This window comes from Prescottella equi (genome assembly GCF_002094305.1).
Classification (GTDB): domain Bacteria; phylum Actinomycetota; class Actinomycetes; order Mycobacteriales; family Mycobacteriaceae; genus Prescottella; species Prescottella equi.
This window is the reverse complement of the sequence record NZ_LWTX01000004.1, coordinates 115344-229618: the sequence shown is the minus strand read 5'-3', so window position 1 is coordinate 229618 and position 114275 is coordinate 115344. Positions and strand designations below refer to the sequence as shown.

Here is a 114275-nt window from a genome sequence, read left to right as displayed (position 1 = left end):
CCGTGAATCCGCCGAGCGGTTCGCCGCGGTAGATCTGGAACTTGCGCAGGTCCCCGCCCAGTCGCGCGTGCCACTGCAGCACGAGCGCCTCCGATTCCGCGGTGACCGCGTTGACGACCATCCGGCCGCCCGGACGCAGCCGCGTCCAGCAGTCGTCGAGCATGCCGTCCTGCGTCACCCCACCACCCACGAAGACGGCGTCGGGATCCGACGCCTCATCGGCGAACGCAGCCGGTGCCGAACCGAGTACCCGCAAGGTCGGCACCCCGAGTCGGGCGGCGTTGTCCACGATCTGCGCGACGCGGGCAGGGTCGCGTTCGAAGGCGACCGCGCGGCACCGCGGGTCGGTGCGCATCCACTCGATGCCGATGGTGCCGGACCCGCCGCCGACGTCCCACAACAGCTCGCCCGGCGCGGGGGCCAACGTCGAGAGGGTCAGGGCACGCACCTCGTGCTTGGTCATCTGGCCGTCGCCGCGGTAGGCGGCATCGGGCAGTCCGGGCGTCCGGGTGAGCCGGAGCGCGGCATCCGACGCCCGCAGCTCGAGCGCGATCACGTTGAGCGGATCGCCCGGGGCCCGATCCCAGCCGCCGGCCCGGCCCTCGACGACGTGCTCGGCGGGGCCACCCAACTGCTCGAGCACCACCAGCGTGCTGTCGCCGAAGCCGTGCGCGGTCAGAAGCCGCGCGACTGCAGCGGGAGTGTGTTCGTCGTTGGCGAGCACGAGCAGGCGCTGCCCGTCGACGAGGCTCGCGGCCAGCGTCGAAACGTCGCGGTTCACCAGGCTCACGGTCGTCGTCTCGTGCAGCGGCCAGCCCAGCCGGGCGCACGCGAGCGACACCGACGACGGGTGCGCGATCACGTGCAGGCGTTCCGCTCCCAGTACTCGGCCGAGTGTGACACCGATCCCGTGGAACATCGGGTCGCCGCTCGCCAGCACGCACACCCGGCGGTCGCGGTGTTCGTCGAACAGTGCGGGCAGCGCCGGCAGCATCGGGGACGGCCACGCCACCCGCTTGGCGGCCGACTCGGGTATCAACTCCAGCTGCCGGGTCGAGCCCATCAGCACTTCGGCGTCGCGGATGGCCGCCTGTGCGCGCGGCGCGAGGCCGTCCCAGCCGTCGGCGCCGATTCCGACGACCACGATCGGGTCGATCGCAGAGGAAGTCACCGGGGCATCCGCCGCCACACGAACTGCGGCACCAGCCGCATCGCGAAGATCACCGGACGGAGCAACCCCGGCACCCACACCCGTTCGCTCCCCTTGCGCAGCCCGTGTGCGACGGCGTCGGCCACCTGCTGCGGGGTGCTCGAGAACGGGGCCGGCTTCATGCCCTCGGTCATCCGGCCGATGACGAATCCGGGCCGGACCAGCAGCACGCGGACACCGCTGCCGTGCAGCGCATCCGTCAGACCACTCGCGAACCCGTCCAGACCGGCCTTCGCCGAGCCGTACACGTAATTGGCGCGCCGCACGCGCGCCCCCGCGACGGAGGAGAAGACCACGATCTGTCCCGATCCGTGCGCGCGCATCAGGTTCGCTAGATGTGTCAGCACACTGATCTGCGCGACGTAGTCGGTGTGTACGACAGCGAGCGCGTGGCCCGCGTCCTGCTCGGCCCGGGTCTGGTCGCCCAGCACCCCGAACGCGAGCACAGCGACCCCGATGGGGCCGTGCTGCTCGGCGATCGACGACAGCACCGCCGGATGGTCCGAGACCCGGTCCGCGTCGAACTCGACGCTGTGCACCGCTTTCGCACCCCCGTCGAGGATCGTGCGCGTCTCCCGTTCGAGATCACCGGAGCGCCGCGCCGCCAACACGACGACCCGCCCCGGCGCCAGTCGGCGCGCGACCTCCAAACCGATCTCGCTGCGACCGCCGAGCAGCACCACCGAGCCGGGCGCATAGTCCGTGTCACTCATGCCTCCAGTGTCCTGGATCAGCCGCGCTCGAGTACCGTCGGGGCATGGCCCGAACCCCCGCCGATCCCTCCCACCTGACCGCCGAGGCCGGCACGTTCCTCACCGAACGACACCTCGCAACTCTGACGACGTTGCGCAAGGACGGTTCCCCGCACGTCGTGGCGGTGGGATTCACGTGGGACCCGGACAACCGGATCGCCCGAATCATCACGAACGACACGTCGCAGAAGGCCCGCAATGCCGACCGCGGTGGGTACGCCGCGGTCAGCCAGGTGGACGGCGGCCGGTGGCTCACCCTCGAGGGGCCCGCGCGCGTGCTGTCGGACGCGGCGTCCGTCGCCGAGGGCGTCGAGCGCTATGCGGCGCGGTACCGGACGCCCCGGGAAAACCCGACACGCGTCGTCATCGAGATCTCGGTGCAGCGCGTGATGGGGTCGGCGATTCTGGTGGATCGGTGAAATAGCCTGATTTGCACCGGCATTCGGTGGTCCGAGTGCCGGTGCCGCGGATCCTTCGGCGGTACCGTGGGTGGACGTCACCAGCGCACCCGAACGGGGATGGCCATGACCGATCGACGAACAACCCGATGCATCATCCGATCTGTGGCGGTCGCAGGCGCTGCTCTGGCGGCTGTCGCGGTTCCTGCGACAGCTCAGGCATTGCCACCGCATCCGTTCGGCCCGCCGGCCATGACCATCGGCTGCGCCAACCAGGGCAGCCTGATGTCGCTCACCGGCGCCACGGGACAGACCGGGCCCGAGCAGAATCCGCCGATCGGACCGGGTGAGATCCGGTTCGAGTCGTTCCCGGCGGCGCCCCCGATCCCCGCCGCCGGTCAGGTCACCGTCGCGTGGGTCAACCTCGACACGGGCGCGAGCGGTATGGCGGCTCTCGAGGGCGCCTACCCGTACTACTCGAAGACCGTCTACACCGGTCACGGCAACATCCGGGCCACCGTCTTCGGCACGATCGATCTGTGGAGCCTGCCGCTGTGTCAGTCGAATCCGACGTTCGGCAACTTCATCGTCTGACGGGCGGCCGCCTCAGCCCGGGAGGACCGTCAACTCGTGCGGTCGAAGGTTCATCGACTCGCAGCCGTCTGCGGTGACGACGACGATGTCCTCGATGCGGGCACCCCAGCGGCCCCGAAAGTAGATGCCCGGTTCGATGCTGAACGCCATGCCCGGCTCGAGCACCATCTCGTTGCCGGCGACGATGTACGGCTCCTCGTGTACCGACAGCCCGATACCGTGCCCGGTGCGGTGCACGAACACCTCGCCCAGGCCCGCATCCGCGAGCACGTCCCGGGCGGCGGCGTCCACCGACTCGGCTGTGACGCCGGGACGGACCGCCTCGACGGCAGCGCGCTGGGCCGCCTCCAGGACGGCAACCTGCTCGGCCACCTGTGGATCCGGCTCCCCCAGGACGTACGTGCGGGTCGAATCGGAGTTGTAGCCGGGCTCGACCGGCCCCCCGATGTCGATCACGACGACATCGCCGGATTCGATCACCCGGTCCGAGACCTCGTGATGCGGATCGGCGCCGTGCGGGCCCGATCCGACGATCACGAACGCCGCCTCCGTGTGGCCTTCCGCCAGAATCGCTGCGGTGATGTCGGCGGCAACCTCCCTCTCGGTCCGACCGGGTCGCAGCCACTCGCCCATGCGGGCGTGGACCCGGTCGATCGCGGCACCGGCGCGGCGCAACGCCTCGATCTCGGCGTCGTCCTTGATCATGCGGAGTTCGCGCAGTACCCCGGTCGCAAGGACGGGGACCCCGCTGAAACGCCGCGACAGCGGCACCAGGTGTAGCGCCGGCATAGCGTCGGTGACGGCGACCTGCGGCGTCTCCGGCAGCAGCGACGACACCAACTCGTACGGATCGACGCCGTCCACCCAGTCGTGTACCGGCAGATTCAGTTCGGCGACGGCCGAATCTCCCAGCGACGCCAGCTCGAGCCTCGGGAGAACCACCGACGGCGCGTTCCCGTTTGACGGCACCACCAGGCACGTGAGTCGCTCGAACGAATCTGCGCGAGAACCGATCAGGTACCGCAGGTCCGGACCCGGTGTCACGAGCAGGCCGTCGAGCCCGGCGCGCTGCGCGACCTGCGCGGCTCGGGCCAGACGGTCGGCGTACACCGCCGTCGGGAAGCGGGAGGCGTCGAGGCCGGCGGACGCGGCGCTGTGGGAACTCATGGATCCAGGCTAGTGCCGTTTGGCAGGATGAGGCGCATGAGTGGGCCTTTGCTGCTGTTGGACGGTGCGAGTCTGTGGTTCCGGGCGTTCTACGCCCTACCGGAGTCGATGACCGCGCCGGACGGACGTCCCGTCAACGCCGTCCGCGGTTTCACCGACATGGTGGCCGCCCTGATCACCCGCACGCAGCCCTCCCGTCTGGCGGTCTGCCTCGATCTGGACTGGCGACCGCAGTTCCGGGTCGACGCGGTTCCGTCGTACAAGGCGCATCGGGTGGCGGAGGGGTCAGACGGCTCAGCCGAGGAGGTGCCGGACACGCTCACCCCACAGGTGGACATGATCATGGACGTCCTCGACGCCGCGGGCATCGCGACGGCAGGCGCCGCGGGCCTCGAGGCCGACGACGTGCTGGGAACTCTTGCGGCACAGGAGAAGACCGATACCGTCGTCGTGGTGAGCGGCGACCGTGACCTCCTCCAGGTGGTCGCCGACGACCCGGTCGCGGTTCGGGTGCTGTACGTGGGGCGGGGCCTCGCGAAGGCGGAACTGTTCGGCCCGGAGGAGGTCGCCGCGAAGTACGGGGTCCCGGCCGACCGGGCCGGCGCGGCCTACGCAGAACTCGCCCTACTGCGTGGTGATTCGTCGGACGGACTGCCCGGGGTGAAAGGCGTCGGCGAGAAGACCGCGTCCACGCTCCTGCTGCGCCACGGCTCCCTCCGCGATCTGCGGGCGGCTGCCGCCGATCCCGCCGGCGACGTCGCGAAGGGAATCCGGGCCAAACTGGACGCAGCCGCGGACTATCTCGACGCCGCCCTTCCCGTCGTCCGGGTCGTCACCGACGCCGACGTCCGGCTGTCGCGGCCGGACGTCCTGCCGCGTGTGCCCGCCGACTCGGCGCGACTCGACAAGGTCGCGGCGGAGCTCGGAATCGAGCGTTCGGTCGCCCGTCTGGTCACGGCGATGGCGACCGAACGCTCCTGAAGTACATCGGACCGATCAGCTGGGGCGGCTGACCTCGTACGTGCCCTCGTCGTCGGTGAAGGTGACCTTGACCGACTTCGGTGAACCGTCGACGGTCAGGCTGCACTCGAACGAAGCACCCTTCTCCACCTTCTGACCGGACGGGCAGCTGACGCCGGTGACCGAACGCGCACCGTAGGACTCGGTGACGATCTGCTCGACGCCGCGCTGCGCCGCCTGCTCGTCCAGAGTCTTACCGCCGAGCGCGGAAGTGAGTAACCAGCCGACCAGCGCCACCACCACGACCGCGGCGACACCGATCCCGACCCACAGCATCGTCTTCCCGCCACCCTGCCGCGGGCCCTGCTGCGGTGGTGCCCACTGGTTGCCGGGCTGGCCGAACTGCTGCGGGTACCCCTGGGCCATGCCCTGGTTTCCGGGCCCCCACTGCGGCTGACCGGGAGCACCCCACTGCTGCTGACCGGGATTCTGCTGCGGCCAGCCCTGTGGGGCGGGCCCCCATTGCTGCCCCGGGCTGGGGTTGGGCGCGCCCTGGTGCGGCTGCCCCCAGGCCTGGCTCTGCTGCCACTGTCCCTGTTCGGGCCCCCGGTAGTTGCCGGGACCGTGGACGTCGGCGGGGTACGCGTAGGTGGGGAACTGCTCGGTGGGCGCCGGCGCGCCCGAACCCTCGGCGGCACCACGGTCGGGTGTCCGACCGGTGGTCGATTCGTTCGGTCCGTGCGGGCCGCTCATGTCGTCTCCTCGTGTCCGGTCCGCGGCCATCTGTGCCGCACTGATACGCCTCGCCGACGCCGGAACTCGTTCCTCGATCCCCCGATCGAATCCCACCCCGGGCGCGAGACGACTGCCACATTACGCAGTACAGGGAGCGACGCGGAACATTGCCCCACGCCGTCCGTGTCTACTGCCGGACCCTCGCGGCCCGCCTCACTGTGTCAGGTGCGCCCTCGCGTGGGTGACCGCCTCGATGTCCCCGACCGTGCTGTCGATCAATTGGTGCGCGAGGTCGGCGAGAGCCCGTGCCGTCGCCAACTCGTCGCCGATCGACGGCACGTTCCGGTCGACCGGATTCCGCCGCGCCAAGCCGACGCCCACGATGGTGGACTCGACCGTGTGCAAGCGGGCCGTCGAGCGGGTCTGCGCATCGTGCTCGTCGATGCTGATGTCCACCGACCAGTTCTTCCCGTCCATCGCCGTTCTCCTCTCGCGGTGCCGGTGCCTCGCCCGTGCACGCGCGAGGCACCCCTACGAACCAGTCAACGACGGGCACCCGGGAAATACCAGGGCGGCGACGTTCAGGCCGCGGAGATCGCGACGACGCCGCGGCGAATCGACCCGATGGCCCGCGCGGCTGCTTTCGCGACGGCCGGATCGGGTGCTGTCGCGTGAACCTGGTCGAGCAGATCGATCACCTGACGGCACCAACGCACGAAGTCCCCGGCCGCCAGTTCCTTGCCACCCGAACCGGCGGCGACGAGAACGTCGACGAGTGGCTCGTCGTTGGCCCACTGGTAGATCGCGGTGACGAATCCCGAATCCGGTTCTCGGGTGACCGGGAGCTTGTGCCGGATCTCGTCGGCCTGCAGCGAACCCCACACGCGCATTGTCTCGGCCAGCGCCTGCCGCAGCGGCGCGGTCGGGCCCCGATCGGGAGCGTCCGCATCCTGACGGGACTCGTACACGACGGAGGACACGACGCCCGCGAGTTCGGCGGGGGTGAGTCCCTTCCAGGCGCCCCGCCGAAGGCATTCGGCCACCAGAAGATCGCTCTCGCTGTAGATCCGGGCGAGCCGCTGCCCTTCCTCCGTCGCCTTCGGATCCGGACCGGCGGAGATGAAGCCCCGTTCGGTGAGGAGGGCGACGATCCGGTCGAAGGTCCGCGCGAGCGAATTCGTCGTCGCGGCCGACTTCTGACGCAGCGACTCGGTTTCGCGGGCGAGTCGGTTGTACCGTTCCCCGATCCGGCTCAGCTGCTCGCGGTCGGGCCGGGAATGACACGGGTGGTCGCGGAGCGCCTTACGCAGAGCCACGACCTCGCTGTCCTCGCGGCCGGCCTTGCCCCGCTTGGGCCGGCGTGGCGGCACGATGCCGGTGGAGCGGAGCGCCGACGCCAGGTCGCGCCGCACACGCGCCGTGCGGTGATCGACGTGCCTCGGTAGGCGCAGCTTCCCTAGGGAACGCGCGGGGACGGGAAAGTCAGCGGCACTGACCCGGCCCGCCCACTTGTCCTCCGTCAGCACCAGCGGTCGCGGATCGTTGGGGTTCTGATCGGGTTCGAGAACTACTGCGAGCCCCGAGCGCTTACCGACGGGGATCGCGACGACGTCGCCGCGCCGGAGGTCGACCAGCGACGACACCGAAGCACCCCGGCGGTCGGCGCGGCCCTGCCGTTCGAGCATGCGCTCGCGGCTGCGTAGCTGTTCCCGGATCCGGAAGTACTCGAAGTACTCGCCGTCCGCACCGCCGAGTTTGTCGCGCAGGTCCGTCAGAGCGGCCTCGTTGCGTTCGATCGATCGAGTCAGGCCCACCACGGACCGGTCGGCCTGGAACTGCGCGAACGACCGCTCGAGCAGCGCCCGCGACTCCACCGCGCCCATCCGGTCGACCAGGTTGATCGACATGTTGTAGCCCGGCCGGAACGAGCTGCGCAGGGGGAATGTGCGCGTCGACGCGAGGCCGGCGACGTCGGTCGGCTCGACGCCGGGCTGCCACAGCACGACGGCGTGTCCCTCGACGTCGATACCGCGCCGACCGGCACGCCCGGTCAACTGCGTGTACTCGCCCGGCGTGAGCTCCGCGTGCGTGTCCCCGTTGTACTTGACGAGGCGTTCGAGAACGACCGAGCGCGCGGGCATGTTGATGCCGAGTGCCAACGTCTCGGTCGCGAAGACCGCCCGCACCAGGCCGTTGACGAACAACTCCTCGACGGTCTCCTTGAACGCCGGCAGCATTCCGGCGTGATGGGCCGCGAATCCCCGTTCCAGGGCCTCCCGCCAGCTCCAGTAGCCGAGCACCTCGAGATCGGGTCGCGGCAGGTGGCGCGTGTGCTCGTCGATGATCTCGCGGATCCGCGCGGTCTGTTCCGGAGTCGTCAGCCGCAACTTCGAGCGGACGCACTGTGCGAGCGCCGCCTCACACCCGGCGCGGCTGAAGATGAAGGTGATCGCCGGCAGCAGGCCTTCCTCGTCGAGGCGGGCGATCACCTCGGGCCTCGGCAGCGGACGGAAGTCGTTGGACCGGTAGCCGCCGCGACCGCGCGGCTCCCACGAGTTCATCCGGTCGAGCGCCAGCCTCTGCTTGACGTGCCGCACCAGGTCCGGATCGACGACCACCTGGTGGCTCGCACCTGCGGCGGCCTTCGCGTCGAAGAGATCGAACAGGCGCCGGCCCACCAGGATGTGCTGCGACAGCGGAATCGGCCGTGTCTCGTCGACGACGATCGTCGTGTCGCCGCGGACCGTCTCCATCCATGCGCCGAACTCTTCGGCGTTGCTCACGGTTGCCGAGAGGCTCACCAGCCGGACGTCTTCGGGCAGGTGCAGGATCACTTCCTCCCACACCGCGCCGCGGAACCGGTCGGCGAGGTAGTGCACCTCGTCCATCACCACATGCGACAGGCCACGCAAGGTCGGCGAGTCCGCATAGAGCATGTTGCGCAGCACCTCTGTGGTCATGACCACCACGGGCGCGTCGGAGTTGATGCTGGTGTCACCGGTGAGCAGACCCACCGCGTCGCTGCCGTAGCGCGCGGAGAGTTCGTTGAACTTCTGATTGCTCAACGCCTTGATCGGCGTCGTGTAGAAGCACTTGCGGCCGGATTCGAGCGCCAGGTGGACGGCGAACTCGCCGACCACCGTCTTGCCGGCCCCGGTCGGTGCGCACACCAGCACACCGTGCCCCGCCTCCAGTGCGGCGCAGGCTTCGAGCTGGAACGGGTCGAGCGGGAAACTCAGCTGGGAGGTGAAGGACGCGAGTCGATCATTCGTGGTCACAGCGTGTCCGAGTAGTCCTGCGCCGGGGTCTTGGGAGCGGCGGACGCCTGGACCGGTGCGGTGCCCTCGATCGGCGACGGAGCCGTGATCGAAGAGGCGTCCTCGTCGTCCAGGTCACCCCAGTTCTCGGTTTCCCGGCGGGCCTTGCGCTTGTCGTTGAGGCGGGCGATCTGCACTGCCATCTCGAACAGAACGGTCAGTGCGAGCGCGAGAGCCAACATCGAGAACGGATCCTGGCCCGGCGTGGCGACTGCGGCGAACACGAACAGCGCCATGATGAGCCCCCGGCGCCACGCCTTGAGCTTGGAGTACGGCAGCACGCCGACGACGTTGAGCGCCACGATGAGCAGCGGGATCTCGAAACTGACACCGAAGATGATCAGCAGATTGATCACGAAGCCGAAGTACTGGTTACCGCTCAGCGCGGTGATCTGGACGTTGTCGCCGATCGTCATCAGGAAGTGCAGGGCCTTGGCGACGATCACGTAGGCGAGAACCGCGCCCGCCATGAACAGCACCGATGCGGCGAAGACGAAGCTGATCGCGTACTTGCGTTCCTTCGCGTACAGACCCGGAGTGACGAACCGCCAGATCTGATACAGCCACACCGGGCACGCCAGGACGATTCCGGCTGTCATGGCGACCTTGAAGCGGAGCATGAACTGGTCGAACGGACCGGTGGCGAGCAGTCGACACGCCCCGTCGTTACTCAGATCCGCACGACTCGACGACGGCAGCGAGCAGTAGGGACCACGCAGGAGTTCGCCGAGACTCTCGATCCCGAGGATGCGGGTCGAGTACCAGACGAATCCGATGATCGTCGTCACGATGATCGCGGCGACCGCGATCATCAGTCGCGTCCGCAGCTCGTACAGGTGATCGACGAGCGACATCGTGCCGTCTGGATTTGTCCTGCGTCTGCTGCGACGCGGGTCGAACGGAATTCGCACAGTGGGCCCTAGCCTTGATCAGCCGGACACCGGGGTGAGCGTCTCACCCCGGTGTGTTGTGGTACGTGAACTAGGCCGACTTCGGCTCGGTGTGCGACTGCGGCGTCTCCACGACAGTCGCGTCGACCGGCGCCGTCGGAAGCTGACCGGTGGGTGCGGCGGGCGGCTGCGGAGCAGCGTTCTGAGTCTGGTTGCCCTCGTTCTGCATCTCCTTGACCTCGCTCTTGAAGATGCGCAGCGAGCGTCCGAGTCCGCGAGCTGCATCGGGCAGCTTCTTCGAACCGAACAGGATGATGACGACCAGCGCCACAATGGCCCAGTGCCAGGGGCTCATGGCTCCCATAATTACCTCCAGGTATCAGATGCCAACGATGCTACCGGACGTGTGTGCGTCGATCTTGCGGTAAATGTCCAGTTCACCGTGACGTAACAACCAACCGGAGCCACTGCTGCAGAACCAGCATTGCCGTTAACGAAGCAGCAACCCGAAATTACACTTTCCGACGCTCACGCGGTGGCCGAACGGCCGATCGAACGACGCCGACACGATCGGCCACCGACGTAGCGGGACGTCACGTCTCGAGAGCGTCGTACGCCTCCAGCGCCGCACGCGCACGCTGGCGAACCGCCTCTACCAATTCCGGAGGTCCCACCACGCGGGCACCCGACCCGAATCCCAGCACGAGGCGCGCCATCCATTCCTGCGAGCCGTATCGCATCGTCGCCTCGACCGACCGATCCGGCAGCGTGCGAACGGGATCGAGGGGGTAGTTCTCGAGGATCCAACCGTGGTCGGCGGACACCTGCAGCACCGCCTGGGGAAGATCGCCGTCCGGACTGAACAACTCGAGGTGCTCGTCCGTCCCGAGTGCCTGCGCGGGCGGCTGCGACGGCTCGTCCAACTCGACCGCCGCGTCGATCCTGTCGAATCGGAACAGCCGCACACCCTCGGCCTGCCGGCACCACCCCTGCAGGTACGTGTGGTCGTCCAGGAGCAGCGAACGGATCGGATCGACGACGCGTTCGGTGAGCGCGTCACGCGAGGCGGAGTAGTACGTCAGGCGCAGCGCTCGGTCGTGTTGCAGCGCATCCCGGACGGTTGCGGCCACCGGGTTCTCCCGGGTGGCCCGATCGCCGTCTTCCACCGCAGGGTCGTCGCTGCCGGCGCCTTCTCGTCGCGCCGCACTGCCCGCGGCCGATTCGATCTTCGCGATCGCGCTCTGCGCGGCCGACGGGTCGACCATGCCCGGCATTTCGGCGAGCGACCGCAGGGCGATCAGCAGTACCGTCGCCTCGGTCGACGTCAGCCGCAACGGTCGATCGATTCCCGCCGAGAAGATCACCGACACGGTGTCGCCCTCGAAGGACAGGTCGATCAGATCGCCGGGACCGTAGCCGGGAAGCCCGCACACGAACAGTTGCTGCAGGTCCTTCGTCAGATTCGCGACACTCAGGCCGAGGTCCCGGGCTGCCGCCTCCTTGCTGATCCCCGGATTCGCGATGAAGTACGGAACCATGTTCAGCAGTCGCGCCAGCCGCGACAGTCCGGCTGTCATCGGACGTCTCCCCCTTCGTCGGTCGCCGACGTCTCGCCCGCCGCGAACCGCAGCTTCTCCTTGACGTCCGCGCGCAGTGAGTCCGGCGCGAGGACCAGAGCATCCGAACCGTGGCCGGCGATCAGCCTGGCCGTCCAGCCCCACGACCGGACGGGCAGGTCGAGGACCACTCCGGCACGTCCGCCGAGTTCCCGCTCCTCCCGCACGGTTCCGAGCCGTCGCAGCTCGTACGCTCGGCCCGCGGCCACCCACACCGTCGCGGTGCCGGTTGCCGAACCGGCACCGGTGACGGCATCGACGATGCCACGCAGGTCCGCGTCGGCAGGCTTGCGGACGGCGTTCGCCGGGCCCACCGCGGCAACGGGCTCGCTGATCCGCGACAGCCGGAAGGTGCGCGTCGCATCTCGATCGACGTCGTGGCCCACGAGATACCACCGACCGTGCAGGGTCACGACACCCCAGGGCTCGACGGTTCGCTCGATGTACGGATCGGTGGGTGCACTGCGGTGCCGGAAGGTGACCCTCCGACCGGCGTCGATCGCCTCGAGCAACTGCCGCAGAGCAGACTCCGACCCCCGGGTCCGAGCCGGAACTGCGGCCACCGGGACCGAGTCGACGTCCGCGTCCACCTGGACGCCGGCGGCTCGCAGCTTCATCATCGCGCTCTGCGACGTCGACATCATCTCCGGTGAGCCCCAGAGCCGGGCCGCGACCGCCACCGCGGCTGCCTCGCCGCTGTCGAGATCCACCTCGGGCAGCTCGTACGCCGTGCGATTGATGCGGTATCCCTCGACGGTCGAGAAGCGGTTCGCCGGACCGGTCTCGAGCGGAATGCCGAGGTCCCGGAGTTCGCTCTTGTCCCGTTCGAACATCCGGTTGAACGCCTCGTCGCTGGGCGAGTCGTGGTAGCCCACGACGCTTTCGCGAATCTTCTCGGCGGTCAGGAACTGTCGGGTCGACAACAGGCAGATGACGAGATTCATCAACCGTTCGACTTTGGTGGTCGCCACTCGGAGAAGAGTAGCGGCCGCAAAGCAGACCGGGCGGTAACAAAACGGTCGTTTCGCCCGCAGCGGACCGGGCGAGCAACCGCGTCGGTCACATCGACGCGATGAGCCGCTCCACCCGCTCATCGACCGAGCGGAACGGGTCCTTGCAGAGCACGGTCCGCTGTGCCTGATCGTTGAGCTTGAGATGCACCCAGTCGACGGTGAAGTCGCGACCCGCGTCCTGGGCCGCCGCGATGAACTCGCCGCGCAGTTTCGCCCGAGTCGTCTGCGGCGGAGTCTGCACGGCGGCCTCGATGGTCTCATCCTCGGTCACCCGCTTGGCGAGTCCCTTGCGCTGCAGAAGATCGAACACCCCACGACCACGCTTGATGTCGTGGTAGGCCAGATCGAGCTGGGCGATCTTCGGATCGGCGAGGTCCATGCCGTACTTGTCCTGGTAGCGCTGGAACAGCTTGCGCTTGATCACCCAGTCGATCTCCGTGTCGACCTTCGCAAAATCCTGGCTCTCCACGGCGTCGAGCGTGCGGCCCCACAGATCGACCACCTGGTCCACCTGGGGATCGCGTTCGCGGGTGCGCAGATGATCGACGGCCCGCGAGTAGTACTCCCGCTGAATATCGAGCGCACTGGCCTGCCGCCCGCCTGCCAGCCGGACGGGGCGGCGGCCGGTCAGGTCGTGGCTCACCTCACGGATCGCCCGGATGGGGTTGTCCAGCGCGAAATCGCGGAACGGGACCCCGGCTTCGATCATCTCGAGGACCAGCGCCGCGGTACCGACCTTGAGCATCGTGGTGGTCTCGGCCATGTTCGAATCGCCGACGATCACGTGCAGACGTCGGTACTTCTCCGCATCCGCGTGCGGTTCGTCGCGGGTGTTGATGATCGGCCGCGAACGGGTGGTCGCCGACGAGACACCCTCCCAGATGTGCTCCGCGCGCTGCGACAGGCAGAACGTCGCCGCCTTCGGCGTCTGCAGGATCTTGCCGGCGCCGCAGATCAACTGCCGGGTCACCAGGAACGGCAGCAGCACATCCGAGATCCGGGAGAACTCCCCGGCGCGGACCACGAGGAAGTTCTCGTGGCAGCCGTACGAGTTGCCCGCCGAATCGGTGTTGTTCTTGAACAGGTAGATGTCCCCACCGATGCCCTCCTCGGCCAGGCGCTGCTCGGCGTCGACCAGAAGGTCCTCGAGCACGCGTTCGCCCGCGCGGTCGTGGTTCACGAGTTGGAGGAGGCTGTCGCACTCGGCCGTCGCGTACTCGGGATGTGATCCCACATCGAGATACAGCCGGGCACCGTTGCGGAGGAAGACGTTGGAACTGCGGCCCCACGAGACCACCCGCCGGAAGAGGTAGCGGGCAACCTCGTCCGGACTCAGCCGTCGATGACCGTGAAAGGTGCAGGTGACACCGAACTCGGTCTCAATTCCCATGATTCGTCGCTGCACACTTCGACAGTACAGCGCCGAGCGCGTTTGCCTTGCCGTTCGCGAACAGCCTCGCGGCCCTAGGGTGGGAACGTGGCCGAAGTGAGATGTTTCCCCGAACGTACCGACCGGATACTCATGCGTCTGAGCGCCGATCTACCGCCCTCGGGGTTCGACGGCGGGCTGCGGACACTGAGCAACGCCGCGAACCACAGCGTCCTCTGGATGGGTGTCGCGGCAGGCATGGGACTGGCCGGTGGCCGCGCCCGGCGCGCCGCGGTCCGCGGCGTCCTCGCGGTGGCCGGTGCCAGCGCGCTGTCGAACGCGGTCCTCAAGCCCGTCTTCCCGAGACGCCGCCCGCCCGCCGGCACCCCGGAGTTCACGGTTCGACGCGGACTGCCCGCGCCGCGCTCGTCGTCGTTCCCGTCCGGCCACTCCGCATCCGCGGCCGCATTCGCCACCGCCGTCGCGCTCGAATACCCCGCCGCCGGCGTTGCGCTCGCACCGCTCGCCGCGGCAGTCGCGTACTCGCGCGTGCACACCGGCGTGCACTGGCCGTCCGACATCGCGGTCGGTGCCGGTGTCGGCGCCGCAGTCGCCCTCGCTACGAGGCGATGGTGGGCAGTGCGGGACGAGGAGCCCGCGACGCTGGGACCGGATCGCACGACGCAGGCGCTGGTCGAGGGCGACGGCATGGTCGTGTTCGTCAACCCCGGGTCCGGCAGCGACGACGACGCCGTCCGTACCGAGGTCGAGCAGGCGCTGCCCAAGGCTCGGATCGTCGAGTTCGACGGTGACCGGGACTTCGCCGCCCAGATCGACGAGATCGTCGCCGCGCGCTCCCCGAAGGCGCTGGGGGTCTGCGGAGGCGACGGCACGGTGGTGACGGTGGCCGCAGCCGCCGTCCGCCACGACGTTCCGCTCGCGGTCTTTCCGGGCGGCACGCTGAACCACTTCGCTCGGGACGCCGGTGTCGGCGACGTCGCATCGACCGCGGCCGCGATAGCCGACGGCAGCGCCGAACTGGTGGATCTCGGCCGGATCCGGGTGGACGGCGGCGAGGAGGCCACGTTCGTGAACACCGCGAGCCTGGGCGGCTACCCGGACTCGGTGCGACTGCGTGAGCGCTGGCAGCCCCGGCTGGGCAAGTGGCCGGCGGCCGCTCTCGCCATGGCCAGGGTGCTCAAGTCCGCGCAGCCGCTGAAGGTCACCATCGACGGCGCCGAGCACGCGATCTGGATGCTCTTCGTCGGGAACGGCCGCTACACTCCGTCCGACCAGGTACCGATGTCGCGACCGGAGATCCACCGCGGCACCCTCGACGTGCGGTATCTGCTTGCCGACCACCGGTTCTCCCGGATCAGGCTCGTTGCCGCCGCGCTCACCGGCACACTCGGCACCTCACCGACGTACGCGCACCGCAATGCACCCTCGGTGTCCATCGAGATCGACGGCGACCCGGTCGCGTTGGCGACCGACGGCGAGGTGGTCGCCGACGGTCGCCGTTTCGAGTTCCGCAGTGAACCCCGGCGCGTGGTGCTCTACCGCCGGCTCTAGTCGGACCCGGTGGTGTTCCCGGTATCGGGAGCACCGCCGGCCTCGCCGCCTTCCGCGGACTCCTGCTTCGGCGCGGACGGTGCCGGCAACAGTGGTTCGAGCGCAGCCCCCGCGATGCGGCGGAAGGTGCGGCGCGGCCGGGACTGATCCAGCACGGCAACCTCGAGGCCCGTGACCCCGAGCGCTCGACGTTCGGAATCGCCGTTGCCGGAGGGAGTTCCGTCCCGCAGTGCGGTCACCGCGACCGACACGGCCTCGGCCAGATCCATTCCCGGGCGGTACGACTCACGCAGAGCCGACGCGATCGGCTCGGTGGTGCCGCCCATCACGACGAACTGCTGCTCGTCGACGATCGAACCGTCGTAGGTGATCCGGTAGAGCTGGGCGTGCCGCGGCCCTTCCTGCGGGCCGACCTCGGCCACACAGATCTCCACCTCGTACGGCTTGGGCTGCTCGGTGAAGATCGTCCCGAGCGTCTGGGCGTAGCCGTTCGCCAGCGACCGGCCGGTCACGTCGCGACGGTCGTACGAGTAGCCACGCATGTCCGCGTGCACGATGCCTGCGCGGCGCAGGTTCTCGAACTCGTTGTACTTGCCCACCGCGGCGAAGCCCAGGCGGTCGTACAGCTCGCTGACCTTGTGCAGCGCCGTGGACGGGTTCTCCGCGACGAACAGGACGCCGTCGGCGTAGGTCAGCACGATGACGCTGCGACCGCGCGCGATTCCCTTGCGCGCCAACTCCGAGCGATCGCGCATGATCTGCTCGGCTGAGGCGTAGTACGGCAGCGTCATCGCGGGGTGCGTCCTTCCTCGGTGCGGCCAGCGACTACTGTGCGCGCCAGTTCGGCGGTCCGCTCGGCGGGCACGTTCACCGCGCCGGCCGAGGTGATGGACACCGCCGTCGGATAGATCGAGCGCACCAGGTCGGGTCCACCGGTGGCGGAATCGTCGTCGGCGGCGTCGTAGAGCGCCTCGATCGCCATCCGCAGGGCCGAGTCCTCGTCGGCGCCTTCGCGGTACAGCTTCTTGAGCGATGACTTCGCGAACAGCGATCCGGATCCGACGGCGTGGTAGCCGGCCCGCTCCTCGTACCGTCCACCCACGACGTCGTACGACACGATCCGGCCGGCCCGTTCGGGGTCGGGCGCGTCCAGGTCGAAACCGACGAGCAGCGGCACCACCGCGAGGCCCTGCATCGCGGCACCGAGGTTGCCGCGCACCATCGACGACAACCGGTTGGCCTTGCCGTCGAACGTCAACTGGACGCCCTCGATCTTCTCGTAGTGCTCGAGCTCGACGGCGAACAACCGGACCAGCTCGATCGCCACCCCGGCGGTGCCGGCGATGCCCGCTGCGGAGTAGTCGTCGGTGACGAACACCTTCTCGACGTCGCGGCTCGCGATGAGATTGCCCATGGTGGCGCGCCGGTCGCCGGCGATGACGACACCGCCCGCGAACGTCAACGCGACGATCGTCGTGCCGTGGGGCGCGACGTCACCGTCCGGGCCGTTGCCGTTCATGTCGATTCGATTGCCGGGCAGCATTTCCGGCGCGTGGAGACGCAGGTACTCGGTGAACGAGGACAGGTTCGAGGCGAACCCCGATCCGAGTCCGGCACCGAGGCCGCCGACGGTCGACGGCACCCCTGCACGACCCGCCGTCACTGGCCGCCCTTCTGGACGTACGCACGCACGAAGTCCTCGGCGTTCTCCTCGAGCACGTCGTCGATCTCGTCGAGCAGATCGTCGGTGTCCTCCGCGAGCTTTTCACGCCGTTCCTGCCCGGCTGCGCCCTCGCCGATCGGGGCATCGTCGTCGTCGCCACCACCAGCGCGCTTGGTCTGCTCCTGGGCCATAGCCACCGACCTCCTCTTCACCTCGGACCTGCCGGAGCAACCCTCCGGCCGTCCGTACTGCTCGGACCCTAACCCTACCGACCGACAGTGACCGTGGGGCGGCAAGCACGCGGCGCGATTCGCCGGTGTGATCAGTTCGTAAGCTGCTCCACCAGCTCAGCGGCCGAATCCACCGAGTCGAGGAGCTTCCCGACGTGGGCGCGACTGCCCCGCAGCGGCTCGAGTGTCGGGATCCGTACGAGCGATTCGCCGCCGAGATCGAAGATCACCGAATCCCAGCTGGCCGCGGCGATGTCGGCACCGAAGCGGCGCAGGCATTCGCCGCGGAAGAACGCGCGGGTATCGGTCGGCGGGTTGTGTACCGCGTCGAGCACCTGCTGTTCGGAGACCAGGCGCTCCATGGACCCACGCGCGACCAAGCGGTTGTACAGGCCCTTCTCGAGTCGCACGTCGGAGTACTGCAGGTCGATCATGTGCAACCGAGGCGCCGACCACGCCAGCCCCTCGCGACTGCGGAATCCCTCGAGCAGACGCAGTTTCGCCGGCCAGTCCAGCAGGTGTGCACATTCCATGGGGTCGCGTTCGAGCAAGTCCAGCACCATCGCCCACTTGTCGATGATGTCGGCCGCGCGAGGATCGTCGTCGCCCTCGCGATCGACATGCTTGGCGACGCGATCGAGGTAGATCCGCTGCAGGGCGAGTCCGGTGAGCTCACGTCCGTCCGCCAGTGCCACGGTGGCCCGCAGTGTCGGGTCGTGGCTGATGTGGTGGACCGCCGTGACGGGTCGCGCGAGTTGCAGATCGGTGAGATCCACTCCGGCCTCGATGAGGTCGAGCACCAGAGCGGTCGTACCGACCTTGAGGTACGTCGACATCTCCGCCAGATTCGCGTCGCCGATGATCACGTGCAGTCGGCGGTACTTGTCGGCGTCCGCGTGCGGTTCGTCGCGGGTGTTGATGATGCCCCGCTTGAGCGTCGTCTCGAGGCCCACCTCCACCTCGATGTAGTCGGCGCGCTGCGACAGCTGGAACCCGGCTTCGTCCCCGGACTGGCCGATACCGACGCGTCCCGAGCCGCAGATCACCTGCCGGGACGCGAAGAACGGTGACAGCCCCGCGATCACCGCGGAGAAGGGCGTCTCCCGGGACATCAGGTAGTTCTCGTGCGTCCCGTACGACGCGCCCTTGCCGTCGACGTTGTTCTTGTAGAGCTGCAGTCGGGGCGCCCCGGGAACGCTCGACGCGTGCCGGGCCGCAGCCTCCATCACCCGCTCACCCGCCTTGTCCCAGATGACGGCATCGAGCGGGTCGGTGACCTCGGGGGCCGAGTACTCGGGATGCGCGTGATCGACGTAGAGACGCGCACCGTTGGTGAGGATCATGTTGGCCGCACCCACCTCGTCCGCGTCGATCACCGGCGCGGGGCCGTTGAGCCGTCCGAGGTCGAATCCACGTGCGTCCCGTAGCGGCGACTCGACCTCGTAGTCCCATCGCGTGCGCTTGGCGCGCGGCACGCCGGCCGCCGCCGCATACGCCAGGACCGCCTGCGTGGAGGTCAGAATCGGGTTCGCCGAAGGCTCTCCGGGCGATGAGATGCCGTACTCGACCTCGATACCGATGATCCGCTGCATGGCACGAGCCTAGATCGTCAGACGCCTCCGCATCCGGACGACGGCATCGAGATAGTCATCGGGACTCGTCGATCCGGCACTGGAGGTACGTGTCCGCACCGATTCGGCGCAGCACGGCCGCCACCGGACCCGGTGCCCATCGCGCGCCCGGATCCTTCTCGAGGCGAGGATCGACGAGATGCACGGTGCATCCCCGAACGGTGGCGTCGCACTCCCCCGCCTCGAGCACATTGCGAACCCAGTCGCTGCCGGAACCGTAGGTCAGGGCGAATCGATAGCCGTTTCCGATCCGAAACGCGTTGACGGGGGTCGTGTACGGCCGGCCCGAGCGTCTGCCGCGGTGATGCATCAGCGCGAAGCCGGGAATTCGTCCGGCGATGTGGACCACGACCCGATTGAGTCCCACCCGATTGGCCCGCGCGAGTGAACGTGGAAGGGGCACGGCGTCACCACCTCTCGTCCACGCCAGCGTATCCCCACTTCGCGGAGCCTCCGAGACGTAGCCGCTTGACCCTGACACAGTGAGAAGGACTCGAATGGGCGGCGAAGGAGGTGGTCGTCGTGAACACCACGAACCACGGCGGGCCGTTTGCCCGCATCGTCCGCGCCCTGGCCGCGCCCGGACCCTCGGATCGGCTGCGGACGGCACTCGCTGTCGGCACGGACGCGGATCCGGCCTTTGCGGAGGCACTTGTCGCGCGCTGCGGCGTCGAACCGGACTTCTTCGTCCGCGACATGCTGACCTGGGCGCTGTGCCGTCTCCCTGCGGAGGTGACGGTGCCGCTGCTCATCGACGAGCTCGGCTCCGACATCACGCAGGCACGCAGTCAGGCGCTGCACACGCTGTCCAAGATCGGGGACACGCGCGCGTGGCCGGCGGTACGGACATTGCTGCACGATCGGCACGACGACGTGGCACGCAGCGCGTGGCGGGCCGCGGTCGCGGTGGTGCCGCCCGGCGCCGAGCCCGACCTCGCCGCGGATCTCGCGACCGAACTCGGGCGCGGTGATCGGGATCGGCAGCTCAGTCTGAGCCGCGCGCTGGTCGCGCTGGGCGACGACGTCCTGCCGGCACTCGACGTGGCGGCCGCGGACGCCGATCCGTACGTTCGAACGCACGCCCAGGCTACGCAGCGTCTCCACCTCGATCCGGACAGCGGGTTCACCGTGTCGGTCGAGCTCGCGAGGCGCGTCGCGGCGACCGGACCGGATGCATAGAGACGCACGGAGCAGGAGCAGTCATGTTGATCGGTGAGGTCTCCCGGCGTTCGGGGGTCAGTGCTCGGATGCTGCGTCACTATGACGCCCTGGGGCTGGTCACCCCCACCGGGCGCACCTCGGGTGGTTACCGCGAGTACTCCCCCGACGACATCCGGCGGCTCTTCCACGTCGAGAGTCTGCGGACGCTGGGGCTGTCGCTCGAGGATACGAAACGGGCACTGGACGAGCCCGAGTTCGCACCGTCCGCTCTCGTGGGAGACCTCATCCGGCACACCCGCCGGCGGATCGCCGCCGAACAGGAACTGCTCGCCAAACTCGAGCGGGTCGACGACGCCGGACCCACGCTGTGGGACGACGTGCTGCGCGTCGTCGGTCTGCTGCACGCCCTCGACTCCGAGTCGGCGGGCCGCCGGCAACAGGCCGTCCTGTCCCAGGACCCGGGGGCCGCGCTGCCGGTCGCAGCACTGGTCGAAGCCGCGCTGGCGGAGGAGAACCCGAATGTGGCGGGGGCGCTGCAGTGGTCGCTGGCGCGTGCCGCCGATCGGGGACTTCCCGAACTCGCCGCCGCGCTCGACTCGGCGTCGGTCGAGATCCGTCGGCGCGCCACCGCCGCGATCGCGTCGGTTCGGACACCCGAGGCGACCGCACTCCTCAGACGGGTGCTCGACGATCCGGACACCTCGATCCGCGAGCGGGCCGCACTGTCCCTGGGCTCCCTCGGCGACACCGAGGCCATCCCGACTCTCATGACGATGATCGTCGACGGGCGGTCGGACGTCGAGGCCGCGGAGGTGCTGGGCCGGCTGGCGGCGAGCACCCCGGATCCCGACCACGTCGCCCGGCTGGTGCACGACACGCTCGACGACTCCGACGACCCGCCCACGCGCCTGCGAATCACGCAGGCGCTGGCCGAGATTCCCGGCGAAACCGCCCGGGAGATCCTCGTCCGGCTCGGCGCCGACCAGGACCGGACCGTTGCCGGGACCGCTGCGGTGATCCTGGGTCTGCGCGACCGCGACAGCGGGCGACGTCGACGTCCGCTCTGACAGCACCGCGGCGCGCGGTGCGACGATGAGGGCATGGACGAGGTCGTCGCCGTATACGACGCGCAGGGTGAACCGGTCGGCACCGCGCCCCGGTCGCGGGTGTACGCGGAAGGGCTGTGGCATGCCAGCGCCGGCGTGCTGCTCCGCTCGCTCGACGGCTCCCGCATCTACGTTCATCGGCGGACGCCCCAGAAGGCTGTGTTCGGGGGCATGCACGACTGCCTGGCCGGCGGCGTCGTCGACCCGGGAGAGACACCCGAGCAGACGGCGCGGCGCGAGCTCTTCGAAGAACTGGGCGTCACCGAGGTCGAACTGTCCCCGATCTCGCGGATCGCGTGGGACGGGACGTGGAACGGTGCGCCGCTGCGGTGCCACCTGTTCGCGTTCGAAGCCCGCTACGACGGGCCGCTGCGCCTTCAACCCAGCGAGGTCACCGACGGCTGGTGGTGGACCGAACGAGAACTGCAGGCACACCTGCAGGACCCGACGTGGCCGTTCGTTCCGGACACGCGGGTCCTGCTGGCCGACTACCTCGGCGGTGGCGGGGTCTAGAGGTACTGACCCGTGTTCGACTCGGTGTCGATGGCCCGGCTGGCGCTGGCGTTCTTCCCGGTGACCAGCGTGCGGATGTAGACGATCCGCTCGCCCTTCTTGCCCGAGATCCTTGCCCAGTCGTCCGGGTTGGTGGTGTTCGGCAGGTCCTCGTTCTCCGAGAACTCGTCGACGATCGAATCGAACACGTGCTGCACTCGTAGGCCGGGCGACCCGGTCTCGAGCACGGACTTGATCGCGTACTTCTTGGAACGGTCCACGATGTTCTGGATCATGGCGCCGGAGTTGAAGTCCTTGAAGAACAGGACCTCCTTGTCACCGTTCGCATAGGTGACCTCCAGGAAGCGGTTGTCGTCGCTCTCCGCGTACATCCGGTCCACGACCCGCTCGATCATCGCCTTGACGCAGGCCGCCCGATCGCCGTTGAACTCCGCGAGATCGTCGGCGTGCAGGGGCAGCGTCTCGGTGAGGTACTTCGAGAAGATGTCCTGAGCGGACTCGGCGTCGGGACGCTCGATCTTGATCTTCACGTCGAGCCGCCCGGGCCGCAGGATTGCGGGGTCGATCATGTCTTCGCGGTTGGACGCACCGATCACGATGACGTTCTCGAGTCCCTCGACGCCGTCGATCTCGCTGAGCAGCTGCGGGACGACGGTCGTCTCGACGTCCGACGACACACCCGACCCGCGGGTACGGAAGATCGAGTCCATCTCGTCGAAGAACACGATCACCGGCGTGCCCTCGGACGCCTTCTCCCGGGCGCGCTGGAAGATCATCCGGATGTGCCGCTCGGTCTCACCGACGAACTTGTTGAGCAGCTCGGGGCCCTTGATGTTGAGGAAGTAGGACTTGGCCTCCTTGCTGTCCTCCCCGCGGGCCTCCGCGATCTTCTTGGCGAGCGAGTTGGCGACCGCTTTCGCGATGAGTGTCTTACCGCAGCCCGGCGGGCCGTACAGCAGCACACCCTTGGGCGGGCGGAGCGCGTACTCGTGGAACAGGTCCTTGTGGAGGAACGGCAGCTCGACCGCGTCACGGATCTGCTCGATCTGCCGACCGAGGCCGCCGATGTCGTTGTAACCGACGTCCGGCACCTCCTCGAGCACCAAGTCCTCGACCTCGGCCTTGGGGATGCGCTCGAACGCGTACCCGGCCTTCGTGTCGACCAGGAGGGAATCTCCGGGACGCAGGCGGCGCGACGGGGAATCCGGGTCCTTGACGTCGTCCTCCTCGGCGATCTCCGCGAGAGGGGCAGCGAGCCACACGACCCGCTCCTCGTCTGCGTGTCCCACCACCAACGCACGCTGTCCGTCGTCGAGAACCTCACGCAGAGCACAGATCTCACCGACGCTCTCGAACCTCGTGGCCTCGACGATCGTGAGCGCCTCGTTGAGGCGCACCGTCTGGCCCATCCGGAGCGTGTCCGTCTCGACGTTCGGGGAACACGTCAGGCGCATCTTGCGTCCCGACGTGAAGACGTCGACGGTCTGATCCTCGTGAACGGCGAGCAGCACCCCGTAGCCGCTGGGCGGCTGGCCGAGCCTGTCGACCTCCTCGCGGAGAGCGATGAGCTGCTGCCGGGCCTCCTTGAGGGTGTCCATCAGTTTGCCGTTGCGGACGGTGAGCGAATCCACGCGAGATTCGAGTTCGCGCAACTGCTCGGGTGATTCCGCGAGTTGCCTGCGGAGCGCCGAGATCTCTGCCCGCAGCGCATCGAGCTCACGTGCCGCGGCAACCGGGTCCGGATTCTCAGTCGGGTTCATGTGCAGCTCCTCCCAGTCCGATCCATCAACGCTACCGGCAGCGCGAGCAAAGCGGGGTGTGACACGACCTCGAACCGTTCCGAGACACAGCCGCCGACGAACCGTGACGCCCACGGAAGCCCTGGTGACCCATGTTAGCCTTACCTTTCTAAAGGCCGGTCGCGCCCGATCGTGCCCCGAACCGAAAGGCCTCACGGTGTTCATCCGCAAATCCCTCGTCGCCGCCGGCGTGCTGGTCGCCGCCCTCGGAATGACTGCGTGCAGCTCGGACGATTCGTCGGACACGACCTCCTCCAGCACCACGGCAGCCGCCTCGGCCACGACCACGACAGCCTCGGGATCCACGGTGGCTGCGCCGTCCACGGAGGTACTGCAGGAGGAACTCACCACGTTCTTCGACCCCGCCGCCCCTGTCGAGCAGAAGACCGCGGTGATCGAGAACGGTGACCAGCGTGCGGACGTCATCGCCCAGCTGAACGGGGTCCTCGCGGGCTACCCGCTGACGGCGACGGTCGGCGAGGTTGCGGTCGAGGGTGACACCGTCGTGGCCACCACGCAGATCGCCGGCCCGCACGGCGGCGCTCCCGTGCCCGTCACCTTCGTCCAGAAGGACGGCAAGTGGCTGATCTCCGACGCGAGCACGTGCGAGATTCTCGGCATGGGCCGGCTGTCCTGCTCCTGACCCACCCGGCACACCGGAGGGCCTGTCCGCGAACCGCGTGACAGGCCCTCCGTCGTCGTCCGGGGTGTTCAGCCCTTGCTGGGTCGGCGCTGTGGCTTGGGGGTCACGGTGCCCTCGGCGAGCCGACGGGCCGTGACCAGGAACGCGGTGTGCCCCTGCATCCGGTGTTCCGGGCGGACCGCGAGCCCCACGACGTGCCACCCACGCACCATCGACTCCCACGACCGCGGTTCGGTCCAGCACTCCTGCTCGCGCATCGCCTCGACCACCTTCGACAGCTGCGTCGTGGTGGCCACGTAGACGACCAGGACACCGCCGGGGACCAGCGCCTTCGACACGGCCGGCAGCACGTCCCACGGCGCCAGCATGTCCAACACGACGCGGTCGACCTTGCCGTCGACGTCGGCCTCGTACTCGGCGAGGTCGGCGATCGTCAGATCCCAGTTCTCGGGGCGTCCGCCGAAGAACGTCTCGACGTTGCGGACGGCGTGCTCGGCGTGATCCTCACGCACCTCGTACGACGTCACCCGCCCCGTGGGTCCTACGGCGCGCAGCAACGAGCAGGTCAGCGCACCGGAACCCGCCCCCGCCTCGAGGACCCGGGCGCCGGGGAAGATGTCGCCCTCGTGCACGATCTGCGCCGCGTCCTTGGGATAGATCACCTGCGCGCCCCGAGGCATCGAGAGCACGTAGTCGGTGAGCAACGGCCGCAACGCCAGGTACGGGGTGCCGTTGGTCGAGGTGACGACGGTGCCCTCGTCCGTGCCGATCAGCGCGTCGTGCAGGATCCCACCACGATGCGTGTGGAACTCCTTGCCGGGTTCCAGGACCACCGTGTACTTGCGCCCCTTGGCATCGGTGAGTTGGACGCGATCACCGACCTGAAACGGTCCGCTACGTCCCAGTCCGCCTGATGCCATCTCGTGCCCACTCCTGTCGTCGACCGTGCCCGACACCGTGTCGGACCCAGCGCATAGCCTGCCAGGTGTGACCACGAGCGTTCCGATGCACCCTGCCCCCGCTACCGACGGCGCCGGGCGGGCGGACGAGTCGGGACGCCCGCGGCGACTCGCGCTCTCACCCTCGCGGGCGGGCGATTTCAAGCAATGTCCACTGCTGTACCGCTTCCGGGCCATCGATCGGCTTCCCGAGACACCGTCGAAGGCACAGGTGAAGGGCACCGTCGTGCATGCCGCGCTCGAGGCCCTGTTCGCGTTGCCTGCCGGTGAACGCGTGGCCGACCGGGCAAAGGAACTCGTCGAGCCTGCCTGGGATCGGGTACTCGCCGACTCCCCCGAACTCGCCGAACTCATCGGGCCCGCGGACCGAGGGCAGTTCCTGACCGACGCGCGGCGGCTGATCGCGAACTACTACCGGCTGGAGGATCCGACGCGCTTCGATCCGGAGGCGTGCGAACTCCGGGTCGAGACCGAGCTCGACGACGGAGTCCTGCTGCGCGGATTCGTCGACCGCGTCGATGTGTCCCCCACCGGCCTGGTCCGCGTCGTCGACTACAAGACGGGGCGGGCGCCGTGGGAGCTGAGCGAGTCCAAGGCCCTGTTCCAGATGAAGTTCTACGCCCTGGTGCTGCTGCGGACGCGGGGCGTCGTCCCGGCCCGGCTGCAACTGTTGTATCTCGGCGACGGGCAGACCCTCACCTACGACCCCGTCGAGGACGAGCTGCTGCGATTCGAGCGGACGCTGTCGGCGATCTGGCAGGCGATCTCCGAAGCGGGCACCACGGGGGACTTCCGCCCCAATCCGGGCCGATTGTGTGACTGGTGCGACCATAGGTCTCGTTGCCCGGCCTTCGGTGGAACACCGCCCCCGTATCCGGGTTGGCCGGACGTCCCTTCGGAGGGGAGTTCGGAGTTCGAGGAGATAGTCGATTGAGCGATCTGGCCTACTACGTACCGCTCGAGAGCGTGGAGGACGGCGTCGAGAGGTTCGCGTCCACACCTCTGACCGCGAGCACCTGGGCCGACACAATGCAGCACGGGGCTCCGCCGTCGGCGTTGCTGGTCCGCGCGCTCGAGCGTTGCGACGCCCGGCCGGACACCCGCCTCACCCGTGTGGTCGTCGAGATCCTCGGCCCGGTGCCGATCAGCGACATCGAGGTGCGCTCGTGGGTCGAGCGGCCGGGCAGGCGGGTCGAGTTGGTGGTCGCCGAGCTGTGGGCTGCCGGGCCCGACGGTACGGCCCGCGCGGTCGCCCGCGGCACCGGGTGGCGGATGGAGACCGTCGACACCGCTGCGGTGGCGCACACGGCCGACGCCCCGTTGCGTCCGGTGTCCGAGGGCCACGAGCTCCCCATGGACGGGCCGTTCTGGGGTTCGGGGTTCGTCACGAGCCTGGACTGGCGCTGGTTGAAGGAGATCGGCTGCGAGGGTCCCGGCCAGGTGTGGGCACGCCCCAATCCCGTTCTCGTCGAGGGTGAGTCGCTGAGCCCGATCCAACGACTCTTCTCGGTGGTCGACGTCTCCAACGGCGTCGGCGCCAAGATCCATCCGAGTGAGTGGACCTTCCTCAACACCGATCTGACGGTGCACCTGTTCCGGGTGCCGGACGGCGAGTGGATCGGGCTGTCGTCCGAGACGTCGTACGGCCCGGACGGGGTCGGCATGTGCGCCGGGGTCGTCTACGACGAGACGGGGGCCGTCGGCCGGATCAACCAGACGGTCCAGCTCCGGGCCCGCTAGCGGCTTCACCCGCCCCGCCGGCTTCGAACACGTCGACGGCGGTGACTCCCCAAGGGGAATCACCGCCGTCGACGTGTTCGAGAGTGCCGTGTCAGAAGGCGCGGCAGGACCGGATGTCGGAGGCGAGGATAGCCTTTGCCCCGAGATCGGCCAGCCGGTCCATGACTGCGTTGTGTCCCTTGCGCCGCACCATGGCCCGCACCGCAACCCAGTTCTCGTCCGCGAGCGGCGAGAGGGTCGGCGACTCGAGCCCCGGCGTGACCTTGACGGCCTCGTCGAGCGCCGTCTTGGGGCAGTCGTAGTCGAGCATCAGGTACTGCTGCGCGAACACGACGCCCTGCACGCGGGCGATCAGCTGGTTGCGAGCCTTGTCGGTGCGGTCCGAACCCTGACGCTCGATCAGCACGCCCTCGGAGTCGCACAGCGACTCGCCGAAGGCGACGAGGTTGTGCTGACGCAGCGTCCGCCCGGAGCCGACGACGTCGGCGATGGCATCGGCGACGCCGAGCTGGATCGAGATCTCCACGGCGCCGTCGAGACGGATGACGGTGGCCTCGAGGCCACGGGCGGCCAGGTCGGTGCGCACGAGGTTCGGGTACGACGTGGCGATGCGCAGACCGGCGAGGTCCTCGACGCTCCAGTCCTTGCCCGCCGGTGCGGCGTACCGGAACGTGGAGCCACCGAAACCGAGTGCGAGACGCTCGTCCACGGGCGCACCGGAGTCGCGTGCCAGGTCGCGGCCGGTGATGCCGAGATCCAGCTCGCCGGAACCGACGTAGATCGCAATGTCCTTGGGCCGCAGGAAGAAGAACTCGACGTTGTTGGTGGGATCGAGGACGGTCAGGTCACGAGAATCGGTACGGCGACGGTAGCCGGCCTCGGTCAGGATCTGGCTCGCGGACTCGGAGAGCGATCCCTTGTTGGGTACTGCGACGCGCAGCATGTGGGGTGGTCCTTCCGGGGATGGGTATCAGGAACCCAGGGGTGTCAGTGGCTCGGTGCGGCGATCACAGATGTCGGTACACGTCTTCGAGCTTGAGTCCCTTACCCACCATCAGAACCTGGACCCAGTAGAGCAGCTGAGAGATTTCCTCGGCGAGTGCCTCGTCGGTCTCGTGTTCGGCGGCGATCCAGACCTCGCCGGCCTCCTCGAGCACCTTCTTGCCCTGCGCATGGACACCTGCGTCCAGCGCGGCAACGGTGCCGGATCCCTCGGGGCGGGAGGCGGCGCGCTCGGTCAGCTCGGCGAACAGGGATTCGAAGGTCTTCACGGGTATCGATTGTCTCACGAGGCGACGAGCCGCCCGCACTCAGTACTCCAGGACCCGCCGGCTCTCGAACCGCCTGCTCTCGCCGGTGACCGGATCGTCGAATTCGAGGCTCCGCGCGAGAAGCCGCAGCGGGTCGGTGAAGTCGTCGCGATCGCGGCGTCGGAACTGCGGATAGAAGTTGTCGCCCACGATCGGCGCGCCGATCGCGTTCAGGTGCAGCCTCAACTGGTGGGTGCGGCCGGTCCTCGGGTGCAGCCGGTACCGCGCGAGGTCGCCGCGGCGCTCGACCAGCTCGATCAGCGTCTCCGAATTCGGTTCTCCCGCTTCCTCGTACGCGGTGAGTTCGCCGTGCACCTTCACGATCCGGCTGCGCACGGTGCGTGGGAAATCGATGTCGCCGGGGTACGGCGCGATCGCCTCGTACACCTTGCGCACGCGTCGGCGCTCGAACATCTCCTGGTACGGGCGGCGCAGGCGGGGATCGGCAGTGCACAGCAGCACCCCCGCCGTCATCCGGTCCAGGCGGTGCACCGGGACCAGGTCCGGTAGGCCCAGGTCGCGCCGCAGACGCACGACGACCGTCTCCCGGATGTGTGCGCCGCGCGGAATCGTCGACAGGAAATGCGGCTTGTCGACGACGACCAGGCCGCCTACGTGATGCAGGACGTCGATGTCGAACGGCACCGGCACCTCCGGTGCCGGCTCCCGGTAGAAGTACACGAACCGGGTGGGCTGGTAGCCGGTCCCGTGGTCGACGACCCGCCCGTGTTCGTCGACCACCTCGCGGGCCGCGATCCGTCCCGCCCAGTCCTCATCGGGATGATGCGTGGTCAGGAACTCGACGATCGTCCGCGCGACCGCAGCCGCGGGCATGCGGATCCGGTCCGGACCGAGACCGTCCCGCACCGGCAGTGGGGCGCGTGCCATCGCCGTCGGTCAGGCGTCGGGCACGCAGGACTCGCACACGAGCACGAGCTCGCGGCCGCCCGTGTCCGGGTAGTTGCGGTACCGCGACGTCGGCTCCTGACACAGGGTGCAGGTGCCGAGGGTGACGGCGTTGCCGGAGAACTGCAGGTTCATCCGCTTGTCGAACACGTACAGCGAACCGTCCCACAAGCCCTCGTCGCCGTAGGCCTCGCCGTACCGGACGATGCCCCCGTCGATCTGGTAGACCTCCTCGAACCCGCGATTGCGCATCAGCGCGGACAACACCTCGCACCGGACACCCCCGGTGCAGTAGGTGACGACCGGCTTGGTCTTGAGGTGGTCGTAGCGACCGCTGTCGAGCTCGGACAGGAAGTCTCGCGTGGTCGCGACGTCCGGGACCACGGCGTTGCGGAATCGCCCGATCTCGGCCTCGAACTTGTTGCGCCCGTCGAAGAACACGACGTCGTCGCCACGCTGTTCGACGAGCTCGTGGAGTTCGTCGGGCGACAGGTGGACCCCGCCGCCGACCACCCCGTCCGCGTCGACCTTCAGCTCGTCGGGGGCACCGAAGGTGACGATCTCGGGGCGGACCTTCACCGACAGCCGAGGGAAGTCGTCGCCGGTGCCGTCGGACCACTTGATGTCGGCGTCCTTGAACGGTGCGTACGAGCGCGTTCCCCGCACGTACCGCTTGACGTCGGCGATGTCGCCGCCGACAGTCGCGTTGATGCCGTGCTCGGAGATGAGGATCCGGCCGGTCAGGTTGTTCGACGCGGCGAGGGTCTGCTGCCACAGCCGGATCGCCTCGGGGTCGGCGAGTGGCGTGAACCGGTAGAACAGAACGATCTTCGGGGTCGCCATGTCAGGCGGCCTCCTGCCGATGCAGCGCGAACAGATCCGGCACCGTGAGACCCTCGAGCGTCGTGCGGAAGATCCGACGCGGCGACTCGGGGACCGTCGTGATGGACGGAACCACCAGTACCGTGCAGCCCGCCGCCTCCGCCGCGGCGGCGCCGGTGGGCGAATCCTCCACCGCGAGGCACTCGGCGGGCTCGACACCGAGCAGTTCGGCCGCCCGCAGGTACGGCGCGGGATCCGGCTTACCCTCCGGCACCTCGTCGCCGCACACCGAGTGGTCGAAATGCTCGCGCCCGAGTGTGTCGAGCGCGAACTCGCACAGTTCCCGGTCGGTGTTGGTCACGAGCGCCGATCCGAGTCCCGCCGTGCGAACGGTGCGCAACGCCTGCTGTGCGCCCGGCCGCCACGGCAGTCCGGCCTCGAACAGCTTCCCCATCCTCGTGTACAGCCAACTCTTCGCGTCGGCCAGCGCGTCCGGATGCGGATCGAGGTCGAGCGCCGCGAACACCATGATCAGCGCGTTGTAGCTGGATGCCCCGATGGTCGCCTGGCGGGTCTCCTCCGACATCGGGCCCCCGAGGTGCAGCGACAGCTCGCGGACCCCGATGTCCCACAGGTTCTCCGACTCGAGCAGCGTGCCGTCCATGTCCCACAGGACGGCCCGCAGCGTGCCGGCCTCCGCCGACGTTCGATCAAACATTGAAGTACTTGGCCTCCGGGTGATGCAGGACGAATGCGTCGGTCGACTGCTCGGGATGCAGCTGGACCTCCTCCGACAGCTCGACGCCGATCCGCTCCGGCTCGAGCAGCGCGACGAGCTTGCGCCGATCCTCGAGGTCCGGGCAGGCGCCGTAGCCGAAGGAGTAACGCGCGCCCCGATATTCGAGCTTGAAGAAGTCCTCGACATCCGAGGGGTCCTGCTCGGCGAGGTTGTGACCGCCGGGCAGCACCAGTTCCTCGCGGACCCGGCGGTGCCAGTACTCGGCCAGCGCCTCGGTGAGCTGGACGCCGATGCCGTGCACCTCGAGGTAGTCGCGGTAGGAATTCGCGGCGAACAACTCGTTCGCGAAGTCCGCGATGGGCTGGCCCATCGTCACGAGGTTCATGGGCAGCACGTCGACCTGCCCGTCCTTGCGGGCGTCGTCACGGGAGCGCACGAAGTCCGCGATGCACAGGAACCGATCGCGCTGCTGACGCGGGAACGTGAACCGGAACCGCTCGGGCGCATCGGGGTCCGGTGACTCGAGGACGATCACGTCGTCGCCCTCGGAGACGGCCGGGAAGTATCCGTAGACGACGGCGGCATGCTGGAGCACACCCTCCGTGCTCAGCCGGTCCAGCCAGTACCGCAGGCGCGGACGCCCCTCGGTCTCGACCAGTTCCTCGTACGTCGGGCCGTCGCCGGCCCGCTGACCGCGCAGACCCCACTGCCCCAGGAACAACGCACGCTCGTCGAGCAGACCCGAATACTCGGCCAGTGCGATGCCCTTCACGATGCGGGTACCCCAGAACGGCGGACTCGGCACGACGATGTCGACGGCGACGTCGGACCGCTCCGGAACCTCGACGGGCGCAGACTCGGCCTTGCGCTTCTCCGCGATCCGCTTGGAGCGCTCATGCCTGGCCTTGCGCTCGGCCGCCTTCTCTGCGGCCGCGATCGCCTCCGGGCTGTCCGGTGCCGGCCCCTCGCCGCGCTTGACGGCCATGATCGTGTCCATCAGATGCAGGCCCTCGAACGCGTCCCGCGCGTAGGAAACCTCGCCCTGGTAGACGTCGGACAGATCGTTCTCGACGTACGAGCGGGTGAGCGCCGCACCGCCGAGCAGGACCGGGAACTGCTCCGCGACACCCTTCGCGTTGAGTTCCTCGAGGTTCTCCTTCATCACGACCGTCGACTTCACGAGCAGACCCGACATGCCTATGACGTCGGCCTTCTTGTCGAGAGCGACGTCGAGGATGGTCGCGATCGGCTGCTTGATGCCGATGTTGACGACCTCGTACCCGTTGTTGGAGAGGATGATGTCGACGAGGTTCTTACCGATGTCGTGCACGTCGCCCTTGACGGTGGCGAGCACGATCCGGCCCTTGCCCTCGTCGCCGGTCGACTCCATGTGCGGCTCGAGGTACGCGACCGCGGCCTTCATGACCTCGGCCGACTGCAACACGAACGGCAACTGCATCTGGCCGGAGCCGAAGAGCTCGCCGACGGTCTTCATGCCCGAGAGCAGGGTCTCGTTGATGATCTCGAGCGGCGGACGCTCGACCATCGCGGCATCGAGGTCGGCCTCGAGCCCGTTCCGCTCGCCGTCGACGATGCGCCGCTCGAGCCGCTCGAACAGCGGCAGCGCCGCCAACTCCTCGGCCCGTGACTCGCGCGCGGAGGCCGCCGAGACGCCCTCGAACAACTCCATGAGCTTCTGCAGCGGGTCGTACCCCTCGCGGCGACGGTCGTAGACCAGGTCGAGCGCGGTCTCGCGCTGCTCGTCGGGGATGCGCGCCATCGGCAGGATCTTCGACGCGTGCACGATCGCCGTGTCGAGGCCGGCTTCCGTGCACTCGTGCAGGAACACCGAGTTCAGCACCTGGCGCGCTGCGGGATTGAGACCGAACGAGATGTTCGAGATACCGAGCGTGAAGTGCACGTCCGGGTAGCGGCGTTTGATCTCGCGGATCGCCTCGATGGTCTCGATGCCGTCGCGGCGGACCTCCTCCTGACCCGTCGAGATCGGGAACGTCAACGCGTCGATGATGATGTCCGACTGCGACAGGCCCCACGTGGTGGTGATGTCCTGGATCAACCGCTCGGCGATCCGGACCTTGTGCTCGGCGGTGCGGGCCTGGCCCTCCTCGTCGATCGTGAGCGCCACGACCGCTGCGCCATGCTCCTTGACCAGCTTCATGATTCGCTGGTAGCGCGAGTTCGGGCCGTCGCCGTCCTCGTAGTTCACCGAGTTGACGGCGCAGCGGCCGCCGAGATGCTCGAGCCCTGCGCGGAGCACCTCGGGCTCGGTGGAGTCGAGCATGATCGGCAGCGTCGACGCGGTCGCGAATCGGCTTGCGAGCGCAGCCATGTCGGCGGCGCCGTCACGACCGACGTAGTCGACGTTGAGGTCGAGCATGTGCGCGCCGTCGCGGGTCTGGTCCTTCGCGATGTCGATGCACTTCTGGTAGTCCTCGGCGATCATGGCCTCGCGGAACGCCTTGGAGCCGTTGGAGTTCGTCCGCTCACCGATCATCAGGATCGAGGCGTCCTGATCGAACGGCACCGCCTGGTACAGCGACGACGTCCCGTCCTCGGGCTCCGGCGTGCGCTTCGCCTGCTCGACCCGGCGGACGGCGTCGGCGACCTGACGGATGTGCTCGGGGGTGGTGCCGCAGCAGCCACCGACGAACGACAGACCGAACTCGCTCACGAAGCCCGACAGCGCGACCGCGAGTTCCTCGGCCGACAGCGGGTACTCGGCCCCGTTCGGACCCAGCTGCGGCAGACCGGCGTTCGGCATCACGGACACCGGCAGCTTCGAGTGCCGCGACAGGTGCCGCAGGTGCTCGCTCATCTCGTCCGGGCCGGTGGCGCAGTTGAGGCCGATCATGTCGATGCCGAGCGGCTCGAGCGCCGTGAGCGCGGCGCCGATCTCGCTGCCGAGCAGCATCGTGCCGGTCGTCTCGACCGTGACGTGGGTGATGATCGGCAGGCGGCGCCCCAGCTTCTCCATCGCGTGCTGGCTGCCGATGATCGCGGCCTTCACCTGGAGCAGGTCCTGGCAGGTCTCGACGAGGATCGCGTCGGCGCCCCCCTCGATCATGCCGAGCGCAGACTCGGTGTAGGCGTCACGCAGGACCGCGAACGGGGCGTGGCCGAGGGTGGGCAGCTTGGTGCCCGGACCCATCGAGCCGAGCACGAACCGGCCCATGCCGTCGCGGCCTGGACCCATCTCGTCCGCGACCTCGCGGGCGATCCGGGTACCGCGCTCGGACAGGTCCCGGATGCGGTGCGCGATGTCGTAGTCGGCGAGGTTCGGGAGGTTGCAACCGAAAGTGTTGGTTTCGACCGCGTCGGCGCCGGCCTCGAAGTACGCGCGGTGGATGTCGCGCAGCACGTCGGGACGGGTCTCGTTGAGAATCTCGTTGCAGCCTTCGAGCCCGAGGAAGTCGTCGAGAGTCAGATCCGCGGCCTGCAACATCGTGCCCATGGCGCCGTCGCCGATGACAACGCGCTGCTTCAGCGCATCGAGCAGGGCAGAGTGGAATGGTGCAGACATGCCGTCCACAGTAGTGGGCGGCTCGTCGGCCCCTGGTCGTAGGCTGGGTGGGTGAGTTCACCCGAGTTCCCCGACACCTCCGCTGCGGACGAAACCGACGCGGACGTGCCACCCCTGCGCGATCCCGTGCTGATCGCCGCTTTCGAAGGCTGGAACGATGCCGGCGACGCCGCCAGCGGTGCCGTCGAGCACCTCGAGTTGACGTGGGACGCCAAGCCGCTCGCCGAGCTGGACTCCGAGGACTACTACGACTACCAGGTCAACCGGCCCATCATCCGGCAGGTCGACGGCGTCACCCGCGAGATCGTCTGGCCCACCACCCAGTTGTCCCTGTGCACCCCTCCGGGCAGCGACCGCGACGTGCTGCTGCTGCGCGGTATCGAGCCGAACATGCGCTGGCGCAGCTATTGCGACGAGCTGCTCGAGTTCGTCGAGGAGCTCGGCGTGCACACGGTGGTGATCCTGGGCGCGCTCCTGGCGGACACCCCGCACAGCCGACCGGTGCCCGTGACCGGCACGGCGCACAGCATCGAGGCCGCCGAGCAGTTCAGCCTCGAGAAGTCCCGCTACGAGGGCCCGACCGGAATCGCCGGCGTGCTGCAGGACGCGTGCGTCAAGGCGGGCGTTCCTGCCGTCTCGTTCTGGGCCGCGGTCCCCCACTACGTGTCGCAGCCGCCCAATCCCAAGGCGACCGTCGCGCTGCTCCAGCGCGTCGAGGAGGTCCTCGACATCGAGGTTCCGCTCGGTGATCTGCCCAACCAGGCAGAGGACTGGGAGGAGTCGGTGTCGGAGATGACCCGCGACGACGAGGAGATCGCCGAGTACGTGCGCTCGCTCGAGGAACGCGGCGACGCCGAGACCGACATCTCCGACGCGATCTCCAAGATCGACGGGGACGCGCTGGCGGCCGAGTTCGAGCGCTATCTGCGTCGCCGCGGACCGGGGCGTTTCGGGGCGTGACGGCGGACGGCGCCGCCGGTCCGCGTGCGACGCTGCAACGCTCGGCGCTGTACGCCGGCGGATTCCTGGGTCCGTTCGGCGGCGGTGTCGTCACGTCGATGCTCCCCGAGATCGGCGACGGACTCGGGACCGACGCCGCTGCGGCGGCGTCCTCGCTCACCGCCTATCTGCTTCCGTTCGCGCTCGTCATGCTCGTCTCGGGCACGCTCGGCGCACGCTGGGGTCGGATGCGGACCGTGCGGGTGGCGTACGGGGTGTACCTCGCGGCGTCGCTGGCCTGTTTCGCGGCCCCGACACTCGAACTGTTCCTCGGTGCCCGCGTTCTCCAGGGCTGCGCGAACGCGTTCACCACTCCCCTGCTGCTGGCGACGCTCGCCGCGATGACGCCGCAACACGAGCTCGGCCGCGCCCTCGGCGCGTTCGGCGCGCTGCAGGCGGCCGGGCAGACCAGCGCCCCACTGATCGGCGGCCTGGCCGCCGAAGCCGACTGGCGTCTGGCATTCCTCGCGATCGCCCTCGTCGCCGCGCTGCTCGGCGCGGTGGGCCTGCCCGACGCCGCACGCACCATTCCGGCCGACACCGGAGCCCGGCTGCGCGACGCGTTGCGGCCGGACGTGCTCCGAGTGGGTGTCGTCGCCCTGCTCGGGTGGGGAGCCCTCGGCGGCCTCGGCTTCCTGCTCGCCTTCCGCGCCGAGGACGTCTTCGGGATGAGCCCGGCCGCCCGCGGGCTGCTGCTGACCGGCTTCGGCGTCGCAGGCATCCTCACCGCGCGCCCGGTCGGCACCCTGATCGACCGGATCGGCGCCCGCAGGACGGTCATGCTGGGCGCCGTCGCCGGCGCCACGCTCGTGGCCGTGGCGGGAACCGTCGGCTACGTCGCAGTCGCGGCGATCGCCTGGTTCGTTGCCGGGGTCGCGTCGCAGTTCCTGCTGGTCGGCGTCAATGCTGCAGTTCTGGGCGCCGAGGGCGGCAACCGCGGCGGCGCGGTGTCGGTGGTGCAGTCGTTCCGGTTCTCGGGAGCGGCACTCGCGCCGCTCACCCTCACCCCGCTGTACGCGACCCATCCGAGCGCGAGCTTCCTGGTGCCCGCGCTGCTTCTCGCGATCCTGCCGCCGCTGCTCATGCCCCGGGGCCCGCGCGCCGACTGAAGCGCCCTCGACCTCCGTAGCCGATCTCGAGACAGGCGCCCGAACGTGCGACATTCGCCGCGATGATTCGGTAATTCCTCATGTTCCGTCCCCTACCGACTTCCGAGCGACACGCCGCTCAGGTTTCGGAGTTTCTACTGGTTCCGTAGTGCACAGAGTGACTACTGTGACGAATGTGAGCATCACCGACGTTGCCCCGAATCCTCGCCCCGAGCGCAGCATCGACATCTACCGCCGCGCCGTGGCCTGGCTGGAAGGCGCACTGCCCAACGGCTGGACCGTGTCGGCGGATCGCCCCCGCTCCCCCGCCGCACCCAACCGACTTCTCGTCACCGCCCCCGACGGCGACACCGTCTCGTACGCGATCGTGACGTCCAAGGGCGTACTGAGCGGCGACATCGCCCGCATCGCGAACGAACTGTCCGACAGCGACCGCGGGTTCGTGTGCGCGCACTACCTGTCCGACCCGGTGCGCCGCCAACTCGACTCGCACGGCATCTCCTACGCCGACGCCACGGGCAACCTCACGCTCGTCGCGGACCGGCCGGCGATCTGGGTGCGGAACCGGGGTGCGGACGCGGACCCGTGGCGCGGCCCGGGTCGCCCGTCCGGCGTCCTCACCGGTGAGCCGTCCGAACGCGTCGTGCGCGCTCTCGCCGATCACGTCGGCGAAATGTCGGTGCCCGAATTGATCAAGCTCTCGGGCGCCTCGACGGGTGCCGCTTACCGCGTCGTGGAAGTGCTCTTCGAGCGCGAACTCCTCAGCCGGATGCCCCGCGGCCCCGTCACCGACGTCCGCTGGGAGCACATGCTGCGGGCGTGGGCCACCGATCGCAAGCCCTGTCGCACGCGGCGTTTCGCGTCGCCCGACGGCCTCGACGACCTGCGGTCCCGACTCGCCGCGAGCAGCGGGGACCCGGGCTACGCGGTCACCGGGATCGGTGCCACCGACTACGCCCGGCCCGACGTGCTCGAACTGTATGCCGACGACGTCGACGCCTTCGCGTCCGAGTTCGATCTGCGCCCCGTCGACGGCGGTGGCGATGTCGTGATCGCCACGCCGTGGTCGGCGGTGGTGTTCGAGCGCATGCAGATCCGCGAGGGACTGCGCTGCGTCGCCCCGTCGCACGCCTACGCGGACCTCGTCGCCGGTCCGTTCCGGCACCCCGATGCCGCCGACTACCAGCTGACGACGATGCGCGCGGACGAGTCCGGCTGGCGCCGCGAGATGCGCCGAGCGCGGTGACCGACCGGCGTGTTCGCTCGTCGGAGGGCCGACGCCCTAGGCTGTCACGGTGAGCGATTCAGGTGACCCGCGCGCGTCCGCCGCGGACGTCGACTTCGCCGTGCGCGAGGACCGGTTGCGACTGTTCTCCTTCACCACGGCGGAGAAACGCACCGACTACCTGTGGGTGATGCGGGCGTTCGACCACGCGCGTGCCAACTACGTTGTCCTGCTGCATGCCGGCGAGGTCGCCGACATTCTCGCCCGTATCGCCGACGACGATCCGTCGGGTGCTCTCACCGCCGGTGAGATCCCGCCCCTGCTCGACCAGTTGCACACGTGGGGCGTGCTCGAACGCAGCTACGACGGCAGCCGCGCCGCGACGCTCGCCGAGTACCGGAACCGGCACTTCGTGTACCAGTTCAGCCAGGCCGGCTACCTCGCGTTCCGGGCGGTCGAGGACCTGCTGGGTGCACGGCTCGAGGACGCGACGCTCTCCCGGCTCGCGCTGCCCGACCTGTTGTCCGACCTCGAGGAACTCGCGCAGGCGAACCGCTGCGGCGACGGTGATCTCATCTATCGCAAGCTCGCGCGGCTGGATTCGACGCTCACCGACATGGCGGCCCGCGCCGCCCAGTTCTATCTGATGCTGGGCGATCTGGTGCGCACGACGGAGATCACGCCGGAGGCCTTCCTCTCGCACAAGGACGCGCTGCTCAGTCACATGCGCGAGTTCAGTTCCGACCTCGCGCGGTACGCGCCGAAGCTCGGTGCCGCGATCGAGAACGTGGAGGCGACCGGCATCGAATCGCTGATCACCCGTGCCGCCGCGAGCGACGACCGGGTGTTCCTCTCCCGCGAGGAACGCGAATCCGATTGGCGGGCGCGGTGGTCGGGCCTGGCGCAGTGGTTCGTCGCGGCCGCCGGGCCGAGCGAGTCGGACAGGCTGCGCGAGGGCACGATGAGCGCGATCGCGGCAGTGCTCTCGCTGCTGCGCCGCGTCACCGAGACCAGACGCGGCGGCGTGAGCCGCGAGAGTCAGTTGCGGCACCTGGCCGGCTGGTTCGCCGCAACCCCGGACGAGGAATCGGCCCACGCGCTGTTCCAGCTCGTCTTCGACCTGGGTCGCCCTCGACACCTGTCGATGGTGCACCCGGACGCGGACATCATTCCCGAGTCCCGGTCGTGGTGGGACGCCACTCCGGTGGAGATCTCCCGCACGCTCGCCGAGACCGGCCGGGCCGCCCAGCCCGGCATGCCGTCGCGCATGCAGCGCAACGAAGGCAGCATCCGCCGCCTCCGGGAGGAACAACTCGCCGCCCAGCGGGCGCGGGCGATCGCGGCGTCGTCGCTGGCGGCTTCCGGAGCGTACGACCGGGTGCTCGACGAGCAGGAGACCGACGTCCTGCTCAGCCTGCTCAATGCCGCACTCACCGCCCGGGTGCCGGTCACCGGAACCGTTCCCAGCTCCACCGGGTCGGAGAACGGCGTCAAGCTCACACTGAGCCCGCACGGGGAATCGACCGTCGTGCACACCGCTCGCGGCAGGCTCCACCTGGACGGACTGCGGGTGAGCGTCCGATGAGGAACCGTTCCGTCTCCCCACTCGACCTCGATTCGTACCAGCGGGCCGCGCGGGTGATCCTCTCGAATCACCTTGTGACGCAGACGTATCCTGATCGCCTCGCGCTGCCGCTGTTGCGCCGGTGGGCCACCGAGCTGCGCGACGACCTGCTCGAGTTGTTCGGCTACCGACTCGAGGTCACCGAGACCACCGCGCGCCTGTTCACAGTGACGGACCGGCTCGAACCCGGCGCGCCCGCCCGCACCGGCACCGATCGCCCCTTCGACCGGCATCGCTACGCGTACCTGGCGCTCGCCCTCGCCGCGCTCGGCCGCGCCGGCAACCAGATCACCCTGTCGGAACTGGCCGATCACGTCGCATCCGAGGCCACGCAGGTCGCCGGAGTGACACTGTCCACCGATCGCGCGGCAGACCGGGACGCGTTCGTCGACGCCGTCGGCTGGCTCGCCGCGCGCGGCGCGATCGTCCTCGCCGACGGTGACGCGGGCGGATGGGCGTCGAATCCCGATGCGGGAGAGGCGCTCTACGACATCGACCGCTCGGTCGTGGTGGCGCTGTTCCGGCCGCCCCGGGCACTGCAGCACGTGACGTCGGTGCGCTCGCTGCTCACCGGTGAGCCGGCGCCCCTCGACGACGACATCACCGCCTACCGACCCACCGACGCGCGCGAGACCGCCCGGCGGATGCGGCGCGCCCTCGTCGAGCGTCCGGTCGTGTACGCCGACACCCTCACCGACGACGAGCGACTGCAGCTGGCGCTGCCGCGCACCGCCGCCGACGTCGAGGATCTCACCGGGCTCGTGGCCGAGCGCCGCGCCGAGGGCATCGCGATGATCGATCCGTCCGGTCGGATGTCCGACGTGCGGTTCCCGAGCACCGGCACCATCGCACAGGTCGCGTTGCTCCTGGCCGGCGAGATGGCCGACCGGGTCCTCGATCTCGATGCTGCCCCGCTCCCCCGGCACCCGCTGCCGACCACCGATCAGGCCGAGCTGATCGAGCGGCTGGACTCGGCGATCCCCCGATCGGGGATCTTCGAGCAGTTGGCCGACCCGTTCGAGTCGGCCGAGTCAGCGGAGTCGGCGGGATACGCCGCCGACGACCGTGACGACCCGATCGAACCCGCCCGCTACGCGCTCCTCGACGACGACTGGGTGACCGGGGCCGTCGACGAACTCGTACTCCGGTTCGGGCGCACCTTCGCCGCGCAGTGGCAGGCGGACCGCAACGGCTTGCGCCGCAACGCCGTCGCGCTCCTCGATCGGTTGCAGCTCGTCCGCAGCGTCGACGGCGGCGTACTCGTGCTGCCGCCGATCGCCCGGTTCCGTGGCGTCGTCGTCAACATCCGCGACCGGAGCGCCCAGTCCGAGTTGTTCCACGAACCGGTCTCCGCCGAGAAGCACTCCTAGAGAAGTAGAGGCATTTTTCGCATGGCATCTGCGCGTTTCAAGCCGACCCGCGCCGGGATCATCAATCTCTGGGACTACCGCGACCAGGAGTTCTCGTTCGCGGACGGCCGGCTGGTGCTCCGGGGCCCGAACGGTTCGGGCAAGACGAAGGCGCTCGAGGTGCTGTTCCCGTTCGTGTTCGACGGCCGCATCGAGCCGCGGCGACTGAACCCGTTCGCGGGCGAGGAGCGGACGATGAAGTCCAATCTGCTGTATCGGGGCCAGGATTCGGCGCACTCCTACGTGTGGATGGAGTTCGCCCGCGGGCCGCAGGACGACCCCGAGGCCGTCACCGTCGGAATCGGCATGCGCGCGAGCCGGCAGAACGACAAGGTCACCCGGTGGTACTTCGTCGCCGACGGCCGGGTCGGCGTGGACTTCTCGCTCCTCGGCGACGACGACCGGCCGTTGACGAAGAAGCAGCTCGCCGAACAGCTCGGCAGCGACGCGATCACCGATCGTCCCGTCGACTACCGCGCCGCCATCGATGCGCGGCTGTTCGGGCTCGGCGCCGAACGGTACGACCAGCTGATCAACCTGATCCTGACGCTGCGGCGTCCGCAGCTGGCGAAGAACCTCGACCCCAAGGGGCTGTCGCAGGCCCTCACGGACGGTCTGCGCCCGCTCGACGAGCAGCTCGTGCTCGAGGCGGCCCGCTCCTTCAGCGACATGGAGGAGGTAGGCCGCGCCCTCGAGGGTCTGGCCGCCGCGGATCAGGCGGCGCAGAGCTTCGTGACCGTGTACTCGAAGTATCTGGCGCAGCAGGCCCGCACGGACGTCGAACAGGTGGCGCGACGCCTCGAATCGGTGGACCGCGCCCGGTCGGTGCTCGACGCGGCGGTCGCGCTGCAATCGTCGCGACAGGAGGAGCGACTGCTCGCCGAGGACCGCTTCACCGCCGCCGAGCGCGCCCTCGAGCAGGCCCGCGCCGACCTCGACACCCTGCAACGCTCGGGTGCCTACGAGGGCAAACAGCAGCTCGACGACCTCGCGGCCGCCGTGGCACAGCTGAAGCTGTCGACCGAGCAGCAGGCAGACAAGGCCCGCAAGGCGCAGGCCACGCTCGAACAGCGCACCGGCGAGGCAACGCGCGCCACCGAATCGGTGCGGACCGCCACCGCGGCACTGGTACGCGCCGAGACCGAACTGGCCGAGGCCGCCGAGCAGGCCGGCATCGCGTGGACCCCGCTGCCGGAGGGCTCGCGATCGGATCAGATCATCGCCGCGGTCCGCGGGCACGCCGAGGAACGCGACGGCGACGTCCGCGCCGTGCGCGCCGCCCTCGCCACCGTCGAGAAGGCGAACACCGAACGCGAACGCGCGGACCGGGCCGCCGACAAGGGGCGCGAACTGCTCGAGGCCGCACAGGCCGCGGTCGCCGAAGCCGAGGCGACGGTGGAGCTGGCCCGGGCGGATTGCGCGGCGGCGTTGCGCTCCTGGTGGACCGAGCATTCCGCCGACTACGCCGCGATCGGCGTGACCGCGGACCTGTTCGCGGCACTGGACAAGGCGCTCGCGCAGGCCGGCGACGACGACTCCCCCAGCCTGAGCACCGTGCTGCACGAGCACGTCGAATCCGCGCTCGACGAGCAGCGGGCCCGCCGCCGCGAGGCCGCCGCCGCGCAGGCGGCCGCGACCGCCCGGATCGCGGAACTGCAGACCGACCGCAAGCACGTCGCCGCCGAGAAGGACGACGCCCCTGCCCGATTCGCGTCCCGCACCGGGGACCGCAGCGAGCTGCCCGGAGCTCCGCTGTGGCGTCTCGTGCGCTTCGCCGACGACGTCGAACCCGTCATCGCTGCAGGCGTCGAGTCCGCGCTCGCTGCCGCGAACCTCCTCGACGGGTGGGTGCTTCCCACCGACGATGCGCCGGCCGACATCGAGTCCGAGCAGTTCCTCGAGCCGCTGCCGGAAGACCGCCGCCCGCAGGGCGCGACCCTCGCCGACGTGCTCGCCGTGGAAAGCGATACCGGAGTGCCCGAAGATCGGGTCCGGGCGATCCTCGACTCGGTCTCGCTGGACCGCGACGGCAGCGCCCGCGACACGCACGTCGGGATCGGAGTCGACGGACGGTTCTGGCAGGGCATAGCGCGGGGCCGGCACGTCAAGGCCGACGCCGAGTACATCGGCACCACGGCGCGCGAACGTCGCCGCGCCCAGCGCATCGACGAACTCGACGCCGAGATCACCGCGGCGGAGGACGCCCGGACCGCCGCCCGCGCGGTCGAAGGCGACGCGAAGGCACTGCTCGACACGCTCGCGGGCGCCGCGAAGTCGCTTCCGCGCACCGGTGCCGTCCTCGCCGCGCTCAAGAAGCTGACCGAAGCGGCCGGAGCGCTGCGAACCCGGTCGGAGTCGACCGAGTCTTCCGGCCAGGAACTCGACCAGGCCATCGCCGATCACACGGCGAAGGAGAAGCAACTTCGCGCCGTCGCGGTCGCGCATCGGGTGTCGCACCACGCCCGTGACGTCGATGCCCTCGCCGCGTCGATCCGGCACTTCGAGAGCCAGGGCGAACAGCTGTTGCGCTGCCGCCGGGAGCACGAGAAGGAACTGGAACTCCACCGTGAGGCCGAGGACCGGCTCGAGGAGGCCCGCGGCAACACCGAGGAGTTCGTCGAGGAGGCAGCGGTCGCCGAGGAGAACTACGCGCAGCAGGTCTCGCGCCTCGAGACGCTGCGCGAGGCGTTGGGAGCGAGCGCCGAACAGATCGATGCCGATCTCGAGGAAGCGCGGGCGCGGATCGAGGTATGCAAGACCGAACAGCGGGCGGCACGCAAGGCCTACGACGCGGCGGTCGAGCAGATCGGCAAGGCCGAGGGTGCGCACAACGCAGCCGTCGAAGGACTGCGCAGCGCGCTCACCGAGACCCGGACCGACGCCGACCGACTGGCACCGTACGCGCGACGTGACCTCCTCGACCTGCTGCGGGTCGAGGGCGAGCACACCTGGCCGCAGAGTGCGGCCGCGTGGCTCACCCCGGACCAGCTCGTCTACCGGATCGTCACCGAGGGCGATCCGGACGCACCGATCCTGCCGGCCGAGGTCGCGGCGCTCTATCGCGCGATGGACGCCGCGACCGCGTCCGTCCGGACCAGCGAGAACGCGAAGAAGTCGACCCGGTCGGCGCTCACCGCGGCACTGCAGGACTTCGACGCGCAACTGGCCGCGGCTGGTCAGGACTACCGCCTGCAGTGGGACGCGCCGGACGGGCTGACCGTCGTCCGAGTCCAGGACGATCAGGGCTACTCGTCGATCGGCGAGTTCTCGACGCGGATCGCGGCGGCACGTCAGGACCAGGAGGTCCTGCTCACCGACTCCGAGCGGCGCATCCTCGAGGACGCGCTGCTGACCGGCCTCGCCCAGCAGATCCACGAGCGCACCGCGGACGCCCGTGACCTGATCGCCCAGATGGGTGCCGAGATGCGCGAGCGGCGCATGTCGTCGGGCAGCACGATCGGCGTGCACTGGGTACTCGCCGACAACCTCGACGACACCTCCCGTGCAGTGTCCAAGCTGTTGGACCGCGCGCCCGCGGCGTTGAGTGCCGACGAGCTGGCGACCATCCGCGCCCACTTCGCGGCGCAGGTGCGCATCGCCCGGGCTGCGCACCCGGAGCGCTCGTACCCCGAGATCCTCGCGTCGGCGCTCGACTACCGCCGGTGGCGGGTGTTCTCGTTCACATTGATCGGCGGGGACGGCAGCGAGGACCGTCTCACCGTGGCGCGGCACAGCGCGCTGTCCGGTGGCGAGCAGTCGGTATCCCTGCACCTTCCGCTGTTCGCTGCCGCGCACGTGATGCTCTCGTCGGCCGATCCGCACTCGCCCCGCCTGCTGGGCCTCGACGAGGCCTTCGCTGGTGTCGACGACAACGGGCGCAGCGAATTGCTGGGTCTGAGTGTCCAGTTCGATCTCGACCTGTTCATGACCGGCTACGACCTCTGGATCACGTACCCGGGCGTTCCGGGGTGCGCGCATTACGACCTGGCGCACTCGACAGCCGAACAGAGCGTCAGCGCGGCACTGCTCGTCTGGTCCGGCGGCGACCTGCTCGCCGAGCACGACGGCAGCGATCTCGCCCGGGCCCTGGGGTCACCGCTGCGCCGCCGCGTCCCCGCCACGGCGGACGGTGGTCTGGAGTTCGCGGACGCGTAGGGACGCCGGGCGGCGCCGTTCGTTGCCCCCACCCGAGGAGGCCGACGGGTCGAGGCACGGGGTCGCAGACATGTATCGGTCGGCGGCGGTGATGTCACGAACCGATGTCACGAACCGGTCCCGTGGGCGCCGATCGCGGTTCATCTTCGCGCTGATGCGGAGCCGATTGCGGGGCTGGAAGGTCACGACGAGGGGTTTCCCTCCCCACCCGAGCCACGACGAAAAGCTCACCTACCAGGGCTGAGGGCACAAAACCCGCAACGACACGCCGACAGATTTGTGATCTGAATCACTTTCGGTGCCCAGAGTGGCGCTCGTCTCGATCACTTGAAGATCTTTGGTAACGGCCTGTTATCTGGTTGTGACATTGCCGTGACCACCCGGTGATCCGACGGTCTCGATCCCGAGGACCACTTCCGATGATACCGGTGTTCACGCCCGACGCGGCTGCACCCGCAGCCCCCAGCCGGAGCATGAGCCTTGCACAACACTCCTGACTGCACGACCGATCGCAAGAGCGGCACCCAGCGCGGACTCCTGTCGCGAGCCCGTGTCGCCGTCCTCGCAACCGCCACCGTCGCCGGGCTCTGCGCCGGCAACCTCGCGACCGGACCGGTCGCCTCCGCGAGCGTCACGCCTTCGTTACCCACCGCGCCCGCCCAGTTCCTCGACACCGCCGGCCTGCTGAAGGCGCTGGAGCTGCCCCAGTCCTCGACCGCTCCCGCACCCGTCCCGCAGGCGCGCGTCGTGCCGGAACCTGCACTGCCGGCACCCCCGCCCCCGCCGGCCCCCGCGTCCGTCACCCTGGACGAGCTCGTCAACATCGTCCCGCAGGTGGCGCCCGACCGCTTGGCACAGTACGTCGCACCGCTCAACGAGGCACTCGCGAAGGCCGCGATCGACACCCCGCTCCGCAAGGCCGCATTCATCGCCCAGCTCGTGGTCGAATCCGACTCGTTCCGCACGTTCGAGGAGTACGCGTCCGGTCGCGCCTACGAGGGCCGCTCGGATCTCGGCAACTTCGCACCCGGCGACGGCGAGCGGTTCAAGGGTCGCGGCGCAATCCAGGTGACCGGACGCCACAACTACGAGAGTGTGAGCCAGTACCTCGGGATCGACTTCGTCGCGAACCCCGAGCTGATGGCGACACCGGAGAACGCCTTCGAGACCGCCGCCTGGTACTGGCAGTCCCGCAACCTCAATGCCGTGTCGGACTCCGGCAGCATCGAGAACGTCTCCCGCATCGTCAACGGCGGGACCCACGGCCTGCCGCAGCGCATCGACAGCTTCCAGCGCGCGCTCTCCGTCTTCCACTGACGGCCCACCTCGTCGCCCCCTGCCGGACACCCCGTCCGGCAGGGGGCGATTCGCGTTGAACCCGCGTCGATTGAAAGTTCGGCTCCCCGAACTCTATAGTACGAATAAGCGAATCACCGCGCGTTCGGTGCTCGCTGCCCGTACCCGGCAAGTTCGACGAGCGGAGTCCCGTGAGCACCGAGATCGACGCCCCCACCCCGCTCCGACGGCGCGGTGGGGGTCTGCGCTCCGTAGCCCTCATGGGTCCCGCTTTCGTCGCCGCAATCGCATACGTCGACCCGGGCAACGTCGCGGCCAATCTCACCGCCGGCGCCAAGTACGGCTACCTCCTCGTGTGGGTACTCGTGCTCGCAAACGCGATGGCGGTCCTGATCCAGTACCTCTCGGCGAAGCTCGGCCTGGTCACCGGGCGATCCCTGCCGGAGATGCTGGGCCGGCGACTGCGGAAGGGCAACCGCCGCGCGTTCTGGCTGCAAGCGGAGGCGATGGCCGCCGCGACCGACCTCGCAGAAGTGATCGGCGGCGCCATCGCGCTGCATCTACTGTTCGGCCTGCCTCTGTTCGTCGGCGGCCTGGTCACCGGCGTGGTGTCGATGGTCATCCTGTCCGTCCAGTCGCGCCGCGGCCAACGAACCTTCGAATTCGTGGTGATGGGACTGCTGGCGATCATCACGATCGGCTTCCTCGCCGGACTGTTCTTCACCGATGTCGCGGTCGGCGAGGCGGCGACCGGCCTGCTGCCGCGCTTCGAGGGCACCGAGACCGTGCTGCTCGCGGCCGGCATGCTCGGGGCCACCGTCATGCCGCACGCCATCTACGTGCACTCCGCACTCGCCCGCGATCGGCACGGCGCGGCAGGGCACGGCCCTCGCCTGCACCGTCTGTTGCGGGTCACGCGATGGGACGTCACGGCGGCACTCGTCGTGGCAGGCGGAGTCAACATCGGCATGCTGCTCCTCGCCGCGTCGGCGTTGCGCGGGGTCCCGGGCACCGACAGCATCGAGGGCGCCCACGCCGCCATCCAGGCGTCGCTCGGCCCCGGCATAGCGGTCGTCTTCGCCGTCGGCCTGCTCGCATCCGGCCTGGCGTCAACATCGGTGGGGTGCGCCGCCGGGTCCGAGATCATGCACGGCCTGCTGAACATGCGGATCCCGGTACTCACCCGACGAGTAGTCACCCTCATCCCCGCTCTGATCGTGCTCGGGATCGGCGTCGATCCGACGTACGCGCTCGTGATCAGTCAGGTCGTGCTGAGCCTGTGCATCCCGTTCGCACTGGTCCCACTCGTGCGGATGACGTCGGATCCCGAGTTGATGGGTCCCGAACGGAACGCCCCCGCCACCACCGCCGTCGCGTGGATCTGTGTCGGACTCGTCACGGCGCTGAACATCGCGCTGTTGTGGCTGACCGTGACGGGGTCGGGGTAGCGGGAGGTCCGCGATCAGGGCAGGGACCACACCACCGTGGTCGCGAGCCAGAACACGACTGCCGCCACTGCGAGGAATCCCACCGAGACCACCAGCCCGATCGTGTCGCAGCGCCCGCTCGACGCGTCGCCCGGTTCGAGCCAGAAACACAGGACTCGGGTGACCACGGGCATCACCACCCACGTCAGAAGACACACCGAGGCGATGTTGCCGATCAGCAGACTCGCCCACAGGGGCGCGTCCGGCCACAACTCGTCGATGGTGATGGTGAGAACCACGACCAGCGGGTACAGCCCCACCAGCACCGACAACGCGGTCTTCCACGACGGCACCTTCGCCTCCCCGGCCCCGCCCGCCGAGAACCACGATCCGTACGGACTCGGGATCGGCCGCACGGTGAAGTCCCTGAACTCCTGTCCCTCAGCGAGCAGCGCCGCCCGTTCCGGTGACCCGAGCCACCGGTCGAGGTCCGCCTGGGAATCGAACGTGAACAGGATCGTCCAGTCCTCCTGCACCCCCGGTATCGGAGGGTGCCACTCTGAGCCCCGAAAGCCCGGGAACGTCTTCTCCGCGTCGGTGATTCGGTGCTGCCACGCCACGAACTCGGGCTCGCGGCCCGGCACCGGCGGATGCGACACCACGACGGTCACCGCCTCCGAAGCGTTCTCGGGCAGCACGTTCTGGGTGGGTGTCTCGGCGAACAGAGCGGCGCCGCCGTCCACCAGTTTCCGCCGCCGGCCGCTGTCGAGCCAGGCGCGGAGGTGATCGAGCGAATCGAAGCTGTACACCACCGACCACTCGGAGCCGCCCATCGACGGCGGCACCATCTCCGAACCGAGGAAACCGACGAACGTCGCTGCGGCCGAATCCACTTCGCCCTGCCATCGCCGGAAGTCGGCGTCGGCCCCCGGGCGGAGCCGATGGGTGACGACGACCGTCGCGGGTCGAGGATTGCTCGCAGGCGGCTCGGGCGCCATGTCAGTACGGATGTTTGTCGGGCTTCTCGGCCCACGTCGCGTACGCAGCGGCGCCCAGGTCGGCGCGCAGTTGCTCGACCTTGATGGACCGCTCCGCGAGCGGACGGGTGAAATCCTCGTACTGGAACGCGTCGTCGAAGCCGATGTGGCTCGTGGCCGCCAGATCACTCGCGAAGTACACCGCGTCGAGCCGTGACCAGTAGATCGCACTCATACACATCGGACACGGCGCCCCGCACGTGTAGATCTCCATCCCCATCAGCATCCGTGCCCGTTCGGGTACCCGATCCGGCGAGCCCTCCGGCCGCGGCACCAGCTTCAGGGTGGACTCGTCGACATGCTCGCGCGAGATGCTCGGCGCCGCCGCGTTGAGTACCTGGACGGCCTTGCGGATGGCCTCGATCTCGCCGTGGGCCGTGACGTCGCCGGTGAGCAGGACGCGGTTCTGGCCGCGCGCGACGATGTCCCCGTCACGGGCGATCACCGCCCCGAACGGACCACCCCAGTTGTTCTCGACCGACTCGATCGCGAGTCGGCACGCCTCGTTCATGAGCTCGTCCGGTGTCATGGCCGACCGCCTCCACACGTCGCAGGGACCCCCACAATCTAACGACCAGGTGAGGCGCACCACAGCGGTTTGGCGTCGAACATGCAGATGACCAGGGGATTTGCCGCATATCAGGGTCGTTGCAATTCCCGCCTCGGGCTGACAGCCCCGAGAGCGCGGTGTCTACTCGTAGGACCCGACGACGTGACCGACCCGATCGGATCGAGGTGACCGCACATGCCGGTGTGGCGATTGCGCGACTTCCAGAACGACGACCTGGACCAGGCCATCCAGATCTGGGACCAGAGTCGCATCCCGGGCTCGTCCGAACCGGTGTTCACACTCGCGGAGGTGATGGCGGCGGCCCGCGCCGGCCAGCCCGCGGTGGTCGCAACCGTCGGGGACGAACTGGTGGGCATGGCGGTCGCACAGGTGCACGGCGAACGGGCGTGGATCCTGCTCGTCGCGCTCGGCTCACGCTGGCGCAACCGTGGCATCGGGAGCGCCCTGCTCGCGAACCTCGAGCGACGACTGCGCAGCGCGGGCGCCCACCGCATCTCGGCGGTGATGCCCGATGCCGCCACCGGATCCGCGGCGTTCGAGCACTCGGGATACCTCCGTCGCGACGGCCTGGTCTATTACGAACTGCTCGAACCGTTGGGCCCGGACAAGACTCTGCTCAGTGAGCTCGGCGGCCGGGTGATGCCGGAAGGACTGTGGCACACCATGTCCGGCATGGAGGGAGTCAAGGAGGTCATCGAGCGCCGCATCGTCTCGCCGCTCGAGAACCCCGACCTCGCCGACCGCTACGGCGTTCAGCCGCCCAAGGCGGTGATCCTGTTCGGCCCGCCCGGCACGGGCAAGACCAGCTTCGCCAAGGCCATCGCGTCACGCCTCGACTGGCCGTTCGTCGAACTGTTCCCGTCCCGCCTCGCCGCATCGTCCGAGGGCGGGCTCGCCGCGTCCCTGCGCGAGGTGTTCGCGGATCTGGCCGAACTCGACGAGGTGGTGTTGTTCATCGACGAAGTCGAGGAGATCGCAAGCGCCCGAACCGGAGTCGCCACCAACCCCGCGCACGGCGTCACGAACGAACTGCTCAAACTCATTCCCGCGTTCCGGGAGGGCGAGCGCCGACTGATGGTCTGTGCCACCAACTCGGTGCATGCCCTCGACTCCGCTTTCCTGCGGCCGGGGCGCTTCGACTACGTGATCCCCGTGGGGCCGCCCGACGAGCCGGCCCGCAAGGCCGTCTGGCACCGGTATCTCGGCGCATCGGCTGCGCACGTCGATCTCGATCGACTCGTCGAGGCGAGCGAGCTGTTCACCCCGGCCGACATCGAGTTCGCGTCCCGGAAGGGTTCTCAGGCCGCTTTTGAACGCGAGGTCACCGAGCGATCGGGCAGACCGGCCACCACCGACGACTACCTCACGGCGATCGCCGACACCCGACCGACCCTCACCACCGAACTGCTCACCGAATTCGAGGCGGACAGCGAGAAGTTCACCCGGCTGTAGGTCAGCGCAGTTCGACGCCCAGCAGCGCATCCACCGCGTCCGCGAAGGCACCGGGCGCCCCCGCGTCCGGTCCCCCGTGATCGACGGCACGCCGGGCCCAGCCGTCGAGCGCGTCGAGGGCCTTGGGGGTGTCCAGGTCGTCCGCGAGATGCTGCCGCAGCCGCGCCACGGTGTCCTCGGCCGACGGGGCGGACTCGAGCGCGGCGGCCTTGCGCCACAACGCGAGCCGCTCCTGCGCGTCTGCCAGCACCTGATCGGTCCACGGACGGTCGACCCGGTAGTGCCCCGAGAGCAGACCGAGCCGGATCGCGGCAGGATCGACACCCTCGCCGCGCAGCTTCGAGACGAACACGAGGTTGCCGCGACTCTTGGACATCTTCTCGCCGTCCAGACCGATCATGCCGGTGTGCACGTAGTGGCGGGCGAAACGATCGGTGCCGGTGGCAGATTCGGCGTGCGCCGCCGAGAACTCGTGGTGCGGGAAGATCAGGTCGCTACCGCCGCCCTGGATGTCGAAACCCGAGCCGATGCGGTTGAGCGCGATCGCGGCGCACTCGATGTGCCAGCCGGGACGGCCCGGGCCGAACGGCGACGGCCACGACGGCTCGCCCGGACGCTGCGCCCGCCACACCAGAGCATCGAGCGGATCCCGCTTGCCGGGCCGGTTCGGATCGCCGCCGCGCTCGGCGAAGAAGTGGACCATGGTCGCCCGGTCGTAGCCCGACTCGTAACCGAACTGCGCGGTCGCATCCGCGCGGAAGTAGACGTCGGGGTACTCGGGGTCGTCGACCACGTACGCCGCACCGGACGCGACGAACTTCTCGACCAACTCGACGACCTCGCCGATCGACTCCACAGCCCCGATGTAGTCCTGCGGCGGGAGCACCCGCAGCGCCTCCATGTCCTCACGGAAGAGCGCCGTCTCCCGCATGCCGAGCACCACCCAGTCCTCGCCGTCGCGGTCGGCGCGCTCGAACAGCGGGTCGTCGACGTCGGTGACGTTCTGCACGTAGTGCACCGCGTGACCGGCGTCCCGCAGCAGCCGGTTCACCAGGTCGAACGTCAGATAGGTGGCGGCGTGACCGAGGTGGGTCGCGTCGTACGGCGTGATGCCGCACACGTACATCTTCGCCGTCGCGCCCGGAGTGACCGGCCGCACCTGCCGATCCGCGGTGTCGTAGAGCCGGAGGGCAGGCCCCTGACCGGGCACGGACGGGACAGCGGTGTCGGACCAAGACTGCATGGGAACGAGCCTAGTGGAGAGTCGATTCCGCCCTCGCGGGCGGCGTGTCCGACGGCTCCGGCGCCGACGCCAGACGGCTCGGCCACCAGATCCGCTGTCCGATGTCGACGGTGAGCGCGGGCACCAGCAGCGACCGCACCAGCAGTGCGTCGAGCAGCACACCGAACGCCACGATGAACGCGAGCTGCGCGAGGAACAGCAGCGGGATCACCGCGAGCGCCGAGAACGTGGCCGCGAGCACCACACCGGCCGACGTGATCACTCCACCGGTCACGGTCAGCGCCCGGAGGGCGCCGCGCCGAGTGCCGACGCGCAGCGACTCCTCCCGCACCCGGGTCATGAGGAAGATGTTGTAGTCGATCCCCAGCGCCACGAGGAACACGAACGCGAACAGCGGAACCACCGGGTCCGCGCCCGGGAAGCCGAGCAGGTGGTCGAACACCAGCGACGACACCCCGAGGGTTGCGGCGAACGAGAGCACGACGGTGCCCATCAGCAGCAGCGGCGCCAGCAGCGATCGAAGGAGCAGCGCGAGGATCGCGAACACCACCGCGATCACGACCGGGATGATGACCGTCCGGTCCCGGGTGGACGTGTTCTTGGTGTCCAGGTCCGTCGCGGTCGGACCGCCCACCAGCGCGTCGGCACCCGGAACCGCATGCACCGACTCGCGCAGTCGCTCGATCGTGCGCGCAGCGGCCAGCGAATCGGCCGGATCGGTGAGTGTCGCCTGGATCGCGACCCGGCCGTCGACGACCAGTGGGGTCGCCTCCCCCGGCGCCGTGACCGCTCGCGCGTCACTCACCCCGTCGACGCGGGACGCCGCGAGGACTCCGTCCAGAGCGCCGGCGTCGGCGATCACGACCGCGGGCGACCCCGAGCCCGCATCGAAGTGTTCCCCGAGGATCTGCTGGCCGGCCACGGAATCGACGTCGAGCAGGAAGATGTCGGACTGCGCCACGCCACTCGCCTTGAAGGTCGGCAGCAGCAACGCGAACGCGGCGAGCACGAGCGTGGACGCAACCCAGAACCGTCGCGGGTGCGCGCCCACCTTGCGCGCCAGCGCGCCCCAGAACCGGTGGTCGGCAGCCTCGTCCCGGTCGGCGTGCTCGGGGTCGTACGCCGGTCGCTTGGGCCAGAAGGCGACCCGCCCGAACAGCACGAGCACCGCAGGCAGGTACGTCATCGACGCCACGAAGGACGCCGCGATACCCAGGGCGGCGACGGGACCGAGACCGCGGTTGGAGTTGAGGTCGGACAGCAGCAGGCACAGCACGCCCGCGATCACCGTGCCGGCGGAGGCAGCGACCGGTTCGAGGGTGGCGCGCCACGCCCGCTTCATCGCGTCGAACCGGTCCGGCGCGTTGTGGAGCTCCTCGCGGTAGCGCGCCACCAACAGCAGTGCGTAGTCGGTTGCGGCACCGAACACCAGGATGAACAGGATGCCCTGGCTCTGCCCGTTCAGTGCGATCGCACCGGCATCGGCCAGCAGATAGACGAGCAGGCTCGCGAGTCCCAGCGCGAACACTGCGGACGAGAGCACCAGGAACGGCAGCAGCGGACTGCGGTAGACGATCACGAGGATCAGCAGGACCACCGCGGCCGCCACCAGCAGCAGCAACCCGTCGATGCCCTTGAACGCCGTCGAGAGGTCGGCGACCTGCCCGGCCGGACCGGTCACCAGAACCGTCAGACCGTCCGGCGGGCTGCTCAGATCCGTCCGCAACGTCTCGACACTGTCGCCGACGTCGACCGTCGAATCGATCGGCACGATCATCTGCAGCGCGCGGCCGTCCTGCGACGGGATCGGCGGTGAGGTCTCGTCACCGAATCCCGGCTGCCCCGCGACCGAGGCGCCCACCCGTGCGAGGAAATCCGAGTCCGACGGCGTTGTCCCCGAATCGCGTTCGGCGACGACGATGGCCGGTACGAAACGGGTGTCGGTGAAGCCGTCGTAGCGGGCACCCGCCTCGGTGGCCTCCGCGGACGACGGCAGGAAGGCGGTGTTGTCGTTCTGCTGGACCTCACCGAGCTTGCCGGCGAACGGCCCGCCGAAACCGCCGACGCCCAGCCACACCAGGACCAGGACCGCCGGGAGCAGCCACCGCCACCGGGAGGTGCGGCGCGTTGTGGAGTTGCTGGTTGCCGGCTTGCTCACGGGGCCTCCGGGGTCGGTGGACGGCTACTCTCGGAACACTTCCCCTCGGAGTTTATTCAGCCCACTGAACAATTGCACGGAGACGCCCTTGACCGAGCCCGCCCCGAACCGTCCGCCGGAGACCGGAGGCTTCGACACCTGGCCCACGGGGCGGTTGCTGTCGACCGCGGCTCGCCTGGTCGAGCACTCGTGGGAACAGGTGCTGCGCGCACACGGCACCACCCACGCCGGATTGATCGCGTTGCACAGTCTCACCGACGGACCTCGCTCCCAGCGCGACATGGCGCGCGCATGCCGGGTCACCGACCAGACGATGAGCCGCACCGTCGAGCGGCTCGAGCGCGGCGGCTTCGTCACCCGCGCCACCGATCCCGGCGACGAACGTCGACAGCGCGTCACGATCACCGCGTCGGGCCGCGACATCTACACCCGACTGCTCGCCTTCGAACAGGACGACGACTCGCTCACCTCGGGTGTTTCCGATCCCCCCGCGTTACGCGCGCTCCTGATCGAACTGATCCGCGCCCGCCACGAACCGGCGGATTAGAACGCCGGCCACGGAATGGGCCGGGAGCCCGACGGATGCGGCATGACCGGATCCCGGACCAGCATCCGCACGCGGTCGCGCAATGCGTCGATCTCCCGGAGCGTGATGTGCTCGGCCAGCACCGCGGGCAGTTCGTCGCCGGAGAGGCGCTCGGCGAGCGCAGCCAGGTCGGCCACGAGGTCGTCCGCGATCGACGTGCCCGCCCATCCCCACAGCACCGTCCGGAGCTTGTTCTCCTCGTGCAGGCAGATGCCGTGATCCACGCCGTACACCCAGCCGTCGACGCCCTCGAGCGCGTGGCCACCCTTGCGGTCCGCGTTGTTCAGCACCACGTCGAGCACGGCCATCCGCTGCAGCCGCGGGTCGTCGGCATGGATCAGCGAGACCTCTGCACCCTGGACGTCGAGCGCCCGCAGCACCTCGAGCCAGCCCGGTGGCACCTCCTCGGGCGGGCAGATGTCCACCAGATCGGGTTGGCCGCCCTCCTCGGGACGGCGCTCCGGGGTCTCGATCCACCGTTGGACCATGCCCGGACCGAACGGACCGTCCCGCAGGATGGTGGGCGGGATGACGCCCCAGCCGAGTTCCTCGGAAATCAGGTACGAGGCCACCTCGCGCCCGGCGAGGGTCCCGTCCGGAAAGTCCCACAGCGGCTGCTCGCCGCGAATCGGCTTGTACACACACCGCACCGATCGCCCGTCCGTCGACGCATCACACACGAGGGTCGCGTTGCTGGCGTGCACGATCCGGCCGACCAGGGTCAGCTCGCCCTCCGCGAGCAGTGCACCGTCGGCGGGATCGAGGGGCTCGATCGGCACCGCGGTCAGAGCTCTTCCCCGAACTCGACGGAGGAATCGAACCCGGCGATCCGGCGATAGCCGTTGGTGCGGATGCACACGTGTCCGTCCGCACCGAGCGGTTCCCCGCACAGGGGACACGGGGCGCGCCCGGCCGCGACGACCCGCTCGGACCGCAACGCGAACTCGCGGGCCTGCAACGGGGTCAGGAACACCCGAACGGCGTCGGGGCCTTCTTCCGTGTCGTCGAGAACCACCGACTCGTCGAACTCGGTCTCGCTCACCGCGAGCAACTCGACCACGACCGACTCCGCCTCGGCGTCCCAGCCGAGTCCCATCGTGCCCACCCGGAACTCCACGTCCAGCGGCGTCACCAACGGGCTCAGATCGTCCAGCTCGCCGGTCTCGGGCGGCACCGCCGTGCCGAACCGGCGATGAACCTCCTCGAGGAGCAGACCCATCCTGTCCGCGAGCACCTGCACCTGCTGCTTCTCGAGCAGCACGCTCACCACCCGGGCGTCGTGCACGGCCTGGAGAAAGAAGGACCGGTCGCCCGGCTCGCCGACCGTCCCCGCTACGAATCGATCAGGGGTGCGGAAAACGTGTATCGCGCGCGGCATTGCACCTCCTCGAATTCTTCGTACCGCCTCATTATCCGCCTAGTCGCCGTTACCGACCTCACCTCCGGGAACGGGCTCGCGCGCGTCGGGCTTGTGCCCCTGCCCGTCGAGGCCGGTCAAGTCTCCGCCGGTGTCGTTCATACGCAGGACGTACGGTCTGGTGTCCGTGTACCGGATCACGCTGATCGAGGCGGGCTCGGTGACGATTCGCTGGAATCCGTCCAGGTGCGTGCCGACCGCGTCGGCGAGCACCGCCTTGATCACGTCGCCGTGACTGCAGGCCACCCACAGCACGTCGCCGCCGTGTTCCTCGGCGAGTCGCCGATCGTGCTCCCGCACCGCGACGACGGCACGTGCCTGAACCTGGGCCAGGCCTTCCCCGCCGGGGAAGACAGCCGCGGAGGCGTGCTGCTGGACGACCTTCCAGAGCGGTTCCTCGACGAGTTCCTTCAGCTCACGCCCGGTCCACTGTCCGTAGTCGACTTCGACCAATCGGTCGTCGACTCGGGGGGTGAGGCCACGATCGACGGCCAACGGAGCGACCGTCTGTTCGCAGCGCAGCAGCGGCGAATGGACGATCTCCACCACCGAGAGTCCGGCCAAACGCTCGACCACCCTCTTCGCCTGCTCCACACCCAACTCGTCGAGTGCGACGCCCGACGAGCGACCGGCCAGTGTGCGGGCCGTGTTCGCGGTCGAACGTCCGTGTCGGAGCAGGATCACCGTCATGCGTCACAGCCTAGTGGGATCGGGCTCGGACGCCGGTCACGTCGCCGAGACCACGCCGGTCGCGAGCAACACGAGCACGAGCGTCCCGAGCGCGATGCGGTATCCGACGAACCAGTACATCGAGTGGTTGACGACGAAGCGGAGCAGCCACGCGATCGAGGCGTAGCCGATGGCGAACGCGATGAGCGTCGCGACCAGCAGCTGCGGACCGGAGGCGTTGAGTCCCTCGCCTGCGGGCTCGAATGCATCCGGGAGACTGAACAACCCGGACGCCACGACCGCCGGGATCGCCAGCAGGAACGAGTACCTGGCGGCGGCCTCACGGGTCAGCCCCAGGAACAGGCCCGCGCTGATGGTGCCGCCCGAGCGGGAGACACCCGGAATGAGTGCGAGCGCCTGCGCCGAACCCATGATGATGCCGTCCCGGGCCCGCAGGTCCTCGATCGGACGGGTCTTGCGGCCGTAGTACTCGGCTGCGGCGATCACCATCGCGAACACGATCAGCATGGTCGCGATCAGCCAGAGATTCCTTGCGCCGGTACGAATCTGGTCCTTGAACAGAAAGCCCAGCACGCCCACCGGGATCGTGCCGAGAATCACATACCAGCCCATGCGGTAGTCGAGGTCCGAGCGGTGCTCGGCATGCAGCAGGCCCCGGAACCACGCGACGACGATGCGCCCGATGTCGCGCGCGAAGTACAGCAGCACAGCAGCTTCCGTGCCCAACTGGGTCACGGCGGTGAAGGACGCGCCGGCGTCGGTGCCGAAGAAGATCTCGGACACGATGCGCAAATGTCCGGACGAGGAGATCGGCAGGAACTCCGTCAGACCCTGCACCGCCCCCAGGACGATCGCCTGTAGCCAGGTCATGGCCTCGCCGATCACGCGCGGCACCCCGAGCCACTCGAGAAACGGGCAGTACCGCGGATGAGATTGGGGGCATCCGGATTACACGCATGTAGTCCAATTTTCACGGCTCAGACGGTACCCGGCGTGGCTGTACTCGGCGCGCCGTGCGCGCTACTAGTGTTCTTGATCGGCGGGTGCCACCCGCCGACGAATTCATCCGGTGTCGAGGCGTGGGCGGTTATGGAATACAGAGCAGTGGGAACGAGCGGGCTGCGAGTGTCGAGGCTCGGTCTGGGCACCCTGCACTGGGGCAGGGACACCGACGGCGACGAGGCTGCCGCACAGCTGTCCGCTTTCGTCGACGCGGGCGGCACCCTCGTCGACACCTCCCCCGCCTACGGCGACGGCAAGGCGCAGCGCCTACTCGCCGAACTCCTCGACGACGTCGTGCCGCGCGACTACCTCATCCTCGGCGGCAGCGCCGGGATCAACCCCTTCGCGCCGCCCGAGCAGCGGGTGGACTGCTCGCGCCGCGGACTGCTCACGCAACTCGACGCGACGCTGCGGGAACTCGGCACCGACCACCTCGACATGTGGCAGGTCGCGACGTGGGATCGGCTGACGCCCGTCGACGAGATCGCCGACACCCTCGACTTCGCGGTCACCAGCGGACGGGTGCGCTACACCGGCGCCCGGGGCTACCTCGGCTGGCAGCTGGCCACCGCCGCGGGCCGCTCGGGGCCGGGGCGACTGGTCGCCACCCAGGCCGAGTACTCGCTGCTCGCGCGGGGGGTCGAGGAAGAGTTGCTGCCGGCGGCGGCACACCACGGCATCGGCGTCTTCGCAGCGGTGCCGCTCGCAGGCGGCGTACTGACCGGCAAGTACCGGGACGGCATCCCGGCCGATTCCCGCGGCGCGGACCCCGCCCATGCCTCGGAGGTGCGCAGCTACCTCACCGAGTCGTCGATCCGGGTCGTCGACGCCGTCCTCACCGCCGCGGACGGGCTCGGCACGTCACCGCTCGCGGTCGCGCTCGCGTGGGCGCGCGACCGTCCCGGTATCGCGAGTGCCGTGGTCGGCGCTCGGGATCTGGCCCAGCTGACGGGCGTGCTGTCCGCCGAAGACCTCCGGCTTCCCCCGGCAATCGCTGCGGCGTTGGACGACGTGAGCGCGTGAATCGGGCGCGCGTCCAACTTTCGATTGATTCCCGGTATTTAGCGACGACAACCATGCGAGGATAGGCTAACCTCGTGTCCGTTGAGTTCGACGGATGTCGACGTGAAGGAGATCACATGGACGTGCTGGACCAGGGTACCGAAGCCGGCGAACTCGCCGGTTTCGCCGAGCGCATCAAGAGCGAGACCGATGCTGCTCACCGCGCCACCGAGCAGTCCCGATTCGTGGGTGATCTCCTCGCGGGCAAGCTCACCGAGGAGGGCTACGCGGCCCTGCTGGCGCAGACGTACCTGGTGTACGAAGCACTCGAGCGCGCTGCCGAGGCGCACGTCGCCGACCCCATCGCCGCGCCCTTCATCACCGACGATCTCGTCCGGCTGCCGTCCCTCGCCGCGGACCTCGAATTCCTCCTCGGACCCGGCTGGCGCGACCAGGTCGTCGCGACTCCCGCGACCGCCGCATACGTCGCCCGCCTCGAGGAGGTGGCGTTCGACTCTGCCGCCGATTTCGTGGCGCACCACTACCTGCGCTACATGGGCGACCTCTCGGGCGGCCAGATCATCCGCCGCATGCTCGAGCGCGCCTACGGCTACGAGGTCGACGGACTGCGCTTCTACATCTTCGACCGGATCGCCAAGCCGAAGGTCTTCAAGGACGAGTACCGCGCCAACCTCGACGCAGCACCGCTCTCCCCCGAGGAACAGGCTCGCTTCATCGCCGAGGTCAACCTCGCCTACGGTCTCAACGGTGCCCTCTTCGCGGACCTCGAAGCCGACATCGATCGTTACCTTGTGAAATGAGATCTGTGCTCTCCCGGCTCCTCGTCGTGGCCGCCTCGGCCGCGACCGTGGTCTCGCTCGCCGCGTGTACGTCGGTCCCCACCGGCGACACCGAGCAGCGCGGCCGGACCACCGCGGTGGTCGCCGACGCCGATCCGCGACCCGTCTCGAACGACCCCGTGCCCCAACTGCCGGTCACGGTGCGCAGCTTCGACGGCGTCGACGTCACCGTGACCGATGCCAGTCGCATCGTCACCGCGGACCGCTACGGCACGCTGACGGAGACGGTGTTCGCCCTCGGACTCGGCGACAACGTCGTCGGCCGCGACACGGCGTCGGCGTTCCCGGCTGCGAAGGACATCCCGAACGTCACCCCCGGCGGCCAGGCGATGAACGCGGAAGCGATCCTGAACCTCGCACCCACCGTCGTGCTGACCGACACCAGCATCGGCCCCAAGTCCGTCCAGGACCAGTTGCGTGCGGCCGGTGTCCCGGTGATCTTCTTCGATCCGACGCGCACCCTCGCGGGCGTCCCGGGGCAGATAACCGCCGTGGCGCAGGCGCTGGGCGTGCCGGGCCAGGGAGAGCAGCTCGTCGCGCGCACCGAACAGGAGATCGCGGACGCGAAGGCCATGGTCCCGGCCGGGTCCGAGAACTTGAAGATCGCCTTCCTCTACATGCGTGGGCCGTCGATCACCATGCTCGCCGGCCCCGGTTCGGGAGCCGATTCGCTGATCGCCGCGCTCGGGGCCACCGACGCCGGGACCGCGTCCGGACTGACCAGTGAGTTCGTTCCCATCACGAGTGAGGCCATGATCGCGTCGGCCCCGGACGTCATCCTGATGATGAGCGGTGGCCTCCAGTCGATCGGCGGCGTCGACGGGCTCGAGAAGATCCCGGGCATCGCACAGACACCCGCGGGCCGCAACGAACGTGTCGTCGACATGGCCGACACCATGCTGCTCAGCTTCGGTTCCAACACCGGCCAGGTTCTGGCGGCACTGGCCGAGGCGATCTACCACCCCGACGCGGAATGAGCACCGCCGTCGCCAGCCGGCCGAGAGTGCGGCCCGGCGCAGTCGTCGTCGGGCTGGTGGTCCTGCTGGCCCTGCTGGCGCTCGCGTCGGCATGCATCGGCCAGGTGCCCACCAGCCCCGCCGAGGTCCTCGGCAGCATCGCGCACCGCGTCGGACTCGACATCGGACCCCTGCCGTCGCATCCCAGCGGCGAGGTGACGCTGTGGCAGGTGCGCTTCCCGCGGGTGATCCTCGCGATCCTCGTCGGGGCGGCGTTGGGCTGTTCGGGCGCTCTCCTGCAGGGCGTGTTCTCCAATCCGCTCGCGGAACCCGGCGTCATCGGCGTCTCCGCGGGCGCGGCCGTCGGCGCCAGCGCGGCCATCGTCCTGGGCGGCGCGTTCACCGCGGGCCCCGCGGTGGCGGGCGCGGCGTTCGTGGCCGGCCTCGTCACCACGACATTGGTCTACCTGCTCGCCCGCTCGGACGGCCGCACCGAGGTCGTCACGCTCGTGCTCACCGGCGTCGCGATCAACGCCTTCGCGGGTGGTCTCATCGCGTTCTTCACGTTCGTGGCCAGCCCCGCGGCCCGCGACCAGATCGTCTTCTGGCAACTCGGCAGTCTCAACGGCGCCACCTGGAATGCCGTCGCGATCGTCGCTCCCATGGCGATCGCCGGTATCGCGGCGTCGATGCTGATCGCCCCCAAGCTGGACCTGCTCGCCCTCGGCGAGAGCGCGGCCCGGCATCTCGGCGTCGATGTCGAGAAGCTGCGCCTGATCGCCATCGTCATCGTCGCGGTGCTGGTCTCGTCCGGCGTCGCGTTCACCGGCATCATCCTGTTCGTCGGCCTGGTCGTCCCGCACGTGATGCGCATGCTGGTCGGCCCCGGACACCGTCTGCTGCTACCCGCCAGCGTGCTCGGCGGCGCGGTGGTCCTCCTCGCCGCCGACCTCGGTTCGCGCACCCTCGTGGAGAACGCCGATCTGCCGCTCGGCATGCTCACCTCGCTCGTCGGCGGGCCCTTCTTCTTCTGGCTCCTCCGCCGCACCCGGTCCCGGCAGGGAGGGTGGGCCTGATGGCATCGCTGCTCGACCGGGCCCGCAACCTGTTCGGTCGCGAGGTCACGGGACCGGGACGTACCGAGCCGGGCGCCGTCACCATGCGGGCCGCCGGCATCAGCGTCGAACGCGGCGGCCGCATCGTCCTCGACGGCGTCGACATCACGGTTCGCGCGGGCGAGGTCCTCGCCCTCGTCGGGCCGAACGGCGCCGGCAAGTCGACGCTGCTGGCCGCACTGTCCGGGGACCAGCCCGTCGCGAATGGCACCGTGGAACTCGACGGCCGGCCGCTCTCCGCGTGGACACCGGCCGAGATGTCGCGTCGCCGCGCGGTGCTGCCGCAGCAGCACACCGTCGGATTCTCGTTCACCGCTCGCGACGTGGTGCGCATGGGACGCGCCCCGTGGCAGCGCACCGATCGCAGCGCCGACGACGAGACGGTCGTCGACGAGAGCCTGGCGATCTGTGACGTCGCGCACCTCGCCGATCGACCGTTCAGCGTCCTGTCCGGCGGGGAACGGGCCCGCGTCGCCCTGGCCCGGGTCCTCGCGCAGGACACCGAGACGGTCCTCCTCGACGAGCCCACTGCGGCGCTGGACCTGGGTCATCAGGAGTCGGTGATGACGATCGCACGGGCCCGGGCCGCGAACGGCACCGCTGTCGTCGTCGTGCTGCACGACCTGGGGTTGGCCGCTGCCTACGCCGACCGCATCTGCATCCTCGAGGATGGGCGTGCCGCAGCCGACGGCACACCCGCCGAGGTCTTCACCGAGGAACTGCTCAGCCGCGTGTACGGGCATCCGGTCGAAGTGTTCGAGCATCCCCGTTCGGGCGCCACGCTGGTCCTTCCGCGCCGCGACGACGGTACTGCCACGCCGCACTGACCGCGTGTGGGTGTCGCGCGCCTCACGAACAGGCCGACTCGGATTCCGACGGTCGGTGTCGATCATGGATGCTAGAGGCGAGCGACCACGCAGCACCCCTGCATCATCTCCGAGGAGCACACCCATGCGAGTAACCGCACCGCGCATCACCGCTTGCACGATCGGGGCCGCGCTGCTGTTGCTCACCGGGTGCTCGAGCGAGAAGGACGGTGACGATCTCCAGACGATCGAACCGGCCACCGCTGCAGTCGCCCCGGCCGCCGCCATACCGTCCGGATCGGTCGAGTCCCTCGGTCGCCCGGTGGACGCTCTCGCGTTCGACCCGGCCACCGACACCACGGCGATTCTCACCGACGGCGGCGCGAACCTGCTGCTGCGAGGTGCGGGTGAGCCGCGCTCCGTCACGCTCGACGGCCGGGCCGTCGACATGACCGTCGCCGCCGAGGGCCGATTGCTGCTCCCGATGGACGGCCAGGTGCAGATCGTGGACGCGGCCTCCGGGGAGAAGTCGGCAGTCACCGTCGACGGCGACGCCCGGTCCGCTGTCTTCCTGCCCGACGGCAAGCTCGCCGTGGGTCTTGCCGGCGGCAAGGTTCAGCTCGTCGACCCCACCACGAGCGAGGTCACCGAGACGATCTCCGGGCTCGCATCGGTCGACGAACTCGCCCTCACCGACGGAGATCTGAGCGCCCTGGACCGCCGTCAGACGTCGCTCACCGAAATCGATCTGGGTGACTCGTCGCTCGGCATGGCGTTGCGCGCCGGCGAGGGCGCCACGCAACTCGTCACCGACGAGCACGAGCGGATCCTCGTCACCGACACCGCGGGGGACGAACTGCTGGTCTTCACGACCGATCCGCTGATGATGCGCCAGCGCTACCCCGTCCCGCACGCCCCCTACGCGCTCGCGTACGACAATCGCACCGACCTGGTGTGGGTGACACTCACGGGCAACAACAAGGTCGTCGGCTACGACCTGTCCACCGGCGTGCCCGTGGAGAAGAACCGTTTCGACACCGTCCGTCAGCCGAACTCGGTCACGGTCGACACCGCGACGGGCACGCTCGTCGTCGGGTCGGCCACCGGCGACGGCCTGCAGCGCATCCCGCTCGCGGGCTGATCGACACCACCCATCACGTTTCCGGCATCCTGCCTCGAGGAGATTCGTGTACTACCTGCTTCTTCGTCTGATGTTCCGGGTCCCCCCGGAACGCATCCACCATCTCGCGTTCGCGGCGATGCGGCTCGTCACGCGCTTCGCGCCGATCCGCGCGCTGGTCGCGAAGGTGCTCGTCGTGGACGATCCCGCGCTGCGCACCACGGCGTTCGGCGTCGACTTCCCGGCCCCGGTGGGCCTGGCCGCCGGCTTCGACAAGGACGCGACGGGTGTCGACACGTGGGGTCCACTGGGCTTCGGCTTCGCCGAGGTCGGCACCGTCACCGCGCAGGCGCAGCCCGGAAACCCGGCCCCGCGACTGTTCCGGCTGCCCGACGACCGGGCCCTGGTCAACCGGATGGGCTTCAACAACCACGGCGCCGGCAATGCCGCCAACCACCTCCGTCACCGTCGCGGCGACGTGCCGATCGGCGCCAACATCGGCAAGACGAAGATCGTCCCGGCCGAGGACGCACCGGGCGACTACACCGCGAGCGCCCGGTTGCTGGGCCCGCTGGCCGACTTCCTCGTCGTCAACGTCAGTTCCCCCAACACGCCGGGCCTGCGTGATCTGCAGGCCGTCGAATCGCTGCGCCCGCTGCTGCAGGCTGTGCTCGACACCGTGCACATCCCGGTGCTCGTGAAGATCGCGCCGGACCTGTCCGACGAGGACGTCGACGCGGTCGCCGATCTCGCGGTGGAGCTGGGGCTGGCCGGCATCGTCGCCACCAACACCACGATCTCGCGGACGGGGCTGAACACCCCGCAGTCCAGGATCGAGGAGATCGGTGCGGGCGGACTGTCCGGTGCGCCGGTGGCCGCGCGTTCACTCGAGGTGCTGCGCCGCCTGCACGGCCGGGTGGGCGACAAGTTGGTTCTGATCTCGGTGGGCGGTATCGAGACAGCGGACCAGGCGTGGGAGCGAATCCTCGCGGGCGCGACGCTCGTGCAGGGCTACACCGGCTTCATCTACGGCGGCCCCTTCTACGCCAAGAAGCTGCACAAGGGCCTGGCCCGCAAGGTTCGCGAGGCCGGTTTCCGGTCCATCGCCGATGCCGTGGGCGCCGGGGCACGAACGTAGCCCCGCACGCGTCGAGGGCCCGTCACCGTTGATCCGGTGGCGGGCCCTCGACGGTGGAAAGCTACTTCTGCTCGTAGGTTCCGGTGATCACCGCGCGCCCGATCGCGTGCGAGAACAGGTTGAAGCCGAGGAATGCCGGCTTCGAGTCCGCGGTGATGTCGAGGTGATCGACGTCCACCGCGTGGACCGCGAACATGTAGCGGTGCGGCCCGTGCCCCTTGGGCGGGCATGCACCCAGGTACCGGGCGAGACCGCCGTCGTTCTCCAGCGTCACGGCGCCGGCGGGCAGCCCGGATCCGTTCTCGTCTCCGGCGTCCGCGGCCAGCGACGTCGTGCCGACCGGGATGTTCGCGACCGCCCAGTGCCAGAAACCGGATGCGGTCGGGGCGTCCGGGTCGAACATCGTGACGGCGAAGCTCTTGGTCTCGGGCGGGAATCCCGACCACGACAACTGCGGGGACACGTCGTGGCCGCCCGCCCCGAAGATCCCGCTGACCTGATCGTTCTTCAGCGGCGCACCGTCCGTCACGTCGTCGGACGTCAGCGTGAAGGACGGCAGGGCGGGAAGGTCGTCGTACGGGTTGTGCGACATGTGGGAGTCCTCTCTCTCGATCAGCTGTGCATCAGGAAATGTTCCATCACCCGGGTGCCGAAGCGCAGGGCGTCGACGGGCACACGCTCGTCCACACCGTGGAAGAGCGCCGCGAAGTCCAGGTCCGGCGGCAGCCGCAGCGGCGCGAAGCCGAAGCAGCGGATTCCCAGGCGCGCGAATGCCTTTGCGTCGGTTCCTGCCGACAACATGTACGGCACGGTGCGCCCGTTCGGATCGTGCGCGAGGATCGCGTCGTTCATGGCGTCGACCAGATCCCCGTCGAACGTCGTCTCGTACGAGTCCAGCTTGGTGATCCATTCGCGAGTGACGTTCGGGCCGATCAGCGCGTCCACTTCCCGCTCGAACGCGGCCTGCCGCCCCGGCAGTACGCGGCAGTCGAACACGGCCTCGGCCGTCTGCGGGATGACGTTGGCCTTGTAGCCCGCCTTCAGCATCGTCGGGTTCGCGGTGTCGCGCAGTGTCGCACCGATGATGCGCGCGATGCTGCCCAGCTTCGCGAGGGTGCCGTCGATGTCCGGGGAGTGCGGATCGAAGTCGACACCGGTCTCCTCCGCCAGGACGGTGAGGAATTCGGCAACCGAGTCGGACATCACGAGCGGGAAGGTGTGGTTGCCCAGCCGGGATACCGCGTCCGCGAGGATCGTCACCGCGTTGTCCTCGTGCAGGAACGATCCGTGGCCCGCCGTGGCCTTCGCGGTCAGTCGCATCCACCCGAGTCCCTTCTCGGCCGTCTCGACGAGATAGAGGCGCTTCTCCGTGCCGTCCGCGCGCGGGACGGTCAGCGAGAAGCCGCCTACTTCGCCCACGGCCTCGGTGACACCCTCGAACAGATCGGGCCGGTGGTCGACGAGCCACTGGCACCCGTACTTGCCGCCGGCCTCCTCGTCCGCGACGAACGCGAACAGGATGTCGCGCGGGGGCACCGTGCCCTCGGCCTTGAACTGCCGGGCGAGCGCGAGCATCATGCCGCACATGTCCTTCATGTCGACCGCGCCGCGGCCCCACACGTAGCCGTCCTCGACTGCACCCGAGAACGGATGCACGCTCCAGTCGGCGGGCTCCGCGGGGACGACGTCGAGGTGGCCGTGCATCAGCAGCGTCCCCCGCGCCGGGTCCGCGCCCTTCAGTCGCGCGAAGACGTTTCCGCGCCCGGGGGCGCCCGACTCGACGTACTCGGTCTCGTAGCCGACCTCCTCGAGCCTCGCCTGCACCCACAGGGCGCACTCTCGCTCCCCCTTGGTCGTCTCGAGCTCACCGGTGTTCGACGTGTCGAACCGGATCAGGGAACTGACGAGCTCGACGACCTCGGATTCGGCGCGGCCCGGGGACCCCTCCGACGACCGATCCGACGTCACTGCTTCTCCATTTGCTGCCACCCCACTTTCCTACCACCGTCGGGCGCCCCACCGATGAACCGACAAGCCCACATATAAGCCGCAAAAACCACCCCTGACCAGCCGATTTTGGACCTGGCGCAATATCGGATAATCTTTCCAGGCACCCGGAGAACGGGGGCAGACGAAAAACAACTGAAGGCCCCGCGAACAGGCGGGAAAGCAACGAGTCCGAGTGGCGGAATGGCAGACGCGCTAGCTTGAGGTGCTAGTGTCCTATTAACGGACGTGGGGGTTCAAGTCCCCCCTCGGACACTCTGAGTTGAGACAGACGACGAAGACCCCGGTTCATCGAACCGGGGTCTTCGTCGTTCTCCATCCACCCCCCGAGATCGGTCCGCTCTCGTCGTCAGGAGCGCATGGTCCCGGCTCTCCGATCCACGCGGTGCGCCTCCGCCAGTTCCCGCACCGCGAGATCCTTGGCACACACCAACAGCGAGCCCAGCGCGCTCACGCGAGGAAACGTCGACTCGGTGTGATTGACGTTGTCGTGGTCGTCCGCACCGTCGTACACGACGGTCGAGCCTCGGGCCAGCCACCGCTTGACGTCCGCGACCGTCGGCAGATGCCCCGTCGTCCGCAGGTGGAACGACTGCAGCAACGCCACCACGCCCAGCACGACGGGTGTCGCCTGGCTCGCGCCGTACTGGATCGACTCACCGGTGTCGTTGAGGATGCCCGACGACGTGATCGGCGAGCCCGGTGCGAATGTGTCCGTCGCGCAAGGCCCTCCGATCGTCCGGTGCAGGCGCTGCGTGAACGGCGTCAGCCTGTCGGAGTCCGATGCGAACGCCTTGGCGCCGTCGCGGTACCGGAAGCTGCCCTCGTCGGCGTCGTACACCGCACCGACACTGATGGTCTGCCGGAAGATCGCCGGGTAACACATTCCCTGCATTCCGCCGTGCGCGTAGTAGTCGTTGCCGGCCGCGAGGCAACAGCACACGCCCTCGTCCGTCAGCTCCTGCAGCAGCGCCCCGATCGCGTCACCGGGCATGTCGGTGTCGGTGGTCCGGTTGTCGGCCGCGCCGGTGGCCAGGCACAGCGCCGAGATCCCCAGCATGGAGCGGCGGTCGAGGAGCCAGTCGAGCGCGTCACGGACGTCGGCGAACCGCCCGGTGCCGGCGTTCGACAGGACCTTCACGGGCACGATCCGCGCGTTCGGTGCGATCCCGGTGTGGATCCGCCCGGCGCAGGCGATCCCCGCGACGGACGTGCCGTGGCCGTGGCCGTCGGTCACCTCCGACGGGTCACCTCCGTAGTCGGACGTGAAGTTGCGGCCCGGCACGACACGTCCCGCGAAGTCGACGTGCGTCGACCGCAGGCCCGTGTCGAGGACCGCGACGGTGATTCCGGATCCCGACACGTTGAAGTCGCGGCGCGCATCCGGCGCCCGCACCAGCAGGTCCACCTCGGTCAGTTCCGGAAGAAACGGCCCGTCCTTCTGGAGCGGCGCTTCGACCGGTACGACGGCCTCGCCGTGCAGCGCCTCGAAGGTACCGACGACGGCGCCCGACCCCGACCGGTCCGTCGCGGATCGTCCGGAGGAACCGTTCGACTCGTTCATTGTCCTCACCCTCCTCGAGGGTCATCTCTCGAGCGGGGGCTGCCCGGGGGCAGTCCCCCTGGTAGCTCACATGCTCCTCCGGCGGGGCTGCCGTGTCACCAGCCCGGCGAGCGTGAATCGGCGACTCGTGCGGTCGGTAGAATGTCCGGTCGGCCCACCCACATCCGGGGCGAGCGGCCTCCACTCGAGATCAGGACTGAGTTACCCACCGATGGCACAACCGATGACCGGGATCGACCCCACCGACCTCGACGTCTGCCTGCGAGTGCTGTCGGAGGCATCCTCGCTCGACGCCGACCACCCCGACTCCGTCGCACTGCAGCGCGCCGTCGGCAACCTGTTCAAGAAGCTCAAGCGTCGTCGCCGCAACGAGACGCGCGACGCGGTCTCCGAGGCCGATCGCGCCGTCGTCGCCGCAACCGCGACGGGTTCGCCCGACCGCATCGACGACGAGACCGCCGGAATCCCGCTGACGTCGAACACGGTCGGCGCCACCGCGGGAACGCTCATCCGGCCGCGCCCGTGCTACATCTGCAAGCAGCGGTACACCCAGGTGGACGCGTTCTACCACCAGCTGTGCCCCGACTGCGCGGCCGCCAGTCACGCGAAGCGGGACCAGCGCACCGATCTGACCGGGCGCCGGGCCCTGCTCACCGGAGGCCGCGCCAAGATCGGCATGTACATCGCGTTGCGGCTGCTGCGCGACGGCGCCCACCTGACGATCACCACCCGGTTCCCGAACGACGCCATCCGGCGTTTCAAGGCCATGGAGGACAGCGCCGACTGGATCCACCGCCTGAGGGTGGTCGGCATCGACCTGCGCGATCCCGCGCAGGTGGTCGCGCTGGCCGATTCCGTTGCGGCGCAGGGGCCCCTCGACATCCTGATCAACAACGCTGCGCAGACGGTGCGCCGCTCCCCCGGGGCGTACAGCGCGCTGGCCGACGCCGAGTCCGGGCCGCTGCCGGCCGGCGAGCTGCCCGACGTCGTGACGTTCGGCAAGACCAGCGACGCGCACCCGGCCGCGCTGGCCGGTTCGCTGTCCACGTCCGCGCTGGCCGCGTCCGCGAATCTGACCGCCGAAGAGGTGAGTTCCCTCGCTCTCGTCGCCGGTTCCGCAACCCCGGCCCGGATCGAACAGGGTGTCGCGATCGACGCCGGCGGGCTGCTGCCCGATCTGGCGCACACCAACAGCTGGGTCCAGACGGTGAGCGAGGTCGATCCCATCGAGTTGCTCGAGGTGCAGCTGTGCAACTCGGTCGCGCCGTTCATCCTCGTCTCGCGGCTGCGTCCGTCGATGGCGGCGGCCGCGGCTCGGCGGAAGTACGTGGTGAACGTCTCGGCGATGGAGGGCCAGTTCAGCCGCGCCTACAAGGGCCCGGGCCACCCCCACACCAACATGGCCAAGGCCGCGCTGAACATGCTCACCCGCACGAGCGCCAAGGAGATGCTCGACGACGGCATCCTCATGACGGCCGTCGACACCGGCTGGATCACCGACGAGCGCCCGCACTACACGAAGCTGCGCCTGGCCGACGAAGGTTTCCACGCCCCGCTCGACCTGGTGGACGGCGCGGCCCGGGTCTACGACCCGATCGTGCAGGGCGAGGCGGGCGTGGATCTCTACGGGTGCTTCCTCAAGGACTACCGGCCGTCACCCTGGTGAGCGCGGAGAGCGACGTGTGCCACACCGGCATTCCGCCGCGGAGCGGGGATACTGGGTGGGCGTACCGATCACTCCCTGCTCTGGAGGCCTGATGGCGATTGCCGTTGCACACAGCGACAGCCCGGAAGGCCGCGTGGCCATGGTGTACGCCGCGCGGGAAGCCATGCAGCGTCGCGAACAGCTGCTCGTGTTGCAGGTGCTCGACGATGCCGGCAGCGACGCCGACCGCGAGGCCCTGCGCGCGGAGGTACAGACCGTGCTCGACGCCGGCGGAGTCGGCGAATCCCCGTGGGAACTGCGGACGTGCGAGCACAGCGGGGACCGCGTCGGCGCTCTCGTCGACCTCGTCGCCGACAGCGGCGCCGGACTGTTCGTGGCGGGCAGCAAACGGATGTCTCCCATCGGCAAGTTCCTGCTCGAACGGTCGCTGCAACGCATCCTGCTCGAGGTCGACGTTCCGGTGCTGGTGGTGAAGGAACCGCAGTAGCCTGGACCCAGGTCCCACTCCCGAAGACCCGTCCCGATTCGCCGGGGAGGTGGCGCGGTGCCGTATGGGTTTCTCGTGGACGCCACGGTCCTCGTCCACCTGGCGTTCCTCGGGTACGTGGTGGCGGGTGGCCTTCTCGCGTGGCGATGGCGTCGGACGATCTGGCTGCACGTCGCGGCGGTGGCATGGGGATCCGCCACGGTGGTCGTCGGATTCGACTGCCCTCTCACGCACCTCGAGAACTGGGCCCGGGGCAAGGCCGGGGAGCAGCAACTGCCGTCGGACGGATTCATCGCGCACTACCTGACCGGTGTGCTCTACCCGACCGACGCCCTCGACGTGGTCCGGGCACTCGTCGCGCTGTGCGTGGTGGCGTCGTGGATCGGTTTCGTGACGCTCCGGCATCGCGGTAGCGGCCGCCGCGCCCCCGTGTGACTTTCCTCGCACGATTTCTTACCCGCTAGTAGGGTCGTCGTATGACCTCTGAACAGCGCACCCGCACGCTCGACGTCGTCGTCTATGGCGCCACCGGATTCGTCGGGCGCCTGGTCGCCGAGTACCTCGCACGCAGCGCGCCGGGCGGTACCCGCATCGGCCTGGCGGGCCGCTCGATCGACCGGCTCGAACGCGTCCGGGCGGAACTGGGTCCGACCGCGGCGGATTGGCCGCTTCTGCGGGCGGACGCGAAGGACGAGCAGTCGTTGCGAGATCTCGCCGCCGCCACCCACGTGGTCGCGACCACCGTCGGGCCGTACGCCAAGTACGGGCTGCCGCTCGTCGCAGCGTGCGCGGAAGCGGGAACCGATTACGTCGACCTCACCGGGGAGACGCCCTTCGCGCGGGAGAGCATCGACCGCTTCCACGACAAGGCCGTCGCGAGTGGCGCCCGAATCGTCCACTCGTGCGGATTCGACTCGATCCCTTCGGATCTCGGCGTACACGTGCTGCACCGGCGCGTCCAGGCGGACGGTGCCGGTGACCTCACCGACACCACGCTGGTGGTCACCTCGATGCGTGGCGGCGTCAGCGGCGGCACCATCGATTCGTTGCGGACCCAACTCGATGCCACCAAGCGCGATGCCGAGCTGCGCCGGATCACCGTCTCGCCGTACTCGCTCAGCCCGGATCGGGCGGCGGAACCGGATCTCGGCCGCCAGCCCGACATGGCCCTCGTGCGCGGGTCGGACATCAGGCCGGGGATGGCGGGATGGAAGGCACCCTTCTTCATGGGCCCGTACAACACGCGGGTGGTCCGCCGCTCCAACGCCCTCTCCGGCTACGCATACGGCAAACACTTCCGGTACCGCGAGGTGATGAACGTCGGGTCGTCGTTCGCGTCCCCCGTGCTGGCCGGAGCCGTGGCCGCGGGCATGGGTGCGTTGGTCGGCGGATTGCTGTTCCCGCCGACCCGTTGGGTGCTCGACCGTGTGCTGCCCAAGCCGGGAGAGGGACCGAGCGAGAAGGCGCGGCGCAGCGGCCACTTCACGATCGACCTGTACGGCGACACGACGTCCGGCGCCCGCTACACCAGCCGAATCGCCGCGCAGGGCGACCCCGGGTACGCGGCGACGGCGGTCATGTTCGGCGAGTCGGCGCTGGCGTTGGCGTTGCAGCGCGACGAGCTACCCGATCGTGCCGGCGTCCTCACCCCCGCGACCGCGATGGGCGACGTGCTGGCCGACCGCCTGCGCGCTGCGGGATTCGAGATCCACGCCGAACCGGCCTGACCGTCAGGCGCCGCTCTGCCCCTGCGACGACGCGGCGTGCTCGGACAGATCCGCGAGTGTCAACCGATGGTTCGGCGGTCGCTCGCGGATCATCGTGCGGGTCACTTCGTGGTTCGGCCCCACGTGCAGAAGCTCGCCCGGGCACAACGACTCCCAGTCGGGATCCTCGTCCATCGGTTCGGTCGCGACCACGACCGCCGGCAGGGTTGCGAGCGCACCCGACCTGGCCCGGACGGTGCCCGCAGTGCTCGCGTGGTCGAGGTGTCGCCGCCCGCTGGGGCCTCCGGGACGGCGCCGCAGCACCATGAGGTCGTCGGTGTCCGGGTAGCGGAACGCCCACATCTGTTCCGCCTCGATCAGGACGAAATTGATCGAGAGCATCCGCAGGTTGTCGGCGATCCAGCCGACCGCGGCCGTGATCCCGGCAGCCACGTCGCCGTCGTTCTCGTCGATGTGCCGGGTGATGAGCGCGAAGTAGCGCTCGGAGTCGGTGTCCCCCTGCACCAGATCGCGGTAGTCCCCCAGTTCCGCCTCCAGCTTCGGCAGGTCCTCGATCACCCCGTTGTGCGCGAACAGTCGGCCCCTCTGCTCGAACGGGTGGGTGTCGGCGAGGTTGTTCGCGCCCGTGGTCGCGTACCGCACGTGCGCGACGAACGTGGCCGACTCGCGTTCCTTGGCCTCCCACGCGAACCGGCTGTCCTCGTACGCGGCGACGGGCTGTTTCTCGAGCCGTGGAGTCCCGTCCTCGGTGAACGTGCCCAAACCGGTCCCGTCCGGCATCCGCCGGCTCTGCTGGGCGAGGCTGTCCTGCGCATCGAGCAACCAGAAGGTGGCGTGCACGCGGTGCGGGGCGGCTGACATTCCGAACAGTCGACACATGGTCGTCGTCCTCCTGACGTCGAGGCCGGTCTCGCACCAGTATGAACGCGCACACCCTCCCGGTGTGCGCGTTCGCCGCCGTCAGAACTCCATACCGGCGTCGGCGCCCATCTGCATCGTCGTGTTCGCCCCGTCCAACGACTCGCGGATGATGTCCGCGTGGCCCGAATGGTGCGAAGTCTCGCGCAGCACGTGCAGCAGCACCCGGCGTGCGGTCCACCACTGCCGTTCCGGTGCCCACGGTGCGGTCGGCAGCGGGACGAGCAGGTCGAGGTCGTCGAGCGACGCGACCACCCGCGCGGTCTCCTGCGCGGTTGCCCGATAGTCGTCGAGCAGACCGGCGAGGGTCTCGTCCTCGGTCATCGTGTACGTCGCCATCGCAGTCTCCATGTCGAACTCCGCGGTCTCGTCGCGCTCGACGATCTTGCGCACCCAGTCCCGCTCGGTGTGGGTCACGTGCTTGACCAGACCCCCGAGCGTGAGGTCGCTCACGGTCGAACGCGTCCGGGCCTGCTCGTCGTCGATCCCCCGCACGGTGATCAGGAAGTTGTGGCGCTGATCGTCGAGCAGCGCAAGGATGTCGGCGCGTCCGCTGTCGATTCCACTCATGGTGTTTCGTCCTTCGGTCGGTGTGGGTCGAGCTCGATGAAGACCACGCTACGAGCTATTGCGGACACATTCGGTCCGCAATAGCGAGGCGGGCGAAACTCGGGTGTCGGCGGCAGGCGGATCCTCGGCCGGGCCCTAGCCTTCACGAGGTGACTCCCCCGACTCATGCGTTCCTGGCGGCCCGGTTGCCCGCCTTCGACCTCGCGGTGCACGCGGTGTCCGCATTCGCGACGGCAGCCGACGCGATGCGGGTCGCGACCGGGCACGCACCGCACGGGGTGACCATCGCTCCGGAGCGGATCGCCGCCTCGTTCGCCGGTGACCGGATGTTCCGCCGAGACGGCCGACCGGTCGCGGGGTTCGCGGAGCTGTCGGGCTTCTTCGACGTCGCGGACGGCTGGATCCGCACGCATGCGAACTATCCCCACCACCGCGCCCGACTGACCGACATCGTCGACCTGCCCGCGGACTGCTCGCGAGCAGAATTCGCCCGACGTGTCGCGACCCTGTCCGGCGCAGAAGTGGAGGAGCGGGCGGCCGCGGGCGAGGCGATCGCGGTCCGCGTCCGCACCGAGCAGGAGTGGGCATCGAGTGCCGCCGGTGTCGCGGCAGCGTCGGGCGCACTCGTGAGCGTTCACGCCCGCAGCGACCGGTCGTCGCACCGAGCGACGGGTACCGCCTTGCAACCGCTGACCGGGGTGCGCGTTCTGGATCTCACCCGCGTGATCGCCGGCCCGGTCGCGTCGCGCGCGCTCGCGTTGCTCGGGGCCGACGTGTTGCGGATCGATCCACCGGCCCTGCCCGAGATCGCGTGGCAGCATCTCGAGAACGGGCAGGGAAAGCGGACGGCGCTGCTCGACCTGCGGGACGCCGGTGGACTCGAACGGTTCCGGACACTGCTCACCCGCTCCGACATCCTGCTCACCGGGTACCGGCCGGGCGCCGTCGAGTCCCTGATCGGCGACGCCGCCGGGTACCGTCCCGGGTTGATCCACGGCCGGGTCTGCGCCTGGGGTCACCGCGGCCCCTGGGCCGGCCGCCGCGGCTTCGACAGCATCGTGCAGGCCGCGTCGGGCATCGCGCTGGTCGAGGGCGACGGACGGCCCGGCGCGCTGCCCGCGCAGATCCTCGACCACGCGTCGGGTTACCTGCTGGCCTCCGGCGTGCTGGACGCCCTCGCCCGCCGCCACCACGACGGCGGCGGACACGACGTCGACGTCTCCCTCGCGCGCACCGCAGCCTGGCTGCTCGCCGCTCCCGGTCGGCGCGCCGAACCGCCGGTCGCGGCGGCGCCGGGACCGGCCACGGTCGTCACCCGTGACGGGATCACCACGGCACGGCCACCGCTGCCGGAGTTCCCCGACTATCCCTTTCCGGCGAGAGCCTGGGGCGCGGACACGGCCGAGTGGTGACCCCGGTCTCGCGCGAGCACTCCCAGCACGATCAGCACCTGCGCAGCGATGTACGTCGCCATGATCCAGAATCCTTCCGCCGGGGGCTCGAACCAATCGGCGAAGGCGCCGAGCGCGATCATGCCGTCCGAGACCAGGAACAGACCGCCGCCGATCGCCGCGGTGCGCCCGAGTCCCGCCGACAGCACCGCCATGGCCCCGAGCGCTGTCCCGTAGACCAGTGCGGGAACCAGTAGGGCCCCGGCGCCCGGCGCGCACGCGGCGACGAGCAGTACGACGGCGACGGCGTACACCGCGACCAGGCCGGCGTGTCGGCGTATCACCCCGCGCCCGTTGAACGGCACGAAAGCGGCGATATACGTCGCTTGAGCCGCCAGGAAGAAGCCCACCATCAGCAGGAACGCCGTGTCCCCGTCGGCGAGGTCGGGGGCGGTGTCGCCGAGCCACGAGAAGCCCAGCGCGATCAGGACCAGAATCACCAGCCGCGTGCGCGGCGTCTCGGTCGACAGCCACACGATTGCCGCCAGCACAGGCATGAGGAACCACTGGGTGGCGTTCGCGACCGCGTCGGCATCGACTAGTTGGGCGGCGAGATGTGCGACCCCGAGGAGCCCGAAAACCGTCCAGGCGACCCGAACCGAACGGCTCCGCTGCGAGTTCATCGTCACATGGTAGGACCGGGACGCCGCGGCGCCGCCGAACCCCGGCTCGAGCCATGATGCTTGCATGGCCGACCACACCTACAGCCTCGAAGTCGAGTGGACCGGGAACCGCGGTTCCGGAACGAGCGGCTACCGCGAGTACGACCGCGAACACACGGTGTCGGCTCCAGGAAAACCGACGCTGGCGGGAAGCGCGGATGCCGCGTTCCGAGGCGTTCCGGAAGCGTGGAATCCCGAGGAACTGTTGGTCGCTGCGCTGTCCCAGTGCCACATGCTCTGGTATCTCGGGCTGGCCGCAAACGCCGGCATCGTCGTCACGCGGTACACCGACCACCCCACCGGCCAAATGGAAACGAACCCCGATGGCTCCGGCCAGTTCTCGGAGGTGGTGCTGGCACCGCAGGTGGTGGTGGCCGAGCCGTCGATGGTCGCGCGTGCCGAGCGCTTGCATGCCGACGCACACGACATGTGTTTCATCGCTCGTTCGGTGAACTTCGCCGTCGGGCACCGCTCCACGGTCACCGCAGACGGCGGTCCGCGATGATCGACCGCACCTCGCTCATCGTCGACGTGGACACCGGAATCGACGACTCGATCGCCCTGTTGTACCTGCTCGCCCGCGAGGACGCGGACATCGTCGCGGTTCTCTCGACCGCCGGCAACGTACCCACCGCGCAGGTCGCCGCCAACAATCTGGCGTGGCTGGAGCTGTGCGGGCGCACCGGCATCGAGGTCGCCGTGGGCGCCGACGGACCACTGTCCGTCCCGCTGCGCACCACCGAGGACACCCACGGGCCGCAAGGCATCGGATACGCCGAGCTGCCCGCCCCCGAACTGCGCCCGTCCGGGCGTTCTGCAGCCGACGCCTGGGTGGAGCTCACGCGCGAGCGGCCCGGTGAACTGGTCGGCCTCGTGACCGGTCCGTTGACGAACCTGGCGCTCGCGATCCGCGCGGACCCCGAACTCCCCCATCGGCTGAGGGGGCTGGTCGTGATGGGCGGCGCCTTCGAGTATCCCGGGAACACCACACCCGTCGCCGAATGGAACATCTCCGTCGACCCCGAGGCCGCGGCAGAGGTGTTCGCGGCGTTCTCCGCCGTCCCGCCCGAGCGGGCGCCCATCGTCTGCGGGCTCAACCTGACCGAGCGGATCGTGCTGACCCCGGACCACGTTCGACGGTTCGCGGAACTCGCCGGCAGCGCCCCGATCGAGGACATCGAGCCGACCGACCCGCCCGGACTCCGGTCCGCTGCATCGAACCCCCTGGTCCGGCACGTCTGCGACGCGGTGCGCTTCTACTTCGAGTTCCACCGCGACCATGCGCAAGGGTTCATCGCGCATCTGCACGATCCCTTCGCGGCGGCGGTCGCCCTCGATCCGTCGATCGCCACCTACCGAGCCGCCACTGTCGATGTCGAAACCGAGGGGCGGATCACGCGAGGACAGACGGTCGCCGATCGTCACGGACTGTGGGGAAGATCACCCAATGCCCGGATTGCGTGGGATACCGATGAGTCCGTTTTTCTCGAAGACCTGATCACCCGGCTGGCCGCCTTCGCGCGGCCCTTCGGACAGCAATCGGAGCGAACCGAACGGTAGCTCGACACTGGTACCGTTTCGTGATCTGGATGGGCGTCCAGTCGGCATGCCGGCTACGGCCAGACAGGTTGTTCAGTCGGGAAAAAAGGCGGTACACGTGGCACGACAGGCACGCGCCGTGGCAACACGGCAGCAGATCATCACCGGTGCGGCTCGAATGTTCGAGCAATCCGGATTCGAAGGAGCGAGCCTCGGCGACATCGTCGACGGTTCGGGAACAACCAAGGGCGCGCTCTATTTCCACTTCCGCTCGAAGGACGAGCTGGCTCGCGTCGTCATCGAGGAGCAACACCGTACATCGATCGAATCGGTTCGCGCGGTGACCGAGACGGGTGCGAGCCCGCTGCGGCAACTCGTGATGCTGTGCCACGAAATGGCGCGCCAGATCATTCACGATCCGGTCGTGCGCGCCGGCATGCGGCTCACCCTCGAGTTCGGTGGTTCGAGTGAACCTGCCCAGCCCTACGTCGAGTGGATCGCGAATGCGCAGCAGATCGTCGAGCACGGAATCGAGCTGGGTGAGATCACGAGCACCGTCGATCCAGCTTCCCTCGCGCGGTTCGTGATCGGGTCGTTCACCGGCGTGCAACTCGTGTCGCAGGTCCTCACGCTGCGCGCCGACATCGAGCAACGCGTCGACGACATGTGGGAGTACCTACTTCCCGCGATCGCCACCACCGAGGACGCCGCGGAACTCTCGGCGATTCGTGCGGCACGGTGGACCCCGCCTGCCGAGGCGGATCCCCAGGCATCGGACCCCGAGGCCTGAATCCATTCAGTCCCCCGTGCCCGCACTCAGGGCACGGGGGTTTCCGGGGTTCCGGGGGTTTCCGCTGTTTCCTGCACACCGCAGGGAACGGTGCGAGACTGCCGAGCATGGACCAGCACATCCACTTCGTGACGCTTGCGACGCCGGATCTCGATGCAGCGCGCGCGTTCTACTGCGGCGGGCTCGGGTGGGAAGCCCTACTCGACGTGCCCGGGGAGATCATCTTCTTCCAGACTGCGCCCGGCACGGTGTTGGGCCTGTTCGATGCCGAGAAGTTCCGTGAGGACATCGGACGGCCCGGCACACACGTCGCGACGTCGGGAATTACCTTCTCCCACAACGTCGACAGCGCCGAGGCAGTCGACGCCCTGGTCGCCGCTGCGGTGCGGGCGGGCGCCGCGCTGGTCAAGCATCCGCAGCAGGCCGCGTTCGGCGGCTATCACGGGCATTTCGCCGATCCGAACGGCGTGATCTGGGAGATCTGCCACAACCCGGGCTGGAGCGTCGACGCCGACGGACGGGTGCGGTTGACGACGGACATCTGAGAGCCGAACGACGCGAGGGCCCCGCACCGTACGGTGCGGGGCCCTCGCGTCGTGCCTGCTGCGAGACTGCGCTATTCGGCGCCGTCGAACGCGTCGAGGATCCGGTTCGCCGCCAGTGCCGCAGTGAGCGAGCCCTCCCGAACCTGGTCCTCGACCTCACTGCGGATCTTCCGGACGCGCTCGTTCGAGTCGAGGCGACGCAACAACTGGTCGTGCACCATCGACCACGTCCAGTCCACCTGCTGCTTCTGCCGCTTGCGTTCGAGTTCGCCCGCATCACCGAGGACCTGCCGATGCCGGAGCACTTCGCCCCAGAACTTGTCGACACCGATGTTCTCGAGCGCGCTCATCGTGAGCACGGGCGGCTTCCACAGCGCGTCGTGCGGGTAGATCAACCGCAGAGCACCGCTCAGCTCGCGGGCCGCGACGCGCGCCTCGGTCTCGTGCTTGCCGTCGGCCTTGTTGACGCTGACGATGTCGGCGAGTTCGAGGACACCTTTCTTGATGCCCTGCAACTGGTCACCGGTGCGGGCGAGGGTGAGGAAGGTGAACGTGTCGACCATGTTGGCGACCGTCACCTCCGACTGCCCGACGCCGACCGTCTCGACGAGGATCACGTCGTAGCCGGCGGCCTCGAGGAGCACCATCGTCTCGCGGGTCGCCTTCGCGACGCCGCCGAGCGTGCCCGACGTCGGGGACGGCCGGATGAAGGCGTTCGGTTCCACCGACAGGTTCTGCATCCGGGTCTTGTCGCCGAGGATCGAGCCACCGGTGCGGGTCGAGGACGGATCGACCGCGAGGACGGCGACCTTGTGGCCCAACGAGATCAGGTGCATCCCGAGGGCTTCGATGGTCGTCGACTTGCCGACGCCGGGCACACCCGTGATGCCTACGCGGATCGCGCTTCCGGCGTGCGGGAGCAGGCGCAGCAGCAACTGCTGCGCCTGCTCCCGGTGATCGGCCCGGGTGGACTCGACGAGCGTGATCGCCTTGGACACATCACTTCGCCGGCCCTCGAGGACCGCGTCACCGAGCGCAGCCAGATCGAGCGGCGGACGGTTAGTCGGCGGCAATCGGATCGTGTCCCAACTGCTCCGACAGCTTCTGCAGCAGACCGATCGCCGCGTCCGCGAGGACCGTGCCGGGCGGGAAGATCGCCGCGGCACCGGCCTGGTACAGCTCCTCGAAGTCACCCGGCGGGATGACGCCGCCGACCACGACCATGATGTCGGGGCGGCCCGCCGCGGCGAGCGCCTCCCGCAGCGCCGGCACCAGCGTGAGGTGACCTGCGGCGAGGGAGGACACGCCGACGATGTGGACGTCGGCGTCGGCCGCCTGCTGGGCGACCTCCTCGGGGGTCTGGAACAGCGGTCCCACGTCGACGTCGAAGCCGAGGTCCGCGAAGCCGGTGGAGATCACCTTCTGGCCGCGGTCGTGACCGTCCTGGCCCATCTTCGCGACGAGGATGCGGGGACGGCGTCCCTCCTCCTCGGCGAACTTCTCGACCAGTGCGATTGCGTTCGAGATGTTGCTCACCTTGCCTGCCTCGTCCCGGTACACACCACTGATGGTCCGGATCTCGGCCTGATGGCGCCCGTACACCTTCTCGAGCGCGTCCGAGATCTCGCCGCCGGTCGCCTTCGCACGCGCAGCGTCGATGGCGAGGGCCAGCAGGTTGTTCTCCATGCCGCCCTCGTTCGAGGCCGCGGCGCGGGTCAGCTCGGCCAGCGCCGCCTGGGTGGCGGCCTCGTCGCGCTCGGCGCGCAACTGCTGCAGCTTCGCGATCTGCTCGGCGCGCACCTTGGTGTTGTCGACCTTGAGAACCTCGATGCTGTCCGGCTCGTCCGGCACGTACTTGTTGACGCCGATCAGCGGCTGCCGGCCGGAGTCGATACGGGCCTGGGTGCGAGCCGCGGCCTCCTCGATGCGGAGCTTCGGGATGCCCTCACCGATGGCCTGCGCCATGCCGCCGGCCTCCTCGACCTCGGCGATGTGCGCGCGGGCACGGTTCGCGAGCTCGTTGGTGAGCCACTCGACATAGTGCGAGCCGCCCCACGGGTCGATCGGCCGGACCGTGTTCGACTCCTGCTGGATCAGCAGCTGAGTGTTGCGGGCGATGCGGGCCGAGAAGTCGGTCGGCAGCGCGATCGCCTCGTCGAGCGCGTTGGTGTGCAGCGACTGCGTGTGGCCCTGCGTCGCGGCCATCGCCTCGACACACGTGCGGCCGACGTTGTTGAACACGTCCTGCGCGGTGAGCGACCAGCCGGAGGTCTGCGAGTGGGTACGCAGCGACAGCGACTTGGCGTTCTTCGGCGCGAACTTCTCGACGAGCTCCGCCCACAGCAGACGCCCGGCGCGGAGCTTGGCGACCTCCATGAAGAAGTTCATGCCGATCGCCCAGAAGAACGACAGCCGCGGCGCGAACTTGTCGATGTCCATGCCCGCGTCGAGACCGGCGCGGATGTACTCGATGCCGTCGGCGAGCGTGTACGCCAGCTCCAGGTCGGCGGTCGCACCAGCCTCCTGGATGTGGTAGCCCGAGATGGAGATCGAGTTGAACTTCGGCATCTTCGCCGACGTGTACGCGAAGATGTCGGAGATGATCCGCATCGACGGCTTCGGCGGGTAGATGTAGGTGTTGCGGACCATGAACTCCTTCAGAATGTCGTTCTGAATGGTTCCGGCCAGCTGCTCGGGAGCGACGCCCTGCTCCTCCGCGGCCACGACGTACAGCGCCAGGATCGGCAGCACGGCGCCGTTCATGGTCATCGACACCGACACCTGCGACAGGTCGATGCCGTCGAACAGCTGACGCATGTCGAGGATCGAGTCGATCGCGACACCGGCCATGCCGACGTCACCCTGCACGCGCGGGTGATCGGAGTCGTATCCGCGGTGAGTCGCCAGGTCGAACGCGACCGACAGGCCCTTCTGACCGGACGCGAGGTTGCGGCGGTAGAACGCGTTGGACTCGGCCGCGGTGGAGAAGCCCGCGTACTGACGGATGGTCCACGGCTGGTTGACGTACATCGTCGGGTACGGGCCGCGCAGGAACGGGGCCGCGCCCGGATAGCTGTCGAGCGGGTAGCCGGCCGCCTCGGCGGCGTCCCGGTCGGCCTTGGTGTAGACGGGCTTGACGTCGATACCCTCGGGCGTCGACCACACGACCTGCTCGGCGGTGTAGCCGTTCGCGGCCGCGAGGTTCTCGACCAGCGCATCGGCCTGCTCCGCGGTGGGGGCAGGCGGCTGCGGGAAGTCCGGGTCCGTCAAGGCGACGTCGGCAAAGCTGCCGATGAGGTGCTTGACCTCGTTCGTTGTCACTTCGGTGCTCCCACTCACTCGTTGTCACCGGCGATCGCGCCGAGCAGTTCGGTCAGTGCCGCGACTGCGTCGATGCGGGCGGTGAGGAATCCGTCGGGACGCGCGGCGCCGTCCTCGACGTCGGCAAAGATCTTCTCGGGCCCCGCCAGCAGAACCTGCTCGATACCGGCTTCGCGGAGTGCCGTGACGGCCGCCGCGCCCTGCTCGCCGTAACGCTTGTCGGTGCCGCACAGCACCGCGATCTTCGTACCCGACTCCTTGACAGCCGTGGCGATGCCGCCGTCCGCCGGATCCAGCGGGCCCGGGTTGACGGCCTCGATGCCGCCGGAGGCGAGCAGGTTCGCGGCGAACGTGGTGCGCACGTTGTGTTCGGCGACCGAGCCCAGCGGCGCCAGAAGCACCTGCGGGCGAGCCCCGTTCGCGGCCAGGTAGGCATCCGAACGGTCGCGCAGCGCCTCGAACGCCGACGCGTAACGGGCGACGGGAGTGCCGGAGACGGCGGCTCCGGCCTCGGCGGCCCCCGCGGGCAGCGGCGCCTCGCTCAGGTTCGGGAACTCGTTGATGCCGGTGACAGCGGTCCGGCGATGCGCGATGTCGGCGTCTCGGGCGGCCTTCGTGGCGGCGATCCGGTCGGCGACGACACCGGCGGCGAGCGCGGCGCGGTAGCCACCGGCGGCCTCGATCTGCTGGAAGAACTCCCACGCCTTCGCCGCGATCTCTTCGGTGAGCTGCTCGACGTACCACGAGCCGGCACCCGGATCGAGGACGCGGCCGAGGTGGGACTCCTCGAGCAGCAGCAGTTGGGTGTTGCGCGCGATGCGCTCGGAGAACGACTTGGACACTCCCGCAGCGCCCGCGGGCAGCGCGACGTCGAACGGCAGCACCGTCACCGAGTCGGCGCCGCCGACACCCGCACCGAACGCGGCGAGCGTGGTGCGGAGCATGTTCACCCACGGGTCACGCTGCGACATCATCGCGGCGGAGGTGACCGCGTGCTGCACTGCGCCACCGAACTCGGAGGCGCCGCACACCTGCGCGACGCGCGCCCACACCTGGCGGCCGGCCCGGAACTTCGCGAGGGTCTGGAACTGGTCGTCGGTCGCGGCGAGACGGAACTCGAGCTGGCCCAGGGCCTCCGAGATGGTCAGGCCCTGCGCGGTGAGCGCGCGCAGGTACTCGACACCGGCGGCGATCGCGGCGCCGAGTTCCTCGGCGTCACCGGCACCGGCGTTATGGAAGTCGGTGCCGTCCACCATGAGGGCGCGGACCGTCTCGGTACGGGCCGCGGCGGCCGTGGCGAGCGCGACGGCGTCGTCCAGCTCCACACCGGAGGCGCCCGAGAAGGCGTCGGTCAGCGGCGAGGCAGCGAGGCCGATGCGGACCTGCGCCCGGTCGGAGACGCCGTCACCGGCAGCGGCGCGCGCGTCGAGCAGCGAGTAGAGCTGCTGCGCGGCGGCGGCGACGTCCGCGCCGGCGTCGAGGGTCAACGGGGCGAGGTCGAGCAGCACACCGGCCAGCGCGGCCTCGAGTTCGGCGACCGGCAGGTTCTTGCCACCGACCGACAGGGTGAGCGCGCTGACGCCGTTCTCCAGACCGTCGAGGACGGTGCGGTTGACCGCGGCGGCGTCCTGGGTGTCCTGCCCGAAGCGGGCGTTGACGAGCCAGCCGGAGTTGACGTCACGGCTCGCGTCGGCGCCACGGACGAACGGGAACTGACCGGGCAGCGGTGCCTCGGGAAGCTCGTCGCGACCGGAGTACAGCGGCGATACGGTCACGCCGTCGTACGTGGTGGTATCGAGAAGCTTCTGCGGCTCCGGGCCCAGCTCGGCGGCGTCGACTCGACGCGACTTGGCAAGCACGCCGGCGACGGCCTGCTGCCATTCCGAGTAGGCGCGCGCGGCGTCCTCGGCTTGTGAAGCTGGTGACACGGGGCGGCTCCCTCTCACTCTCGTGCATGATCGCTCGTGCGAGCGGTCTTCCAATCGGACAAACAATCGGGCAAACAAATCGGACGATTCTCGTCCCCTCGACCTGTGATGCTAACCGCACCGGTCCGGCTCCCGACGTCAGGCCACCCACGGTTCGCTAGCCTCTTTTCATGAGCGTTGCGAACGTGCTGGAAGAAGGTGTCTCGATCACCCCCCAGCGGCTTTTCCGAATGAGTCGCCCGCAGCGACTCGACGGGGTCAACCGCCTCACGATGGACATCGACGGGCACGCCGCGCACGGCGCCTCCCCCACCGCCACGCTGGGCATTCTGATCGACGACATCCTCGGCTTCACGCTCTGGGACCGGCGCGGGGACCGTGCCGGCGTCGTGACCGCCGATCTGTCCGTGGATTTCGTCACACCGACCGGTTGGGTCGGTCCCGAAGTGGTAGCCGACGGTCGCGCCGTCGCGATCACCGCCGACGGCGGTATCGCTTCGACCGAACTTCGGGACGGGGCCGGGACGCTGCTCGCCACCGCGACCGCGTGGGGCAACTTCGTCGACGGCAACGCCGATCGCAGCATGAGTGTCGTGCGTCCCTCGTCCGCACCCGGCTCGATTCCGGACGCCTCCGTGTCCTCACTGACGCGGATCGGTGCGCGGTTCGAGGACCACGACGCGGGCGCGCGCCTCGTCGTACCCGCGAACCCGGCCCTGGCCAACAAGCTCGGCGTCATGCACGGCGGCATCCAGGCCTGTGCCGTCGATCTGGTCGGCGCCGCCGCCCTGAGCAGGCCGGACGCACCCATGTACACCGCATCCATGCGCATCAACTTCTTCCGCCCCGCCCCCGTCGACGCCGATGTCACGTTCACCGCGGAGGTCGTGCGCGCCGGCCGGTCGGTTGCGGTCGCACGTGTCACGAGCACCGGCAGCGACGGCCGGGAGTGTGCCGTTGCCACCGTCACGTGCCGGCGCCCCAGCCGGTAGCCGCGTCGGCACCGGCCTCGCAGGTAGTCTGAACGATTGTGATTGCGCGACTGAGGGATCCCCGTGTGCTCGGCGCGCTCGTCGGATTGGCGGTGTTGTTCGTCGCCGCGGCGATGGTCCCGCACCCGTCGATCGAGCAGATTCGGTCGTGGGCGGAATCGGTGGGACCGCTGTTCCCTCTGGTGTTCCTGTTGGTTCACGTCGTGGTGACGATCGCGCCCGTCCCGCGGACGCTGTTCACGGTCAGCGCCGGTGTGCTGTTCGGTGCGGCTACCGGCATCGCGGTGACGATGGCGGCCACGACGATCAGCGCGGTCCTCGCCCTGTTGATCGTGCGCGCGATCGGCCGAGACGCCGTCGCCGCGCATCTGACCCATCCCGCAGTCCGCTCGGTGGACGCCCGGCTCGAGCGGCGCGGCTGGCTGGCCGTCGGCTCCATGCGCCTGATCGCGATGATCCCGTTCTCGGTGGTGAACTACTGCTGCGGCGTCTCCTCCGTCCGGGTGCTGCCCTACACGCTCGCCACGGTGGCCGGGATTCTGCCCGGCACGGTGGGCGTGGTGCTTCTCGGCGACGCATTGACCGGGGAGACCGATCCGCGACTGCTGGTGGTGTCGGGCATCTGCATCGCAGTGGGGATGCTGGGCCTGTTCGTCGACGCCCGCACCCCGCTCTCCCCGACGCCCACAGTTGGTCAAGCTCGAGACCTGGATTCCTAAAAGTAAGGCCCAGGAGCTTGATCTTGCAGAATCAAGCTCATAACCTTGCATCATGTTCGTACTGACCGTCGACCAGCGAGGCAGCAGGCGAGACATCGACCGCGTCGGACCACTGCTCGACGACCTCGCCTCGACTCCCCTGCTCCGCCCGTTCGAGCGGACCGCCGGAGACGAGGTCCAGGCCGTGGCCGACGACGCCGACATCGTCGTCGATCTCGCACTCGACCTCGTGCGCCGCGAACACTGGAGTGTCGGCATCGGAGTGGGCGAGGTCGAGGAACCCCTCCCCGCTCAGACCCGCGCCGGCCGCGGACCCGCCTTCGAGGCCGCACGCGACGCCGTCGAACGCGCCAAGAGGAGTCCGTCCGGGGTAGCGGTCGAGGCTACGGACGCCCTGGCGGCAGCCGATGCCGATGCCGCCCTCACACTGCTCGCGCTGCTGGTCTCGCGCCGGACACCGCAGGGCCACGCCGCCGTCGATCTGGCGCGACGCGGCCTCAACCAGGCCGAGTCCGCCGCCGAACTCGGCATCAGCAAGCAAGCCGTCTCGCAGCGCCTCATCGCAGCCGGCTGGCACGCCGAGTCCGCCGGCAGGCAACTGGCGGCTCGACTCCTCGCGAGGGCCGACCGATGACTGCACTGAGCCTCGCACTCGTGGGGATCGCGGCGCTGGTCGGCGTCGTCGCCGGCCGGCTGGGTGCGACGTCCAGCCGGGCCGGGACGGTCGTTCGCATCGCCCCTGCCGTCGCAGTCCTGGCACTAGCGGGGTCCGCTCTCGCGGCGACCGCTGTGCCGCCGGTCCAGGGCTTCGCCCTCGGCGCCACCTACGTCCTGACCGTCGCGGCGGCCGCCACCGGCGGCGCCCCGATGGTGCTGGCCGCCTTCCGGTTCGCCCGCCGCCAGCCCGACGCAGGACCCGAACCCGACGACGGCCCGCTGCGCGGCGGCCGCGTCATCGGACTGCTCGAGCGCACCGCCGTGGCCGTCTCGGTCCTCGCGGGCTGGCCGGAGGGCATCGCGATCGTCCTCGCGGTGAAGGGCCTGGCCCGCTATCCCGAGCTGCGGGAGCCGCACGCGTCGGAGCAGTTCATCATCGGCACCTTCACAAGCGTGCTGTGGGCCATCGCCGTGGCGGGCGTCGGCCGGGCGCTGGTGACATAGCGTCATGGGTGAGAACAGCGCTTCGGGACCGATCGTGAGCACCGCGCCGCGTCGCATCCCGCAGGGAGCCGAACTCGAGCCGCTGCTCCTCTGCTACGGCTACCGCCTCACCCGGGCGGGAACCGTCAAGGGCACGGAACCGTCGCATGCACCCGAGGACATCGCCGCTGCCGAAGGATTCGGGTGGCCAGTCCGGAGCACAGAACGCTGGACGCCACAGGAGATCGTCGAACGCGCGACCGTCGCCGCCGACGCCCTCGACGTCGACGCTGTACTGGGCGCCTTCGTCGCCGGACTGGGTAGCGCTCCGCGTGGCCGACAGACGGCGATCTCGTTCGGGTGGGCTCGGCATCTCGGTACCGGTCGTCGGGGCGATCGCGGTGTCCCCGACTGCGGTCTGACCGAGGACTCGTACGCCGTCGACGTCACGGAGAGACTGTTGCGGCTCTCGCTCGGATGGGCGTGGAACGAACTGCCTCAGCACTATCTTCCCGATCTCGAAGCCGCTGTAGCGCAAGGTCTTCCGATCCCGACCGGCGACGACCGGCAACGACTGCGTGTCCTGTTGGACCTCGTCCGCACGCAGCCCGCGGGGACACTTCCGAGCGAACTCGAAAAGGCCGTCGCACGGTCCAAGATCGTTCCGGGTACCGACAAGTATCAGCGCTACGGAATCCTGATCGGACTGTCGGAGATCGGAGTCCTACCCTGCCCTGCCCTCGTACCGAGCTGGGATCGGTTCGTCCCCGACACCGAACGCAGGGCGGCGTATCGCAACGTCAAGAGCGGGCCGCGATCGGACATCCCGGTTCCCCTGGCCTCCTGGCGCGGTGGCCTCGACGAAGCCCGAGCCGAGCAGCTGCTGAGCCTCTGACCTCCGCCTACCAGCGCCGCAAGTAGGTATCGTCGGGCGAATGGATCTCGTGGTCACGTCGGACACCGGGCCGGTCGGCGACGTGTACCGGCTGGCGAGCGAGTTGCAGGACGCCGGAGTCGACTTCGCCGTCGCCACGAAGTCGGTCCCCGGCGCTCTCGTCATCTGTCTGCGCTGCCTACCCGAGAGCTACGGCCGACGGTCGTTCACCCGCTACGAGACGATCGAGCCCGCGATGCTCGTCGACATCTGTGTGTCCGAGGAAGCGATGGGCGGACGCCCCACGGCGCAGCAACGCGAGACTCTCGGAGAGCTGTTGTGCCACTGGATCGGAAGGGCGTCGCGATCGCGGACGGCACCGTGGTCGCCCTCCCAGCGGGCCGAGCTCAGGCACGCCGCCGAGCAGTCACTGGTGTCCCTGGGATGGCTCGACGGTCCCCGCACCCGCGCCGCCGAACTGTGCCGGGCGGGGCTGCCGCTGGACGACATCGCCGAGGCGACGGGACTGCCGCTGAGCGAGGTCGAAGACCTGTTCACCGACATACTCTGACCACCGGTCCCACCCGCCTCAGCCGGGACCCGGGAGCTGCCTGTCGACCAGTTCCTTCGCGTCGAGCAACCCCAGTCCCGGATACATCTGCCGGAGTCGTCTGATCGCATCGATCCGGCCCGACGAGGACGCGATCGCCGCAGACACGTCCGGTAGTGCGACCTCTGCCGGCGAGACCTTCGCCGGCACCCGAACGGTGTTGCGGTGGCGCCACGCCGACAATGCCGACACGGTCGACCCGCCAACCACGATCACCGCCAAAGCCACGGTGAGCCAATTGCCGAGCGACGGATTCACCACCACCGCGCGCACCGCAGACGGAAAGAGCACCACTGCCGCGATCAGCATCGCCGTTCGGGCCCAACGCTCGACGCGGCCGGTCGCGGGCCCGAACGGTGCGTTCACTACTCCCTACCCGGCGGAAGTCCTTCCGGCTGCTCGCCACCGCCGAGCAGGTGCTCCTGCGACAGCGGGCTCTCGACGGGAGTCCGCGCGACGGCCTCGGCCGCGCGGACGGCCTGCGCAACTGCCGGGTCGGCCTTCGTCTCGAACCAGCTGGCGACCTCGTCGGAGTCGTCCTCGGGCCGAGGCAGGTTCTCGTCCTCGGTACGGCTGGGCTCGTAGCGGAAGACGCCGTCGTCGCCGGGCGCGCCGAGTGTCTTCGCGAACCCCTTGAGGGCGTCCCCGAAGTCGCTGGGCACGAGCCACACCTTGTTGGCGTCGCCCTGCGCCATCTGCGGAAGCGTCTGAAGGTACTGGTACGCAAGAAGTTCCGGGGTGGGCTTGCCGGACTTGATGGCGGCGAACACCTTCTCGATCGCCTTGGCCTGACCCTGCGCCTGCAGGTACTTGGCGGCACGCTCACCCTGCGCGCGCAGGATCCGCGACTGCCGCTCACCCTCGGCCCCGAGGATCGACGCCTGCTTGGCACCCTCGGCCGCCAGGATCTGGCTCTGCTTGGCACCCTCGGCGGTCTTGATCGCCGACTCGCGGTGGCCCTCGGCGGTGAGGATCATCGCCCGCTTCTCGCGGTCGGCCTTCATCTGCTTCTCCATCGACTCCTGGATCGACGGCGGCGGGTCGATGCTCTTGAGCTCGACGCGGGCGACACGCAGCCCCCAGCGTCCGGTGGCCTCGTCGAGCACGCCGCGCAGCTGCCCGTTGATCGAGTCGCGGGACGTCAGCGTCTCCTCGAGCGTCATACCGCCGACGACGTTGCGGAGCGTGGTGATGGTCAGCTGCTCGACCGCGGCGATGTAGTTGCTGATCTCGTAGACGGCGGCCTGCGGGTTGGTGACCTGGAAGTAGACGACCGTGTCGATCGACAGCGTCAGGTTGTCCTGCGTGATGACCGGCTGCGGCGCGAACGACACAACCCGCTCGCGCAGGTCCACCTTCGCCCGGATCCGGTCCACGAACGGCACCAGGAACGTGAGCTGACCCGACACCGTGCGCGCGTAGCGGCCCAGCCGCTCGATCACAGCCGCCTCGGCCTGCGGCACCAACGCCACCGACTTCGCGACGAGAATGACGACGAGTACGACCAGTACCGCCAGAACTATCAGTGCAGCCATCTTCTCTACGGTCCCCTCCATACGACGGCGGTCGCGCCGTCGATCTCCATCACCGTGACTGTCGTCCCCGGCGGATACACCTCGCTGACGTCGAGTGGACGGGCCGTCCACACGTCACCGTCGAGCTTGACCCGGCCGGCATGTTCGCCGACTTCCTCGAGCACCAGCGCATGCTTGCCCGGCAGGGCCTCGGTGTTCATCAGCTTCAGTGGCGGCTTCTCGAACCGGCGGAGCAGCGCCGGACGCACACCCAGCACCAGGACCAGCGAAACCACACCGAACACCACCGCGTCGACCCAGACCGGAAAGTCGGTCGCCGCGGAGAATCCGGCGGTCGCCAGTGCGCCGCCCGCGAGCATCAGCAGGAAGAACTCCCCTACCAGCGCTTCCGCCGCTGCCAGGAGAACGCCCGCTACCAGCCAAATCAAAGCTGCCACAAGACCATCTAACCAGAAGTACCCGTCACCGCGATGTTCGCGAAACGCCCTGTGGAGAAACGGCAGCCGTGGCGAAACCACAGTTCAGTCGGCGGTCACGAAATCCACCAGTCGCTCCACCGCGCCGATCAGCGGCGCCTCGAGGTCGCGGAAACTCTCGACGGCGCCGTAGACGCGGCGCCAGCCGTCCTGCGGAGTCCCCCAGCCGAGCGCGGTGCACACGCCGGTCTTCCAGTCCTGGCCGCGCGGGATCTTCGGCCAGGCGGCGATGCCGACCGACTTGGGCCGCACGGCCTCCCACACGTCGATGTAGGGGTGGCCGGTGACCATCACGTGCGGCCCCAGGCCCTGCGTCAGGCGTTCCTCCTTGGATCCGGTCACCAGGTGGTCGACGAGCACGCCGACCTTGCGTCCCGGGCCGGGCCGGAACTCCGCGAGCCGATCACCGAGGTTGTCGAGCCCTTCGAGGTGCTCGACCACCACACCCTCGACCCGCAGATCGTGGCCCCACACCCGCTCGACCAGGGCGGCGTCGTGCACGCCCTCCACCCAGATCCGGCTCGGCAGGGCGGTACGCGCTCTCAGACCCTCGACCTTGGTCGAACCCGAGGCCGACCGCTGCGCCGCCGGTTTCTGCTGCCGCGGCACGGGGCGGACGAGGGTGACGGGGCGACCGTCGATGAGAAACGCGGCCTCGCGCATCGCGAACAGGCGGGTGCGGCGCGCGCCGTCCTCGAGCCGCACGAAATCGCCGTCGTAGGTGCGTTCGATACCGACCACCGCACCGCAGAATCCGGTGGCGGCGTCCTCCACCACGAGGTCGCGTTCCGCGGCCACCTCGGGCGTCTTGGGCTTCCGGGTCCGGGAGTGGCCGGCGAAGATGTCGCCGTACATGTTGCTCGCGTTCACGGCACCTCACGCTATGTCAGACGGGGGCACGCGCGGACACCGCCACGCCGTCCTATGCTCGGTAACCGTGAGTTCTCCCAGCGCGACGCTGACCGTGTGGGCCGCTTCCTGGCTCGCCGGGGACAGCGCACCCGACGACGTGATCGACGCTCTGCAGCAGTGGGCGCCGATGCACCTCGTGGGCGCGGCGGACGCCGAGACCGCGCTGGCGACCGATCTCGGGTGGCCGGGGGTACAGGACGGCGGGGCACCGATCCTGCTGCGCCTCGTCCGCCGGAGCATCGCCACGCCGGGCGGACTGCGCCTGGTGCTACCTGCCCCCGGCGACGTGCGTGGGCTGCCCGCCGGCTCCCCGTTCGCCCGGGCCGCACTCGATGCCGGTGAGGGCGTGATCGTCGGCGAACCCGGACAGCCCGGCATCGGACTGGTGCCCGTCGTGGAGGGCCCGGACGTCCTGCGCTGGACGGTCCACTCGATCGCTGCGGTGCCGCCGGTCGCCGAGCACACAGGTCTCGGTGAGGCCGAGTACGCGATGCGGGAGGCGATCCGCGATGCCGCGGACGCGCTGCTGCAGCTGTCGTCGGTGCAGACGGGCCGAGCCGACGGCGATCCTCGCCGCCGGATCGCCGAGGCGCTCGACGACCGCGCACACCACCGCTACCCCGACTCGATGCCCACGCGGGCGCTGCGCATCCTGGATTCGTCGGATCAGGTGGCGGCGATCCTGTCCGTTGCCGAACACGATTCACCCACCGAGGCGCCGTCCGCGACTGGCGCGGCCGCCCGCGAGGAACTGTTGCGCCCGTTGTGGTCCGCGGTCCGGACGGCCCGCGTGGCCGCGGTGTCCGCCTCGGCGAGGGACGCCCACCGGGCCTGACGGCCGATCTCCCGACGCGTCACCGGTGGTTCATCACGATGTGCCGGTCGATTCGCACGTGCTCGTCGAGCGTCGGGTAGAGCAGTCCGGTGTCGCGGCCGTAGTCGTGTTGCCGCAGCCAGGCGTACACGTCGCCCCACAGCCAGATGCCGCCCGAGACCGTGTTGAACGGCGTCGGGAACGGCGTCCCGCGTTGCCGGACGCCGCGCACCCACTGCCCCACCGCCTGCCGGGTCACTCCGGCGCGATCCGCGACGTCCTGGCGGGTGACGAGGTCCGGATGAGTGCGCGCAGGAGTCACCCCGTGCGCGACGAGCTGATCGACCAGGCTCATTCCCGCTGTGGCGCAGCGCATTCCCTCGGCGGTCACCGTCAGCAACTGCAGCCCGCCCTGATCACGCACGGTCACGTCGAACTCGTCCGCGATGGCCGCTTCCCGCGACACCGTCAGCAGCGGAACGATGAATGTGAACTCGAAGCGGTGATAGAGGCTGTCCTGCACCCGATCAACATAGTCGGCCGGGCGGTTTCCATCCGGAAACAGGCCGAGGGACAACGACGGCAGCACAGCCTAGGCCGTGTAGATCCCCAGATCCGCTTCGACGCCGAGGCGGTCCCAGAACGCGGTCCTGTCGAATCCGGTGGCGCGGGCGCGATCGGCCATCACTCGCCCGGCTGCATCATGAGCATGCCGGTCCCGCCACTTCACGACGGTCACCACGTTGAAGTGACTCTCGCCCTCCTGCAGTCGGACGACGTCGTTGGCGACGAGGCCGTCCAGGCGCCCCAGCACCTCATGGGTCTGCCCCACCGTCGCCAGGAACTCGGGCAGGGACGCCTCGGGGACGTGGAATTTGTCGATACGCAGAATCTCGGTCATTCCGCGAACCTAGAACCTCAACGTAGATCGAGGTCAAGAGTCCCTCGCTAGTTTCCAACCGGACGGCGCGCCGGCGCGCAACAGTTCACCGCGCACGGCGACCCGTCGACGGTCGCACCGAGCAGCGGTTCCCGGCCCAGGCGCGCGGGGGCCGCGCCGGCACGGCGTTCCTCCACGAGTTCCCGGATCATCCGCGGGAAGCGGCGATCCGTGCCCGGTGTCGCGGCGCGCACGAATTCGATCCCCAGTTCCGCCGCCTTGTCGCGGGCCTCCGTGTCGAGGTCCCACACCACCTCGAGGTGATCCGAGACGAATCCGACCGGGCACACGATCACCGCGGGCGCGCCCGACGCCGCAACCGTGTCGAGGTGATCGCAGATGTCGGGGTCGAGCCACGGCACCTGCGGCGGGCCGGAGCGCGACTGCCACACCAGGTCGAAGTCGTCGATGCCTGCCGCCTCTGCGCACAGACGGGACGCATCGGCGACCTGCCGGCTGTAGAGGTTGCCGCCCTCGGCCGGCGGACCGGCGTTCTCGTCGGCGGCGAGGGGTACCGAGTGCGCGGTGAACACCAGCCGCGCCCGGTCCCGCGCATCCTCCGAAAGCTGTTCGCGCGCAGCACGGATCGCATCGGCGAAGGCGGCAACCATGAGCGGGTGATCGTAGTACTGCCGCAGCTTCTCCAGGGTCGGTGCGTCGGGGCCCGCTGCGTCCCGGGCCCGCGCGATGTCCTCGTCGTACTGACGACACCCGGAGTAGCCGCCCCACGCCGATGTGGGAAACACGAGCGCGTTCCGGACGCCGTCGTCACGCATACGCGCGACGGTGTCCTCGACCATCGGATGCCAGTTACGGTTGCCGAAGTACACCGGCAGATCGATTCCGCCCTCACGCAATTCGGCTTCCAGGCGCGCGATGATGTCGCGGTTGAGAGCGTTGATCGGGGACACGCCACCGAAATGCATGTAGTGCTCGGCAACCGCGGCGAGACGCTCGGGCGGAACGCCTCGACCGCGGGTGACGTTCTCGAGGAACGGCATCACGTCGTCCGGCTTCTCCGGCCCCCCGAAGGAGAGCACGAGAAGTGCGTCGAAATCCGAATTCCGCTGTCCGCTCATGCGTCCATTCTCGCCCAGTGTCGACATCGGTGCCCGGGACGGGTCAGCCGACCACCGCGTGGAAGCCGCCGTCGACGTAGATGATCGATGCTGTGGTGCCGGGCAGCCAGTCCGAGAGGACCGTGCAGACGCTCTTCGCGACCGGCGTCGGGTCGTCGACGTCCCAGCCGATCGGCGCCGCACTGTCCCACGCGGTGTTCAGCTTGTTCAACTCCGCGCCGGGGCCGGTCGCGTCGCCCGCGATGGCCTTCGCGGCGAGCGTCTTGACCGGGCCGGCCGCAACGAGATTCGAGCGGATCCCGCGAGTGCCGACCTCCTTGGCGACGTACCGGTTCACGGCCTCGAGGGTGGCCTTCGACACGCCCATCCAGTTGTAGAACGGCATCGCGCGGGACGGGTCGAAGTCCATGCCGACGATCGACGCGTTGTCGTTGAGGACCGGCAGCAGCGCCTTGGCGAGTGACGCGTACGAGTACGCCGAGATCTCCATCGCGTTCGAGATGTCCGACCAGGGGGCGTCGAGGAACGGCGCGCCGAGACCCGAGCGCGGCGAGTACGCGATGGAGTGGACGACACCGTCGAGGCCCTCGGGGGCCAGTTCGCGGACCCGCTCGGCCAGGGTCGCGAGGTGCTCGTCGTTCTGCACGTCGAGTTCGACTGCCGGCGGCACCGGTTCCGGCAGCCGCTGCGCGATCCGGTCGATCAGCCGCAGGCGGTCGAAGCCCGTGATGATCACCTTCGCGCCCTGCTCCTGCGCCACTCGCGCGACGTGGAACGCGATGGAGGCGTCGGTGATGATGCCGGTGACGAGAATGGTCTTGCCCGCGAGCAGTCCGCCCATGTTGTTGCTACTCCTGTGATGAAAGTCTGTGGGTGCGTGAGATTTCCGGGAAAAGCGGGTGCGGTCAGTGCCCCATGCCCATGCCGCCGTCGACCGGGATCACGGCACCGGAGACGTACGCGGAATCGTCGGACGCCAGGAAGCTCACCACGGCGGCGACGTCCTCGGGCTGCCCGAGCCGCTGCAGCGGGATGAACTTCTTGGCCGTGTCCCGCAGGTCGTCCGACAGTTCGGCGGTCATGTCGGTCTCGATGAAGCCCGGCGCGACGACGTTCGCGGTGATCGATCGCGACCCCAGCTCACGCGTGAGCGACCGCGCCATGCCGATCACACCGGCCTTGGAGGCGGCGTAGTTGATCTGACCGGCCTGGCCCGCCATGCCGACCACCGATCCCAGGAAGATCATCCGACCCCAGCGGGCGCGGAGCATGGCGCGGTTGGCGCGCTTGGCACACCTGAAGGCACCGGTGAGGTTGGCATCGAGGACGCGGGTGAACTGGTCCTCGTCCATGCGCATGAGGAGCGTGTCGTCGGTGATGCCGGCGTTGGCGACCAGCACCTCCACCGGCCCCTGGTGCTCCTCGACCTCCTTGAACGCACGATCGATCGAATCCGCGTCGGTGACATCGCACTTGACTCCGAACAGCCCCTCCGGCGCGCCCGAGCCACGGTGCGTGACGGCCACCTTGTGACCGTCGTCGAGGAGGCGCCGCGCGACGGCCAGGCCGATGCCGCGGTTGCCTCCCGTCACGAGCACGGAACGGGACGGGCTGCTGGTGTTCGACATGCGATCAACCTATCTGTTCGGTTGCGGGTTACGTGTCCAGGTGGACGAAATCGACGCACGGGACGGGCGCCCCAGCGGTCATGGCAGGCGTTGCCGGAGGATCAGCGCGGTGGCCAGCCCCGAGGCGCTGAACAGCACACCGAGCACCAGCCAGGGGCGGCTCGCGTCGCCGCGTGCGTTCTCGAATCCGATCTGCTCCTCGAGCGTGTCGTAGACGTCACGTAGTTCCTCGAGACTCGACGCGGTGAAGAAGTTGCCGCCGGACAGGTTCGCGATCTCCCGCAGCGACGGGTCGTCGACCGGGACGGGAATCCGGTCGCCCTCGATCTCGACGGTGCCGTAACCGGTACCGAAGGAGATCGTCGAGATCGGCACGCCCTTGTCCTTGGCCTGGCGGGCCGCGGTGAAACCGCCGCGCGGGTCGTCGGGGCTCTCCGGGACCGTCTGCTTGCCGTCCGACAGCAACACGATCCGGGCGGGCGGCGCTTGCTCGCTGCCGCCGAGTACCGCCGCGAGGGTGTCGATCGACTGCAGTGACGTGAAGATCGCCTCACCGGTCGCGGTGCGTTCGCTGAGCGTCAGGTTGTCGATCGCGGCCTTCGTCTCGTCGCGGTTCGGGGTGGGCGACACCAGCACCGACGCGGTGCCCGCGAACGCGACCAGGCCGAGGTTGATGCCCGGAGTGAGCCCGTCCGCGAACGACTTGGCGGCCTCCTGCGCTGCGGCCAGACGACTCGGCTCGACGTCGGTCGCCTTCATCGACAGCGACACGTCGATCACCAGTACCACGGTCGCGCGGTTGCGCGGCACCCGCTTGTCGGCGGTGGGTCCGGCCAGCGCCACCGTGAGGAACACCAACCCGACCAGCAGCAGTGCGGTCGGCAGGTGGCGGGTGATGTTCGGCCGGTTGGGTGCGACCTTCTCGAGCAGCTCCATGTTGGCGAACCGCAGCACGTGCTTCTGCCGGCGCCGCTGGATCACCACGTACCCGGCGGTGAGCGCGACGACGACCGCCAGGAACAGCAGCCACCACGGAGATGCGAACTGGGACAGACTCATCGGCCGGTCACCCCGCGGGTGGGCGCCCCGTAGCTGTGCCGCCGGGACGAGACGAACCGCACGACGTCGGCGATCCAGTCCCGATCGGTGCTCAGACTCAGCCGCGGTGCGCCACAGCGCCGCAACGTCGATTCGACGGCGTGACGGTGCGCGGCCGCGGCCTGCGCGAAGTCGGCACGCAGGCGCGGCGTGGTCGCGAACTCGCGGGTGCGACCGGACTCGGGGTCGAAGAGTACGACGTCCCCCGCGTCGGGCAGCTCGAGGTCCCGCGGGTCGAGCACCTCGATGCCCAGCAGTTCGTGTCGCCCGGACAGCGCCCGCAGCGACCGCTCCCAGTCGATCGGGCCGAGGAAGTCACTGATCACCACCGCGAGCCCGCGTCGACGTTCCGGACGGCGCAGCGACTCGAGCGCACCCCGCAGATCGCCGCGCACGCCCTCGGCGGCATGCGGGGTGGTTGCGATCCGGCGCAGCATCGCCTGCGCGTGGACGCGTCCACCGCGGGCTGGGATGCGCAGCATGCGGTCGCCCGTCGCCACGACCGCCCCGATCCGGTTGCCGCTGCCACCCGCCAGATACGTCACCGCCGACGCGGCCGCCACCGCGAGGTCGCGCTTCTCGCACAGCGCGGTGCCGAAGTCCAGGCTCGACGACAGGTCGACCACCAGCCACGTCTCCAGCTCGCGGTCGGCGACGGTCTGCCGGACGTGCGGGTGCGTGGTGCGCGCCGTGACCGACCAGTCCATCTGCCGGACGTCGTCGCCGGGCTGGTACTCGCGGGCATCGCCGGGCTCGGAACCCGGGCCCGGGATGAGCCCGAGGTGATCGCCGTGCAGCACGCCGTCGAGGCGTCGACGCACCGTCAGTTCGAGCGTGCGCAGCGCCGCGGTGAGTTCCGGATCGCGCAACGATCCGGACCGGAACGACGGAACCGCACCCGGTTTCCGGGTCACTGCGGCTGCGTGCCCGACGGGGACAGCGGCCCGGCGTCGTACGCCGGGGGCGCGGGCGGCGCCGCCTGCGGCACCGGTTGTGCACCGACCTGCGGCAGCCCGACGGTCTGCAGGACACGAGTGATCACGTCCTGCGGGGTGACCTCGTCGGCGAGGGCGTCGTACGACAGCACCAGCCGGTGGCGAAGGACGTCCGGGATGATCTCGAGTACGTCCTGCGGTACCACGTAGTCGCGGCCGCGGAGCAGCGCGAGCGCACGCGACGCCGAGATGATGCCGAGGGTCGCGCGCGGCGACGCGCCGTACGCGATCCAGCCCGCGACGTCGTCGAGACCGAACTCGCGCGGCGTGCGGGTCGCGGCGATGACGCGGACGACGTAGTCGACGAGCGCGTGGTGCACGAAGACGTTGCTCGCGACCTTCTGCAGCCGGACCAGTTCCTGCGGGTCGAGAACCTGGCTGGGTTCGGGTGCCGCGACACCCATGCGGTAGACGATCTCGCGCTCTTCCTCGACGGACGGGTAGTCGACGAGCACCTTGAACAGGAAGCGGTCGCGCTGCGCCTCGGGCAGCGGGTAGACGCCCTCGTTCTCGATGGGGTTCTGCGTCGCCATCACCAGGAACGGTTCCGGCATCGCGTAGGTCTTGCCGCCGATCGAGACGTGCCGCTCGGCCATGACCTCGAGCAGTGCGGACTGCACCTTCGCGGGAGCGCGGTTGATCTCGTCGGCCAGCAGGAAGTTGGCGACCACCGGGCCGAGCTCGGTGTCGAACTGCTCGCGCCCCTGCCGGTAGATGCGGGTGCCGATCAGGTCGGTCGGCACGAGGTCCGGGGTGAACTGGACGCGGGAGAACGATCCGCCGACCACCTTCGCGAACGTCTCCACCGCAAGGGTCTTCGCGACGCCCGGAACACCCTCGAGCAGCACGTGCCCCTTGGCGAGAACGCCGACGAGCATCCGTTCCACCAGGCGGTCCTGGCCGACGATGACCCGCTTGACCTCGTAGATCGCGCGCTCGAGCGTGTGCACGTCCCGCGCCAGGTCCGACGTTCCCGAGCCCGCGTCCGGATGGACCGCCCCCTGCGAACCCGACCCAGCCACCGCGCCGTCACGTGAGGTCACCAACAGTCCCCGCTTCCACCTAGATCGGTTCCATCGCCTTGCCAGTCTTGCCCGCTCAACTATTCCAGGTGTCACCCCACCGCCGCACGAAGCCGGCGCGAGCTACGACACCATACGGACAGCGTACGGAGTCATTCCGTCCCAGCGCACCGGCGAGACCCGGACCGTCGAACCGGACTGCGGGGCCTCGAGCATCTGCCCGTCACCCAGGTACAGCGCGACGTGCTGGCTTGCGCCGGGGCCCCAGAAGATCATGTCTCCGCGTCGCATCTGCGACGACGGGACCTGCGTACCGGCGGTGTACTGGTAACCCGTGTAGTGCGGGAGCGAGATCCCGATCCCGGCGAACGCGTAGATCATCAGGCCCGAGCAGTCGAACCCCACCTTGTTGAAGTCGCCGTAGCTGTCCGCGACGCCGCCGTCGCGGATGCCCAGCGTCGGACCGTTCGCGTTGCCACCACCCCACGCGTACGGCAGGCCGAGCTGCGACATGCCGCGGTCGATCACCGTCTCGATCGCGCCGGCTCCGGTCACCGACGGCGCCATCGGCTTGGGCGCGGACTGCGCGGGCGCCGACCATTCGCCGTCGTCGTCGATCTGGGTGTGCGGCCGCTCGCTGTCCGCCACTTGCGATGCGCGCTCCCGCGACGCCTGGTCGGCGGCCGCCCGGCGCGCGGCCTCGGCGGCCGCCGCAGCCGCAGCCGCAGCCGCGGCCTCCTCGGCACGACGCTGGTTGTCCCACTCCAGATAGGCGTCGCGCTGCCCCTGCAGCCCGGTCACGTTGGCGCGCGCCGCGTCGAGTTGCGCCTGGGCGCCGTCTCGCTGGGACTCGATCTGCGCCTTGCGTGCGGCCTGTTCCTGAAGGGCGCTGCGAGCCGCGGCGATCGCCTGTTCGGCTTCGGCCTTCTTGTTCTCGGCAGCGCCCGCGGCGGCATCGGCGCGCTGCTTCGCCTCGCGCGCCGCCGAGTCCCGGTTGGCCTGCTCGGTTCGCGCCCGCTCGAGGTTCTCCAGGATCGCCTTCTGGCTCGCCGACAGCATCCGCATCATCTGGGCCCGGTCGAGGATGTCCTCGGGTCCGTCCGCGCCGAAGAACGACGACAGCGACGCGACGTTACGCCCCTTGGTGTAACTCGACACCGCGTAGTCGGTGAACCGTTTACGGGCCTGCTCGATCTGGGTGCCGGCGTCGCGCAACGCTTGCTGACTCTGTTCCACCTGCGCACCGGCGGCTGCGGCCTCGTCCCGCGCGCTCTGCAGGTCGACGAGGGCCTTGTTGACGTCCTCGCGTTTGATCGCAACCTCGTCGTCGAGCTGCGCGAGCTGCTGGTTCGCGGTCGCGACCTGATTGATGAGGTCGCCGACCTGCGAGACACCCTCGGAGACTCGGGCGTTTCCACTCTCGATCTCGGCGTCGGACGGGTTCGGTGGCGGTGGCGGCACCGCGGCAGCCGTGCCGGGTGGGCCTGCGACGAGGGCGCACACCACGCTCGCGCCCAGCAGAGCCCGCGCACCGGCCGAGCGCGCGCGTACCAATGCCGGACGCCGCACGCCTGCGCGTGAGCCCCTTCGCCCCACAACACCCTCCCAACTGCTGTGACCGAACCCGGCTGTCTGCCCGGCCCGTGCGGGGAGGAGCGTCACCGCGGAGACGAACCGCGCCGACGCGCAGATCACGCGACGTTTCTCGCCGTCACATGAATCGTCACGTCACTCATGCGACACTTCTTCCCCAAAAAGTGCCACTGGCACCGTACGACACTTTGCACGCTCTGGTGCACTCTTGTCACAAATGACGCCGACGTAATTCGACCTGCGCAAATGCGGAGGGGCTGCCGGAATCAGCTTCCGGTCGGGTGCTCGCCGTTCCCCGGTGTCGACTCCGCGGCGACGGGCCGCGCTCCCTGCCCGCGGCGGGCCTTCGCGACGAAGGAGACCCCTGCGACCGCCGCGACCAGCAGCACCAGCAAGGCGGTCACGAGTCCCCAACGCGGCGCCGGCTCGGTGATGCCGTCGACGAAATTGTTCGCCGAATCGACGGGATTACCGGTGAAGGTTCGATCCTGCGCGTTCTCGAGGACCACCCGGCTGATCGTGTCGCTGTACGTGCCGTTGGCAGACGGGCTGAGCACGAGCACTGTGCCGCCCTCGACCTTCCCCACCTCGGTCGCGAGATCCCGGAGAGGTTCGGGGCCGTGCGGATCCGAGTCGACGACCACGATGCGGAGCGTCACACCGTCCTCCTGCGCCCGGGCGACGACGGCCTGGAGTCCCTCCACATCCGCGTCGGGCGCCGACACGTTGTCGTCGGACAGATCCGCGAACACCGCGTCGAGCGAGACGTCGTCGGGGATCTTGGCGATGTTCGGGAGCAGGACGGGCGCGATTGAGGCAGTCATCTCTCATCCGGGGTCGGGTGCGACGGGCAGACTGATCTGCACAGTACGTGACGTACCGGACCACCGGCCGCGCCGTCCGTTGCACCCGCGTGGCGACTACGTGAGGATTGGAGCGACGCGAGTCGCCGTGGCAGTCCGACGTTCGGACGTCCGATCCGGGCCCGACCCCGCAGTCTCACAGGACAAGCGTACTGTTAGACTCGATCCGAGACGCCCGCGTAACCGTCGGGTTCGGTCCGCCGATCGGACCTGGCCTTGTTCGCGTGCCTCGCTTCAGCCGTCGACACAGCCCCGTCGGCGGCGAACCTCAAAGACGAGTGGAGCTGACGTGACCACCAGTATTGATACGTTCGGCGCCAAGGGAACCCTCGAGGTCGGAGACAACTCGTACGAGATCTTCCGCCTCTCGGCCGTGCCCGGCACCGAGAAGCTGCCCTACGCACTGAAGGTTCTCGCCGAGAACCTCCTGCGCACGGAGGACGGCGCCAACATCACCGCCGATCACATTCGCGCCATCGCGAACTGGGATCCCTCGGCCGAGCCGAGTGTCGAGATCCAGTTCACGCCCGCGCGCGTGATCATGCAGGACTTCACCGGCGTGCCGTGTGTCGTCGACCTCGCCACCATGCGTGAGGCCGTCACCACCCTCGGCGGCGACCCGAACAAGGTCAACCCGCTCTCCCCCGCCGACATGGTCATCGACCACTCGGTCATCCTCGACGTGTTCGGCCGCGCCGACGCCCTCGAGCGCAACGTCGACCTCGAGTACCAGCGCAACGGCGAGCGTTACCAGTTCCTGCGCTGGGGCCAGGGCGCGTTCGACGACTTCAAGGTCGTCCCCCCGGGCATGGGCATCGTCCACCAGGTCAACATCGAGTACCTGGCTCCCACCGTCATGACCCGCAACGGCCAGGCGTACCCCGACACCTGCGTCGGCACCGACTCGCACACCACCATGGTCAACGGCCTGGGCGTGCTGGGCTGGGGCGTCGGCGGCATCGAGGCCGAGGCCGCGATGCTCGGCCAGCCGGTCTCCATGCTGATCCCGCGCGTCGTCGGCTTCAAGCTGACCGGTGAGATCCAGCCGGGCGTCACCGCGACCGACGTCGTGCTCACCGTCACCGACATGCTCCGCAAGCACGGTGTCGTCGGCAAGTTCGTCGAGTTCTACGGCGCCGGTGTCGCCGAGGTCCCGCTGGCCAACCGCGCGACCCTGGGCAACATGAGCCCCGAGTTCGGCTCGACCGCAGCGATCTTCCCGATCGACGGCGAGACCATCAACTACCTGCGCCTGACCGGCCGCAGCGACGAGCAGCTCGCGCTCGTCGAGGCGTACGCCAAGGAGCAGGGCATGTGGCACGACGCGGACAAGGAGCCCGCCTACTCCGAGTACCTCGAGCTGGACCTCGGCACCGTCGTGCCGTCGATCGCCGGCCCGAAGCGCCCGCAGGACCGCATCCTGCTGTCGGACTCGAAGGCCGCGTTCCGCCGCGACATCGTCACCTACGTCACCAACGGTGACGAGGCTGCGCACACGGCGCTCGACGAGGCCGTCGAGGAGTCCTTCCCGGCGTCCGACCCGGCGTCGCTCTCCACCGCCTCCGACGAGGTCGTGGCCGTTCCGTCGGCAGCCAACGGCTCCACCGGCCGTCCGTCGAAGCCGGTCACGGTGAAGACCGACCGCGGCGAGTTCGTGCTCGACCACGGCGCGGTCGCGGTCGCGGGCATCACGTCCTGCACTAACACGTCGAACCCGTCGGTCATGCTCGGTGCCGCGCTGCTCGCCCGCAACGCGGTCGAGAAGGGCCTCGAGACCAAGCCGTGGGTCAAGACCAACATGGCGCCCGGCTCGCAGGTCGTCTCCGACTACTACGAGAAGGCCGGCCTGTGGCCGTACCTCGAGAAGCTCGGCTTCTACCTGGGCGGCTACGGCTGCACCACCTGCATCGGCAACACCGGTCCGCTGCCGGAGGAGATCTCCAAGGCGATCAACGAGCACGACCTGTCGGTCACCGCGGTGCTCTCCGGTAACCGCAACTTCGAGGGTCGCATCTCCCCCGACGTCAAGATGAACTACCTGGCGTCGCCGCCGCTCGTCATCGCGTACGCGCTGGCCGGCACCATGGACTTCGACTTCGAGACCGATCCGCTGGGCCAGGACAAGGACGGCAACGACGTCTTCCTGAAGGACATCTGGCCTTCGGCCCAGGAGATCGACGACACCATCAAGTCGGCGATCAGCCAGGACATGTTCCGCAAGTCCTACGCCGACGTCTTCAAGGGTGACGAGCGCTGGCAGAACCTGGCCACCCCGGCCGGTGACACCTTCGCGTGGGACGAGAACTCGACCTACGTCCGCAAGGCGCCGTACTTCGACGGCATGACGATGGATCCGGCTCCGGTCACCGACATCTCCGGCGCCCGCGTGCTCGCGCTGCTCGGCGACTCGGTCACCACCGACCACATCTCGCCGGCCGGCCCGATCAAGCCCGGCACCCCGGCCGCGCAGTACCTGGACGCCAACGGTGTCGAGCGCAAGGACTACAACTCCCTGGGCTCGCGTCGCGGTAACCACGAGGTGATGATCCGCGGCACGTTCGCGAACATCCGCCTGCAGAACCAGCTGCTCGACGGCGTCTCGGGTGGCTACACCCGCGACTTCACCCAGGAGGGTGCGCCGCAGGCGTTCATCTACGACGCGTCGCAGAACTACCAGAAGGCCGGCATCCCGCTGGTCGTGCTGGGCGGCAAGGAGTACGGCTCCGGTTCGTCGCGTGACTGGGCCGCCAAGGGCACCAGCCTGCTCGGCGTCAAGGCCGTCATCACCGAGTCGTTCGAGCGCATCCACCGCTCCAACCTGATCGGTATGGGCGTCGTGCCGCTGCAGTTCCCGGCCGGCGAGTCCGCCGCGTCGCTGGGCCTGGACGGCACCGAGGTGTTCGACATCGCCGGCATCACCAAGCTGAACGAGGGCGTCACCCCGAAGACGGTCAAGGTCACCGCGACCAAGGCCGACGGCAGCAAGGTCGAGTTCGACGCGGTCGTCCGCATCGACACCCCCGGCGAGGCGGACTACTACCGCAACGGCGGCATCCTGCAGTACGTGCTGCGCAACATGATCCGGGGCTAGTCACCTGATCGTGTGATCCGGGTCCTTCCGGATCATCCAGTGCGCTGACGGCGGGCTCGGGACGTCAGTCTCGGGCCCGCCGTTGCAGTTTCGTACGAAAGGAAGTCGGCTGTGCCCAAGGTCAGCGAAGACCATCTCGCGGCGCGACGGAGCCAGATCCTCGACGGCGCCCGCCAGTGCTTCGCGCAGTACGGCTACGACGGCGCGACCGTGCGCCGGCTCGAGGAGACCACCGGGCTCTCACGCGGTGCGATCTTCCACCATTTCAAGGACAAGGACGGGCTGTTCCTCGCGCTCGCCCACGAGGACGCCAAGCGGATGGCCGACGTCGTCGCCGAGGGCGGCCTCGTCCAGGTGATGCGCGACATGCTCGCGTCCCCCGACCAGTTCGACTGGCTCGGCACTCGACTCGAGATCGCCCGGCGCCTGCGCACCGATCCCGAGTTCGCCCGCGACTGGACTCAGCGCAGCGCCGAACTCACCGAGGCCACCGTGCGCCGGCTCGAGCGCCAGAAGTCCGCCGGACGTCTGCGCGACGACCTGCCCACCGACGTCCTGCTCGACTACCTCGACCTGGTCCTCGACGGTCTCATCGCCCGCATCGCGTCGGGGCACGGGGCCGAGAATCTCTCGGCCGTCCTCGATCTGGTCGAAGAATCGGTGCGGCGCAAGGATTCCTGAGAACCGGCCCCCCGCGCCGGTTTCTAGTTCACCGCGCATCTTGGCCGGCGCAGGGAGCGACCTGGTGCAGCCGGGCGAGTAGGCGGACGGAGCCGGTCATATCCGGCGGCGCCGCCATGCCCCGACGGCCAGGCCGATTCCTACGACGGATACGGCGGGCAGGATCAATCGCATCCGCCGCAGCATCGTGTAGCGCTGGAACTGCTCGGCCGAAAGGAATTGCCCCTGCGGCGATCCAGGCCCGGGTGACCCCGTGCCCGGTCGATCCCACCAGATGCTCGACGCGTGGGTGACGATCTCGGGCCGGAAGAGTACGCCCAGGGTGGCGGCCACGGCGATGCACGTGACGGGGAGCACCACCCAGAACCAGGGGAACCCGGGCGCGCGACCGAGCCGCCCGCGCCGCGGCAACACCGTAACCGCAACCAGCACCACGACTCCCATCGCGACGAGCACCAACCACGCCATGCGTTGCAGGTTACGGTCGGTCGGCGGTGACCCGGAGCCGATTGCCGTCGCGTCGGATCCTCAATCCTCGACATTGCGGGGCTCACCTGGCTGGCGGCCGTCTCGCATGGAGCCGTCTCACATGGAGAAAGGCATGCTGTCGACGGAGTAGCCGATCAGGCACATCACGGCCGCGACCGCCACGAGTCCCACGATCAGCCCGCCGGCGAAGGAACGAGAGCTGCGCGGGAACAACAGCACTCCTACGACGCCGATCACCACCACGACGGGCAGCCACCAGCACATCCAGTAGCTGCCACCAGCGGGCGGGAACGCTTGGACGCCGAACGTCTCACGCAGCACCGAATTCGCCGGCCAATAGCCCACGCCGCACGTGGCCGCTCCGAGAAGCGCGCCCAGGAGTGCGAGGTCCCATCGGAAACCCGGCCGCTCGTCCGCAGCACCGTCGCGCTCCGTCTCCCCTGTCTGTTCGCCTTGGCAGGCACCATGAGCGCGGTCCCGTGCACCCGCCTCACCGTCGGCCGAACCAGATCTCATCCAGTGGTCTTCTTCCGCCGGTTCGGCCCACCGCGCCGCCGCAGCGTCACGTCCGCCTCGACGAGCACGTTGTGAATGAAGCCGTACGAGCGGCCCGTCTGATTCGCAAGGGTGCGGATACTCGCACCGGCCTCGTACTGCGCTTTGAGGTCGTCGCGGAGCTTGTCACGCGATTCCCCGGTGATGCGTGCCCCCCGCGAGATTCCCGTGCTCTCCGCCATGACGACCTCCGGTCAGCTGAGCGAGCCTCGATTCCAGGCTAGATCACCCGCCGACACGTGATCAACGAAACGAGCAGCTACGCCGCCCGTGCGCCCTTTGCGTGGTCCCAACTACCAGAAAGGCGCACGGGCGCGGAGCGCCTAGGCCAGCTGGATCAGTTCCAGGTACTCCTGGGACCAGTGGTCCTCGGTGCCGTCGGGCAGCAGGATGACGCGTTCCGGGTTGAGCGCTTCCGCGGCGCCCGGGTCGTGCGTGACGAGTACGACGGCGCCGGTGTAGCTGCGGAGGGCGTCGAGCACCTGCTCGCGGGAGATCGGGTCGAGGTTGTTGGTGGGCTCGTCGAGCAGCAGGACATTCGCCGCCGACGACACCAGACCGGCCAGTGCCAGACGCGTCTTCTCACCACCGGACAGCGTGCCCGCCGGCTGGTCGAGCTGCGGGCCGCTGAACATGAACGCGCCGAGCAGACCGCGCAGGTCCTGCTCCCCCGCGTCGGGTGCCGCGTGCCGGATGTTCTCCCACACGCTCGCCTCGTCGTCGAGGGTGTCGTGCTCCTGCGCGAAATAGCCGATCTTGAGGCCGTGACCGGGCACGAGCTCGCCCAGGTCCGGCGTCTCCACGCCGCCGAGCAGACGCAGCAGCGTCGTCTTGCCGGCACCGTTGAGACCCAGGATCACGACACGCGACCCGCGATCGATCGCGAGGTCGACGCCGGTGAAGATCTCCAGCGACCCGTAGACCTTGGTGAGTTCCTTCGCCATGAGCGGCGTCTTGCCGCACGGCGCGGGCTCCGGGAAGCGGATGTGCGCGACCTTGTCGTCCACCCGCACATCGTCGAGCGCAGCCATCATCTTGTCGGCGCGCTTGGCCATGTTCTGCGCGGCGGTCGCCTTGGTGGCCTTCGCGCCGAGCTTGGCAGCCTGCTGGCGCAGGGCGCTGGCCTTCTTCTCGGCGTTCGCGCGCTCGCGGCGACGACGCTGCTCGTCGGTGGCCCGGGCGTCGAGATACTTCTTCCAGCCCATGTTGTAGATGTCGGCCTCGCCGCGTACGGCGTCGAGGAACCACACCTTGTTGACGACGTCGGCGAGCAGGTCGACGTCGTGGCTGATCACGATCAGTCCGCCGTCGTGGTTCTGCAGGAAACCGCGGAGCCACGTGATGGAGTCGGCGTCGAGGTGGTTGGTGGGCTCGTCGAGCAGCAGCGTGGTGTTCGACTTGCCGCCGGAGCCGTCGGACGCGGCGAACAGGATGCGCGCGAGCTCGACGCGGCGGCGCTGACCTCCGGAGAGGGTCTTGAGCTGCTGGTTCAGCACCCGGTCCGGCAGACCGAGGCTGTTGCAGATGCGGGCGGCCTCGGACTCGGCTACATAGCCACCGAGCGCGGAGAAGCGGTCCTCGAGGTTGCCGAACTTGCGGACGGCCTTGTCGCGGACCGTATCGTCGGCAGCCTCGGCCATGATGGCCTGCTGCTTTTCCATCTTCTTGATGATCTCGTCGAGTCCGCGCGCGGACAGCACCCGGTCCTTCGCGAGAACCTCGAGGTCGCCCTCCTTGGGGTCCTGCGGCAGGTAACCGAGGTCGCCGCTGCGGATCACCGTGCCCGCGTAGGGCTCGCCCTCCCCGGCGAGAATGCGCAGGGTCGTCGTCTTGCCGGCGCCGTTGCGTCCGACCAGGCCGATGCGGTCACCGGCCTGCACGCGCAGCGCCGATCCCGGCGCGGAGAGAAGGGTCCGCACACCGGCACGAACTTCCAGGTCGGTGGCGGTAATCAAGCAAATCTCCTCAAACGAACGACCATCGAAACAACGAGGCAGAGAGCCTCGGGACGTCATCGTGCCCGCGATCGGGCACAAGAACCACCGATTTTACCGTGACCTCGGCTCGCCGCCACACCACGGTCCGGTGACTCGGCTAACTTTGGGTCCCATGACACGCATGAAGGATCTGCAGGACCGCAACGCCCTCGTCACCGGCGCCAGCCGCGGCATCGGCAAGGCCATCGCCGCCGAACTCCTCGCCCGGGGCGCGAACGTGGTCGTCACCGCCCGCAAACCGGAACCGCTCGAGGAGGCGGCGGAGGAACTGCGCGGCCTCGGGCACGGCGGCAAGGTACTCGCCGTCGCGGGCAACGCCGGTGACGCGGAGGCTCGCCGCGACGCGGTGGCCCGTACCGTCTCGGAGCTCGGCTCCCTCGACATCCTGATCAACAACACCGGCATCAACCCGGTGTACGGCGCACTGATGGACGCCGACCTGGACGCGATCCGCAAGATCTTCGACGTCAACGTCGTCGCGGCGCTGGGCTACGTGCAGGAGGCCTACCGGGCGTGGATGGGTGAGCACGGTGGCGCCGTCGTCAACCTGGCGAGTGTCGCCGGCATCCGGTCCACGGGCGTCATCGCCGCATACGGTGCCTCGAAGGCCGCGCTGATCAGGCTCACCGAGGAACTGGCGTGGCAGCTCGGACCGACGATCCGCGTCAACGCCGTCGCCCCGGGCGTCGTCAAGACCAAGTTCGCTGCCGCCCTCGTCGCCGCGGGTGAGGACCAGGCCTCGTCGATCTATCCGATGAAGCGGCTCGGCACTCCCGAGGACGTCGCCGGTCTCGTCGGTTTCCTGGTCTCCGACGACGCCGCGTGGATCACCGGCGAGACCGTGCGCGTCGACGGCGGGCTGCTCGCGACGGGCGCGCTCTGACCGCCGCACCCGATCTGGCGGTCGTCGGGCTCGGTCCCGCCGGCCGCGCCCTCGCGCACCGCGCCTCCCGGGCCGGGCTGAGCGTGGTGGCCGTCGACCCGCACCCGGACCGGCCGTGGCTGCCCACCTATGCAGCCTGGGTGGACGAGCTGCCCGGCTGGCTCGGAGCGGCCGTGCTGCGCTCGACCGTCGGCCGTCCGCAGGCGTGGGGCACCCGGCGCCACGTCCTCGACCGGGCGTACGGCGTCCTCGACAACGCGAAACTGCATCACGCTCTCGACATCTCGAACGCACACGTGATCCGCGGCTTCGTCGGCGCGGTGTCGCCCGGCGGCGTCACCCTCCGGGACGGCGCCGACATCCGCGCCCGTCGTGTGGTCGACGCCCGCGGATTGCGCCCCGATCCGGCGTTCGCCGAGCAGACCGCATTCGGGATCGTGCTGCCCGCGGCGGCCGCGAAACCCGCTCTCGACGGAGCCGACTGCTGGTTCATGGACTGGCGGACCGACAACGGCACCACACCCGCCGATTCCCCCTCTTTCCTGTACGCGGTGCCGTTGAGTGACGACACCGTGCTGCTCGAGGAGACGTGCCTGGTCGGCCGGCCCGGGCTGCCACTGGACGAACTGCGTCGACGGCTCGACGCGCGCCTCGACAATCGCGGCGTCGAGCTGCCGGCGAACCTCGAGGTCGAACGCGTCCGGTTCCCGGTGCAGGCGCCGCACACCCGTCCCGCGATCGCAGCGTTCGGTGCCCGAGCGGGACTGATCCACCCGGGCACCGGATACAGCGTCGCGGCGTCGCTGGCGGCCTCCGACGCCGTCGTGGCCGCCCTCGTGGCCGAGAACGACCCACGAAAGGCCTTGTGGCCATGGCAGGCCCGCGCCGTCCGCGCGCTGCGAGAAGTGGGCCTGTCGGCACTCCTGGATCTCGATCCCGCTCGGACCGCGGAGTTCTTCGACGCGTTCTTCGCCCTTTCCGCCGAGCGGCAGCGGGCCTACCTGTCGGGCCGCGACGACGTTCGTGGAACTGCTACGACCATGTGGCAACTCTTCTGCACGGTGTCGCCGCCGATCCGCCGGACGCTGGCCCGGGCCGGCGTCCGGCGGTCGTGACTCAGGACCCCAGCGAACCCGTCGGGATCCAGGACGGCAGCCGTCCGAGCGAGCCCGTCGCGGGCGTGGGCGTCTTCGGCAGCGGCGCCCCATCGAGGTCGGCGGGCTGCGCGATGCCCAGGTTGTCGAGAACGGTCGGCGTGATGTCGGCGATCGTGTAGCCGTCGTCGGTGGCGCCCGCCTGGTAGCCGGCGCCGCGTGCGATCACGAACGTCGTTGCCTCCTCGGCACTCTGGCCGCCGTGCCCGCCGTTCGGCTTGTGGCCGTGGTCGGAAGTGACCAACACCGTCCACTTCTCGCCGGTCGCCTTGCTGCGGGCGTCCACGGCGTCGACGATCCTGCCGACCTCGGCGTCGACGCGCTCGAGCGACGGCAGGTACTCGGCGCCGGACGTTCCCGACGAGTGCCCCGCGCCGTCCACCTGATCGAGCTGGGTGAACAGGAAGTCCGGACCGTTGGCGGCGATCTCGGCGGCCACCGCGGTAGCGGTCGCCGTGTCCGTCGCCGCACCGCTGCCGGCATCCGGCGTCGACACCACGACGTCGGCCTTCGGGGTGCCGGAGTTCGAGATCGTGGCGATTCCGCCCCACGTGGCGATCGATGCGGTGCGCATCTGCGCGTTCGCCTGCTCGATGCGCGTGAACGCCGTCGGGTACTCGTCGTACCGAGCGCCGCTGTACGAGTTGTCGACCACGCCGTGCTTGGTGTGCCACACCCCCGTGAGGATCGTCGACCAGGACGGTCCGGAGATCGTGGGGTGCCCGAGGATGGACGACTGGCCGCTGGTGCCCTCGGCGATCAGTCGGTGCAGGTTGGGGGTATTCGCGTTCTTGACGTAGTCGAGCATGGTGCCGTCGAGTCCGATCACGACGGTCTTCGTGACCGATGTCGGCGCCGCGGCGGCGGTGCCGGCGGTCACGGCGGCGACCCCCGCGGCGAGGGTGCCGGCAGCGAGGAGGAGGGACAGGGCCTTGGGGGAACTGCTGTGGTTCGTCACAGGCACCAGCATCGATCGGACTAGACCAATTGTCACCACATTGTCGCAAGTGTTGACCCAACGTTCTCCGAGCGTTCTCCGCAGCTGCCTCGCGGACGCCGAACAGTCGCCCGGACGTCGGCGAAATGTCTCGAGATGGTGATGATCTCCGCCGCGTGCCGCGCACAGCGCCGCAATCTCGGCAATAGTGGGGGCATGCGGTCAATCTGGAAGGGTTCCATCGCGTTCGGGCTGGTCAATGTGCCGGTCAAGGTGTACTCCGCGACGGAGGACCACGACATCCGCTTCCACCAGGTCCACGCGAAGGACGGTGGGCGGATCAAGTACAACCGCGTGTGCAGCGAATGCGGGCAGACGGTGCAATTCGCCGACATCGACAAGGCGTACGACTCCGACGAGGGCGACCGCGTCATCCTGACCGACGAGGACTTCGACAAGCTCCCCGCCGCCGAGAAGCACGAGATCCCGGTGCTGCAGTTCGTGCCCACCGAACAGATCGACCCGATCCTGTTCGAGAGGAGCTACTACCTCGAACCCGATTCGTCGTCGCCCAAGGCGTACGTCCTGCTGGCGAAGACGCTCGCCCAGACCGATCGCACCGCCCTCGTGCACTTCACGCTGCGGCAGAAGACCCGACTGGCGGCGCTGCGCGAGCGCGACGGCGTATTGGTGATCCAGACGCTCCTGTGGCCCGACGAAGTGCGGGCGGCCGAGTTCCCGTCCCTCGACGACGCCGAGGAGCCGAAGGCCAAGGAACTGAAGATGGCCGGCACGCTCGTCGACAGCATGGCCGAGGACTTCGACCCCACCGAGTTCACCGACGACTACCAGATCCAGCTCCGGCAATTGCTCGACGAGGCCATCGCCAGTGGCGGCAAGAAGGTGATCCCGGCGGCCGAACGTGCAGAGGGCGGCGAGGACGCCGAGGTGGTCGACCTGGTGGCGGCACTGCAGCGCAGCCTCGAGGCCGCCGGCGAGGAGGTCAAGCCCGCGCCGGCGAAGAAGAAGGCGCCCGCGCGTCGTAAACGAGCCTGAGTCCGCGCTATCCCCGGCCGGGACGTGCGACGAAGCACCGCAGGTACCGCCCGGTCATCACGCTCTGCACGACCCGGACCACCGGATCACCCAGGCGTGTGAACCACCGTCCCGGGCGGGAGAACACCGTGATGGTCGCCCGGACCTTGCCGTCGGCGTCGCGTTCGACGCAGAACCGCTCCTCCCCCGACTCCGGATGGCCGGGCAACGTCCCGTACGCGAAGCCGCGGCGGTCGGGCTCGTCGATCACGTAGACGACGCGGCACGGGATGGTCAGCCCGAACCACCGCAACACGACGGTGGTGCCCGGGGCCGCACGGTCGCTGTCGGCCTCGACCCGCAACCCGGCACGACGGTGGACGTCCCAGCGCATCAACGCGTCGGACGCGGCGAGGAACGTGTCCTCGCCGCGTCCGAGCGGAAGCGATTTGCGAATGTGGCGGTATCCCGCCGGCAGCTGCCCGGCAGTCGCACCGACCTCGCTGTAGGTCAGATCACCGGCCACCGGGCGTGCCCGTCTCTAGACGGTGAAACCGAGCGCGCGCAGCTGCTCGCGGCCGTCCTCGGTGATCTTGTCCGGACCCCACGGCGGCATCCAGACCCAGTTGATCCGCAGCTCGTCGCACAGGCTGCCGTTCACCAGCGCCCGCTTGGACTGCTCCTCGATGACGTCGGTCAGCGGGCACGCCGCCGACGTCAGCGTCATGTCCAGCAGCACGACGTCGATGCCGTTCTCGTCGATCTCCTTGAAGTCGTAGACCAGACCGAGGTCGACGACGTTGATACCGAGTTCGGGGTCGACGACGTCACGCATCGCCTCCTCGAGCTCGTCGAGTCGCTCCGGGGTGAGCGTCGCGCCGTACTCGGCGGCCTCGGTCGTCGCGGTGCTGTCCGCCTGCGCCTGTTCGGTCTGCGCGTCCGTCATGATGTCTGTCCTCCGGTTCGAGCCAGGTCGTTCTCGTCGTCGACTATTCGAACAACGGCGTCCTTGAAAGCCATCCATCCCAGCAACGCGCACTTCACGCGCGCCGGGTACTTCGAAACACCACTGAAGGCGATGCCGTCGCCGAGGACGTCCTCGTCGCCCTCGACGGTGCCGCGGCTGCTGACCATCTCGTTGAACGCGTCGACGGTGCGCAACGCCTCGTCGAGCGGCATGCCCACGATCTGGTCGAACAGCACCGACGTCGACGCCTGGCTGATCGAGCAACCCTGGCCGTCGTACGAGATGTCGGCGACCACCGGCCGGCCGTCCTCGCCCTCGGTGAGGTGCGCGCGCAACGTGATCTCGTCGCCGCACGTCGGGTTGACGTGATGCACCTCGGCACCGAACGGATCACGCAGGCCGCGCCCGTGCGGGTGCTTGTAGTGGTCCAGGATCACTTCCTGGTACATCTGCTCGAGGCGCACTCTCAGTTACCTCCGCTCACGCCGAAGAAGTCCTGTGCCCGCCGGATCCCGGCGATCAACGCGTCGACCTCGTCGAGGGTGTTGTACACCGCGAAGGACGCTCGAGCGGTGGCGGCGATGCCGAACCGCTGGTGCATCGGCCACGCGCAATGGTGTCCCACCCGCACGGCCACGCCGTCGTCGTCGAGGACCTGACCCAGATCGTGGGCATGGATCCCGTCGACGAGGAACGAGACGGCCGAACCGCGATCGATTCCCTCGGTGGGGCCGACGATCCGGACGCCGTCGATGCCGGCGAGGCCCTCGAGCGCCGCCGTCACCAGCAGGTGTTCGTGCGCTGCAACGGCATCCATGCCGATGTTCTCGAGGTACTTCACGGCGGCGCCGAGCCCGACCACCTGCGACGTCATCGGCACGCCGGCCTCGAAGCGCTGCGGCGGCGGCGCGTAGGTGCTGACCTCCATCGTGACGGTCTCGATCATCGAACCGCCCGTGATGAAGGGCGGCATCGACGCCAGCAGTTCGCGGCGGCCGTAGAGCACCCCGACACCGGACGGGCCGAGCATCTTGTGCCCGGAGAACGCCGCGAAATCGACGTCGAGGGAACGGAAGTCGACCGCGAGGTGCGGCACCGACTGGCACGCGTCGAGCACGGTCACCGCACCGACGGCCCGCGCCCGGCGGACCAGTTCGGCCACCGGCGAGATCGCGCCCGTCACGTTCGACTGGTGCGTGAACGCGACGACCTTCACCTTGTCGGTCAGTTCGAGCGAATCGAGGTCGATCCGGCCGTCGTCGGTGATG

Annotated in this window: 112 protein-coding genes and 1 tRNA gene (2 of these 113 cut by a window edge); 49 read left to right on the top strand and 64 right to left on the bottom strand. The window is 69.2% G+C overall.

Going from position 1 to position 114275, the window contains the following annotated elements:
• Together cbiE and A6I89_RS13280 are read right to left on the bottom strand one after the other, a co-directional pair.
• Positions 1-1171, bottom strand: partial view of a precorrin-6y C5,15-methyltransferase (decarboxylating) subunit CbiE gene (gene cbiE / locus A6I89_RS13285; RefSeq protein WP_080668407.1) — the 5' portion only. It extends 74 nt beyond the left edge of the window; only the first 1171 of its 1245 coding nucleotides appear in the window; the start codon lies at positions 1169-1171; the stop codon falls past the left edge of the window.
• Positions 1168-1923 (bottom strand): decaprenylphospho-beta-D-erythro-pentofuranosid-2-ulose 2-reductase, encoded by a 756-nt coding sequence (locus A6I89_RS13280; RefSeq protein WP_022595954.1) that lies wholly within the window; start codon positions 1921-1923, stop codon positions 1168-1170. Before A6I89_RS13280 ends, cbiE begins: the two co-directional genes overlap by 4 nt.
• Positions 1924-1967: 44 nt before the next feature.
• Between A6I89_RS13280 and A6I89_RS13275 the strand changes: the two genes are divergently transcribed.
• The gene (locus tag A6I89_RS13275) at positions 1968-2381 is read left to right on the top strand and encodes a PPOX class F420-dependent oxidoreductase (RefSeq protein WP_005513206.1); all 414 of its coding nucleotides are present in this window, start codon (positions 1968-1970) and stop codon (positions 2379-2381) included.
• A 105-nt stretch (positions 2382-2486) separates the two neighbouring features.
• A complete protein-coding gene (locus A6I89_RS13270; RefSeq protein WP_013416032.1) occupies positions 2487-2954 on the top strand; it encodes a hypothetical protein in 468 nt (155 codons plus the stop codon).
• A 12-nt stretch (positions 2955-2966) separates the two neighbouring features.
• Here A6I89_RS13270 and A6I89_RS13265 read toward each other — a convergent pair whose 3' ends face one another.
• Positions 2967-4121 carry a M24 family metallopeptidase gene (locus tag A6I89_RS13265; protein WP_022595950.1) on the bottom strand — a complete coding sequence of 385 codons (1155 nt, stop codon included), beginning with the start codon at positions 4119-4121 and terminating at the stop codon, positions 2967-2969.
• Between the two features lie 36 nt (positions 4122-4157).
• On the opposite strand from A6I89_RS13265, the gene A6I89_RS13260 reads away from it, so the two are divergent.
• Positions 4158-5102, top strand: coding sequence for a 5'-3' exonuclease (locus A6I89_RS13260; protein WP_044990979.1), 945 nt, complete (start codon positions 4158-4160; stop codon positions 5100-5102).
• 15 nt (positions 5103-5117) lie between these two features.
• Here A6I89_RS13260 and A6I89_RS13255 read toward each other — a convergent pair whose 3' ends face one another.
• From A6I89_RS13255 to pafA, 8 genes are all read right to left on the bottom strand, one after another.
• On the bottom strand, positions 5118-5834 hold the full coding sequence (locus A6I89_RS13255; protein WP_022595946.1) for a DUF4333 domain-containing protein: 717 nt from the start codon (positions 5832-5834) through the stop codon (positions 5118-5120).
• 195 nt (positions 5835-6029) lie between these two features.
• Positions 6030-6293, bottom strand: coding sequence for a DUF1876 domain-containing protein (locus tag A6I89_RS13250; RefSeq protein WP_013416028.1), 264 nt, complete (start codon positions 6291-6293; stop codon positions 6030-6032).
• Positions 6294-6397: 104 nt separating this feature from the next.
• Positions 6398-9094: a DEAD/DEAH box helicase gene (locus tag A6I89_RS13245; protein ID WP_022595945.1), complete on the bottom strand. Its 2697-nt coding sequence runs from the start codon at positions 9092-9094 to the stop codon at positions 6398-6400.
• Complete coding sequence (gene tatC, locus A6I89_RS13240; protein ID WP_005513216.1) at positions 9091-10044, bottom strand: twin-arginine translocase subunit TatC; 954 nt, start codon at positions 10042-10044, stop codon at positions 9091-9093. Before tatC ends, A6I89_RS13245 begins: the two co-directional genes overlap by 4 nt.
• Before the next feature lie 70 nt (positions 10045-10114).
• On the bottom strand, positions 10115-10387 hold the full coding sequence (tatA, locus tag A6I89_RS13235) for a Sec-independent protein translocase subunit TatA (RefSeq protein WP_005513218.1): 273 nt from the start codon (positions 10385-10387) through the stop codon (positions 10115-10117).
• A 229-nt stretch (positions 10388-10616) separates the two neighbouring features.
• A complete protein-coding gene (locus A6I89_RS13230; RefSeq protein WP_005513220.1) occupies positions 10617-11600 on the bottom strand; it encodes a helix-turn-helix transcriptional regulator in 984 nt (327 codons plus the stop codon).
• Positions 11597-12610 carry a helix-turn-helix transcriptional regulator gene (locus A6I89_RS13225; protein ID WP_005513221.1) on the bottom strand — a complete coding sequence of 338 codons (1014 nt, stop codon included), beginning with the start codon at positions 12608-12610 and terminating at the stop codon, positions 11597-11599. Before A6I89_RS13225 ends, A6I89_RS13230 begins: the two co-directional genes overlap by 4 nt.
• Positions 12611-12698: 88 nt before the next feature.
• The gene (gene pafA / locus A6I89_RS13220; RefSeq protein ID WP_005513222.1) at positions 12699-14057 is read right to left on the bottom strand and encodes a Pup--protein ligase; all 1359 of its coding nucleotides are present in this window, start codon (positions 14055-14057) and stop codon (positions 12699-12701) included.
• A gap of 117 nt (positions 14058-14174) precedes the next feature.
• Between pafA and A6I89_RS13215 the strand changes: the two genes are divergently transcribed.
• Positions 14175-15593, top strand: a complete 1419-nt coding sequence (locus tag A6I89_RS13215; protein WP_022595939.1) for a bifunctional phosphatase PAP2/diacylglycerol kinase family protein — start codon at positions 14175-14177, stop codon at positions 15591-15593.
• On the opposite strand, the gene prcA is transcribed toward A6I89_RS13215, so the two are convergent.
• From prcA to A6I89_RS13190, 5 genes are all read right to left on the bottom strand, one after another.
• Positions 15590-16384, bottom strand: a complete 795-nt coding sequence (gene prcA / locus A6I89_RS13210) for a proteasome subunit alpha (protein ID WP_005513225.1) — start codon at positions 16382-16384, stop codon at positions 15590-15592. The two genes, A6I89_RS13215 and prcA, sit on opposite strands and share 4 nt — an antisense overlap.
• Positions 16381-17136, bottom strand: coding sequence for a proteasome subunit beta (gene prcB / locus A6I89_RS13205; protein WP_226347397.1), 756 nt, complete (start codon positions 17134-17136; stop codon positions 16381-16383). Before prcB ends, prcA begins: the two co-directional genes overlap by 4 nt.
• A gap of 116 nt (positions 17137-17252) precedes the next feature.
• On the bottom strand, positions 17253-17447 hold the full coding sequence (locus tag A6I89_RS13200) for a ubiquitin-like protein Pup (RefSeq protein WP_005513229.1): 195 nt from the start codon (positions 17445-17447) through the stop codon (positions 17253-17255).
• 131 nt (positions 17448-17578) lie between these two features.
• Entirely contained in the window at positions 17579-19078 is a 1500-nt protein-coding gene (gene dop / locus A6I89_RS13195; RefSeq protein WP_005513231.1) for a depupylase/deamidase Dop, read from the bottom strand.
• A gap of 55 nt (positions 19079-19133) precedes the next feature.
• Positions 19134-19520 (bottom strand): nitroreductase family deazaflavin-dependent oxidoreductase, encoded by a 387-nt coding sequence (locus A6I89_RS13190; RefSeq protein WP_172504528.1) that lies wholly within the window; start codon positions 19518-19520, stop codon positions 19134-19136.
• A 119-nt stretch (positions 19521-19639) separates the two neighbouring features.
• Between A6I89_RS13190 and A6I89_RS13185 the strand changes: the two genes are divergently transcribed.
• The 3 genes from A6I89_RS13185 to A6I89_RS13175 are packed head-to-tail and all read left to right on the top strand — an operon-like array spanning position 19640 to position 21897.
• Positions 19640-20296 (top strand): HEAT repeat domain-containing protein, encoded by a 657-nt coding sequence (locus tag A6I89_RS13185; protein ID WP_044991016.1) that lies wholly within the window; start codon positions 19640-19642, stop codon positions 20294-20296.
• Positions 20297-20319: 23 nt separating this feature from the next.
• The gene (locus A6I89_RS13180; RefSeq protein WP_022595931.1) at positions 20320-21345 is read left to right on the top strand and encodes a HEAT repeat domain-containing protein; all 1026 of its coding nucleotides are present in this window, start codon (positions 20320-20322) and stop codon (positions 21343-21345) included.
• Positions 21346-21378: 33 nt separating this feature from the next.
• Complete coding sequence (locus tag A6I89_RS13175; RefSeq protein WP_022595929.1) at positions 21379-21897, top strand: NUDIX hydrolase; 519 nt, start codon at positions 21379-21381, stop codon at positions 21895-21897.
• On the opposite strand, the gene arc is transcribed toward A6I89_RS13175, so the two are convergent.
• Positions 21894-23657, bottom strand: a complete 1764-nt coding sequence (arc, locus tag A6I89_RS13170; protein WP_005513236.1) for a proteasome ATPase — start codon at positions 23655-23657, stop codon at positions 21894-21896. The genes A6I89_RS13175 and arc overlap by 4 nt on opposite strands.
• Before the next feature lie 196 nt (positions 23658-23853).
• Between arc and A6I89_RS13165 the strand changes: the two genes are divergently transcribed.
• Positions 23854-24339, top strand: coding sequence for a nuclear transport factor 2 family protein (locus A6I89_RS13165; RefSeq protein ID WP_013416016.1), 486 nt, complete (start codon positions 23854-23856; stop codon positions 24337-24339).
• A gap of 68 nt (positions 24340-24407) precedes the next feature.
• Here the strand turns inward: A6I89_RS13165 and A6I89_RS13160 are convergent, their stop codons facing one another.
• Positions 24408-25259 carry a tRNA (adenine-N1)-methyltransferase gene (locus tag A6I89_RS13160; protein WP_013416015.1) on the bottom strand — a complete coding sequence of 284 codons (852 nt, stop codon included), beginning with the start codon at positions 25257-25259 and terminating at the stop codon, positions 24408-24410.
• Between the two features lie 85 nt (positions 25260-25344).
• On the opposite strand from A6I89_RS13160, the gene A6I89_RS13155 reads away from it, so the two are divergent.
• Positions 25345-26232: a RecB family exonuclease gene (locus A6I89_RS13155; protein ID WP_022595926.1), complete on the top strand. Its 888-nt coding sequence runs from the start codon at positions 25345-25347 to the stop codon at positions 26230-26232.
• Positions 26229-27038, top strand: a complete 810-nt coding sequence (locus A6I89_RS13150) for a thioesterase family protein (RefSeq protein ID WP_022595924.1) — start codon at positions 26229-26231, stop codon at positions 27036-27038. The genes A6I89_RS13155 and A6I89_RS13150 overlap by 4 nt, the downstream gene beginning before the upstream one ends.
• Positions 27039-27129: 91 nt before the next feature.
• Here A6I89_RS13150 and hisG read toward each other — a convergent pair whose 3' ends face one another.
• The 6 genes from hisG to metH all read right to left on the bottom strand — a co-directional run bounded on the left by hisG (position 27130) and on the right by metH (position 34356).
• The gene (gene hisG / locus A6I89_RS13145; protein ID WP_022595922.1) at positions 27130-27981 is read right to left on the bottom strand and encodes an ATP phosphoribosyltransferase; all 852 of its coding nucleotides are present in this window, start codon (positions 27979-27981) and stop codon (positions 27130-27132) included.
• Positions 27982-28045: 64 nt separating this feature from the next.
• Positions 28046-28327 carry a phosphoribosyl-ATP diphosphatase gene (locus A6I89_RS13140; RefSeq protein WP_172504527.1) on the bottom strand — a complete coding sequence of 94 codons (282 nt, stop codon included), beginning with the start codon at positions 28325-28327 and terminating at the stop codon, positions 28046-28048.
• 21 nt (positions 28328-28348) lie between these two features.
• Entirely contained in the window at positions 28349-29236 is an 888-nt protein-coding gene (locus A6I89_RS13135; protein ID WP_022595919.1) for a pseudouridine synthase, read from the bottom strand.
• A gap of 9 nt (positions 29237-29245) precedes the next feature.
• Positions 29246-30097: an oxygen-dependent tRNA uridine(34) hydroxylase TrhO gene (gene trhO / locus A6I89_RS13130; RefSeq protein ID WP_005513244.1), complete on the bottom strand. Its 852-nt coding sequence runs from the start codon at positions 30095-30097 to the stop codon at positions 29246-29248.
• A 1-nt stretch (position 30098) separates the two neighbouring features.
• Positions 30099-30794 carry an HAD family hydrolase gene (locus tag A6I89_RS13125; protein WP_022595917.1) on the bottom strand — a complete coding sequence of 232 codons (696 nt, stop codon included), beginning with the start codon at positions 30792-30794 and terminating at the stop codon, positions 30099-30101.
• The gene (gene metH / locus A6I89_RS13120) at positions 30787-34356 is read right to left on the bottom strand and encodes a methionine synthase (RefSeq protein WP_022595915.1); all 3570 of its coding nucleotides are present in this window, start codon (positions 34354-34356) and stop codon (positions 30787-30789) included. Before metH ends, A6I89_RS13125 begins: the two co-directional genes overlap by 8 nt.
• A gap of 51 nt (positions 34357-34407) precedes the next feature.
• Here metH and A6I89_RS13115 point away from each other — a divergent pair, with 51 nt between their 5' ends.
• The 8 genes from A6I89_RS13115 to A6I89_RS13075 all read left to right on the top strand — a co-directional run bounded on the left by A6I89_RS13115 (position 34408) and on the right by A6I89_RS13075 (position 47621).
• Positions 34408-35316, top strand: coding sequence for a PAC2 family protein (locus A6I89_RS13115; RefSeq protein WP_005513249.1), 909 nt, complete (start codon positions 34408-34410; stop codon positions 35314-35316).
• Entirely contained in the window at positions 35313-36464 is a 1152-nt protein-coding gene (locus A6I89_RS13110) for an MFS transporter (protein WP_022595913.1), read from the top strand. Before A6I89_RS13115 ends, A6I89_RS13110 begins: the two co-directional genes overlap by 4 nt.
• Positions 36465-36639: 175 nt before the next feature.
• Positions 36640-37710, top strand: a complete 1071-nt coding sequence (locus A6I89_RS13105) for a hypothetical protein (RefSeq protein WP_005513251.1) — start codon at positions 36640-36642, stop codon at positions 37708-37710.
• Between the two features lie 115 nt (positions 37711-37825).
• A complete protein-coding gene (locus tag A6I89_RS13100) occupies positions 37826-39274 on the top strand; it encodes a TIGR02677 family protein (protein WP_164490701.1) in 1449 nt (482 codons plus the stop codon).
• Positions 39271-40683: a TIGR02678 family protein gene (locus A6I89_RS13095; RefSeq protein WP_005513253.1), complete on the top strand. Its 1413-nt coding sequence runs from the start codon at positions 39271-39273 to the stop codon at positions 40681-40683. The genes A6I89_RS13100 and A6I89_RS13095 overlap by 4 nt, the downstream gene beginning before the upstream one ends.
• Before the next feature lie 21 nt (positions 40684-40704).
• Positions 40705-44877, top strand: coding sequence for a TIGR02680 family protein (locus A6I89_RS13090; protein ID WP_022595912.1), 4173 nt, complete (start codon positions 40705-40707; stop codon positions 44875-44877).
• 480 nt (positions 44878-45357) lie between these two features.
• Positions 45358-46194 carry a glycoside hydrolase family 19 protein gene (locus A6I89_RS13080; protein ID WP_022595911.1) on the top strand — a complete coding sequence of 279 codons (837 nt, stop codon included), beginning with the start codon at positions 45358-45360 and terminating at the stop codon, positions 46192-46194.
• A gap of 170 nt (positions 46195-46364) precedes the next feature.
• Positions 46365-47621, top strand: coding sequence for an Nramp family divalent metal transporter (locus A6I89_RS13075; protein WP_005513257.1), 1257 nt, complete (start codon positions 46365-46367; stop codon positions 47619-47621).
• Between the two features lie 14 nt (positions 47622-47635).
• Here the strand turns inward: A6I89_RS13075 and A6I89_RS13070 are convergent, their stop codons facing one another.
• Both A6I89_RS13070 and A6I89_RS13065 read right to left on the bottom strand, forming a co-directional pair.
• Positions 47636-48598 (bottom strand): antibiotic biosynthesis monooxygenase, encoded by a 963-nt coding sequence (locus A6I89_RS13070; protein ID WP_022595910.1) that lies wholly within the window; start codon positions 48596-48598, stop codon positions 47636-47638.
• Position 48599: 1 nt separating this feature from the next.
• The gene (locus tag A6I89_RS13065) at positions 48600-49166 is read right to left on the bottom strand and encodes a nucleoside deaminase (protein ID WP_022595909.1); all 567 of its coding nucleotides are present in this window, start codon (positions 49164-49166) and stop codon (positions 48600-48602) included.
• Between the two features lie 216 nt (positions 49167-49382).
• Between A6I89_RS13065 and A6I89_RS13060 the strand changes: the two genes are divergently transcribed.
• Positions 49383-50660 (top strand): ATP-binding protein, encoded by a 1278-nt coding sequence (locus A6I89_RS13060; RefSeq protein ID WP_022595908.1) that lies wholly within the window; start codon positions 49383-49385, stop codon positions 50658-50660.
• Position 50661: 1 nt separating this feature from the next.
• Here A6I89_RS13060 and mshC read toward each other — a convergent pair whose 3' ends face one another.
• The gene (gene mshC / locus A6I89_RS13055; protein WP_022595907.1) at positions 50662-51903 is read right to left on the bottom strand and encodes a cysteine--1-D-myo-inosityl 2-amino-2-deoxy-alpha-D-glucopyranoside ligase; all 1242 of its coding nucleotides are present in this window, start codon (positions 51901-51903) and stop codon (positions 50662-50664) included.
• Positions 51904-51913: 10 nt separating this feature from the next.
• Positions 51914-54061: an MMPL family transporter gene (locus A6I89_RS13050; protein ID WP_022595906.1), complete on the bottom strand. Its 2148-nt coding sequence runs from the start codon at positions 54059-54061 to the stop codon at positions 51914-51916.
• Between the two features lie 88 nt (positions 54062-54149).
• Between A6I89_RS13050 and A6I89_RS13045 the strand changes: the two genes are divergently transcribed.
• Positions 54150-54608: a MarR family winged helix-turn-helix transcriptional regulator gene (locus tag A6I89_RS13045; RefSeq protein ID WP_022595905.1), complete on the top strand. Its 459-nt coding sequence runs from the start codon at positions 54150-54152 to the stop codon at positions 54606-54608.
• On the opposite strand, the gene A6I89_RS13040 is transcribed toward A6I89_RS13045, so the two are convergent.
• From A6I89_RS13040 to A6I89_RS13025, 4 genes are read right to left on the bottom strand one after another with little or no spacing between them, the layout of a single operon-like run.
• Positions 54605-55426: an SCO1664 family protein gene (locus tag A6I89_RS13040; protein ID WP_005513265.1), complete on the bottom strand. Its 822-nt coding sequence runs from the start codon at positions 55424-55426 to the stop codon at positions 54605-54607. The two genes, A6I89_RS13045 and A6I89_RS13040, sit on opposite strands and share 4 nt — an antisense overlap.
• Before the next feature lie 5 nt (positions 55427-55431).
• The gene (locus tag A6I89_RS13035; RefSeq protein ID WP_022595904.1) at positions 55432-56025 is read right to left on the bottom strand and encodes a DUF3090 domain-containing protein; all 594 of its coding nucleotides are present in this window, start codon (positions 56023-56025) and stop codon (positions 55432-55434) included.
• A 39-nt stretch (positions 56026-56064) separates the two neighbouring features.
• Complete coding sequence (locus tag A6I89_RS13030; protein WP_013415997.1) at positions 56065-56754, bottom strand: histidine phosphatase family protein; 690 nt, start codon at positions 56752-56754, stop codon at positions 56065-56067.
• Positions 56755-56790: 36 nt separating this feature from the next.
• On the bottom strand, positions 56791-57636 hold the full coding sequence (locus A6I89_RS13025; RefSeq protein WP_172504580.1) for an undecaprenyl-diphosphate phosphatase: 846 nt from the start codon (positions 57634-57636) through the stop codon (positions 56791-56793).
• Between the two features lie 207 nt (positions 57637-57843).
• Here A6I89_RS13025 and A6I89_RS13020 point away from each other — a divergent pair, with 207 nt between their 5' ends.
• From A6I89_RS13020 to A6I89_RS12990, 7 genes are all read left to right on the top strand, one after another.
• Positions 57844-58779 (top strand): aldo/keto reductase, encoded by a 936-nt coding sequence (locus A6I89_RS13020; RefSeq protein ID WP_005513270.1) that lies wholly within the window; start codon positions 57844-57846, stop codon positions 58777-58779.
• Between the two features lie 116 nt (positions 58780-58895).
• Positions 58896-59579: a biliverdin-producing heme oxygenase gene (locus tag A6I89_RS13015; protein ID WP_005513272.1), complete on the top strand. Its 684-nt coding sequence runs from the start codon at positions 58896-58898 to the stop codon at positions 59577-59579.
• A complete protein-coding gene (locus A6I89_RS13010) occupies positions 59576-60595 on the top strand; it encodes a heme/hemin ABC transporter substrate-binding protein (RefSeq protein WP_041674236.1) in 1020 nt (339 codons plus the stop codon). The genes A6I89_RS13015 and A6I89_RS13010 overlap by 4 nt, the downstream gene beginning before the upstream one ends.
• Positions 60592-61650, top strand: coding sequence for a FecCD family ABC transporter permease (locus tag A6I89_RS13005; protein WP_022595898.1), 1059 nt, complete (start codon positions 60592-60594; stop codon positions 61648-61650). Before A6I89_RS13010 ends, A6I89_RS13005 begins: the two co-directional genes overlap by 4 nt.
• Positions 61650-62516 carry a heme ABC transporter ATP-binding protein gene (locus A6I89_RS13000; protein ID WP_022595897.1) on the top strand — a complete coding sequence of 289 codons (867 nt, stop codon included), beginning with the start codon at positions 61650-61652 and terminating at the stop codon, positions 62514-62516. The genes A6I89_RS13005 and A6I89_RS13000 overlap by 1 nt, the downstream gene beginning before the upstream one ends.
• Before the next feature lie 124 nt (positions 62517-62640).
• On the top strand, positions 62641-63636 hold the full coding sequence (locus tag A6I89_RS12995; protein ID WP_022595895.1) for an NHL repeat-containing protein: 996 nt from the start codon (positions 62641-62643) through the stop codon (positions 63634-63636).
• 46 nt (positions 63637-63682) lie between these two features.
• Positions 63683-64753 carry a quinone-dependent dihydroorotate dehydrogenase gene (locus tag A6I89_RS12990; RefSeq protein WP_013415992.1) on the top strand — a complete coding sequence of 357 codons (1071 nt, stop codon included), beginning with the start codon at positions 63683-63685 and terminating at the stop codon, positions 64751-64753.
• Between the two features lie 61 nt (positions 64754-64814).
• Here the strand turns inward: A6I89_RS12990 and A6I89_RS12985 are convergent, their stop codons facing one another.
• The gene (locus A6I89_RS12985) at positions 64815-65345 is read right to left on the bottom strand and encodes a YbhB/YbcL family Raf kinase inhibitor-like protein (protein ID WP_005513280.1); all 531 of its coding nucleotides are present in this window, start codon (positions 65343-65345) and stop codon (positions 64815-64817) included.
• A 20-nt stretch (positions 65346-65365) separates the two neighbouring features.
• On the bottom strand, positions 65366-66721 hold the full coding sequence (locus A6I89_RS12980; protein WP_013415991.1) for a M20/M25/M40 family metallo-hydrolase: 1356 nt from the start codon (positions 66719-66721) through the stop codon (positions 65366-65368).
• Positions 66722-66929: 208 nt separating this feature from the next.
• On the opposite strand from A6I89_RS12980, the gene A6I89_RS12975 reads away from it, so the two are divergent.
• Positions 66930-67015, top strand: a tRNA-Leu gene (locus tag A6I89_RS12975).
• 94 nt (positions 67016-67109) lie between these two features.
• Here A6I89_RS12975 and A6I89_RS12970 read toward each other — a convergent pair.
• Positions 67110-68324, bottom strand: coding sequence for a S8 family peptidase (locus A6I89_RS12970; RefSeq protein ID WP_022595893.1), 1215 nt, complete (start codon positions 68322-68324; stop codon positions 67110-67112).
• Positions 68325-68535: 211 nt separating this feature from the next.
• Between A6I89_RS12970 and A6I89_RS12965 the strand changes: the two genes are divergently transcribed.
• The 4 genes from A6I89_RS12965 to A6I89_RS12950 all read left to right on the top strand — a co-directional run bounded on the left by A6I89_RS12965 (position 68536) and on the right by A6I89_RS12950 (position 72204).
• Positions 68536-69990, top strand: a complete 1455-nt coding sequence (locus A6I89_RS12965; protein ID WP_022595891.1) for an SDR family oxidoreductase — start codon at positions 68536-68538, stop codon at positions 69988-69990.
• Between the two features lie 91 nt (positions 69991-70081).
• A complete protein-coding gene (locus tag A6I89_RS12960; RefSeq protein ID WP_005513287.1) occupies positions 70082-70477 on the top strand; it encodes a universal stress protein in 396 nt (131 codons plus the stop codon).
• A 57-nt stretch (positions 70478-70534) separates the two neighbouring features.
• Positions 70535-70912, top strand: coding sequence for a DUF2784 domain-containing protein (locus tag A6I89_RS12955; protein ID WP_044990968.1), 378 nt, complete (start codon positions 70535-70537; stop codon positions 70910-70912).
• A 41-nt stretch (positions 70913-70953) separates the two neighbouring features.
• Positions 70954-72204 carry a saccharopine dehydrogenase family protein gene (locus A6I89_RS12950; protein WP_022595885.1) on the top strand — a complete coding sequence of 417 codons (1251 nt, stop codon included), beginning with the start codon at positions 70954-70956 and terminating at the stop codon, positions 72202-72204.
• 3 nt (positions 72205-72207) lie between these two features.
• Here A6I89_RS12950 and A6I89_RS12945 read toward each other — a convergent pair whose 3' ends face one another.
• Both A6I89_RS12945 and A6I89_RS12940 read right to left on the bottom strand, forming a co-directional pair.
• Positions 72208-73083 (bottom strand): class II glutamine amidotransferase, encoded by an 876-nt coding sequence (locus tag A6I89_RS12945; RefSeq protein ID WP_005513291.1) that lies wholly within the window; start codon positions 73081-73083, stop codon positions 72208-72210.
• 81 nt (positions 73084-73164) lie between these two features.
• Positions 73165-73692 (bottom strand): DinB family protein, encoded by a 528-nt coding sequence (locus A6I89_RS12940; RefSeq protein ID WP_022595883.1) that lies wholly within the window; start codon positions 73690-73692, stop codon positions 73165-73167.
• Between the two features lie 149 nt (positions 73693-73841).
• Between A6I89_RS12940 and A6I89_RS12935 the strand changes: the two genes are divergently transcribed.
• Positions 73842-75104: a CoA transferase gene (locus tag A6I89_RS12935; RefSeq protein ID WP_044990965.1), complete on the top strand. Its 1263-nt coding sequence runs from the start codon at positions 73842-73844 to the stop codon at positions 75102-75104.
• Here the strand turns inward: A6I89_RS12935 and A6I89_RS12930 are convergent.
• Entirely contained in the window at positions 75056-75766 is a 711-nt protein-coding gene (locus A6I89_RS12930) for a lysoplasmalogenase (RefSeq protein ID WP_044991015.1), read from the bottom strand. The two genes, A6I89_RS12935 and A6I89_RS12930, sit on opposite strands and share 49 nt — an antisense overlap.
• A gap of 64 nt (positions 75767-75830) precedes the next feature.
• On the opposite strand from A6I89_RS12930, the gene A6I89_RS12925 reads away from it, so the two are divergent.
• From A6I89_RS12925 to A6I89_RS12910, 4 genes are all read left to right on the top strand, one after another.
• Positions 75831-76310 carry an OsmC family protein gene (locus A6I89_RS12925; protein WP_022595877.1) on the top strand — a complete coding sequence of 160 codons (480 nt, stop codon included), beginning with the start codon at positions 75831-75833 and terminating at the stop codon, positions 76308-76310.
• Positions 76307-77365, top strand: coding sequence for a nucleoside hydrolase (locus A6I89_RS12920; RefSeq protein WP_022595875.1), 1059 nt, complete (start codon positions 76307-76309; stop codon positions 77363-77365). The genes A6I89_RS12925 and A6I89_RS12920 overlap by 4 nt, the downstream gene beginning before the upstream one ends.
• 97 nt (positions 77366-77462) lie before the next feature.
• Positions 77463-78134, top strand: coding sequence for a ScbR family autoregulator-binding transcription factor (locus A6I89_RS12915; RefSeq protein ID WP_232244719.1), 672 nt, complete (start codon positions 77463-77465; stop codon positions 78132-78134).
• Positions 78135-78241: 107 nt separating this feature from the next.
• Positions 78242-78679, top strand: coding sequence for a VOC family protein (locus A6I89_RS12910; RefSeq protein ID WP_022595871.1), 438 nt, complete (start codon positions 78242-78244; stop codon positions 78677-78679).
• 71 nt (positions 78680-78750) lie between these two features.
• On the opposite strand, the gene meaB is transcribed toward A6I89_RS12910, so the two are convergent.
• The 3 genes from meaB to mutA are packed head-to-tail and all read right to left on the bottom strand — an operon-like array spanning position 78751 to position 83928.
• Positions 78751-79752, bottom strand: a complete 1002-nt coding sequence (meaB, locus tag A6I89_RS12905; protein ID WP_022595870.1) for a methylmalonyl Co-A mutase-associated GTPase MeaB — start codon at positions 79750-79752, stop codon at positions 78751-78753.
• Positions 79739-82000, bottom strand: coding sequence for a methylmalonyl-CoA mutase (gene scpA / locus A6I89_RS12900; protein WP_022595867.1), 2262 nt, complete (start codon positions 81998-82000; stop codon positions 79739-79741). The genes meaB and scpA overlap by 14 nt, the downstream gene beginning before the upstream one ends.
• Positions 82001-82014: 14 nt before the next feature.
• On the bottom strand, positions 82015-83928 hold the full coding sequence (gene mutA, locus A6I89_RS12895; protein ID WP_022595865.1) for a methylmalonyl-CoA mutase small subunit: 1914 nt from the start codon (positions 83926-83928) through the stop codon (positions 82015-82017).
• A gap of 170 nt (positions 83929-84098) precedes the next feature.
• On the opposite strand from mutA, the gene A6I89_RS12890 reads away from it, so the two are divergent.
• From A6I89_RS12890 to A6I89_RS12865, 6 genes are read left to right on the top strand one after another with little or no spacing between them, the layout of a single operon-like run.
• Positions 84099-84920: a PaaI family thioesterase gene (locus A6I89_RS12890; protein WP_022595864.1), complete on the top strand. Its 822-nt coding sequence runs from the start codon at positions 84099-84101 to the stop codon at positions 84918-84920.
• 38 nt (positions 84921-84958) lie between these two features.
• Positions 84959-85639 (top strand): TVP38/TMEM64 family protein, encoded by a 681-nt coding sequence (locus tag A6I89_RS12885; protein ID WP_226347386.1) that lies wholly within the window; start codon positions 84959-84961, stop codon positions 85637-85639.
• 52 nt (positions 85640-85691) lie between these two features.
• Positions 85692-86273, top strand: a complete 582-nt coding sequence (locus A6I89_RS12880; RefSeq protein ID WP_013415976.1) for a hypothetical protein — start codon at positions 85692-85694, stop codon at positions 86271-86273.
• The gene (locus A6I89_RS12875) at positions 86270-86800 is read left to right on the top strand and encodes a hypothetical protein (RefSeq protein WP_005513311.1); all 531 of its coding nucleotides are present in this window, start codon (positions 86270-86272) and stop codon (positions 86798-86800) included. The genes A6I89_RS12880 and A6I89_RS12875 overlap by 4 nt, the downstream gene beginning before the upstream one ends.
• Positions 86801-86804: 4 nt before the next feature.
• Positions 86805-87674 (top strand): hypothetical protein, encoded by an 870-nt coding sequence (locus A6I89_RS12870; RefSeq protein ID WP_022595860.1) that lies wholly within the window; start codon positions 86805-86807, stop codon positions 87672-87674.
• A 40-nt stretch (positions 87675-87714) separates the two neighbouring features.
• Positions 87715-88224, top strand: a complete 510-nt coding sequence (locus A6I89_RS12865; protein ID WP_022595858.1) for a hypothetical protein — start codon at positions 87715-87717, stop codon at positions 88222-88224.
• Positions 88225-88242: 18 nt separating this feature from the next.
• Here the strand turns inward: A6I89_RS12865 and A6I89_RS12860 are convergent, their stop codons facing one another.
• The 4 genes from A6I89_RS12860 to A6I89_RS12845 all read right to left on the bottom strand — a co-directional run bounded on the left by A6I89_RS12860 (position 88243) and on the right by A6I89_RS12845 (position 91129).
• On the bottom strand, positions 88243-88629 hold the full coding sequence (locus A6I89_RS12860) for a hypothetical protein (RefSeq protein WP_022595856.1): 387 nt from the start codon (positions 88627-88629) through the stop codon (positions 88243-88245).
• On the bottom strand, positions 88629-89798 hold the full coding sequence (locus A6I89_RS12855) for an SPFH domain-containing protein (RefSeq protein ID WP_037085268.1): 1170 nt from the start codon (positions 89796-89798) through the stop codon (positions 88629-88631). The genes A6I89_RS12860 and A6I89_RS12855 overlap by 1 nt, the downstream gene beginning before the upstream one ends.
• 5 nt (positions 89799-89803) lie before the next feature.
• Positions 89804-90235: an NfeD family protein gene (locus A6I89_RS12850; protein ID WP_013415972.1), complete on the bottom strand. Its 432-nt coding sequence runs from the start codon at positions 90233-90235 to the stop codon at positions 89804-89806.
• 84 nt (positions 90236-90319) lie between these two features.
• Complete coding sequence (locus tag A6I89_RS12845) at positions 90320-91129, bottom strand: DUF3097 domain-containing protein (protein ID WP_269455520.1); 810 nt, start codon at positions 91127-91129, stop codon at positions 90320-90322.
• 82 nt (positions 91130-91211) lie between these two features.
• On the opposite strand from A6I89_RS12845, the gene A6I89_RS12840 reads away from it, so the two are divergent.
• Entirely contained in the window at positions 91212-92021 is an 810-nt protein-coding gene (locus A6I89_RS12840; protein ID WP_060934558.1) for a hypothetical protein, read from the top strand.
• Between the two features lie 19 nt (positions 92022-92040).
• Here A6I89_RS12840 and A6I89_RS12835 read toward each other — a convergent pair whose 3' ends face one another.
• The 10 genes from A6I89_RS12835 to A6I89_RS12790 form a co-directional block, all read right to left on the bottom strand.
• Positions 92041-92523, bottom strand: a complete 483-nt coding sequence (locus A6I89_RS12835; protein ID WP_084848167.1) for a helix-turn-helix domain-containing protein — start codon at positions 92521-92523, stop codon at positions 92041-92043.
• A 69-nt stretch (positions 92524-92592) separates the two neighbouring features.
• The gene (locus tag A6I89_RS12830; RefSeq protein ID WP_005513323.1) at positions 92593-92901 is read right to left on the bottom strand and encodes an antibiotic biosynthesis monooxygenase family protein; all 309 of its coding nucleotides are present in this window, start codon (positions 92899-92901) and stop codon (positions 92593-92595) included.
• Between the two features lie 47 nt (positions 92902-92948).
• Positions 92949-94019 carry a ferrochelatase gene (locus A6I89_RS12825; RefSeq protein ID WP_022595849.1) on the bottom strand — a complete coding sequence of 357 codons (1071 nt, stop codon included), beginning with the start codon at positions 94017-94019 and terminating at the stop codon, positions 92949-92951.
• A 43-nt stretch (positions 94020-94062) separates the two neighbouring features.
• Positions 94063-94860 (bottom strand): NADH-dependent enoyl-ACP reductase InhA, encoded by a 798-nt coding sequence (gene inhA, locus A6I89_RS12820; protein ID WP_005513325.1) that lies wholly within the window; start codon positions 94858-94860, stop codon positions 94063-94065.
• Between the two features lie 64 nt (positions 94861-94924).
• Positions 94925-95647, bottom strand: coding sequence for a 3-oxoacyl-ACP reductase FabG1 (gene fabG1 / locus A6I89_RS12815; RefSeq protein WP_005513326.1), 723 nt, complete (start codon positions 95645-95647; stop codon positions 94925-94927).
• Positions 95648-95725: 78 nt separating this feature from the next.
• Positions 95726-96706, bottom strand: a complete 981-nt coding sequence (locus A6I89_RS12810) for a VWA domain-containing protein (RefSeq protein WP_005513327.1) — start codon at positions 96704-96706, stop codon at positions 95726-95728.
• Entirely contained in the window at positions 96703-97659 is a 957-nt protein-coding gene (locus tag A6I89_RS12805; RefSeq protein ID WP_005513328.1) for a DUF58 domain-containing protein, read from the bottom strand. The genes A6I89_RS12810 and A6I89_RS12805 overlap by 4 nt, the downstream gene beginning before the upstream one ends.
• Positions 97656-98783, bottom strand: a complete 1128-nt coding sequence (locus tag A6I89_RS12800; protein ID WP_013415966.1) for an AAA family ATPase — start codon at positions 98781-98783, stop codon at positions 97656-97658. Before A6I89_RS12800 ends, A6I89_RS12805 begins: the two co-directional genes overlap by 4 nt.
• A 102-nt stretch (positions 98784-98885) precedes the next feature.
• Positions 98886-100331: an NlpC/P60 family protein gene (locus tag A6I89_RS12795; RefSeq protein ID WP_022595847.1), complete on the bottom strand. Its 1446-nt coding sequence runs from the start codon at positions 100329-100331 to the stop codon at positions 98886-98888.
• A gap of 290 nt (positions 100332-100621) precedes the next feature.
• Complete coding sequence (locus A6I89_RS12790; protein WP_005513333.1) at positions 100622-101179, bottom strand: Rv1476 family membrane protein; 558 nt, start codon at positions 101177-101179, stop codon at positions 100622-100624.
• 328 nt (positions 101180-101507) lie between these two features.
• Here A6I89_RS12790 and acnA point away from each other — a divergent pair, with 328 nt between their 5' ends.
• On the top strand, positions 101508-104309 hold the full coding sequence (acnA, locus tag A6I89_RS12785; RefSeq protein WP_005513337.1) for an aconitate hydratase AcnA: 2802 nt from the start codon (positions 101508-101510) through the stop codon (positions 104307-104309).
• A gap of 111 nt (positions 104310-104420) precedes the next feature.
• Complete coding sequence (locus A6I89_RS12780) at positions 104421-104990, top strand: TetR/AcrR family transcriptional regulator (protein ID WP_005513342.1); 570 nt, start codon at positions 104421-104423, stop codon at positions 104988-104990.
• A 96-nt stretch (positions 104991-105086) separates the two neighbouring features.
• On the opposite strand, the gene A6I89_RS12775 is transcribed toward A6I89_RS12780, so the two are convergent.
• From A6I89_RS12775 to A6I89_RS12760, 4 genes are all read right to left on the bottom strand, one after another.
• On the bottom strand, positions 105087-105458 hold the full coding sequence (locus A6I89_RS12775) for a hypothetical protein (protein WP_022595845.1): 372 nt from the start codon (positions 105456-105458) through the stop codon (positions 105087-105089).
• A gap of 117 nt (positions 105459-105575) precedes the next feature.
• Positions 105576-105995: a hypothetical protein gene (locus A6I89_RS24400; RefSeq protein ID WP_022595843.1), complete on the bottom strand. Its 420-nt coding sequence runs from the start codon at positions 105993-105995 to the stop codon at positions 105576-105578.
• A complete protein-coding gene (locus A6I89_RS12765; protein WP_005513350.1) occupies positions 105992-106216 on the bottom strand; it encodes a helix-turn-helix domain-containing protein in 225 nt (74 codons plus the stop codon). The genes A6I89_RS24400 and A6I89_RS12765 overlap by 4 nt, the downstream gene beginning before the upstream one ends.
• A gap of 141 nt (positions 106217-106357) precedes the next feature.
• Entirely contained in the window at positions 106358-107989 is a 1632-nt protein-coding gene (locus A6I89_RS12760) for an ABC-F family ATP-binding cassette domain-containing protein (protein ID WP_022595841.1), read from the bottom strand.
• A 154-nt stretch (positions 107990-108143) separates the two neighbouring features.
• Between A6I89_RS12760 and A6I89_RS12755 the strand changes: the two genes are divergently transcribed.
• A complete protein-coding gene (locus A6I89_RS12755; RefSeq protein WP_022595839.1) occupies positions 108144-108914 on the top strand; it encodes an SDR family oxidoreductase in 771 nt (256 codons plus the stop codon).
• Positions 108854-110029 (top strand): lycopene cyclase family protein, encoded by a 1176-nt coding sequence (locus tag A6I89_RS12750; RefSeq protein WP_005513354.1) that lies wholly within the window; start codon positions 108854-108856, stop codon positions 110027-110029. Before A6I89_RS12755 ends, A6I89_RS12750 begins: the two co-directional genes overlap by 61 nt.
• Position 110030: 1 nt before the next feature.
• On the opposite strand, the gene A6I89_RS12745 is transcribed toward A6I89_RS12750, so the two are convergent.
• Positions 110031-111026, bottom strand: a complete 996-nt coding sequence (locus A6I89_RS12745; RefSeq protein ID WP_022595837.1) for an alkaline phosphatase family protein — start codon at positions 111024-111026, stop codon at positions 110031-110033.
• A gap of 195 nt (positions 111027-111221) precedes the next feature.
• On the opposite strand from A6I89_RS12745, the gene ku reads away from it, so the two are divergent.
• A complete protein-coding gene (gene ku, locus A6I89_RS12740; protein ID WP_044991011.1) occupies positions 111222-112061 on the top strand; it encodes a non-homologous end joining protein Ku in 840 nt (279 codons plus the stop codon).
• Positions 112062-112068: 7 nt separating this feature from the next.
• On the opposite strand, the gene A6I89_RS12735 is transcribed toward ku, so the two are convergent.
• The 4 genes in view from A6I89_RS12735 to A6I89_RS12720 are tightly spaced (at most 15 nt apart) and all read right to left on the bottom strand, a layout consistent with a single transcriptional unit that may run on beyond the window.
• Entirely contained in the window at positions 112069-112566 is a 498-nt protein-coding gene (locus A6I89_RS12735; RefSeq protein WP_022595834.1) for a DUF1990 family protein, read from the bottom strand.
• Positions 112567-112581: 15 nt separating this feature from the next.
• The gene (locus A6I89_RS12730; protein WP_005513359.1) at positions 112582-112986 is read right to left on the bottom strand and encodes a metal-sulfur cluster assembly factor; all 405 of its coding nucleotides are present in this window, start codon (positions 112984-112986) and stop codon (positions 112582-112584) included.
• A complete protein-coding gene (gene sufU, locus A6I89_RS12725) occupies positions 112983-113471 on the bottom strand; it encodes a Fe-S cluster assembly sulfur transfer protein SufU (RefSeq protein ID WP_005513360.1) in 489 nt (162 codons plus the stop codon). The genes A6I89_RS12730 and sufU overlap by 4 nt, the downstream gene beginning before the upstream one ends.
• A gap of 2 nt (positions 113472-113473) precedes the next feature.
• Positions 113474-114275: the 3' portion of a cysteine desulfurase gene (locus A6I89_RS12720; protein WP_022595832.1), read on the bottom strand. The gene runs 461 nt beyond the window's last position; only the last 802 of its 1263 coding nucleotides appear in the window; its start codon lies off the right edge, out of view — the gene reads right to left on this strand; the stop codon is at positions 113474-113476.

Bases quoted from the DNA above. Each gene is read 5' to 3' on its own strand.
- A6I89_RS13280 (WP_022595954.1), bottom strand. From the start codon at position 1,923: ATGAGTGACACGGACTATGCGCCCGGCTCGGTGGTGCTGCTCGGCGGT.
- A6I89_RS13275 (WP_005513206.1), top strand. From the start codon at position 1,968: ATGGCCCGAACCCCCGCCGATCCCTCCCACCTGACCGCCGAGGCCGGC.
- A6I89_RS13270 (WP_013416032.1), top strand. From the start codon at position 2,487: ATGACCGATCGACGAACAACCCGATGCATCATCCGATCTGTGGCGGTC.
- A6I89_RS13265 (WP_022595950.1), bottom strand. From the start codon at position 4,121: ATGAGTTCCCACAGCGCCGCGTCCGCCGGCCTCGACGCCTCCCGCTTC.
- A6I89_RS13260 (WP_044990979.1), top strand. From the start codon at position 4,158: ATGAGTGGGCCTTTGCTGCTGTTGGACGGTGCGAGTCTGTGGTTCCGG.
- A6I89_RS13255 (WP_022595946.1), bottom strand. From the start codon at position 5,834: ATGAGCGGCCCGCACGGACCGAACGAATCGACCACCGGTCGGACACCC.
- A6I89_RS13250 (WP_013416028.1), bottom strand. From the start codon at position 6,293: ATGGACGGGAAGAACTGGTCGGTGGACATCAGCATCGACGAGCACGAT.
- tatA (WP_005513218.1), bottom strand. From the start codon at position 10,387: ATGGGAGCCATGAGCCCCTGGCACTGGGCCATTGTGGCGCTGGTCGTC.
- A6I89_RS13230 (WP_005513220.1), bottom strand. From the start codon at position 11,600: ATGACAGCCGGACTGTCGCGGCTGGCGCGACTGCTGAACATGGTTCCG.
- A6I89_RS13215 (WP_022595939.1), top strand. From the start codon at position 14,175: ATGCGTCTGAGCGCCGATCTACCGCCCTCGGGGTTCGACGGCGGGCTG.
- prcA (WP_005513225.1), bottom strand. From the start codon at position 16,384: ATGACGCTGCCGTACTACGCCTCAGCCGAGCAGATCATGCGCGATCGC.
- prcB (WP_226347397.1), bottom strand. From the start codon at position 17,136: ATGCTGCCCGGCAATCGAATCGACATGAACGGCAACGGCCCGGACGGT.
- A6I89_RS13200 (WP_005513229.1), bottom strand. From the start codon at position 17,447: ATGGCCCAGGAGCAGACCAAGCGCGCTGGTGGTGGCGACGACGACGAT.
- dop (WP_005513231.1), bottom strand. From the start codon at position 19,078: ATGCAGCGGATCATCGGTATCGAGGTCGAGTACGGCATCTCATCGCCC.
- A6I89_RS13180 (WP_022595931.1), top strand. From the start codon at position 20,320: ATGTTGATCGGTGAGGTCTCCCGGCGTTCGGGGGTCAGTGCTCGGATG.
- A6I89_RS13175 (WP_022595929.1), top strand. From the start codon at position 21,379: ATGGACGAGGTCGTCGCCGTATACGACGCGCAGGGTGAACCGGTCGGC.
- arc (WP_005513236.1), bottom strand. From the start codon at position 23,657: ATGAACCCGACTGAGAATCCGGACCCGGTTGCCGCGGCACGTGAGCTC.
- A6I89_RS13160 (WP_013416015.1), bottom strand. From the start codon at position 25,259: ATGGCATCAGGCGGACTGGGACGTAGCGGACCGTTTCAGGTCGGTGAT.
- A6I89_RS13155 (WP_022595926.1), top strand. From the start codon at position 25,345: ATGCACCCTGCCCCCGCTACCGACGGCGCCGGGCGGGCGGACGAGTCG.
- hisG (WP_022595922.1), bottom strand. From the start codon at position 27,981: ATGCTGCGCGTCGCAGTACCCAACAAGGGATCGCTCTCCGAGTCCGCG.
- A6I89_RS13135 (WP_022595919.1), bottom strand. From the start codon at position 29,236: ATGGCACGCGCCCCACTGCCGGTGCGGGACGGTCTCGGTCCGGACCGG.
- trhO (WP_005513244.1), bottom strand. From the start codon at position 30,097: ATGGCGACCCCGAAGATCGTTCTGTTCTACCGGTTCACGCCACTCGCC.
- A6I89_RS13125 (WP_022595917.1), bottom strand. From the start codon at position 30,794: ATGTTTGATCGAACGTCGGCGGAGGCCGGCACGCTGCGGGCCGTCCTG.
- metH (WP_022595915.1), bottom strand. From the start codon at position 34,356: ATGTCTGCACCATTCCACTCTGCCCTGCTCGATGCGCTGAAGCAGCGC.
- A6I89_RS13095 (WP_005513253.1), top strand. From the start codon at position 39,271: ATGAGGAACCGTTCCGTCTCCCCACTCGACCTCGATTCGTACCAGCGG.
- A6I89_RS13090 (WP_022595912.1), top strand. From the start codon at position 40,705: ATGGCATCTGCGCGTTTCAAGCCGACCCGCGCCGGGATCATCAATCTC.
- A6I89_RS13070 (WP_022595910.1), bottom strand. From the start codon at position 48,598: ATGGCGCCCGAGCCGCCTGCGAGCAATCCTCGACCCGCGACGGTCGTC.
- A6I89_RS13065 (WP_022595909.1), bottom strand. From the start codon at position 49,166: ATGACACCGGACGAGCTCATGAACGAGGCGTGCCGACTCGCGATCGAG.
- A6I89_RS13060 (WP_022595908.1), top strand. From the start codon at position 49,383: ATGCCGGTGTGGCGATTGCGCGACTTCCAGAACGACGACCTGGACCAG.
- mshC (WP_022595907.1), bottom strand. From the start codon at position 51,903: ATGCAGTCTTGGTCCGACACCGCTGTCCCGTCCGTGCCCGGTCAGGGG.
- A6I89_RS13035 (WP_022595904.1), bottom strand. From the start codon at position 56,025: ATGCCGCGCGCGATACACGTTTTCCGCACCCCTGATCGATTCGTAGCG.
- A6I89_RS13030 (WP_013415997.1), bottom strand. From the start codon at position 56,754: ATGACGGTGATCCTGCTCCGACACGGACGTTCGACCGCGAACACGGCC.
- A6I89_RS13020 (WP_005513270.1), top strand. From the start codon at position 57,844: ATGGAATACAGAGCAGTGGGAACGAGCGGGCTGCGAGTGTCGAGGCTC.
- A6I89_RS13015 (WP_005513272.1), top strand. From the start codon at position 58,896: ATGGACGTGCTGGACCAGGGTACCGAAGCCGGCGAACTCGCCGGTTTC.
- A6I89_RS13010 (WP_041674236.1), top strand. From the start codon at position 59,576: ATGAGATCTGTGCTCTCCCGGCTCCTCGTCGTGGCCGCCTCGGCCGCG.
- A6I89_RS13005 (WP_022595898.1), top strand. From the start codon at position 60,592: ATGAGCACCGCCGTCGCCAGCCGGCCGAGAGTGCGGCCCGGCGCAGTC.
- A6I89_RS13000 (WP_022595897.1), top strand. From the start codon at position 61,650: ATGGCATCGCTGCTCGACCGGGCCCGCAACCTGTTCGGTCGCGAGGTC.
- A6I89_RS12995 (WP_022595895.1), top strand. From the start codon at position 62,641: ATGCGAGTAACCGCACCGCGCATCACCGCTTGCACGATCGGGGCCGCG.
- A6I89_RS12985 (WP_005513280.1), bottom strand. From the start codon at position 65,345: ATGTCGCACAACCCGTACGACGACCTTCCCGCCCTGCCGTCCTTCACG.
- A6I89_RS12970 (WP_022595893.1), bottom strand. From the start codon at position 68,324: ATGAACGAGTCGAACGGTTCCTCCGGACGATCCGCGACGGACCGGTCG.
- A6I89_RS12965 (WP_022595891.1), top strand. From the start codon at position 68,536: ATGGCACAACCGATGACCGGGATCGACCCCACCGACCTCGACGTCTGC.
- A6I89_RS12960 (WP_005513287.1), top strand. From the start codon at position 70,082: ATGGCGATTGCCGTTGCACACAGCGACAGCCCGGAAGGCCGCGTGGCC.
- A6I89_RS12950 (WP_022595885.1), top strand. From the start codon at position 70,954: ATGACCTCTGAACAGCGCACCCGCACGCTCGACGTCGTCGTCTATGGC.
- A6I89_RS12945 (WP_005513291.1), bottom strand. From the start codon at position 73,083: ATGTGTCGACTGTTCGGAATGTCAGCCGCCCCGCACCGCGTGCACGCC.
- A6I89_RS12940 (WP_022595883.1), bottom strand. From the start codon at position 73,692: ATGAGTGGAATCGACAGCGGACGCGCCGACATCCTTGCGCTGCTCGAC.
- A6I89_RS12930 (WP_044991015.1), bottom strand. From the start codon at position 75,766: ATGAACTCGCAGCGGAGCCGTTCGGTTCGGGTCGCCTGGACGGTTTTC.
- A6I89_RS12925 (WP_022595877.1), top strand. From the start codon at position 75,831: ATGGCCGACCACACCTACAGCCTCGAAGTCGAGTGGACCGGGAACCGC.
- A6I89_RS12920 (WP_022595875.1), top strand. From the start codon at position 76,307: ATGATCGACCGCACCTCGCTCATCGTCGACGTGGACACCGGAATCGAC.
- A6I89_RS12910 (WP_022595871.1), top strand. From the start codon at position 78,242: ATGGACCAGCACATCCACTTCGTGACGCTTGCGACGCCGGATCTCGAT.
- A6I89_RS12890 (WP_022595864.1), top strand. From the start codon at position 84,099: ATGAGCGTTGCGAACGTGCTGGAAGAAGGTGTCTCGATCACCCCCCAG.
- A6I89_RS12880 (WP_013415976.1), top strand. From the start codon at position 85,692: ATGTTCGTACTGACCGTCGACCAGCGAGGCAGCAGGCGAGACATCGAC.
- A6I89_RS12875 (WP_005513311.1), top strand. From the start codon at position 86,270: ATGACTGCACTGAGCCTCGCACTCGTGGGGATCGCGGCGCTGGTCGGC.
- A6I89_RS12870 (WP_022595860.1), top strand. From the start codon at position 86,805: ATGGGTGAGAACAGCGCTTCGGGACCGATCGTGAGCACCGCGCCGCGT.
- A6I89_RS12865 (WP_022595858.1), top strand. From the start codon at position 87,715: ATGGATCTCGTGGTCACGTCGGACACCGGGCCGGTCGGCGACGTGTAC.
- A6I89_RS12855 (WP_037085268.1), bottom strand. From the start codon at position 89,798: ATGGCTGCACTGATAGTTCTGGCGGTACTGGTCGTACTCGTCGTCATT.
- A6I89_RS12845 (WP_269455520.1), bottom strand. From the start codon at position 91,129: ATGTACGGCGACATCTTCGCCGGCCACTCCCGGACCCGGAAGCCCAAG.
- A6I89_RS12830 (WP_005513323.1), bottom strand. From the start codon at position 92,901: ATGACCGAGATTCTGCGTATCGACAAATTCCACGTCCCCGAGGCGTCC.
- A6I89_RS12825 (WP_022595849.1), bottom strand. From the start codon at position 94,019: ATGAGCGGACAGCGGAATTCGGATTTCGACGCACTTCTCGTGCTCTCC.
- inhA (WP_005513325.1), bottom strand. From the start codon at position 94,860: ATGGGCGGACTGCTCGCGGGCAAGACCATTCTCGTCACCGGCATCATC.
- fabG1 (WP_005513326.1), bottom strand. From the start codon at position 95,647: ATGTCGAACACCAGCAGCCCGTCCCGTTCCGTGCTCGTGACGGGAGGC.
- A6I89_RS12810 (WP_005513327.1), bottom strand. From the start codon at position 96,706: ATGAGTCTGTCCCAGTTCGCATCTCCGTGGTGGCTGCTGTTCCTGGCG.
- A6I89_RS12790 (WP_005513333.1), bottom strand. From the start codon at position 101,179: ATGACTGCCTCAATCGCGCCCGTCCTGCTCCCGAACATCGCCAAGATC.
- A6I89_RS12775 (WP_022595845.1), bottom strand. From the start codon at position 105,458: ATGGCGTGGTTGGTGCTCGTCGCGATGGGAGTCGTGGTGCTGGTTGCG.
- A6I89_RS24400 (WP_022595843.1), bottom strand. From the start codon at position 105,995: ATGAGATCTGGTTCGGCCGACGGTGAGGCGGGTGCACGGGACCGCGCT.
- A6I89_RS12765 (WP_005513350.1), bottom strand. From the start codon at position 106,216: ATGGCGGAGAGCACGGGAATCTCGCGGGGGGCACGCATCACCGGGGAA.
- A6I89_RS12755 (WP_022595839.1), top strand. From the start codon at position 108,144: ATGACACGCATGAAGGATCTGCAGGACCGCAACGCCCTCGTCACCGGC.
- ku (WP_044991011.1), top strand. From the start codon at position 111,222: ATGCGGTCAATCTGGAAGGGTTCCATCGCGTTCGGGCTGGTCAATGTG.
- A6I89_RS12730 (WP_005513359.1), bottom strand. From the start codon at position 112,986: ATGACGGACGCGCAGACCGAACAGGCGCAGGCGGACAGCACCGCGACG.